Raw genomic sequence first — 115,343 nt, forward strand, 5'->3', positions numbered from 1 at the left:
TCACCTGGACGGCTTTCTACTGGCTGACCGTTTTTAATACGTAGCATTTGGCGACCATAGTATTCTAAGAAGTCGATTGCTTCTGCTGTATCTGCATCAGCCTCTGCCCATGGTTTCCCTGCTTCTTTTGTTAATAAGGCTGAGAATTCGTGTTTACGACGACGAATAATAGCGGCTGCTTTGAAAAGAACATCAGCACGAATAGCTGGATCAACTTTTTTCCAAGTTTTGAATGTTTCATCTGCTGCTTGCATAGCTTTTTCAGCTAAATCTTTGCTCGCTTTTGACACACGGCCAATAACTTCAGTTTTCTTTGCAGGGTTATACGAAACGATTTTATCTTCAGTTGTAATACGCTCACCACCGATAATAAGTGGGTAGTCTTGACCTAAATAACCTTCAACTTTTTTTATAGCTTCTACATAAGCATTGTAGTTTGCCTCTTGTGAAAAATCTGTGAATGGTTCGTGTTTGTATGGAATCATATCTGTTTCCTCCCCTGGATAAAGGGTGCCAAATGATTATGCACCTTTAAAGATTTTGTTATTTATATAATGCAATATAATTTGGCATTAATCAACTCAAATTTTAAAACTTTTTTAATTTTTGCATCTGTTTTTCGTATTGGTGTTAGAATAAGCTTAATGGAATACAGGAGGACAAGATGGATAATAATGTACTACTAAGTATTTATAAATACGTCATTGAAAAAGGTGATATGGGAATTTGCGTTGTCGATACTGAAGGCAAGTTGCTCATATACAATAAAAAAATGCGAGAACTGGAGGGCGTGAATGAGGACGAATATGAGGAGAGGCGAGCGATAGAAATCATTGATTTCGAAATCGAAAAGAGCGATATCTTTAAAGTCCTAAGTTCTGAAACGCCAGTTCTACACGTCAAAAAAACGTATTGGAATAAAAAAAATCAAGAAGTGACCTACATAAGCAATATTTATCCGTTGCACTATGAGGGTGTGTTAATAGGGGCCGTGGAATTTGCGCGAGATATTACGCAGCTTGAATATATGATGTATCAGCCATTAAGAAGATATGGTGCACCGCTAACGTTTGATATTATTACGGCTGTTTCCGCAGTCATGAAGGATGTCATCGAAAAGGCAAAAATTGTTGCATTGAGCAGAATGCCTGTTGTGTTAATTGGGGAGTCAGGCACAGGAATCGATATGGTTGCAGAGGGTATTCATCATGATCTAAAGGTGCAAAATGATATGTTTATCGCTCTAATTTGCCGCCGAGATGAGCAAACAGTGTTGAATCAATTTGAAAAATACATTGTTGAAAAAGAGAGAATTACTTTTTTTGCTGAACGCATCGAATATTTATCACTCGAAGCCCAAGAAAAGATTGTCGAGCTTTTCAACAATCATCCAAATCATCAGCATGTTTTAATTGCTAGTGTTGGCAAAGACCCTATAGATTTAATTCAAAAGCAGGAGCTGTCTAAAAAACTTTACCGCTTATTTTCTGGAATCACGATTTATGTACCGCCTTTACGTGAAAGAAAAGAAGATATGATGCCGTTTATTGATGATTACTTCAAAAGACATCGGGACAGCTTTGGCTCAACAATCCAAGGTCTTTCGGAAGAAGTGCAAGAGACGTTTTTGAAATATGATTGGCCAGGAAATTTAAAGGAATTAGAAGTACTGCTGGATGAGATCACCTCACTAATTACCAACGAAACTATCGTTGAATCCCATATGCTACCAGTTCATTTTAAATGGAAAATCCAAAGCACCTGTGAGGAAGCAGAAAATGAAGTATCAACAAGTGATTTGTTTGTCATTAAAAATCAGCAAGATATTCGACCATTAGATGTCTACATGAAAGAGGTGGAGGAATATTATATTTCGAAGGCTTTAGACTTTCACCAAGGAAATATTTCCAAAACTGCAGCTGCATTAGGAATTCGTCGACAAAGCTTACAATATCGCGTAAAAAACTATAAGCTCAATAAAAAAAGCGAAAACATTGATTAACAATGTTTTCGCTTTTTTGGATAGCTTGGGTAGAGTGACGGATAGCAAAGTCGAACTGACGGATAGGATACCGAAACTGATGGATAGCACTATCAAATTGCTGGGTAGTCACTTGCCTCAACTATTATTTTCCTTTTTTTGAAAGGCGACCAAGGGCGAATGCTGCTGCACCTAAGCCAATTGCTAGGTTTGTTTTTTTGTTAAACACTTGTTTTGTCACAAGTGCTACGTTTTGTGGGCGTTCTGCTAAACGGCGCATAAAGTAACCGTACCAGTCGTTACCAAATGGTAGGTATGTGCAGAAATTATAGCCTTCACGTGCAAGATCTAACTGCATTTCTTTACGGAAACCATATAGCATTTGGAATTCAAATTTTTCGTTTGGAACGTTATGTTGTTTAACGAATTGCTTCACATGATTAATCACATTGTGGTCATGCGTAGCGATAGAAGTAAATTTACCATGTAGTAAATGATGTTCAATGAGCTTCAAATAGTTACGGTCGATATCACCTTTTGATTGATAGGCTACACTTTCTGGTTCTTTGTAGGCACCTTTTACAATACGTAAACGGAAGTTTTGGTACTTTTCAATATTTTCTTCTGACTCGAAGAAGTAAGCTTGAATAACTGTCCCTACATTATCAAATTCTTTGTGTAATTCCTCTAGTAATTCAAAAGAGCTGTGTAAACGCTCGTAATTTTCCATATCGAAGTTCACGAAAATATTGTATTGATGTGCAAGCTCTACGATCTCTTTTAAGTTTTCATAGCAAAATGCGTAATCAATGTCTAAACCTAATTGGGAAGGTTTAAGTGAAATATGAGCATCTAGTTGCTCATCGTGAATAGCTTGAACAACAGCTAAAATATTATTTTTTGCAGCAGTTGCCTCTGATTTCTCATAAACGAACTCTCCAAGATTGTCGACTGTACAAGAAATATTGGCTTTGTTTAATTCTCTAATGGATTGTACAACTTCTGGTAAGCTAGTGCCTGCCACAACACTTTGAGCACCCATCTTTAGACCATATTTTTGTGCAGCGCTATTTAATATTTTGTTCTCTGATAAGTAAATGAAAAAATCACGTAGTACCATTTATATGCCTCCAAAATTGAAAATTTTAAATTCTTGGCGATTATAACACTTTTTTCGAAAAGTAAAATGGTATGATTTTTAGAAAAAAAATTTTTGCGCGGAAGACTGAGGGCGTAAACTATTGGCACAATTGACTTTTTAAATTTTGAAATGGCCATAAAAAATATTTTTTCAAAAAAAAGGACTTTTCAAAATAGTAGTTTTGTTTTATGTTAAAATTTTTGTCTTAAAACAGAAGTGCTATTTTATTTGAAGGAGTTTTTTAAAATAATTTTAGCAAGTTATTGGATGCTGGCGTGTATGTTTAGACCAATCTAAAAGAGAAAAGAAACAAGTTGAATGCTTTCTTTATAAATATATTGAAATAACTTTTCGAAGTGGGTATTTGTGGTGTTTTGGTAATTCGTTATAAAATATACACTTTTTTAGTGTGATCATAAATCTATCATTTATAGTAAATATTTAGAAGGTGTATTATAATACAATGGAGTATAATCATGAATAAAATATGTACTTGTTATGGAAATTTAGTTACTTTTGATTAAGAATAGTGTGTCTATTAATGATGCTAAGGGATTAGGGCGACTATAAACTAAGATAAGGTGGAAAGTATGGCAAGAGGTAGAAAATTTAATTCGAATGGAGAACGAAGCAAACAACTATTACTTGAAAAAGCGATAGAGCTATTTTCAGATAAAGGATATCACCATACAAAAATTAGTGATATTGTGAAGGCTGCTAATCTAACACAGCCTACTTTTTATTTATACTTTAAAAGCAAGGATGCGCTTTATAATGATTTGAATATACAATTTCAGAATGGTTTTTTTGAAGTGATGAATAGCAAATCCTCTGATAGTGTGGCGAATGGATTAGAAGCATTTATTTCGATTTTAGAACAAAAACTGTCAAATTTATTCTTCTATATAATCGAAAATCCGAAGCTATCAAAAATTGGCTTTATAGAATCTAAGCAGGCTTTTTTAGTAAAATCTCAGTTAACGCAACAATTGATTCATCTTATTTATCTTCATGATTGTGACAAGGACCTACAACGTTATCGTGTGGATATTAAAATTTTAATAGATTCTTTAGTTGGATCGATGGAGAGACTGATATTAACCAATTTACTGGAGCAAAAAAGATTGCCTGCCGAACTAGCGAACGATATTGTACAATTATATTTTTGGAAAACCGAAGAAATAAAACAAAAATCCTCTCATCAATCGTAATGTAGATCGATGAGAGGATTTTTCTTAATTTTCAAACTTTATATGTTGATAATAACCTTTTTGTACTTTGCTTTGCTTATTCGGATGAATGAGTAGCATATATTCCTGATTGAGTGATAAAGGACTCGTTGGGGTAACAATTAATGTTTGCCCTTCGACTTTAGTAGTTGCTACTACTTCGTCTGCTCCTAAAGCAATAAGCTGAATATGCTCCTTATCAATTTGTGAAATAAGTGTTGGTGGTAGTTTCACCGTTAATTTTTCTGTTTGAATGGCAGCAGTTTTCCCAATTAAAAGCTTTTTATATTTAGGATATTGCTCCTTAATGGCATCAAAATGCGCCTGGAAAATAGGAGCTGATGTTGTTTGAATATTAGGCTTGACACCTACTTCATGAATAGTCTGCTGCAGGGGTCCTGTAAATTTGCCGACAGTTAATTTTAAGTAGCTTCCATCATGGAGCATATAAAAACCTTGCATAGCGCCCTTTCCGTAAGTTGTTTCACCGTATAAAATAGCGGCCTTCTGATCTTTTAGTGATGCAGAAAGCATTTCAGAGGCACTAGCGCTATAACGATTGACTAAAATACGTGTATTAACTGGAAATTTAGTATTTTGCTTAACAGCTGGTATTGTATAAGAGGAATGTGCTTCCTCTAATAGATAAGCAACTTTTGCTGATGGAAATAGTCCTGTAAGTTCTTCTGCTGTTGTAACATAACCGCCACCATTATTTTGTAAATCTAAGATAAACGATTTGGCACCGCTCTTTTTTAAGTCAATCAGCGCTTTTTTGACAAGCTGAGCACCATCTTCTGAAAATGAAGCAAGTGAAATATAGCCAACCTGTCCAAACAATAATTCAGATTGTACATTTGGTAATGTGAATTTTTTTCGTGTAATGGTTTTCGTAGTCGTCGTTTCATTCCTATGTTTAAGTGTCACTTTCACCTGACTACCTTCATGCCCCGTTAAGAGAGAAGAGGTTTCCTGTGTAGAACGACCAATAATAGATTCACCATTTATAGCAATAATGATATCTCCAGCCTGTAAACCTGCATCAAATGCACCACTGCCTTCAATTACTTGTAAAATATGAATACCATCTTCATGTTCTTCAATAACAACACCAATGCCGATGGTTGAAAGATTGATGCTATTCATATAATCCTCGAATTCTTGTTTTGTAAAATAGGTGGAGTAAGGATCTAGCATATCAATAATTTCTGCAATGGATGTGGCCTTCTCTAAGTTTCCGTTGATCGTCCCTACATACGTATTCTGAATTATTTCCTTTATTTCTCTTACTAACGATTGTTCCTGACTAGCTGCCTGCGTAGACGTTAACGGTAGGAGAAAGAAGCCTAGTATAAATACGAACGACCATATTAATTTTTTCATTGGACACCTCTTTTCTAGCACTCAAAGTAGGAATGCATAGTCCTTCTAGATAGTGGATGGATACATTTTACAGTTGAGTATCTAGTTTTTATTATACATGAACGGTAGAAATAGTGGATGAATTTAATAATAGAAAAAGAATCTGTTAGCCTTGTATAGCAAGCAGATTCTCGTTGAAGATATAATGTCCATTAGGCCGAGGCTTGGTTGTTGTTCATAAGTTTGTGAATAATAAAACCGATGAATGCGCCGACAATGGCAGGTACAAGCCATCCTAAGTTTTGGTCATACAATGGCAATGCTTGAAGAATATTTTCATAGGAAGTGATTTCAACTTTCATTTGTTTTAAGCCATCATATAGGCTGACAAGGAAAGTAGGGATTAACGCTAAAATATAAACAATTTGTCCACCTTTAAAGAAATGATCCGCTAATGATAGTACCATCAATACCATTGCTATTGGATAAATGATTAACAGCACAGGCAGAGAGGCATTAATAATTGTTGAAAGTCCCACATTCGTAATGGCTGTACTAAAAATAGTAAATACGATTAAGAATGTTTTGTAAGATATTTTTGGGAATAACTTATGGAAAAATTGTGCGTTGGCAGTTAGTAAACCAACAGCTGTTGAAATACAAGCTAGTAAAATAGTCGCAGACAAAATAATACTTCCTAGACTTCCAAAAAGTACTTCAGCTGATTTTGCAATAATATCTCCACCATTAGCAGAAGTACCAATGGCAGTAATACTTGTATTACCGATATGACCAAGTGAGATATAAACAAAAGATAAACCAATGGCTGCAACAACACCAGCAAATATAGTTGTATTCACTTGCTTTTTTTTATCCTTCATTCCCATATCGCGTAATGCTTGTAAAATAACGATACCGAAAACAAGTGCGCTCAGAACATCCATTGTTAAGTAACCTTGGACAAATCCTTCAGCAAATGGGGAGCTAATATAGTTTCCTGCCGCTTCCCCTGGCTCTCCCATTGGAGAAATAAAGCTTTTGACTGCTAGCAATAAAATGACAAGAAGCAGGGCAGGGGTTAATATTTTTCCTACTCGATCGACAAGCTTCGAAGGGTTAATGGATAAATAAAGAATTAAGGCAAAAAACAAAATAGATGTAATGAAAAGCGGTGCCCAATGGTCCTTCATAACTTCTGGAAGAAAAGGGGCAATGCCAATTTCATAGGACACTGATCCAGTTCGTGGTACGGCAAAGAATGGTCCAATTGCTAAATATACAATAGAGGTAAAGAGTATACCAAAAGCGGGACTAACACGATTGGCGAGCAGTTGTAAATCGCCTCCTGCTTTGGCGACAGCTACGATAGCTAATAGTGGTAAACCGACACCTGTTATAAGGAAACCAATCATAGCTACTGTGATATTTTCACCTGCCTGCTGACCTAATAACGGTGGAAAAATAATATTCCCAGCACCCAAGAATAAGGCAAATAGTAGTAATCCTACTGCTAAATTTCCTTTGATGAAATGCATGATGTTTTTCATAAGTATAAAAACTCCTTTAAGATTGAAAAGCTAAAACTTTCTAAAAATTTTAAATACAGATGTGTATGTTATCATAGGAACCAAAATCTTGCAACGAATATATTATTGTAATATAGTCGGATTTCGTCGTTTTCTATAAGTTTGATAAAATGTTTGAAAAATAGTCAGTATTTCCGATTTTTCATACTATAATTATCTAGTATGATAGACACACAAGGAAATATTCTAGCACGAACGGAGGCACTTTGGTATGCAAAAAACAAAAAAATGGAGAATTCTTGTTTTAAGCACTTTAGCCACTTCATTTTTAACTCTACAAACTGCAGAGGCTGCAACATATACTGTACAAAAAGGCGATACATTATCTAAAATCGCCCAAAATCATCAAGTAACGATTGCAGATATTATGAAATGGAATAATCTCTCGAAAGATACGATTTATGTAGCTCAACAGCTTGACATTCAAAAGCAAGCAACGAGTGATAGTAAAAAGCCGTCAGTCCCATCAGCATCCACAAAGCCAACGACTACTTCTCATACGGTAGCGAAAGGTGATACATTATCGAAAATTGCTAAGCAATATAATGTGACAATTAAGGATATTATGAATTGGAATAAGCTTGAGAAAGACACAATCTACATTGGACAAGTGTTAAAAATATCTCCAGGCGCAGTCATTCCCGAGGGCGATTCGATACATAATAATGTGACATCAGATGCGGGTACACCATCAAATGTAACATCAAATGATCCTACAACTAATGGACAAGCTATTTATAAGAAAACAGTAGAAGTAGCGCATACATTGGTTGGTACACCATATCTATATGGAGGAAATACTCCGGTAGGCCTTGACTGCAGTGGCTTTATTTTCTATGCCTTTAATCAGGGCGGTTTAAAAATAGGCAGAGCAAGTAGTGAAGGGTATTTTAATGGCAATACAACATCTGTACAAAATCCAGTGCCTGGCGATTTAGTATTCTTCGAGAACACGTATAAAGAAGGCATTTCTCATATGGGAATTTATCTTGGTGATAATAAATTTGTCCATGCGGGTACGGATGGCGTAGAAATATCAGATGTTACGTATCCTTACTGGTCATCTAAACTAGTAGCCTATAAACGGTTTGATAGTGTGAAATAAAAAACAAGCGATTTCTGCTAAGGTGGAAATCGCTTGTTTAGTGAGAAATTGAAAAGCCCCCTCTTTTTAGAGAGAGGGGCTTCAGACTGTCGACAAAAGGAATCGAGAATTCACACTCGATTCCTTTTGTCTTTTTTTCTTCTATGAATATGTTTAAAAATGGTGATTTTCTACCCGTTTAAACATACTCTACAAGCATAAAAACTCTTTTAAGTTGCCTGCCACGTCCAAGTAGCCAGTTTCTTTAAATTCATGGCAGCAAAAGTAAGCATCGCCTGCATGGACAATTTTTTAAGACCTCTTAAGGTTGTCCATCGCATCCGCAAAGACACGCTCAATCGTTTCTTTGCGCTTTGCATAAATCTGTTTGATGTCATAGGCATGGCGTAAATGTTCAGCTTCCTCCACATACGACTCCCAAATATGACGTTGAATGAGTTTTTGATGATGCTTACTTTCTGTACATTGGGAAAGGCTTGGACACTTCGCACAAATCAAAGGATTCGATTTATATTGGCGATATCCTTCCTTCGTCGTTGTCGCATACTTCAATATCTGCCCTTGTGGGCAAAGATAACAATTATAGTGCTCGTCATATGTATACTCGTGCTTTCGGAAGAATCCATCTTTCGTTTTAGGACGTGTATACGGAAGAACAGGCAACATTTGATTCTCTAACAAAAAGTTCGTAATCGCTGGTGTTTTATAGGCTGCATCTGCCGCAACAGCTAATGGTTTTTGAACGTTTTGAATGACCCTTTCAACAAGTGGCTGCAATACATGGCTATCGTGTACATTTCCCGGAGTCACAATGGCACCTAAGACAAAGCCCTTTTCATCTGTCGCAGCATGAAAGGAATATGCAAACTGTTTTGTACGTTCATCCTTCACGTAATAGCCACTTTCAGGATCTGTCGTACTTTCCTTTATTTCTTTCCATTCTTCCTTTTCAAACTTCTCCGGGGGAAAGGGCTTTTTTCCGTGTTCTTCACGATCTATATTTAACTCTAATTGAAGTTTTTCTTCATAAGCCCGTGTTTCTTTTCGCACAACCTTTTTATCATACTTCCGTTTATTCGCACTCGCTTTCACATGCGTGGAATCGATAAATAAATGGTCTGCATGGAGGAGTCCTTGATGCATAATCTCTTTTAAAATACGATAGAATATCTGTTCAAATATATCGGTGTCTTGAAAGCGACGGACATAATTTTTACCGAAGGTAGAGAAGTGCGGGACTTCTGTATGGAAACCAAATCCTAGAAAAAAGCGATACGCCATATTCGTTTCAATTTCTTTGATCGTTTGACGCATGGATCGAATACCAAAAACGTACTGAATAAACGTCATTTTAAAGAGAACAACAGGATCAATATTAGGACGCCTATTAGCAGAGTAAAGGTTTTCTACTAATGGATAGATAAATGAAAAATCAATAGCAGCCTCTAGTTTTCGCACTAAATGATTGTTGGGAACTAATTGGTCTATTGTTAACATTTCTAATTGTTCACGTTCATTGATTTGATTCTTCGTCATCATGGTTGTTCACATCAGAAGTTTACTTTTTATCAACATATGAATAAGGAGTTCTTTATGTAGAAGTTGATTGGAACGAAGGGCGGCAACTCCTGCGGGAAAAGCGGGAAAGTCGAGATCCTGGACTGAGCGAAGCGAGGGAAGCAGCTCGACCCCGCCCGCGGAAAGCGTCCGCCCGTAGTGGAAATCAACGGCTTTACTTTATTTCATTGTAAAAGAAAAAAGACTGTAGGCAAACTCTCAAATTTTTTGAGTTTGTCTACAGTCTGAAGCCCCTCTTTTTTTAGAGAGAGGGGCTTTTTGTTATTGCGTTACACGTGCTGTCCAACGAGAAAGATCTGCGTCTTTTGCATCAACAAGATCTGCTGGGAAGATAAATGTCCATGGCTTTGTTGAGTTTGGTTGAACAGTTAATATTGGATCCATTTTAAAAGAACCCCTTGCAATTTGCTTACCTGTTGAATCAATAATTTCTAAAGGTAATTGCTCTAGATTGATCGCTTTATTGTGACCATTGCGGATAAAGATGGATACGTTTAGATTACCGTTGTCAGCTAATTTTGCCTGTAAGCCTGTAAAGTTTACCTCAGTTTCACCTAGCTCCGGTAATGTTTTAACGATTTTCTCAAGCTCTTCTTTTTGAGCTGCTGGTAATTGCTTTTCCCATGATGGATCTAGCTCTAATTGGTGACCACGAAGGGATACAAGGTTAAAGGCAATTTTCCAGCCATCTTCAGGAACTTCGTCTACTTTAATGGTAGATTTTTCGAATTCAAATACCCATGGACGAGCACTTTCTGCTGGAATTGTCCCTAATGCTTTAAAATCGAATTTTTTAGATGCAATAAGCTCTTCATCTTTATCTAAAATGAAAAGTTCAATTTCACCTAGCTCAATTGCTTGTGGTAAAGAAGAGCGGAAAAATGCACGAACGAGCCATTTTCCAGCACGAGCCTCTTCAATACTAATAGAAGATAGTGATAATTGATTCGGTTTCAATGGTTCTAACTCATTAGCAAGGAAGTTAAAGATGTATTTTTGCTCCTGAGGCACATCCCATTCTGGATGAAAGGACAGTTTTGTTACAACATCACGGTTATCACCTTTCTTTGTTGTAGCATTTCCTAGCAGGTCTTTAGAGTCAATCGTATTTTCTTGACCAACCTTGTCCGATTTTTTAAAAAATGAAAATAAACCCATTATTGTTCCTCCTGTTGTGCCTCAACTGTTTTCATGAAGCCTGTAATTTCTATTATAATAGAACGACGTAGTTCTTGGAAATTTTTACCGAATAACTCAAGTCCTTCTCGTTGGTAAATTCGCATTGGGTCTTCTTGTTGATAATGACGTAAGCCGATCCCTTCTTTTAAATGCGTCATTGCCTCTAAATGTCTTACCCAGCCACTATCGATATAGCTAAGCATAATTTGTGGCAGAACCTCTATGACTCTTTCATTTTCCGCAAATTTCTCCATATGATCGAGTAGCTCTTGTTCAGAAGGCTGAATATCAGCTAAAATTTGTTTTACTTTACCTACCTCGCGATCGATTGTAACCGGTGTGATAAATAGGGAGTTAAGTGCATGCTCCATTCGATCATAATCCCATTCCATTGTGGATACATCCTCCGGTGCAGCGTCTAGCACAGCGAAATCAATTGTTTCATGGAGCATTTTTTTCAGCTCGCCCATTAAGTCTCCACCAGCTAAAATTTTGTCTCGTAGTCCGTAAAGTACAGTACGTTGATCATTAATAACATCGTCTAACTTTAAGTTATACTCACGCATGCCATATTGAGATCCTTCGACTATGCGCTGTGTACGGTCTATTAGCTCCTGAACCTCTTTATTTTGAATAATGCCTTGTTCATCAACGACCATTTTGGCAGAGAATTTTTCAACTTCTTCTTTTGCGTAGCGTCGGAACATATCATCTTCAATAGAGAGAATGAAGCAGCTTTCGCCTATGTCACCTTGACGACCAGAACGGCCACGAAGCTGATTATCTACACGGCGACTTTCATGCTTTTCGGTACCAATGACATATAAACCACCAAGTTCGTGAACATCGTCGCCTAGCACGATATCCGTACCTCGGCCCGCCATATTTGTCGCTACAGTAATACGACCTTTTTGACCTGCCTGTGAAATAAGCTCAACCTCTTGCTCAACGGTTTTGGCATTCAGTAATTGGAATGTTAATTTTTCTTTTTTCAGGTAGTCCGCCACTGTTTCAGACTGTAAGATGGATGTTGTACCAATTAAAATAGGCTGACCTTTATCGTGGCGCTTTTTAGTTTCAGCTGCCACATACTTATATTTTGCCTCTTGTGTGCTAAAAATAATATCAGGCTGATCGACACGTTGACGTGGACGATTTGTTGGAATTTGTATAACTTCCATGCCATATACTTCTCGAATTTCTTTTTCCTGTGTTTTCGCTGTACCCGTCATCCCAGAAAGCTTCGGATACATACGGAAATAGTTCTGAATTGTAATCTGTGCTTGTGATTTATTTTCATCCGTAATCGTGACGCCTTCTTTGGCTTCAATTGCTTGATGTAAACCGTCAGAAAGAGAACGACCTTCTAAAATACGGCCAGTAAACATATCGACAAGCTCGATTTTATCATCTTTGACAATGTAATCTACATCACGTTTAAACATGACATGAGCTCGTACCGCTTGGATGACATAATGGAAAAGTGTTTGATGTTCTAAATCATACAGATTTTCAACATTGAAAGCAGCCTCAATCTTTTCAATACCTTTATCTGTTAGGGAAGTAGCCTTTGTTTCATCATCGAAATCATAATCTTCATCTTTTTTGAAACGTTTAGCTAACATAGCAGCGATGCGATGTAATTCATCATTTGAAGGCATTTTACCAGCGATAATTAGTGGTGTTTTAGCTTCATCGATTAATACACTATCCACTTCATCAATAATGGCGAAATGATAAGGACGCTGTACTTTATCTGCTAAGCTATAGGACATATTGTCCCGTAAATAGTCGAAACCAAATTCAGTACCAACACCATATGTAATATCTGCATTATAGGCTTCTTTTTTCTCAGCAGCTTCCATCATCGGAATATTTAAACCAACAGTTAGGCCAAGGAAACGATGGATTTGACCAACAAGCTCAAAGTCACGTTTTGCTAGGTAATCATTTACAGTAATGACATGAACGCCTTTACCTTCTAATGCACGTACATAAGAGGGAAGAGATGCAACTAATGTTTTACCTTCACCTGTAGGCATTTCAGCAATATTACCTTCTGTTAACACTAGACCACCGATAAGCTGCACATCAAAATGACGCATTCCTAATACACGCTTTGAGGCTTCGCGTACAACAGCAAATGCGTCTGGGATGATCGATGTAATAGGCTCACCTTGTTCTAATTGATTTTTGAAAATAAAAGTCATTTCTCGTAATTCAGCATCTGACTTATCAACATACTTTTCTTCAAGATTATTAATTTGATCTACTATTTTGTAGTAGCGTTTTAATTGACGAGCACTCGTTTGCTCTTTGTTACTTTTGAAAATTGAGAACATGAAATATACGCTCCTTTAATGTTGTCTAAATGCTAGACACACCATTATTCTATCAAATTTTACTTATGGTGACTACAATTGACTATATAGGAATCTATGAATGCTAAAATGTACAAAATATTTGTGAAATCGTGGAAAATGTTTAGAAAAAGTATATTTCAATGCTTGTTCGTGCTATAATCAATTTGGATTTCAATGTAGATTATTTTTTTGAGGAGGAGAGACATGATTTACGTGTCTTTAATAGCAGCATTCGTTGCATCCATTTTGTTAACTCCATTAGTGAAACGTTTAGCGTTTAGAATAGGTGCAGTGGATGCACCAAACTATCGAAAAGTACATGCTCGAATTATGCCAAGACTTGGTGGTTTGGCTATTTTCCTTGCATTTATAATTGGTGTAACGATTTTATATTCGTATTTAATTCATACTAAAAATGGCAATAGTGATTATTTAATAGCGATTATTATTGGTGCGTGTATTATCGTTGCAACAGGCGTTGTTGATGATATGCGAGAGATTTCTGCTAAAGCAAAATTGGTCGGTCAGCTAGGTGCTGCACTCATTATTGTTTTTGTAGGTGGCATTCAAATCGATATGGTAAACTTACCGTTTTTAGGAACATTAGATTTTGGTTTACTAAGTATTCCATTAACAATCATTTGGATTGTCGGGATAACAAATGCAGTAAATTTAATTGATGGCTTAGATGGTCTTGCGGCGGGTGTTTCCACGATAGCGCTGATTACATTAGCAGTCATGGCATTTATTATGAGTAATATGTTTGTTTTAGCGATAGCAGCCATTTTAGCTGTAGCTTCACTTGGCTTTTTATTTTATAACTTCCACCCAGCTAAAATCTTTATGGGTGATACAGGAGCACTATTCCTTGGGTTTATGATTTCTGTGCTAGCGCTACTTGGTTTTAAAAATGTTACGTTCGTTTCTTTAATCATCCCAATTATTATTCTTGGTGTACCGATTTCTGATACGTTCTTTGCGATTGTTCGTCGTGTTCGTATGAAGAAGAAATGGTCTGATCCAGATAAATCCCACTTACACCATCGTTTACTGGATATGGGCTTCACACATCGTCAAACGGTACTTCTTATTTACGGAATTGCCGTGATGTTTGGGCTAGCAGCTATTATTTTCTCAATGGCAAAAGTATGGGGAGCCATTTTACTTGTCGCTGTCATCCTAACAGCCATTGAAATATTTGTAGAAATTATCGGGCTTGCTGGTAAAAACTACAAACCATTGTTGAATTTTGTACGAAGCTTTAGTAAATAGAGCTTTGTTAAATACTAAAGACTAAAGACACACTCAAAAAAGTTGAGTTTGTCTTTAGTCTTTTTTTGATTTTCACTACGGCGGATTTAGGTCGAACTGCTTCACTCTTTTCGTTCAGCCTAGAATTTCGACTTTGAGCATGGCAGGAAGCTATGAGGACAATGGTTGAAGTTGATAGTTGATAAGGGAGTCATATAAATGAGACGAGAGAACTAAATCGTTGATTTGCAATGCATATGCTTATTATGGGGGTGAGTTGGTTGTTATCACTAACTGAGATGAGAGCTGTTTAAAGTAGCGCATTAAAGGGAAAAGAAGCAACATCTATAAATCTGCTCGTATGGTCATTATGGCGTATGGAAAAGTGAAGGAGAGATAAACTAAAAATGACCTTGATTGGAAGAAAAAAAGACCATAGACAAAATTTTGTCTATGGTCTGAAGGGTCTTATTGTTATACGAACTGATTATTCGACAACTGAATTTTCATCGCTAGCAGCACTATCAGTTCCTGTATTGCTGCTACCACTTGATGTTAGGCTTGATGATTCTTCATTTCGGCCAAGATGGTTTTTAAATATTTCCTTTGTTTCTTCCACAGAATCCTGATTTAGCTGGTAATAATAAATACCAGTAGACATATCATCTGTACCTTCCAAAGTTAAAGCATCGATACGTGGAGCGCCTTTTGATAAGTATGACAAGAAGGACTTCATTTCAGTAAATGTCATATCTGTTTTCATATTATCACCAAGTGCTTTAATCACATCATCATACTTTGTAATGGAACCAACAGATGCTACTTTTTTAATTATAGCTGAAAGAATTTCCTGTTGACGTTTACCACGTTCGATATCGCTATCTTGTTTACGTGTTCTTGCAAGAGCCAGTGCCTCACTACCATTTAAATGCTGTAGTCCTGGCTGTAAATTGATTGTAAACTTATCAAATTCGTCTAATTCGTGTAGGGCATACGGTACTTCTGCTTCAACACCGCCTAAAGCATCGACAACATCAATGAAGGCATTGAAGTTCATACGTACATAGTAGTCGATTGGGATATCGAATAATTGTTCTACTGTTTCAATCGTAGTAAGGGTTCCACCCATCGCGTGAGCATGAGTGATTTTATCTTTATAACCGACCTTAGGAATATAAACGTAAGAATCACGAGGGATACTTAACATTTTAATGGTATGTGTTTTATTATTTAACGTTGCTAAAATAAGGGCATCAGAACGTGAATGATCAGAACCTTGTCCACGATTATCACTATCATCGACTCCGACAAATAAAATAGAAACATTATCATGTACCGGTTCTACTTTTTCCTCACGGAGCTTAGAAACTTCCCGACCTTCTAATACTTCATGGGCTGAGTTTGCCGCATGCTCTACCTGTTTTGTAAGGTAAACACCATAAGCAGTAACACAAATCACTAAGCTAGCAACTAGGAGTAGTGTAACTTTTATAATTAAGGAAGCTTTAGAAGATCTCTTTTTGAACTTATTAATAGATCTTTTTTTCATATTGGATATATTCTCCTCTTATTATTGGGAATAATAATGCGATAAAGCTAAATTTTATTCAATTACTAAAGAAGTAAAAGTGTGGTCCATAAAAATAGCCTAACAAAAAAATTATACTATGCATATTTAGTTTCGACAATTAAAACTATTTATTTGACAATAAATTCTATAAATTGAGCATCTTCGAATGTGATGGATGCTTGTCCATTCGTGATTTCTGTCATCCAGTTTCGGAATTGTTCCTCTTCTTCTTTTAGCACAGAGACGATGATTTCGACACCCTCTAAATAACGGATGTCCTCTAACGAATAGGACGAACCTCTTACTTCGTTTTCGACTTTCCCAAGCCATGTGTAATCAATGGCAACCTTCATGAAATGATGAAGCTTGCGTTCAACTACTTGCGCGGCAATAAGACCTTCTGTTGTTGCTTTTCCGTATGCACGTATAAGACCGCCACCGCCAAGTTTAATGCCTCCAAAATAGCGAGTCACAACGACGACCGTATCTTTTAGGCCTTGCTTTTTTAAGACCTCTAACATAGGGACGCCAGCCGTACCGCTAGGTTCCCCGTCATCATTCGCTTTTTGAATGTTATCATGTTCGCCGATTATATAGGCTGAGCAATTATGTGTTGCGTTGTGATGCATTTTTTTTATACGATCTATAAAAGAAATTGCATCCTCTTCCGTTTCTGCACGTTCTATATAAGTGAGAAAGCGGGATTTAGAAATAACAATTTCGCTTTCACCATATCCTTTTACTGTTAAATAGTTTTCTCTCATCCGTATCAATCTCCTTTTAACTAGAGTTCTATTCTATAATTTTCGTAAAGAAAAAGCATTAAATTTTAGCATGGTAATGCTATAATAGGTGTAGACTATGGAATATAAGAATTTGGTCTATTAAAATAGTAAGTAATCATAAGACATTAGACTGGGGAGTATAGTATGTTTTCAAATGATACCTTCGATTTAAAGTCGCTTGATGACATTTTTAATCGAATGTTAGATACAATCATGAGCTCGAAGGATGATATCTTTATTATAAGCGAACAAAGCCGTAGAAGCTTTGAAGATATGCAAAAAGAGCTAGAAATTGTTCGAAAACAAATATCAATTGTAATTGATGAAGGCGATGCATTGGAAAAAAGTACGCAGCTTGCTAAACAAAGACTTGTCTTAGTAAGTAAAGCTTTTGATAATTATACCGAAGAACAAGTTAGAGAAGCATATGAAACTGCACATGATTTTCAAGTAAAGCTCTCCGTTATTAGAACGCAAGAAAAACAGCTACGCGATAAAAGAGATGATCTAGAGAGAAGATTAAGAGGATTACTCGATACGATTGAACGTGCTGATCATATTGTCAATCAGGTAAATGTCGTTTTGAATTACTTAACTTCAGATTTAAAAAATGTTGGTTTAGCGCTTGAACAAGCAAAAATGAAGCAAGATTTTGGGATACGTATTATTGCAGCTCAAGAAGAGGAGCGTAAGCGTTTGTCCAGAGAGATTCATGATGGACCTGCTCAAATGCTTGCAAATGTACTAATGCGCACTGATTTAATAGATAGAACGTATCGTGAAAAAGGCATAGAAAATGCATTAGCAGAAATTGCTGATTTAAAGAAAACGGTGCGAAACGCATTATCTGAGGTGCGACGTATTATTTATGATCTACGACCAATGGCACTTGATGATTTGGGAATTATTCCGACATTAAAGAAGTATTTATCAACAGTCACTGAATATAATCCAGGTGTCGACATTCATTTCCAATCGAGAAGTACAGAAAAACGTATACCTTCCAATTACGAAGTATCCATTTTCCGACTAGTGCAAGAGTGCGTAACAAATGCCATGAAGCATGGAAAATGTAAAGACATTTGGGTAAAGCTTGAGTGGTTAAAAAATGCTGTTAATATCGTTGTGAAAGATGATGGTATAGGCTTTGACCAACAAGTAGTGAAAGATCATTCCTTTGGGATTTTAGGAATGAAAGAACGAATTGAAATTTTAAATGGTACAATTACTATTACTAGTGAGATCAACCGAGGTACAACGGTGTTATTTAAAATTCCGTTAGAAGTAAAGTAACTGTTGCAGAAATTTAGGGGGTAAAGACAAATGACAAAGATTATTATTGTAGACGATCACCAGCTATTCCGCGAAGGAGTAAAACGTATTTTAGATTTTGAAGATACGTTTGACGTAGTAGCAGAAGGTGATGATGGTACTGATGTGGTGACGTTATACGCTGAAAACGAACCAGATGTAGTACTGATGGATATTAACATGCCAGGCAAAAATGGCGTAGAAGCAACATCGGAGTTAATTAATGAATTTCCAGATGCGAAGGTCATTATGCTTTCCATCCATGATGATGAAACATATGTGACACATGCATTAAAATCAGGCGCTCTTGGCTATATGCTAAAAGAAATGGATGCAGATGAAATCGTGGAGGCTATTAAAGTTGTTGCAAACGGTGGATCTTACTTACATCCAAAAGTAACAAAAAATTTAGTGGCAGAGTTCAAGAGACTTTCAGAACACGAAAATAAAGGTAACTTCCACCAAACGGAAATTCGCCGTCCATTCCATTTATTAACGAAACGTGAATGTGAGGTATTACAGCTATTAACAGATGGTCAATCAAACCGTACAATTGGTGAGACACTGTTTATCTCTGAAAAAACAGTCAAAAACCATGTATCAAGCATCTTACAAAAAATGAATGTGAATGACCGTACACAAGCCGTTGTAACAGCCATTAAAAATGGTTGGGTTGAAGTACGATAATTGTTAAAACTGTTTTTAAAAGCTACTTTGTATAGAAGTAGTTTTTAAAACAGTTTTTTATTGTTTTTTAGTAACTATTTGAATGGCCTGTTAAAGATATTTGATTGCCTTTCACAAATTTGTAACATTGCTCTTCGTCCTGTTAGTAGGTATTAAATATGGAAACTGTCAGATCATGCAACATTTTACTGCCGAATGCGTCATAAGGAAGATGTAGCACCTAAATGTTGAAAAAGCACAACAAAATTCCTACGACAGCATTTATATGCTACAATATGCGCGGGAGGTTTTGTGATGTTAAAGAAAAGTTTTCTAGCAGTTTTAATTTTATTTGTATTCACTTTAACTGCATGTGGTAATAAAGAAGAGAAGATTAGTGATGACGATCGAGAAAAGGTAATAGAGGATGGTACCGTTGGCTTTGAGATGATGGGCGGTAATGTAGAAAAAGCAGAAAACGTACCAGCAGCAGATGAAAAAGCTATTTTAGCTTCTTTCGATGAATATATTGCAGCCCTAAATGCGGAGGAAATCGACCGCTATATGAAAACGATTTCGAAAAATCCAAAGGGTTTTAAATATGATGAAGAAAAAACATATGCAACGGAAGTGTTCGATCAATTTGATATAAAGCGTGACGTCGAAAATGTAACGATTGCCAAATACGGGTCAGAAGAAGCTCAAGTATTTGCCAATATGAAAATGCATTCTCTTCAACTCGAAACAAATGTCGAGCATGAAAGCGCAGGACGACAGGTAACGGTCTTTGTCAAAGAAGATGATGATTGGAAAGTAACAAGCGTCTTTTATATTGGCGATGACTCACAGTCAAGTACAGGCAATTAAGAGAAGCGATCTTCATTCAACATAGAATTGAGTGAAGATACGCCTACTATACATAGGAAATGAATGTGAAATGGAGGCTAGTTAGCTACTAGCTCATTATCGAATGACCAAAACGTAAAATATACGTTCGTCCTTCATCACATTCATTTCTTTTTGTTTTCATTCTAAATCTGTGAGAAACCCAACAACAATTGCACCAAGATGAAATAGATTGTAAACTATGAAACATAGGAGAGTGGACATAGATGAGGACGGCAATCGTAACAGATAGTACTGCATATAATACAGCTGAGGAACGTGCACGCTTAAATATCCATATGATACCTTTAAGTGTTAATATTTCAGGCCAATTATTTGCAGAAGAAGTAGATATCACAGCATCTGAATTTTATGATAAGGTGCGTGGTGCCAAAGAATTCCCCAAAACAACACAGCCTCCAATCGGAGAATTTGTCGCTCTTTTCGATGAGCTAGCAAAGGATTACGATGAGGTTATTTCTATCCATCTATCGAGTGGAATTAGTGGAACATACCAAGGTGCAGTGCAGGCAGGTGAAATGGTGGAAGGTATTGATGTGTATACCTTTGACAGTGAAATATCCTGTGCTGTTCAAGGCTTTTACGTTTTAAGAGCAGCTGAAATGGCGAAAGAGGGCTATTCAGCCAAAGAAATACTTGCAGCATTGGCGGACATGCAGCAGTATATTCGTGCTTACTTCATTGTAGACGACTTAGCACATTTACAACGTGGTGGGCGTTTGTCTTCTGCGGCAGCCTTAATCGGTGGCCTTTTACAAGTGAAACCTGTCCTTCATTTTGTGGACAAGGTAATTGTTCCTTTCGAAAAAATCCGAACACGTAAAAAAGCTTTAAAGCGTGCGGAGGAACTGCTAGCAGAGGATGCTAAAAAATATGATGCCATGGATGCTGTGGTCATTCACGGCAATTGCCCAACAGAAGCGCATGAATGGCTAGAACAATTAGCCGCAACGTACCCGAACGTCAATTTTAAATTAAGCTATTTTGGTCCTGTTATTGGTACTCATTTAGGAGAAGGGTCAATGGGCTTAGGTTGGACCAAAAAATAAACGTAACCGATGAAAGTCTCTACGAAATTGTAGAGGCTTTTTTCTATGAAAGGAGAGAGCATTTTGAGATACAAAGGTTGGCTATTACCACCAGCTTTACGGGATTTCCATGAAGGACGTATTTGGTTAAAGCATCATTCTCCATTTTCAACTATAGATACTGATCGAGCAATTAAGCAAAATTACTTCCGTATAATAGAAGGAATTGAATTGACGCCCGTCACCAAATGCAATCGTTGCCACAATATAGACCTACATTTATTCACGATATTCGATTGTTCAAAATGTCAGCAGCAATGTTTATATTGTCGACATTGTATTCGAATGGGCAGGGTGAGTAGCTGTACGCAATTGATGATGTGGACAGGCCCTCAAGTAATCAAAATGAGAAAGCATACATTAAAGTGGGCAGGGCAGTTGACAAAGCTCCAACAGCAGGCTGCAAGTGAAATGCTAGCAAGTGTACAAGCAAAACGCTCCCATCTTATTCATGCTGTATGTGGGGCAGGAAAAACGGAGTTGCTTTTTCCAACTGTCCATGATGCATTAAAACGGGGTTTGCGTGTTTGTATTGCTACACCGCGCACGGATGTAGTATTAGAGCTATATCCACGCTTTCAACAAGCATTCCCTAAGACAGTTATTCATGCATTATATGGTGGGGTAACGAAGCAAAATGCTTATGGCCAGCTTATTATTGCCACAACTCATCAGCTCTACCGATTTGAAAGCACATTTGATGTCATGATCGTAGATGAGGCAGATGCTTTTCCTTATACTATAGATGAAACTCTACAAAGAGCAGTGACAAAGGCCAAAAAGGAAGAGGCACCTATCGTATTTGTTACAGCAACGCCATCACAGAAATTACTCAATGCCTTCCAACATGAAAGCTATTCCTTCATCCCTAAACGCTTTCACAATCATCCATTACCAGTTCCTCAGTTTCGTGCTTTATGGGGGTACAATAAAAGCTTCAAACATGGAAAAATCCCTAAAAAGTTAAAAAAATGGACGGAAGAACGCCTTGAAGGAAAGAAACCATTCTTACTATTTTTCCCTACTATCGCCCTCATGCATAAAGCAGCGCCTCTATTTCAGCTAGTAAATGAAAATATCCTTGCTGTGCATGCAGAAGATCCAGATCGGAAAGAGAAAGTAGAGATGCTCCGAAATAATGAAGTACCCGGACTTTTAACAACCACCATATTAGAAAGAGGTATCACCATTAGTAATGTGCAGGTGGCGGTTATTGGGGCAGAATCCTCCTTATTTACCGCAAGTGCACTCATTCAAATTGCTGGACGAGTTGGACGAAATAATCCATATCCAAATGGGGACATCGTATTCTTTCACCATGGCATTACGACAGAGATGGATGAGGCATGTGCGAAAATCCTCTTTTATAATAAGAAAGGATTTCCGGTATGAATAAAACAGAATCGCATTGCTTATTATGCTCACAGCTATTAAAAACCTCAGTTACTTGGAAAACGCTATTAATAAAGCGATTTACTCCAACTATATGTACAAGATGCACTGCTCGCTTTGAGCATTCACAGTCCATTACAGCACTCTATCAATATAATGAGGCTATGAAAGACTATTTACACCAATTTAAATTCCTACAAGATGTAGCTCTGGCAAAAGTATTTCGGCAGGAGCTGTATGCCCGTTTCTATAAAGAAAAAGCCATGATTCTACCAATTCCTATGCATCCCCTCAAACAACAGGAGCGTACTTTCTCTCATACTAATGAATTATTAAAGGCAGCAAATATACCCTATATTCAGCTGCTCGAAAAGACCACAACAGAAACACAAGGCTCCAAAAATAGAGAACAGCGCTTACGTGCAGCTCCGCTATTTCGTTTAAAGGAGGGCGCAAATGTAGAGCATAAAGATTACCTTCTATTTGACGATATAAAAACTACAGGAACCACATTACAGCATGCTGCAGATGTTTTAATGCAAGCAGGTGCAAAAAATGTCCAATACTTCACATTAATTGAAGGATGAATTTTCCAGTGTATTATGTATAATAGATGATGAGTTTAGTATGTGTAGATAAGATATTTTGTTAGAGGAGGAAAACTAGATGGCAGAGGTTCGAAATTGTCCAAAATGTAATGAGTTTTTTAATTATACAGGGGTACGGGAAGTTTGTCATAAATGTGCACAATCAGAAGAAGAACTGTATCAAATCGTATATCGCTTCCTACGTAAACGTGAGAACCGTGCTGCAACAGTGGAGCGTATTGTAGAAGCGACGGGAGCAGAGGAAGAGCTATTATATAAATGGGTGCGTAAAGGTCGCTTGCAACCAGCAATGTTTCCTAACTTAGGCTACCCATGTGATAACTGTGGTCATCTGACGACGACAGGCAAGCTTTGCACAAAATGTCAGGATGAATTAAAAGCTGATTTACGTACTTTTGAAGCGGCTAAGGAATTCCGTGATAGTGTAGAGCAACGCGATCGTGTCACATATCACGCAGACCGAAAACGTTAATAATTGAAGGTGTGTTAATTTTAAACAAAATTAGCACACTTTTTTATATGTGAAAACTTAACATTATGTGAGACAATCCGAAATAATAGTAAGATAAGATTTTTAGACGGGGGGTTTCAAGATGAAAATTACATCTTATGGAATTAATGCAGTGAACGCCTATAAAAACCAGGTTCGCAATGTTAAATCCGATACAAACAAAACATCTTTTGCAGATAAAATCGAAATTTCAAAAGCTGCTCAAGACATGAAAAGCGTTTCAACTTACAATACGGAGCGAGCTGACCGTGTTCAACAGCTGAAAAAAGACATTGATTCTGGAGAATACAAAGTAGATGCTCGTAAAGTAGCTGAGGATATGCTGAAATATTATCGTTTCTAGGGTATAGCAGAAAGGGTGTATAGCGAAATGTCTGTAGAAGCGATTAATTCTACATTAATGATGCTAGAGAGAATGCATAAAAGCTTACTTGAACTAGCCTTCAAAAAAACAGAGATCATTAAAGCTGGCGATATCGAAGCGCTAGACCAATTGCTCAAGGATGAGCAGGCACACGTAGCGGCCATCGATAAGCTCGAACAACAGCGTCAGAAACAGGTAACGGACTACCTTGAAGCAAAGGGACTTGCTTCATCTGACAAAACAACTGTTGCGGACGTCATCGAGGCTGCTGAACAACAAACGGACAAAGCAACATTATCAGTAGTTCGCGATCGCTTATTACAAATTATCAATGATCTACGCACACAAAATGACCTAAATCAAAAACTCGTGTTCCAGTCACTACAAATCGTCAACCTAACATTAGATGCTGTAAGACCTCGAACAGAGCAAATGAACTACTCTAGCAACGAGGTTCTCGGCACAAATAACATAGCAAAAAAATCATATTTCGATTCACAAGCCTAACAAGGGAGGAAGAAACATGCGCTCAACATTTATGGGGCTAGAAGCAAGTAAACGTGGCCTCTTCGTACAACAAACAGCTTTATACACAACAGGACATAATATTTCCAACGCCAACACATTAGGTTATTCACGCCAACGAGTAAACATGCAGGCAACACCTGGTTTTCCAACTGCTGGATTAAACCAACCAACTTACCCGGGACATCTTGGTACTGGGGTAGAAGCAAGTTCAATTCAACGTATTCGCAGTGAATTTATTGACCGCCAATATCGTCAAGAGACGAATAAGTTAGGTTATTGGGAATCTAGAACAAATGCTATTGCCCAAATGGAGGATGTTATGAATGAACCTTCAGAATTTGGTTTAGATAAAGCTTTCGAACAGTTCTGGAAGGGTCTTCAAGATATTGCGACAAAGCCTGCAGATGGTGCTTCACGTCAAGTAGCCATTAGTCGTGCGGAGCACTTAGCTGAATCCTTTAATTACCTTGATAAGCAATTAAAAATGATTCAAGGTAATCTTGGAAATGAGCTTAATGTTTCGACAACTCAAATTAATACCATCCTTAAACAGATCGCTGCTGTTAATAAACAGATTCAAGAGGTTGAACCTAGTGGACATGTACCAAATGATTTATATGATGTTCGTGATACGTTAGTCGATAAATTAAATGAATATATCCCGGTATCAATTGAACGTATTCCTTCTGGTGGTTTAGCATCAGAGGTTGCAGAGGGCAGCTTAAAAATTACATTTAAAGGCGCAGATGGTGTTGTCAGAGATTTAGTAAACGGTAAAGATTTCGCTCAGTTCACAGCAATGGGTACTAATGGCACGAAGGTGACAGGCGACGATATTACAAATTCTTTCTCTGAATTACAATTAACAGGATTGGAATCTTTAGATGCACACGAAGCAGGTGCTGTCACTAGTACACAAACAGCCATTAAACAGCAAGACTTTGAAGCATCAAAAGGGAAATTACTTTCACTCATTAATTCGTTTGGGTATCAAAGTGCAGGCGGCGATATTAAAGGATACTACTCGGAAACTTTACAAAAATTAGATCAGCTGGCTAATGCATTTATTAAAGAATTCAATGCGCAGCATGCAAAGGGTTATACCCTTGAAGAAAAAGATGCGAATGGAAACATCATCAATGCTTCTAAACCAGGTGGCGTTTTCTTTGAAGGAGCTGGTGCTGGTGGAATTAAGGTTAATGAGGATATCAAAAAAAATCCTAATCTTTTAGCAGCATCGACTAATCCGACAGAAGAAGGAAATGGTAAAAATGCTTACGAGCTTGCCAATATGCAGCATAAATTATATGCAGATATAGATAATGCAAGCTTACAATCATTCTATCAAGCGATTGTCGGAAAAGTTGGTGTAGATGGTGAAGAAGCATTACGTTTAGCGGCCTCGTCTGAATCCCAACTTCAAATGGTGTTCAAAAGCCGCGATTCTGTAAGTGCTGTTTCGTTAGATGAAGAAATGACAAATATGATTACTTTTCAACAAGCATATAATGCAAATGCACGTATGATTACAGTTGTCGATGAAACATTGGATAAAATTATTAACGGTATGGGCCGAGTAGGTTTATAACGATAGAAAAGAGTAATTAGTAATTAATGGAGACAGCTTTCTCCAACTGACAAGAAGGAGGTTTTTTACAAAATGCGTGTAACACAATCTATGCTATCAAGTAACATGCTACGCAATTTAAATATCAGCTATGGTAAAATGTCAAAGCTTCAAGATCAAATCAATTCGGGTTCAAAAATCACTCGTCCATCTGATGATCCAGTTATTGCAGTAAAGGGTATGGGCTATCGTCGAGATTTAGCTAAAGTAGAACAATATACTCGCAATATGATTACGGCAGGAAGCTGGTTAGATTCGACAGATGAATCTCTTAATCAGGTTGGAGAACAAATGAAGCGAGTTCGCGAATTAGTTATTCAAGCATCAAATGATACAAACACACCTGAAGAACGTGAAAAAGTTAAAATGGAAATTGATCAAATTCGTCAACAAATTCAGGATATCGGAAATACCAATATTGGTGGTAGTTACATATTTAGTGGAACAAACACAAATCAGCCACTGTTTATACCAGGCGGAAGTGGTAAAGTAGTTGATCCTGCTATTAACGGAAATGCAGTGAATATCGAAATATATGATGGTATTCAAATCCCAGTAAATACACCAGGTAAGGATTTATTTAAAAATATAGATGGTATGTTGGGTAAAATTTCGGATCTACTTGGTGATTCAACAAAAACAGGTGACGAAATTGGTAATATGCTTGGTGGTGTTTCGTCATCCAGTACCAATGATGATATTACAACAATGCATAATAAAGTCCTGGAGGCACAAGCTGATGTCGGTGCCCGTCAAAATCGCGTAGAGATGATGGAAAATCGGCTTGGTATACGTGAGGTCAATGTAACGAAGCAATTGAGAGATAATGAGTCTGTTGATTATTCAAAAGCTATTACTGAAATGGTGACACATGAATCAATTCATCAGGCTGCATTATCGGTGGGCTCTAAAATTATTCAACAAACTTTAGTTGACTTTATCAGATGATTTTTAAGCGTTTGGACATTTTGTTCAGACGCTTTTCTTGAAAGGAGAGGAGTAAATGAGACTCCCACAAATTCAAATTCGTACGACCGATGCTCAAATGGATCTTGATATTTCCAAAGCGCAGCAGTACATTAAACAACCGAAAGCAACGCAACATATCGAACAGCCAGCGGCAATTCTTGAAATACATACGACGCGTGGTGCACTTCGTATTGATTCTTCACAGGCAAGACGGGACTTAGGTTTAATAGGTCCACTTGAATCAAGTGCTAATTATGCACAAAAAGGTAAACAGGAGGCTTTGCAAGGGATGGCACGTAGAGCTAGGGAAGGACGTCAAATGATGGAGAATTCCGGTAAAGACCAAGGACGTGCAACTATCCAAAATATAGCGAAACAAAATCACGGCCCTCATCGCGTACAATTTAATATTAAATTTGTACCATCAATTGGCTCAGTAAAAATTGATTATACACCAGGTACAACTGATATTAATATTCAAAGAAGAGAACCAAAAATTGACGTAAAAGTGAACAAACCAATTCATGAATACACACCAGGAAAAGTAACTGGTACAATGGTACAAACACCATCTGTTCAAACTGACGTGATTGTATAAAGGAGCACATTAACTATATGAAAATCGCAACGAAATTTTTAGGAGAAGTAGAAATAACGAATGAAGATATTATAACATTCCCTGAAGGTATTCCAGGATTTCAAGATGTTACGAAGTTTGTGTTACTCCCTCTTGATCAAGACTTACCACTGGCGCTATTACAAGCGATTGAAACTGCTGAACTTAGTTTTATTGTTGCTTATCCATTTGTATTCAAACCTAATTATGTATTTGACCTTTCAATGGAAGATAGTAATGTACTCGCTGTTGATCAAGAAGAGGACATTGTTACATATGCAATCGTGACATTAAAAGAAAAATTAAGTGACTCTACAATGAATCTACTTGCACCAGTTGTCATCAATATGAAGAAGAAAGTGGGCAAGCAGATTGTGTTAAGTGACAACAAGGCTTATCCGCTACGCTTTTCTCTAAGAGCTCTTGAAGGAAGTGTTAAATAATGCTCGTACTTTCAAGGAAAAAGAACGAATCAATAATGATAGGTGACCATGTAGAGGTGAAAATTCTATCGGTTGATGGAGACCAAGTGAAGCTCGGTATCATGGCCCCAAAGTCAGTAACGGTTCATCGTTCAGAAGTATTCGAAGCAATTCAACAGCAAAACAAGGAAGCGTTAAACGTAGCATCAAACCTATTAGAACAATTAAAGAAAAAATAATAATCTGAGCCTATGATCTCTTTTGAGTAATAGGCGTTTTTGGTTTTCTTTTAAGATTTACTTTTCAAGATATTTTAATGATAATTGTAAATTTAGTTATTTGATGTAAGGGTTAGCTTGAAAAAGAGTAAATAAAAATTTTCTTAAAAAATAAAATTTCGCTAAAAACTATTAAACATTTCAATAAAGGAACGATATATACAGTGTAAGGCAGTGGAAGTACATACTACGACCAAAGCCGACAGCATTCCACAAGGAAGTGGGATGAAAAAAAACATTCAGGGAGGAATTCCACATGAGAATTCAACATAACATTTCAGCTTTAAACACACACCGTAACTTAGGCTTCAACAACGCACAATCTGCAAAAAACCTTGAGAAATTATCTTCTGGTTACAAAATCAACCGTGCTGGCGATGACGCTGCTGGTTTAGCAATCTCAGAAAAAATGCGTGGACAAATCCGTGGTCTTGACATGGCAACTAAAAATGCTCAAGATTCAGTATCTTTAATCCAAACAGCTGAGGGTGCACTTAACGAAACACACGCAATCCTACAACGTATGCGTGAATTAGCAGTACAATCTTCAAACGATACAAACGTATCTGGTGACCGTAAAGCGCTTCAGTTAGAAATCGATTCTTTAGCAAAAGAAATTACTCGTATTTCAACTGATACAGAGTTCAATACACAAAAATTATTGAACGGTAAATTTGGATCTGCAATTACTAATGCTGGATCTGCTACTGTAGCTGGCGGTAAAGTGTTCCATATCGGTGCAAACTCAGGTCAAAGCATTAACTTAAGTATTGGTAATATGGGTGCTACAGCTTTAGGTGTAAATGCACTTACTGCTTCTGCAGCAGAATTAAATGGTACTGCAAGTAAGGGAGCAGGTATCAACATCACAACTCAAAAAAGTGCTGATAACTCAATCTCAATTATTGATAAAGCATTAACAAAAGTATCTGAAACTCGTGCATCTCTAGGTGCAGTACAAAACCGTTTAGAGCACACAATTAATAACTTAGGGACAACTTCTGAAAACTTATCTGCTGCAGAATCACGTATCCGTGACACTGACATGGCAAAAGAGATGATGAACTTCACGAAGAACAACATCTTAACACAAGCTGCGCAATCTATGCTTGCACAAGCTAACCAACAACCACAAGGCGTTCTTCAATTATTACAATAATAATTGGTACCTTTAACCTGTTTCTCTTTTGAGAAACAGGTTTTTTTTTAGAAAATCTTCAAAATAACATAATGATTATTGATTATTTTCAATTAAAGTCGATATATAAATAGAGGTGTACTTATGAAAAACCAATATATTATTGAAACAATTGAAACAAAAACAGGGGATATTACGCTAAAAGTTAATGATTATTTTTTACATAGTAAATATAATCCTAAGATAGAAGCACAAAAATTTGCAGAAAATCACTATGAACCACATCATGTACACATTTTATTTGGCTATGGATTAGGTTATATTGTAGACAGTTTAAAAGAAAAATTAAAATTTAATGAACCGTTAATTGTCATTGACCCTTTATTTGACGATTCATTACTTAAGGTACAAGATAGACATAAAGAAACTGAATTTGAACAGTTTTTATATAATAGTAATTCGATTAAGAATTTAGAATATATAGTGGATTCTATTAAAGAGTTAGCATTTCAAAGAACATTTAAAATTATTTCTTCACCAAATTACGATAAAATATTCCCAGATATGTATTTGCAAATTCTGAAACAAGTAAAAGATATACAGCAAAAAAGCATTGTAAATGAGAATACGATTAATAGAGATTCGGAAATGTGGCAAAAAAATCTTAGTGAAAATCTTCTCTCTATATTTGAAGATAGAAACTTAGATAAATTATATCAAGTGTATTCTTGCCCTGTAGTTATTGCCTCAGGAGGACCTTCTCTTACAAAGCAATTACCATTACTAAAAGAAATCCAAAATAATGTTGTTATTATTGCGGCAGGGTCAACAATAAATTCTTTGGTGGAGTATTGTATAGAACCTGACTATGTAGTATCTATAGATGGGAAGGAAGTGAATTATAATCAATTCAAAGATCTGCATTTAAGAAAAGCAAAACTCATGTATTCAATTTTTAATCAGCCTAAAATCAGAAGTGAATTTAATAACGAGGCATTCGCTTTTACTGCTCAATCAGATCATACTGTTAATCAATATTTAACTAATAAATTAAATATTAATCTTCCAAGGATTATTGGAGGGGGGAGCGTCGCTCATTTCGCCTTTACACTTGCTCAATATATTACTAGTGGACCTATAGCCTTAATCGGTCAAGATTTAGCTTATACGAATAACCAAACACATGCTGCAAATAACAAGCAAGCTGAGAGTATTGAAGAAAGCTGGAAGACTAGTAATAATATGTTTACAGTAGAAGGTTTTGATGGCGAGGATATTTGGACAAGCACGATGCTCTATTCTATGAAATTAACATTTGAGCAATTAATTAAAGAAGCACCGCCTAAAAATATTTTTTATAATTGTACAGAAGGTGGAGTACGTCTAAATGGGTTTGAACAAAAAATCTTTAATGAGTTTTGTACAGAGTATATTCAAGAAGAAATTCCAAATAAAAATTTGGGACTTGTGAATAAAGCCTATAAAGTTTCTCAAGATGAATGGGGAAATTTGAAGGGAATACTTGAAGAGGAATTAAAAGATTACGCTCGGATTATCAAGCATTTATCGAAAGGCTTAAGTGTATTAGAAGGTAATAAGTCTCGTACAGTTTTTAGTGAAAAAGCGTTGAAAATACTTAATAAAATAGATAAAGAAATTACTGTTCTGTATCCAAAAGTACAAATGAATTTTATCGTGGCGCCTATCACTTTAGAAGTGTTAAAGGGTTTTTTAGAGAAAGAGAATGAAACACCTACTGAAATGTATACTAGAGTATATAATCAAACAAAGACTCTCTATTCTAAACTTTTAGAAGCTGCAAGAAAGTCAAAAACATTTACCGAACATGTAATCGAACGAATTAACAACGAAAAAATCAAAAAAGGTGAGGAATAATAATGACAGAAATTTTAATGGATACGATTCAAAGTTTTAACGAGTATTTACCGAGAGTGGCCTTAGGAAGTCGAGAAATAGCTGAGAGTTTAAGAAGTGACCAGATAGCTAGTGCATTGAAAATGATTTTGGATTTCTCAGAGGGTGTAACATGGCTAGTAGAGGCTAGTGAACTTTTAAAACTAAATGATATAACTGTAGATATAAAAATTGAAAAAGTACAGGAGTTTTTACAGGAAATCAATGCAGGTCTTGAAATGCAGGATTATGTATTAGTAGCGGATATGTTTGAGTATGAAATTGCCCCTTTCTTCGTAGAAGTGGAGTTAATAGAGGCACAAAAAAATTAATGAACTGGCTTGTAGAACATGCGAAAGATGGCGTATATACGGCTCAATTGAACGATATTTATCTTTATAGCAAGTATAGACCCAAGCAAGATGTAGAGAAATTTATTGAAAAAGAATTAATAAGACAGTCTAAGCAATATATTTTATTCGGACTAGGCCTTGGTTATCATGCCGAGGTTCTTCTAAATTGTAGTCCAACATCTACTATTTATGTTGTATTAGCAGATAAATATGAATTGGAGATGTGTAGAATGTATGGCTCTGCTCATATTTTAGACAATAAGAGAATTCGTATTGTTAGCAATAACGTCAATTTAACGAGTATTAATTTGGAAGAAACAAAGCTTGTTATTCCATTGCAGTGGCTAAAGGCAATCGGCCCCAATCACCCACTATTTGGGTCCTTAGAGAATATTAAGATAAGACAAATGTCTTTTCAAAATGTTAGTGAGATTATGCATGATAATTTTTTAGCTAATTTAACTAATTCACATCTTTTAATGAAAGAATTTATTGGGTTTGCTCAAAATGAAAAAGCTGTATTAGTATCAGCGGGACCATCTTTAAATGAAACTGTTAAATCATTGAAACGAATAAGAAATTTTTGCTTTGTTTTAGCTGTAGGGTCGGCATTAAAGTCATTATTGAAAGAAGATATCGTGCCAGATGGCATCATCATTACAGACCCCACACATTTAGTACAAGAGCAATTAGAGCATGCAGAATACAATGGTTTACTATTTTATATGGCTACGGCAAATCATGGAATGACGAAAATTCACAAAGGGAAAAAAGCGATTCTATTTCAAGAGGGTTATCCTTCGTCTGAAGAATTTGCAACAGCCAACGCTGTCCCTTTATTAGAAACGGGTGGCTCAGTCGCAACTACAGGTTTGTCCCTTTTAGAATTTATGGGATTTAAAACAGTCTATTTATTTGGTCAAGATCTAGGCTTTAAAAGTAATAAAACCCATGCGAATTTATCAACTTCTTCTAGCACATTTGAAACAGATATAAAATTTCAAACAGTCCGTTCAAACAGCGGAGACTATATTAATACATACAGTAATTTTAATATTTTTCGCCGTTGGTTTGAGCAAAAAGCTGCAAGCTCTTCGATGCAAATATTCAATACGGCATGGGACGGTGCTAAGATAAAAGGTATACCTTATCTAAGTGTTGATGAGCTGGAAAAGAAATTGACAGATGTTGCAACTATTGATTACAAAAAGATTTTAGAGGATATCGTATCCAGCAAATAATTTGAAAAGGTGTTATAGAAATGACTAAAAAAATCTTAGTAACGGGCGCTGACGGATTTATTGGCTCCCACTTAACAGAAGAACTTGTAAGACAAGGTCACGATGTGCGTGCATTTGTCTACTATAACTCATTCAATTCATGGGGATGGTTAGACCAATCTACAAAAGAGATTAAAGATTCCTTGGATATTTTCTCTGGAGATATTCGTGACCCATTTGGAGTAAAGGAAGCGATGAAGGGTTGTACACATGTACTGCACTTAGCATCACTTATTGCAATTCCTTATTCATATCATTCTCCGGCTACTTATATTGATACAAATGTGAATGGTACACTTAATATTGTACAAGCTGCGTATGAATTAGGCGTGGAAAAGGTTGTCCATACGTCGACAAGTGAGGTATATGGTACAGCTCAATATGTCCCAATTGATGAGAATCACCCATTGCAAGGGCAGTCACCTTATTCGGCCTCTAAAATTGGCGCAGACCAAATGGCGTTATCATTTTATCGTTCATTCAATACACCGGTTGCAATTATTCGCCCGTTTAATACATACGGTCCACGTCAATCAGCGCGGGCGGTTATTCCGACAATTATTAGCCAATTAGCAAGTGGCCAAACTACAATTAAACTAGGTGCGATTAGTCCAACACGTGATTTCAATTATGTACAAGATACAGTGGGAGGTTTTGTTTCTGTCATGAACTCTGAAAAATCATTAGGTGAAGTCATTAATGTTGGTTCAAATTATGAAGTGTCAATTGGTGAAACGGCTGAAATGATTGCAGAAATTATGGGTGTAAACTTAACAATTGAAACCGATGAACAGCGCTTACGTCCAGAAAAAAGTGAAGTCAATCGTCTATGGGCGGAAAATAAAAAAGCAAAAGAATTAACTGGTTGGCAACCTCATTATGGCGGTAAAGATGGTTTCCGTCGGGGCTTAGAAGAAACAATTGAATGGTTCTCTAATCCAAAGAATTTAGATCAATATAAGGCAGATGTTTATAATATATGAATACACAATGGTTAGAGTTTACAAAACAGATTAAAGCACATTATCAAAAGGATTTTGTGCCATTGCACGAACCAACTTTTACTGGTAACGAGCTGGAGTATGTAACGGATTGTATTCAAACAGGATGGGTATCCTCTGTCGGTGCTTATGTTACCCGTTTTGAAGAAGATTTAGCACAATTTGCAGGGGTAAGGCGTGCTGTTGCCGTAATGAATGGGACCGCTGCATTACATATTGCGTTGAAGGTTGCAGGAGTACAAGCAAATGAAGAAGTGTTTATGCCGGCTCTAACATTTGTTGCGACAGCCAATGCAGTTTCGTATATTGGTGCTGTGCCCCATTTTGTAGATGTATCTGAAAAAACATTGGGCCTTGATCCGCAAAAGTTAGAAGCACATATTTTAGTCATTGGTGAAGTGAAAAATGGTCAACTGATCAATAAAGAAACAGGCCGTGTCATACGTGCAGTCGTTCCGATGCATACTTTTGGACATGCTGTTGAACTAGAAGAATTACAATTGATTTGCGAAAAGTATCACTTAGTATTAGTAGAAGATGCTGCAGAATCATTAGGGACTTACTATAAAGGGAAGCATACAGGTGGCTTTGGTAAGGTGAGTGCGATTAGCTTTAATGGCAATAAAATCATCACTACAGGTGGCGGTGGAGCAATTTTAACCGATGACGAAGAGTTAGCAAACTATGCTAAGCATATTACAACAACAGCGAAAATACCTCATCGTTGGGAATATGAACATGATGTAGTTGCATTTAACTACCGTTTGCCCAATATAAACGCAGCATTAGGGTGCGCTCAACTAGAAAAAATGCCAGAATTTATAAAAAGAAAACGTGCATTGACAGCTTTTTATGAAGAACTAGTTGGATCATTAGAAGGTGTTACGCTTTTCAAAGAACCAGTGAATACTTCCAGCAACTATTGGCTACAAACATTAATTTTAGATGATACATTAGAGCGAGATGAAGTTTTGACGTTTTTAAATGATAACGGTGTAATGAGTCGTCCAATTTGGACGCCGATGCACAATTTAAAACCGTTTAGAGAATGTCCAAGAGCAAATTTATCTACAATCGAAAGATTAAATAAGAAAATTATAAACATTCCGAGCACACCAATAAAAGAGGGATAACTATTGAAACGAAAAATATGTGTTGTTACAGGGACACGTGCTGAATACGGATTACTTTCGAATTTAATGCATGCTATTAAACTGTCAGCTGATTTTGAGCTACAGCTAGTTGTGACAGGCATGCATTTATCCTCTGAATTTGGATTAACATATAAACAAATTGAAGCGGATGGTTTTGTCATAGATGCAAAAGTAGAAATGTTATTGTCATCTGATACAGCAACTGGCGTTGCAAAATCAATGGGATTGGCGACAATTGGATTCTCTGATGCTTTTGATAAAATTAAACCAGATTTACTTTTAATCTTAGGTGATCGCTTTGAAATGTTAGCTGCAGCACAGACTGCACTTGTGATGCAAATTCCGATTGCACATATCCATGGGGGAGAATGTACCTTTGGCGCTTATGATGATGCTATCCGTCATTCAATTACGAAAATGGCTACATGGCATTTTACGAGTACAGAATCACATCGCAATAGAGTTATTCAGCTAGGTGAAGAACCTACATGTGTATGGAATGTGGGAGCAATTGGAATTGAAAATATATTAAGGCTGCCATTACTCACAAAGGAAAAGTTGTATACAGACCTTCAACTAAATATAGATCAACCAATGTTTTTAATAACATACCATCCAGAAACGAATCTCCAAACAGATGGAATTTATGCATTATTAGAAGCTTTGCATAATTACACCAGTGTCAATTTAGTGTTTACAAAAGCAAATGCGGATAATGGTGGACGGAAAATTAATAAAGCTATCGAAGAATTTGTTTTGCAACATGAAAATGCAAAAGTATTTGATTCACTAGGCCAGTTAAGATACTTAAGTACAGTGAAATATGCAGATGTGGTATTGGGGAATTCTTCTAGTGGTTTGATTGAAGTACCATATCTACACACGCCTACTGTAAATTGTGGGGATAGACAGGCAGGACGTCAAAAACCTAGCTCGATATTCGATTGTACTTTAGAGCCATTAACAATTGAAAAAGCGATTAAGGAAGCTTTAATGTACAAAGGTCCATATGATCAAATTTTTGGAAATGGACAAGTCTCTGAGAAAATAATGAGGCAATTACAACAAATCACATCATTCGCTAGACAAAAGGAGTTTTACGATTTATGAGCCAATCAACATATATAATAGCCGAAGCAGGAGTTAATCATAACGGCTCCTTTGAAATGGCGAAAAGATTAATAAGAGTTGCAAAAGAGTCGGGAGCAGATGCTGTCAAATTCCAAACGTTTCGTGCGAAGAATTTAGTGACAAAAGAAGCAAGGCAAGCGGATTATCAAGTAGAGAATTTAGGTGAAGCATCATCTCAATATGAAATGCTGAAAAAGCTTGAATTGACTTTTGACGAATTTACATCACTGAAAAACTATTGTGATGAGATAGGGATTGAATTTTTATCTACGCCATTTGACAATGATAGCGTGGATTTTTTAATTGATCAATTACAAATGCAAACGGTTAAAATTCCTTCTGGTGAGTTGACTAATTCTCCGTTTATCCATTATATTGCGACAAAGCAAAAGAAAATGATCATTTCAACTGGTATGGCTACCATTAGTGAAATTCATGAAGCCTTGTCTTTTGTTGCCTATGGTTTAGCGAGACCCTGTTCTGATGTTTCAATTGATAGTGTACATTCATTTTATAAAACAAATGAGGCAAAGGAGATTTTGCAAAGATTCGTAACTGTCCTTCATTGTACAACGGAATATCCAGCACCTTTTGAAACAATCAATTTAAAAGCTATGAGACAATTGTCTGAAGAGCTAGGATTACCAATAGGTTTTTCCGATCATTCACAAGGAATTACAATTCCAATTGCCGCGATTAGTATGGGAGCAACTGTTATAGAGAAACATTTTACATTAGAGCGAGAATTACCTGGACCAGATCATATAGCGTCATTAGAGCCAGGAGAACTTACGGCAATGGTAGAAGGTATACGTCAGGTTGAGCGTGCTTTAGGTAATGGTTTAAAACAACCGACAATAAATGAAATGAAAAATCGAGTAGCAGCAAGAAAGAGTATAGTGGCAAGTATAGATATCAAACAAGGTGAAATGTTAAATATGTCTAATATAGCTATTAAAAGGCCTGGTAATGGCATATCTCCAGCAAAGTATTGGTCTCTACTAGGTGAAAAAGCAACTAAATTCTATCAAAAGGATGAATTGATTGATGAATAAGCCGATAATAATATTAGGAAATGGCGGACATGCTTCAGTTTTGACGGAGATATTATTATTTCAAAATAGGGGAATTCTAGGTTATACAGCGCCAGAAGAACAAACAAATATGTATGGCTTAGAGTATCTAGGGACAGATGCTATATTTGAGAAATACAGCCCATTAAAAGTGGAACTTGTTTTAGGATTAGGAACTGTAGGTAATTCAAATGTTCGTCAAAGCCTGTTTAAGAAACTAAAAAGTCAAGGATATACATTTGTAATATGTGCTCACCCTAGGGCAATAATATCTAGTACAGCAACATTAGAGGAAGGTACTCAAATAATGGCTGGTGCAATTGTACAGCCATATGCACAAATTGGGCAAAATACAATTATTAATACAGGCGCAATTATTGAACATGATTGTGTGATAGGATCTCATGTACATATAGCACCGGGCGTAACTTTATCAGGAAGTGTTCATATAGGTGATTGTTCTCATATTGGTACGAATAGTTCTGTAATACAAGGTATTAGCATTGGAAAAAACTCTCTTATTGGTGCAGGTGCTGTTGTTATTTCGAATATAGGTACAAATAAAAAAGCTTTAGGGATACCTGCAAAGGAAGTGTAATAATAGATGAAAAATTGGAGAAAAATCTTAGTCAATGAAAATACCACACTTTTTGAAACAATGAAAGTCATAGACGACTCGTCTATGCAATTCGCAGCAGTTGTTGATGAAGCAAATAATTTACTTGGTACGGTAACCGATGGAGATATTCGTAGGGGTATTTTAAGAGGCGAAGGACTAGATGTACCAATTAATAAGGTCATGAATCCTTCTCCTATAAGTGCATGTGTTGAAAATACATATAGTGATTGTTTAAACCTACTAAAAAAGTATAAATTAAAACAACTTCCGATTACTGATATGGAAAATAGGATTATTGACGTTATTTTTGCTGATGAGGATCAAACACCTAAAAAATTTGAAAATACTGTGGTTTTAATGGCGGGTGGACTTGGTACACGCTTACGTCCATTAACAGAGAATATTCCTAAACCAATGCTAAACGTAGGAAGTAAACCGATTTTAGAAACAATTATAGAAGGTTTTAAGCAATATGGCTTCACCAACTTTATAATATCTGTGAACTATAAAAAAGAAATTATTCAAGACTATTTTCAGGATGGATCAGCTTTTGGTGTGTCAATATCTTATATAGAGGAAGATAAGAGAATGGGAACTGCGGGTGCTTTGTCTTTGTTGAAGGAAAAGCCTACCGGCCCTATTTTTGTAATGAACGGTGATTTACTAACACAGGTCAATTTTGAACAGCTTTTGTACTTTCATGAGGATACAGATGCAGTGGCAACAATGTGTGTACGAGAATATGAATATCAAGTTCCATATGGCGTAATTGAAACGGAAGGTCAGCAGTTAGTTTCGATTAAAGAAAAGCCTATACAACGTAGTTTTGTTAATGCAGGAATATATGTACTTAGCCCGAATGTATTGGATTATATCCCAAAGGGGGAATTTTATGATATGCCCGATTTGTTTAACAAATTGATGAGTGTGACTTATAATGTTTCAGTATTCCCAGTACGTGAATCTTGGTTAGATATTGGTAGAATAGAGGATTACAACAAGGCTAATACGGAGTATTTGGAGGAAATCGAGTGATTAATGGCAAAAAAGTAATAGCTCTAATCCCAGCTAGAGGTGGAAGTAAGTCAATCCCCAAAAAAAATATTGCTAATTTAGGTGGTAAACCATTAATAGCATGGTCAATAGAGGCTGCATTAAAAGTTACTGAAATTGATAAAGTACTAGTCTCAACGGATTCTGAAGATATTGCGAATGTTTCTAAATTATATGGTGCAGAAGTTAGTATCCGTGATAAAGAACTCGCAAAAGACGATTCTTTAGTTATTGATACTATTAAAGAAGTTTTGAAAGAACAAAAAGAAGAAGGTTTTACATATTTGGTACTTCTTGAACCAACTGCTCCTCTTAGAGGTGTGATGGATATAAGAGAATGTTTAACACTTATATCTAGTGATGAATATGATTCAGTTGCTACTTTTAAAGAGGCTGAACTTAACCCTCACAGAGCATGGAAGATAGATAATCAAATGCCAACTGTTTTTATAGAAGGTGCAAATCCATGGCTACCGAGACAAAAGCTCCCGAAAGCTTATCAATTAAATGGTGCTGTTTATGTTGTCAAAACTTCTATGATTGAAGATGTTAATACTAATAGTGTATGTTGTGGCCGTGTTGGTGCCGTAGTAATGCCAAGAGAAAGATCTGTAGATATAGATAATAAAATTGATTTACTATTAGCGGAGGCTGTATTAAATGAGGGAAGATAAAATCTTAATAACAGGAGTCACAAGTGGAGTAGGGCAGTCATTGATGATGCATCTCTCAAAAAGAATGAAAGTAATAGCACTAGCCCGCAATATAGAAAATTTAGTAAATATCGAGAATGTGCAAGCATATCAAATAGATTTAAGTAATCTAGAGAAGGTCTCAGAATTATTAAACCAAATAGTAAAGGAAGAAGGATATATACCATATTTGATTAATAATGCTGGTGTAATGCCAAACGTTAGTATGGATGTGATTGATTTTGAACGTACAAATGAAGCTTTTGTAATTAATGCATTTTCACCAACACTTATTATGCAGAAATTACTTCCAAAAATGAAAGAGAATAATTTTGGAAGAATAATAAATCTTACTTCAGGTGCACCATTAAATTGTAGTGAAAACTATGGGTTATATAGTGCCTCGAAAGCAGCTCTTAATGCAATGACAATTACTACTGCAAAGGAAAATGCTAATAGTAATATTAAAATAAATTTAATGAGCCCGGGACCTTGTAAAACAAAAATGGCTCCTAACGGACCTCTCGACCCCTCTGTTTGCCATGCTACTGTAGAATACTTATTAAACTTAAATATAGATGGTCCTACAGGTAAATTTTTCTGGCTAGGGCATGAAATACCACTATCCCCTGACTTAAGTTGGGTGAACTGGGGAGAAGGTACTGTAAAAGGAGAAGGGAACAAGGTATTATGAAAAAAATAGGCATTTTAGGAGTATCAGAAGGCAACGGTCATCCATACTCGTTTAGTGCAATAATAAATGGATATGATGATGAGAATTTTAAAAAAGCAAAATGGGATGTTATCTATAATTATATTCGTAAGAGAGATATATCTGAGATAGGGTTTGCCAATACTAAAGTTACCCATGTTTGGACTCAAAGCATTGAAATAAGTGAAATATTAGCAAAAGCTTGCAAAATAGAAAATATTGTAGAATCTTATCAAGACATGATTTGTGAAGTAGATGCAATAATTATTGCTAGGGATGATTATGAAAATCATTATGAAATGGCAAAACCTTTTCTAGAGGCTGGTTTGAAAGTATTTGTTGATAAACCTTTAACATTAGATATACAAGAATTATTATGGTTTAAGCCATATATAGAAAAAGGTCAATTAATGTCAATGTCGGGTATGAGATATGCTATAGAATTAGATGGAGTTCGAGCTGATTTGGATCAGTATGGACAGTTGAAGTTTATTCAAAGTAATGTGATTAATGGTTGGGAAAAATACGGCATACACCTTTTAGATGCTATTTTAGGTATAGTAAAAGAGCGTCCAATGAGTATTGAATATGTTAGTGGTTCTTACATGATAAACTTTGAATCTGGCTTAGTATGGACTATCAATGTTTTGGGGGATGTAACTAAAACTTTCAATATAAATATTTGGGGAGAAAAGCAGAGAGAAACATTTGAAATTAATGATAATTTCTCTATGTTTAGAAGAACGCTTTGGAGATTTGAACAATTAGTTTTAAACGGACGAATGATGTACGATGCAAAGGACTCTATTTTTACATTATGTTTATTGATTGCTGGAAGAACATCAAAAAAAGAACAACGCAAAGTTTTTTTGAATGAATTTTCAGATATATTAAAATGAAAAAGGTATGGTAGAAAGTTGAAATATTTAGAGAAATTTAGTTTAAATAATAAAGTCGCTATAGTTACAGGTGGAGCAGGTATTTTAGGACAAAACTTTTGTGCATCTTTAGCAGATGCAGGTGCAAAAGTAGCCGTTGTTGATATTAATATAGAAGAGGCAACTAAAATTGCAGAGCAAATAATAGCCACTTATAACACAACTGCAAAAGCATTTTATTGTGATTTAACATCTGAAGAATCTGTGAAACAAATGGTTCAAGCTGTTGTTGAAGAATTTGGTGAAATAAATATTCTACATAATAATGCTGCGGGCAAATCTAGTGATTTAACAGCATTTTTTGCACCATTTGAAGATTATGATTTAAATCAATGGAAAGAAATTATGAGTACAAATTTAGATAGTATGTTTCTTGTCGCTAAATATGTCGGAAAAGTTATGAAGGAACAAGGTAAGGGCGGGTCTATTATCCAAACATCATCTATTTATGGTGTAATGGGGCCAGATAATCGCATCTATGAAGGTTCGTATTATTTGGATCGTCAGATTAATACCCCTGCTATTTATTCAGCTTCTAAAGCTGGCGTAGTAGGTCTTACGAAATATTTGTCTACTTACTGGGCGAAGGATGGTATTAGAGTAAATACCATTACTCCAGGTGGTGTTGAAAGTGGTCAAAATGATACATTCAAACAGAGCTATAGCAATCGTATTCCATTAGGTAGAATGGCACAACCAGAGGAAATGGTTGGTGCATTGATATATTTAGCTTCAGATGCAGCCAGTTACGTAACAGGTCAAAATATCATTATAGATGGTGGATTGAGTGCTTGGTAAGTACTATTTACAGTTAAGATACTTGTTGTCATGAGAGGTTGACAACAAGTATCTTTTTTGTATATAATTCCCGTCTGGTTTTAAGTATATTAATTTTAATAATATGAAAAACAACCGATATATAATACATAGTATAGGTCGATAGATATCATACATAAATAGAAGTTATTATAGAATTGAGGAAATAAATCCATGAATATAATAGAAAATAAAACAATATTGGTAACAGGTGGCACAGGGTCTTTTGGGAAAAATTTTGTCAAACAGGCCTTAAAACTGAGTGTGAAGAAAATAATAATATTTAGTCGAGATGAATTAAAGCAGTACGAAATGAAACAACAATTCCATGATGATGATCGTATTCGCTTTTTTATTGGAGATGTTCGTGATAAAGAACGTCTAGATCGTGCGTTTGATGGTGTAGATATTGTTGTGCATGCCGCTGCGATGAAGCATGTAGATGCATGTGAATATAATCCGTTTGAGGCGATAAAAACCAATATTCATGGAGCGCAGAATATTATCGAAGCCGCCATTGATTGTGGTGTTGAAAAAGTGATTGCCTTAAGTACAGACAAAGCGTGTAGTCCGGTTAACTTATACGGAGCAACAAAGCTGGCATCTGATAAATTATTTGTCGCAGCTAACTCTTATGTGGGTTCGAAAAAAACAGGCTTTTCTGTCGTACGTTATGGCAATGTTGCTGGTAGTCGTGGAAGTGTGGTCCCATTCTTTAAAAAAATAAGCGTAACTGGAACGGTACCAGTAACTGATGAGCGTATGACTCGTTTTTGGATTACTTTAGATCAAGGCGTTCAGTTTGTGATCGATAGTCTAGAGCGTATGCATGGTGGCGAAATTTTTGTGCCAAAAATTCCAAGTATGAAGGTAATGGATTTAGCTAAAGCGATTGCACCTGAATGTGAAGTTGAAATTGTCGGTATTCGTCCTGGGGAAAAGTTGCATGAGGCAATGATTATGGAGGATGATGCCCGACATACTGTAGAGTTTGATGACCATTATGTCATTCAACCAGAGTTTCCTTGGTGGTCTAAAAAATTTGCTGAGGGTGGCAAGACATTGCCAGAAGGATTTTCATATACGAGTGATAAAAATACAGAATGGCTATCTATTGAACAACTGGAAAAGCTGTCGGAGGATTTATAATGATTGCAGTAGTAGGGGGAGCAGGGTATATAGGCTCACATACAGTGAAATATTTAATACAACAGGGTAAAGATGTAGTTGTGTTTGATAATTTAAGCACGGGTCATAAAGAGCTTATCCCTGCAAATGTTCCATTGGTAGAAGGTGATTTAGCGAACAAGGAGGATTTACAAAGCTTATTTAATCAATATCCTTCAATCGATACAGTTGTTCATTTTGCCGCTTTTGCGTATGTCGGTGAATCTGTTGAAAAACCAGCTAAGTATTATCAAAATAATGTTGTCAATACGATTCATTTATTGGATATGATGTTGCTCTATGAAGTGAAAAACATTGTGTTTTCCTCTACTTGTGCAACTTATGGGAATCCTATAGAGTGGCCAATAACGGAGACGCATCCGCAAAATCCAATTAATCCATACGGCCGTACAAAATTAATGATGGAACATATTATAGAAGATTATTCACGGGCATATGGTTTCAAATTTGTGGCACTTAGATACTTTAATGCAGCAGGTGCCGATAGTGAATGTGAGATTGGTGAATGGCATGAGCCGGAGTCGCACTTAATTCCACTTGTTTTAGAAGTGGCAATTGGAAAAAGGCCATCTATCTCGATATTCGGTGGAGATTTCAACACAATAGATGGTACCTGTATTCGTGATTATATTCATGTAACCGACTTGGCAGATGCACATTGCAAAGCGATTGAATATTTAAAGAAGCATGGTGAAAATCTTACACTAAATTTAGGTAATGGCTTGGGCTATTCGGTGCTAGAAATTATTCGAATGATTGAAACGGTTACTGAATGTAGCATTCCGACGGTTATTACAGAGCGTCGTTCAGGAGATCCAGCTAAGCTTATTGGCTCAGCGGTTAAAGCTAGAGAATTACTAGGTTGGCAACCACAATATGACTTAGAAAAAATAATTGAAACGGCATGGCAGTGGCATGTGAAAAAATTTGGAGGTATAAAATGAAACGTATACTAGTGACAGGTGGAGTAGGTTTCTTAGGCTCGCATTTAATTGACAGACTAGTAGAACAAGGTCACAAGGTTGTATGTATGGATAATTTACAAACAGGTGCACTGGCTAATATTAGCCATGTACTAGATAAAATTCAGTTTGTTCAGCATGATGTTATAGAGCCTTTCCCTGAATTGGGACAGTTTGATGAGATCTATAATTTAGCTTGTCCTGCTAGTCCTATACATTATCAGGCAGATCCTGTTCATACATTTAAAACAAGTGTAGTAGGTGCTCTGAATATACTAGAGCTTGCTCGTAAAACAGGTGCAAAGGTATTTCAGGCATCTACCTCTGAAGTTTATGGAGATCCTTTAGTACATCCACAACCCGAGCATTATTGTGGAAATGTCAATCCGATTGGTATCCGTAGTTGCTATGACGAGGGAAAGCGCGGTGCGGAGACATTATTTTTTGATTATGCACGTATGTATGATATTGAAATTAAAGTGGCTCGCATTTTTAATACATATGGTCCGAGAATGGATGCTAAAGACGGACGTGTCGTTAGTAATTTTATCGTTCAGTCATTACTGAAGAAGCCTTTAACTGTATACGGTCATGGGAAACAAACACGCTCTTTCTGCTATGTAGACGATTTGATTGAAGGTTTTTTACGATTAATGGCAACCACAAAAGAAGTTACAGGTCCTGTAAACTTGGGCAATCCAAATGAATTTACAATGCTTGAACTAGCAGAAAAAGTTGTGAAGTGGACAGGAAATAATACACCTTTACAATTTAAAGAACTTCCACAAGATGATCCTAAACAACGACAACCGGTCATTGATGAAGCATATCGTGTCCTAGGATGGGAGCCGCAAATCATGTTAGATGAAGGACTTCAGAAAACAATCGCTTATTTTGCGAATAAAGTGCAGGAGAGATGAATGATGCAAAAAGTACGTAAGGCAGTAATCCCAGCAGCTGGCTTGGGAACAAGATTCCTGCCTGCAACAAAAGCTCAACCAAAGGAAATGTTACCCATTGTAGACAAGCCTACGATTCAATATATTGTAGAAGAAGCAGTGGCAGCGGGCATTGAGGATATTATTATTATTAGCGGACGCAACAAACGTTCAATTGAAGACCATTTCGATACGAATTATGAATTAGAACATACATTGGAAATGAAAGGGAAGCTAGATGATCTTAGAGAAATCGAAGCAATCTCAAATCTAGCAAACATACATTATATACGGCAAAAAGAAGCGAAGGGCCTTGGAGATGCGATTTATTGCGCACATCGCTTTATAGGAGATGAGCCATTTGCTGTCTTATTAGGCGATATTATTTTGCAAGCACAAACACCTGCGTTAAAACAATTAATCGATACATATGACCGTGAAAAGGTTTCCGTTATTGGTGTTCAACAAGTCCCGATGGAAAGTGTCCATCAATATGGTGTCATTGATCCTGCTACAGATATACAAGAGGGTAAGGCAATGGAAGTAAAGGGCTTTATTGAAAAGCCTTCGAAAGAGGATGCTCCCTCAAACTACGCGATTATGGGGCGCTATGTATTAACACCTTCTATTTTTGAAAAATTGAATGAAACTAAACCTGGTGCAGGTGGGGAAATCCAGTTAACAGATGCGATTCAATTGTTAAACGAAGAAGAACGAGTAGTTGCACAAGATGTTGTAGGTCAATTATATGATATCGGTAGTAAAATTGGCTTTGTCCAAGCGACGATAGATTTTGCATTGCAACGTGAGGATTTAAAAGATGATGTACAAGCTTATATCAATACGAAAGCAGGGTTAACAAAGTGAACGTAGGCATTATTGGAACGGGATATGTCGGCTTAGTAACAGGGGCCATGTTATCAGAAATTGGGCATGTTGTTACATGTTTAGATGTTAATGAAGAAAAGATTAATACCCTTAAAAAAGGGCAATCACCAATTTATGAACCTGGATTAGATGAAATACTAGCACGTAATATTGCTGCAAATCGATTATGTTTCACAACAAATGCTCAAGAAGCATTTGCATATGCAGATATTATCTTTATAGCTGTCGGTACACCTCAAGGAGAAGATGGGGCAGCGGATTTGTCTTATATCGAACAAGCAGCTAAAGATATTGCGATCAATGTAGATCATAATGTGATTGTTGTTGTGAAAAGTACGGTTCCTGTGGGTACGAATGATAAAGTTGAAAGGATTATTCTTGAGAATATGCCACCGGGTTTACAAGTTCATGTAGTATCTAATCCGGAGTTTTTACGAGAAGGACATGCAATTAATGATACATTTTATGGAGATCGTATTGTGATAGGGGCAGAAAATTCAATTGCTAGAGATAAGGTAGAAAGTCTGTTCAAGTCACTAAATATACCAATCATGCATACGAATCGTCGTAGTGCGGAAATGATTAAATACGCCTCAAATGCATTTTTAGCAGTGAAGATTAGTTACATCAATCAAGTTTCTAATTTATGTGAAGCTCTAGGAGCAGATGTGAATGCAGTGGCAGATGGTATGGGCATGGATCGCCGAATAGGACGCGCGTTTTTGAATGCTGGATTGGGCTATGGTGGATCATGTTTCCCAAAAGATACTGAAGCATTAGCATACTTGGGACGTGAAAATGATGTGAAATTAAGTATTGTAGAATCAGCTATACAAGCGAATGATGAGCAAAGGCATATCTTTGTTGGAAAAGTAATCGATCATTTTAAAGGCGATGTTATAGGGAAGAAAATTGCGATATTAGGATTAACATTCAAGCCAGATACAGACGATATGCGTGAAGCGCCATCAATCATGATTATTAAAGAATTAGTTTCAAGAGGTGCTGAAATTTCGGCGTATGATCCAATTGTAAAAAAATCCCCCTATTTGGAGGGAACAGAGCTAACATATGCTTCTACTAAGGAAGAGTGTGTGTCAGGATCAGATGCAATCTTGTTAGTTACGGAATGGCAAGAGTTTATCGGGGCAGATTGGGCTACACTAATATCTTATTCTAATAATGCGACTATCTTTGATGGAAGACATATACTTAAGTTTTAATAGTTACTGGAGGTGGATGGGGTGAGCAAACTTCAAGTTGAAGTACTGGATAGTAAGATAGGAGTGCCCGCTTTACAAGTAGAGATAGATGATAAAAAAATGATGCTCCATAGTAAATATAATCCTGTACAAGAAGCTGAGCGTTTTATCGATTCTCTTAAAGAAGAGATAGAAGAATCAGAGCATATCTTATTTTATGGTGTGGGGTTAGGTTATCATATACGATACTTTTGTCAGCAGTTCCCTGAAAAACTTGTATCGGCATATGAACCAGTTGCTGAAATTGCTAACTTGTGTTTAAAGCTACAGTCTAAAACTGCATTTCCAAAAGAAAAGTTAGCATATTTCTTAGTAGAAGATAAAAAGGATTCATTGCAAGAGAATTTACAACAATTAAGAGAGTTAGTACATCAAAAATTTACAATAATTACTTTACCAGTGTATGAAAGACTATTTCCAAAACAAATTGAGTACTTTAATCAATCCTTTAAACAATTTCTTATTATGACAGGCAATGATATTGCAACGGTCATGGAGTTTTCAAAGAGATGGACGATTAATACAATAAAAAACTTGCAATATGTAGTAGAGAGTCAAAGTATATTTGAAAAAAAAGTGTTTTTTAAAGGGAAACCAGTAATAATTGTTAGTGCAGGACCGTCTTTAAATGATGAGCTTGCAAACCTGAAATATATAAAAGAAAATGGGCTCGCTTACATTATTGCAGTAGGATCTGCAACTAAAGTGCTGATTAATAATAATATTTATCCAGATGCGGTATGTACGTATGATCCACAGCAACATAACTGTAAATTATTTGAAGAAATATATAGTAACGGTATTAAAAATATCCCGATGATTTATGCAACGACTGTTGGGCATGAAACACTGGATCAATACTTTGGACCTTTGTTTAGCTTTATTACAACGCAGGACAATTTGACACAACATTTACTTGAGAAACAACAGAAATCAGTTATCTATGATGCGCCATCAATTGCTGTCATCACTTTACAGCTACTTAACGCTTTAGAGGTAAGTAAAATTATTTTAGTCGGGCAAAATTTCGCCTTTAAACAAGATAAATTTTATGCTGATGGTATTGATCGATTTGACAAAGAAAAACAGGGTTACTCAGATAACACAGTTCAGCATCAAGATAAGGCAACAATAATTGAAGTTGAAGATGTACATAATAGAAAAGTAAGTACAAATGCACATTTTCAACAAATGAAAGCAGACATGGAAATAGTACTTCAATTTACTAAAGTGCCTACAATAAATACAACCCAGGGCGGTGCGAAAATTAAAGGCACGAATTTTAAAAGTTTAAGAGCAGTTATTGAAGAGGAATTGGACCAGAAAGTCGTATATGAACAATGGTATCAAAACGATGCGAAAAAACAAAAACTAAATGGAAAAGTTCTTAAACAATTAGAAAAAGAATGCTCAATATATATGAATTTATTCGGTGAAATAGAAAGAATGTTGAAACAATTAGATGAGAATTCAAATGTAATCTCATCCGAACAGCCAATCGATATTTTACAAAGATTTGAGAAACTTTTAATTGAAATGCAAACTACTTTACTATCTAAACTAATTCTTAATCCAATTCTTAAAATGGACAATGAAAAATTGATAGCTAAATTAAGAGTAAGTAATAAGAAAAAAAGCATAGGGGAACGTATAAAAACTTTACTAAAGCATTACCAAATATATTTAGATACAATTTTAACCACTTATAAAAAAGTAATACCGATTTTACAAACAAACGTATTCTTGAAAATGAATCTAGATCAAAAATTGAAATTTTATGAATCGACATGTGGTGCTTTTCACTATGAAGGAAATTGGAAAAAAAAATGGCTCACATTATTTGAGAAAGAAAATGATGAATTTTATGCAGTAGGTATTGAAACGAAGGAGAGGGCGGCTTCCTTTGAATTTAAACTTAGAGGGACAAGTTTCCAAATCATTGCATCAAATCATTCGAAAAGTCCTTTGAAAATAAAGGTTACTATTGATAATAATGAAAAGGTTGTCCTGGTTTATGAGCGGTATGATGAAGAGAGGTTTGGCTCATTTCAAAATCAAATTATATTCGCAGCATCTGAACTGACAAATAATGTACATGAAGTAAAAGTGGAAGTTCTTTCTGAAGATATTAATTTAAATTTTATCGGAATTAATTTGGATGCAGGTGGACGTGTCTATCATATTCATGAGGTAGATAGAGTTGAAGATTTAAATATAGGAAAGCGGATTAGATGTCATTACGAAGCGGAAAAATTTCAGGTAGGGAAGTTTAGGGGGGTAGGAAAAGAAACTGGACATTTTTTATCAATCGTACCAATAGCATATCCTAAAGGTGATTTTTATTTTATTTGTGTAGATGACAACAAGCTTATTGCGGATCGCAATATTCAAAATGAAATTTCATGGATATCTTTGAAACATGCTGAAATTGCAACTAGCACTGGACTATTTATATCAAATAAAATATCTATAACATTACCTACTGGAGGTAGATTCTTAGGTGATATTAAAAATGATTGGTATCAATACATTGAAAACTACTCAATGAAAAATACTAATATTAAAAATGAAGAAGAGTACTGGAATTGTATACCTGGTAAAACAAGTTGGTGTTTAGATAATAGTATTGATGATAACAATTTAGTTGTAATTCGAGGAAGTTACATAACAGGCAAGGGAGAATGGCGCGGTGAGAATGGGCATTATTGGAAAGGAAGTTTGGCGACAAATTTCTCTATCTCAAATGGATTTAGACCTGCGGCCAAATTTTAATATATGATCCGATGTATGTGTAACTAGTTTTCTAATTACTCGAAATTCAGCAAACATATGAAAAGAATAAGACAAATGCTGAAAATACAATACATCATTTACACATTGTTAACTCATTTCAAAATAAATTTTACTAATTGATGTTTTAGCTTTTAATAAACATCTATTAGTAGGTATTATTTCACTGAAGGAAATATGCATTCTTATCAAAATGAGCTATAAAATTCCACTGATTATATCTCATGAAAAATCAATATTTTATATAATGTGCTAACGTGGATATTCAATACAGTATTATAGCCATTAATTTAAATGAAAATTAAAGTTTCTTAAAAATTATTAATTGTAACAAGATTATTTTTTGTAATTACGATCTACACCAAAATCGACTTTAACAACCTAATTCACTCTATGAGGAGGCTATCCATAGGAGCGGCATGAGCTTTTTCGCTGCGAGGGTATCCAGATTTCCATTTTGCAGCAGGAGTCACCGCCTTCCTTTCAATAAGATCTTATGCATTTAGGTGGTTTTTTAAAGTCAACTATAATTTATATTAAAAAGTAGAATTAAGGTGGAATTATGGATAATTATATAGACAGAAAAATCATTTTTTGGGGAACAGGTTTGCTGGCGAAAAATATATATATAAATGCAAAAGTAAATGATTATAATTTTGATATTGAATTTTTTATTGATTCTAATGTAAAAAAAGAAAATGAAATGTTATACGGAAAACAAATATTAGGCCCAGAAGTTATAGGGAAAATAAACTTTCAAGAATATTTAATAGTTATTTGTAGTTCTTTTTACGAAGAAATTGAGGTGGAATTAATAAAATTCCAATTAATGGAAGGTCGAGATTTTGTTAAGTCTGATGTTTTCAAAGATGCACTTTCTTATAGGGAAGTGAGAAGAAAGCTTGAAAGTTTAAATGCGAAAATTAAGATAATTATTGGTGCAAATGATACATATCAACCAAATTGGATATCTACAAATCAGGCATTTCTTGATTTATTAAAAGAAGAAGATTGGAAGAGACTATTTAAATATAATTCAGTGTCAAATTTCGTAGCAGAACATGTTTGGGAGCATTTAAATTATGCTGAAGGGGTCGATGCTGCTATTAGGTGTAAAAAGTACATGGAAGTTGGCGGTAGATTAAGAATAGCAGTACCAGATAAAAACCATCCTAGTGAGTATTATTGTGAGTTATGCAAAGAAAAAGGTATGGGAAACATTTATGGAGATCAACATAAAATATTTTATGATTATAAATTGATAAAAAAAATGTTGAGGGATGCAGGATTTAGAGTTATCAATTTAGTAGAGTATTTTGATGAGAATGGTAATTTTCATACTTTATCATATAACTATGAAGACGGATTTATAAAAAGAAACAAAAATGACCCTAGAAATTGGGACGGACAGCTTAGATATACATCTTTAATAGTTGATGCTGTTAAGTAATTATCCAAACCTCAGGTGATATATTAATTAAGCATGTATAAAATACCTAGTTATATGGTGTTAAGAATATGAAAAACACTTTTTTATGGAGGAATTTAATATGAATCTGGCAATATACGGAGCAGGTTTATCAGGCTATTATGCAAAGAAATTATTAGAATTACAGGGTCATAAAATTGAATTCTTTATAGATGAAAAACCTCAAGAAGCTTTTAAAGAAAATGCAAATTTGCCTATTGTCTTAAAAAAGGACATCCAATTGAATGTTAAAAATAAAATAGATTGTATTTGTGTGGCTCTAGGAAACAAACAAGTAGCATTTGAAGTTAAAAAGGGCTTAGCGGAAATATTTAATGGGGATATTATTACAGTGCATGAAGAGCCTTATAAAGAGCTCTTCGAACAATTGAAGCTATTTAGAGAGAATGAATATTTGAAACAAGTGGGATATTATCATAGTTTAGTAATTAATGCATCAGTTGATTATGAAGGAAATCCTATACCATGGATTAGTTATCCCCTATTTTTCTTTATAAAAGAAAGAATTCAAAGTGATTTCAAGGTATTTGAATGGGGTTCAGGAAATAGTACTTTGTGGTGGGAAAAGCATGTAAATAAAGTTATTGCAGTAGAGAATGATAAAGTTTGGTTTCATAAAGTGAAGAATGCTTTTACAAAAGAACAAACTGAGATTTTATTTATACAATTAGAATATGGAGGAGCTTATTCTAAGTCTATTAGGAAATATAATGATATTGATATTGCAATTGTTGATGGACGAGATAGAGTGAACTGTGCTATTAATGCAGTAGAGTCGCTATCTAAGACAGGTATAATAATCTGGGATGATACTGAACGTGAATACTATAAAGAGGGTTTTGATTATTTAAAGTCTAAGGAATTTAAATGTATAACTTTTGCAGGGATTAAAGGTATGGAAGATAGACCATCTTATAGCAGTATTTTTTATAGAAAAGATAATTGTTTGAATATTTAAGTGAATTTAAAGCTATTTTTATTATTTATTCAACATTATTGTAGATAGTTATAATTGAAACAAATAGTTTTAGTAAGTGTATTGAGTTTAATAATATTAATATGAGGAGAAATAAGTATGGAGATAATTACAAGTGTAGACGACAAGTATGCAATGCATCTGGGAGCCATGATTGTTTCAATGTTCGAGAATACCAAGTTTCCTGAAAAAATCAGTATAAATATATTGAATTCAAATTTATCCTTGGAAAATAAAAGGTATTTTTCCAAGAGTATCGAAAAATATGGTGGTAAAATTAAATTTATTGAAATTGATTCTAAAAGATTTGAAGAATTTCATGAAAGGAATTATATAAGTAGAACTGCATATTATAGAATTGCTATACCTGAATTATTTCCAAATGAGCAGAAAGTGATTTATTTAGACTGTGATATTATCTTAGAAGAAGATATTACAGAACTTAATAATATCGATATTTCTGATTATTATGTAGCAGCTACCTGTGATGAAAATGATTATTTATCTAAAGAAATAGGATTGGATGTTGGAGATTACTTTAATTCAGGCGTACTGATTATTAATATTGAAAAGTGGAGAGAATCAAAGTTAACAGAAAAAATAGTGAAATTCATTATTGACCCACTTAACAAAAAAAACACATGTGATCAAGACGCTTTAAATCACACCGTAAAAGGAAATTACCGTAACTTGGGGTATGAGTGGAACTATATATATGATAATCATAATAATTTAATAAGAAATAGGGATTTTAAACCGAAGTTAATACATTTTGCTGGAAATAAACCTTGGGGAATTTTTAGTAATCATCCCTATAAAAGTCGATATGAGGAGTATATTAAATTAAGTTTATGGAAGGATGATTATGAAGCATTAATGCGCGACTTTTTTAATAAAAAAATTGTGATTTTTGGTGCTTCATTGGGCGGTGAACGGTTATTTAAAAGATTACAAAGATTGAATATAGATATATTTTGTTTTTTAGACAATGATTCATCAAAATGGGGAAAGTTATTTAATGGTAAAGTCATTATTAGTCCAACAGAGTTAGGAAATATGGATAATTTAGTAATATGTATTGGTTCTTTAACTTATAAATTGGAAATTATAGCTCAATTAAAGCAATTAGGGTTTACTCTTCATCCATTTCAACCGGATTTTTTTATAAAGGGATGAAAAGTAAGTATTTCTTTAACAGAAAATATTTTGTTTTGAGGTACGCCAGGTAATAAGTTTTTAATAATGGTTTTCATCACTTAAAGATTATTCCTGCCCATATAATAGTGTTGCATAAATTCGAGTAATCTCTGGAAAGAATGTCCTTACATGAGGTAATTATTATTGTGAAAATCAAACTTTATACTAGTTAGAAAGTAAATAAAGCTCTGGCTAGACAATGTATAGATGTGTTAAAGGATGTTGACCCTGATATAAGGATATTTATGGTCATTATTCCATTTCCACTAATACGTAAAATTCAGAAGGAATTTATAGGTAATAAGGGCTTAAATAAGTGAGTTTGAGGATTAATAGCAATACTATTTAAAGTGTTGGTATAAATATGAAAAATACGAAGAAAGGTAGGCATATGTAAGTGAAGAAACCTGTAGCATTCATTATATTCAATCGCCCAGATACAACAGCTATCGTTTTTGAAGAAATTCGCAAATATGCGCCAGATCAACTCTTTGTTATCGCAGATGGTCCTAGAGCCCACAAAAAAGACGAAGCACAGCTATGTGAAAAGACACGTGCAGTTCTACAAGTGAATTGGGATTGTGATGTAACATACATATATTCAGAAGAAAATCTAGGATGTCGGAAAAGAATTTCCTCAGGATTAGATGAAGTATTTTCATATGTGGAGGATGCCATTATTTTAGAGGATGATTGTGTCCCACACGAAGATTTTTTTGCATATTGCGAAGATTTGTTGGATTATTACAAAGACGATGAGAAAATCATGGCGATTTCAGGGAATAACTTTCAAACAGATGATTTTGAAATTGAAGAAAGTTATTACTTTTCCATATTCCCTCACTGTTGGGGATGGGCTACATGGCGAAATTCTTGGGGTAAAATGGATGTAGAGATGAAGTCGTGGCCTAACTATAAAGTGTCGGGTGACTTTGATCAACTATGTTATGATGTGTTTTTCAAAGAGTACTGGACAACGATTTATAATGATACATATTTAGGGAAAATTGATACATGGGATTATCAATGGACATATTCTTGTTGGTATCATAAAGGACTGGCTATATTACCAAATAAAAATTTAGTTAGCAACATTGGATTTAGAGAGAATGCAACTCATACTACTTCAGAGAATAAATTATTGGAAAACCTTCCAACATTTAAAATGAATTTCCCTCTTAAACACCCAACTTGCATAAAGATTAATTTTGAGGCTGATTTCTATGTATCAGAAAATATTTTTTTTGTAAATGATTTAAAAGAGCGAGCTATGACAGACTCAATGAAAATCAAACTTTTTAAGTATTTGATGGATAAAAACAATTTAGAGGAACTCTTTAAAAATAAAGTCTATATTTTTGGAACGGCTGAATTAGGGGAAATAATAAACTCCTTTTTCAAAGTAAATGGGTATTCGATTGAAAAGTTTATGGTTAACAAACTTTCAGAGAATAACCAAGAATTAAATGGTATAGAGGTTGTTGAACCAACTAGGTTATTTGAAAAAGAGGCGAAAATTATTGTTTCTATAGAGGGAAATCATGATAAAGAGATTATTGCAAAATTGAAACAGATATTTAAAGAAGATAGGGTAGAAATTTTTTCATGGAAAGATTTCATATAGTTCTATTAATATGTCCACGAACTACTTAATTATCTTTTTGCTAACTAGTATAACCTATTTTTTAGGATAGATGTCGTAGATATAGGTTTTTTTTAAGTGTTTAAAAGAAAGGACTGGTTGTTATGAAAAAGAAAATTATCTTTGGAACAGGTCGAATTGCAGAGAGTGTTATACAAAATATTACTATGGAGGATATATATGCATTCATAGATAACGATAAAAAAAAATCTAAAGGATTTTTTCATGACTTACAAATTTTTTCACCTAAGGAATGCATGGAGCAAATCGATTTGAAGGATTTTATCATTCTTGTTGCTTCTTCACAGTATGAAGATATTTCTAAACAATTAATTTCCATGGATTTGGTTGAGGGTATTCATTTTTTTGATGCTTTGACACTGCTATCCGTAGCACAAATTAGAGAACTGTTGAACATAGATATGGATATTGAAGATGAGTTTATTGAATTATATATTAAAGTTAAGAATTATTCTATGACTTCTATAGATCGTCTTTACTCGCTATATCAATCTGTTAAATACGTTATTGCTAATGAAGTACAGGGGGATTTTGTTGAGTGTGGTGTATGGCGTGGGGGAAGTTCAATGATGGTTATGGAAACTCTTAGAAAACTAGGAGTTACTGATAGAGATGTATATTTATATGATACTTTTGAGGGAATGTCAGAACCAAGTGATAGTGATATTGATTTCTGTGGAAATAGGGCAGAACAAAAATGGTTACAATCTCAATCAAGTTCTGTGAATTTGTGGTGTTATGCTTCTTTAGACGATGTTAAGAGTAATATAGAAAAAACCAGTTATCCAATGGACAAAATTCATTTTGTAAAAGGAAAAGTGGAAGAAACTTTAACTGAAAATTTACCCGAAAAGCTATGTTTGCTACGTCTTGATACAGATTGGTATGAATCTACTTATCAAGAATTATTGCATTTATATCCATTATTATCTTTGAACGGTGTATTAATCATTGATGATTATGGACATTGGCAAGGTGCACGTAAAGCAGTAAACGATTACTTTAAGAAGTATAATGTGAAAATGTTGTTAAATAAAATCGATTTTACTGGACGGTTGGGGTTGAAAACGCATGATTGATAATCATTCTTTAAAGTTATTAAACGTTGGTTGTGGATCAACTTTTCATAAAGCCTGGGTTAACATTGATATAAATAGTATTCATGAAGAAATCATAAATGTGGATATTCGAAAAGGTCTGCCATTTGAAGAAAGTTCTTTTGACGTTGTATATTCTTCTCATGTACTTGAGCATTTCTCAATACAAGATGGTTTAAGTCTACTAAATGAAATTTATCGGGTCTTGAGGCCAAATGGAATAGTTCGTATTGTAGTTCCGGATTTGGAAAATATAACGCGCAATTATTTGAGTTCACTAGATCGTGTTAAAGAATATGAAAGTAAAGAAAATGTTTTTAATTATGAGTGGATGCATATGGAGATGTATGATCAAACGACCCGCTCCATAAGTGGCGGTAAAATGGGTAACAAAATGCTCGATTTAACAAATGGTTTTGATTTTATGTTTGAACGTATTGGGTATGAGATGTTTAATGCTCAAGAACGAGAGCTTATAAATAAACTTTCGAGTATTCAAATGGAAAAAAGTATTTACATTTTTGGAGCAGGTACATTTGGTCAACGAATTGAGAAAATACTATCAAAACATAGCGTATATATTAATGGTTATATTGATAATTCTACGTCTCTTATCGGTCAACTTGTCGATAATTTTCTTGTTAATTCCTTATACAATATATCTAAAAGTGCACATATAATAATTGCTTCGACATGGTGGAGAGAGATAGAAGCTCAGTTAAAAGAGCATGACTTTACTAACTATTATATCGTAAAAACTGAAGTTGAAAAAGTATCTGTACCCGATGGGAAATTAGAAGAAGTTAGGGAGTATATACAAACACAGCTAGGAATGGACTATCTGAGAGCTTTTGATGAAGGTGTTTTTCGAAACCAAGGAGAAATTCATAGACAAATGTATGATCAATACTTATTAAAAAGGACTCTTTTAAAAACAGGATTTGTAAATGTTACTAAAATGAATGCATTAGAAAGTACAATTCCGAATTTTGGTGAGTATCAATTAGATGAAATAAATGGGAAAGTGCGCAAACCAGACTCTTTGTTTATGGAAGCAACAAAAAAAATAAAGAGAAGGTGAAAAAATGAACATACTTCATATAAATACCAATGATTTACGTGGCGGTGCAGCAAAGGTAATGATGCGTCTTTTACAAAGTCAGCAATCATTGGGATTAGAAAGTAATGCGCTTGTTGGAATCAAAGAGTCCGAGCATTCTTTTGTGTATCCTTTTGATATTAGAAAGCATCATAAACTTATTCAAAAATCTAAAGAAGAAGGCTATGTGAATTATAATACTTTTGGTGCATTTAGATTGTTTGAAAATCCGCTTTTTCAACAAGCTGATGTAATTCATCTACATAATATGCATGGTGATTATTTCAATCCATATGCGATTTCAATGTTATCCCATATTAAACCGATAGTCTGGACATTGCATGATATGCAATCGGTTACGGGGCATTGCTCTTATTCTTATGATTGTAGTAAATGGATGACTGGTTGCGGAAATTGCCCATATCCTAATGAGTATCCTGCTATTCAGTCAGACCGTACGCACTTAAATTGGGAAGAGAAAAAAGAGATATATAATAACTCTAAGTTGTTTATTGTCCCAGCTGCTCAATGGATCGGGGATATTGCATCAAAAGGAATATTACAAGGACACCCTATGGAGGTTGTTTTAAACGGTGTTAATATTCAGATGTATCACCCAATGGACAAGCAATCAGTACGTCGTAAGTATGGCCTTCCTACAAATAAAATTATCATTGGTGCAGTAGCTAATGGTGGGACATTTGGGGAAGAACGTAAAGGCGGGAAATACGTGCAAAAAGTCATTGATCGGCTTATTGAAGCAGGATATGATGTCTTACTCGTTAATGTTGGTGGAGCAGTGCAAGGATATGAAAATGACTATTTATATCATGTTGGATATTTATCAACAGAAGAGGAAATGGCAGAGGTTTATAATACTTTTGACTTGTACTTATTCCCTTCTTTAGCAGATACATGCCCTTTAGTTATATCTGAGGCTATGGCATGTGGAATTCCAATTGTAACATTTGATACGGGTGGGATTCCAGAAATTGTTAAGCATGATGAAACCGGGTTTGTTGCTCCTCAAAAAGATGAAGATGCTCTTTATTCTTACACTGAATTGCTAGTTACAGATAGTGATTTAAGAGTATCGTTTGGATATGCAGCTCGTTCTTATTGTGTTGCTAATTTTGATCACGAGTTAATAGCACACAAATATTTAAAAGTATATGAAAAGACTATCCAGCTATTTGAACAGAGAAAAGATGAAATTCTTTATTTTGATTTAGAGCATGTTCCCGATGTGATTAAAAATCAACAACTATTTTTACATGCAGAGCAACTAAAAGGAAAACCGCTTGTTGAAGAAATACGTGAAAGTCAGACTTTAGCAGTTATTTCTGATAATACAGGAGCTTTATCGAAAGCAGACATAGTTTTTGTCAAAAAGGATAAGTTTCATCTTGCGGAAAATTACTTTAAAACGATGCTTTATAAAACCGTAGAAACAGATGTTTTAACGAGTGGTATAACCTTAGTAAGAAAAAGCGGAAAGCCATTTTTCCAACCTGTTTTGCCAATACGAGAAAATAATCATATATTAAATACAGTCATGGGCAGTAATTTTTATTCGCGTTCTTTTTTTGATAGAAATAAAGAGGCAATTCTAAGTGGAAATCAGATACAATGCAATTCATTTGAATTATTCAATACCGAAAGTGTAAGTATCCTTGTAGATGACTATATGAAAATGAAGGTAAATGAGCCAGTTTATATTTATGGAGCAGGAACACATACATTAGAGTTATTGAAGGAAAGTCCATTTTTAAATGGGTATATTACTGGTATTATTGATCGAAATTCTAATTTGATTGGAACAAAGCTTTTAGAAGAGTATGAAGTTATCGGAATAAATGATATCGACGACAAAATACCAATTTTAATTTCCTCTGCTAGTTTTGAGGAAGAGATTTACGAACAACTGTCAAAGGTTGTTAAAAATAGATTAATAAAAATATATAGTTAAGATAGGAAGAATGGGATGAAATCTGCACTGATCACAGGCATCACGGGCCAAGATGGTGCCTATTTAACAAAATACCTTTTAGATAAAGGATATCAGGTACATGGACTTGTTCGACGTTCCTCTATTGAACGTTATGATCGGATAGAAAAGTTTCTAAAGGATGACCGATTAACTCTTCATTATGGAGATATGACGGATTCTTCCAATATAATTCGTTTAATGTCTGAACTTAGACCAGATGAGGTTTATAATTTAGCTGCGATGAGTCATGTACATGTATCTTTTGATACTCCGGAATATACAGCTAATGCTGATGGAATCGGAACATTACGCTTATTAGAAGCTATTCGCATTTTAAGACTTGAACAAAAGACTAGAGTATATCAAGCTTCAACTAGTGAATTGTATGGTAAAGTACAGGAAACACCGCAGTCTGAGACAACACCGTTTTATCCTCGAAGTCCGTATGCCGCAGCAAAAATGTACGCGTATTGGATTACAGTGAATTATCGTGAGGCATATAATATTTTTGCATGTAACGGAATTTTATTTAATCATGAATCACCATTACGTGGAGAAACATTTGTGACAAGAAAAATTACGATGGCTGTTGCGAATATTAAGAATGGTAATCAGGATTGCTTATATTTAGGCAACCTTGATGCAAAACGTGATTGGGGATTTGCAGGGGATTATGTTGAGGTTATGTGGCTGATGTTGCAACAAGAAAAACCAGAAGACTATGTTATAGCAACAGGTGAAACTAGAACTGTTCGTGAGTTTGTAGAGTGTGCATTTAGTGAAGCTGGTATTGATATTGAATGGCAAGGGACAGGTATTAATGAGAGAGGAATCAATCTTGCAACAGGTCAAGTTATTGTAGCGGTTGATCCTCAATTTTTCCGTCCAACTGAAGTAGAATTATTACTTGGAAATCCAACAAAGGCAAAAGAAAAACTTGGTTGGGAACGCAAAACTTCTTTCCATCAATTAGTTCAAATGATGGTTCAAGAAGACTTAAAAAGAATAGAAAACTAAAAAGAAGCGATGAAGGGGGAAATAGTAGATACCTTTGTCGCTTTTTAATGTAGTTTGATGGTAGTGTGCCGATAATAATAATAGATTGAAATAAAAGGTGAGTATGCAATGGATAAACAATCAAAAATATACGTAGCAGGCCATAGGGGATTAGTTGGCTCTTCAATAGTTAGAAAACTAAATGCTGCTGGGTATTCAAATATTATAACTAGAACAAGCAAAGAATTAGATCTACGTAAGCAGGTAGAAGTAGAGGCATTTTTTGAAGAGGAACAGCCAGATTATGTATTTTTAGCCGCAGCAAAAGTCGGTGGAATTTTAGCAAATTCAACATACCCAGGGCAGTTTTTATATGATAATTTAATGATTCAAACGAATGTCATTGAATCAGCACGTCAAACTAAGGTGAAAAAGCTTCTATTTTTAGGAAGTACTTGTATTTATCCGAAAATGGCGCCACAGCCGCTAAAAGAAAAATTTTTACTTACAGGTGAATTAGAATCTACAAACGAGGCCTATGCAATAGCTAAAATTGCAGGCATTAAAATGTGTAATGCTTATAATGAAGAATATGGAACAAATTTCATTAGTGTAATGCCAACCAATTTATATGGACCAAATGATAATTTCGATTTGCAAAGTTCACATGTATTACCTGCACTTATAAGGAAAATCCATGAAGCAAAGGTAAATAAGGAATCGACAGTTTCTGTATGGGGATCGGGTAGGCCACTCCGTGAGTTTTTGCATGCGGATGATTTAGCTGATGCTTGTGTTTATTTAATGAAACATTGCGATGCTGAGCTGGTTGGGGAATTTATTAATATTGGTACGGGAAAAGAAATATCTATAGAGCAATTAGCATTCCTGTTATGTGACGTAATTGGCTATGAAGGCAAGCTAGTGTTTGATATTAGTAAGCCAGACGGCACACCGAGAAAGTTAACAGATGTATCTAAATTACATCATCTTGGTTGGAAACATTCAATAGAATTGAAGGAAGGAGTTCAAGATGCATATAGTTGGTATCTTGATAATGCCATAAAGCATGAATAAAGGACCGAAAATTAGTATAATAACAGCTTGTTATAATTCTGAACAGACAATAGAACAAACGATTCAAAGTGTACTAGGGCAAACATATGAAAACATTGAGTATATTATTATTGATGGGGCCTCCACTGATAGAACGATGGAGGTTGTGGAGAAGTATCGGGACAAAATTGATAAGATAGTATCGGAGCCTGATGAGGGGATATATGATGCGTTTAATAAAGGTGTAAGTAAGTCAACAGGTACTATCGTGCATTTTCTTAATGCTGGTGATTATTATTTGGATAACGGTGTTTTAGAAACAATTTTGGAAAGGTTTAAAAAAGATTCTACACTCGATTATGTTCATGGGATTTTAAAAACAATAGATCCTATTACAAGACAAACAGACTATTATAATTTCCCAACGAATACAGATGTTAAAGAAAGTTTAATAAAAGGATATGCTATCCCGCACCCGTCTTTTTTTGTGAAAAAAACTTGCTTTGATAAATTTGGATATTTTAATACAAATTATAAAATTGCTGCAGATACTCGATTAATGGCGAAGTGCTTACTCGATTTAGAAAGTCAAGGTACTTTTATAGAAAAAGTTACGACAGTTTTTGAAAAAGATGGTATTAGCTCAGATCCAAGCTATGAAAAACTTAGAATCCAAGAGATATTTGAAATTGTTAATGAACTACTTAGTAAGGATATTCAAATTGAACAAGTATACTCAGAAGATGCTAATACAATGAACTACTTAAAAATATGGAATAAGCATCTATTATGTAATAAACGTGGAATTACAAGTTCTTTAAATAAAAATGTATATAACAAAGCTGTAATTTTTGGTACGAAAGATATTGCTCAAATGTTATTTATGGACTGTCAGCAAGAGAACATTAATGTAATTTCCTTTATTGATAATAATTATTTCAATTACACAGATAAGCTATTTGATACTACTGTTAATAATTCAGAATGGCTAATAGATAATTTAGAACTGTATGACGTATGTTTGCTGAGCGTTGAAGCTTCGCACGATGAAGAAATTGTGAAAGAGTTGCAGAAGAAAATACCTACAAAAAAAATTGTAACATGGAAACAATTAGTATCGAAGGTTTTGAAAGGTACTGAGATTAGCTAAGAATATTTTTTAGATGAATAAATCTGAGGTGAAGTATATCAATATGGGTGAGCAAATCAATATAATTATTGCAAGTGATGAACAATATTTATGTCATGCTACTATTACAATAATTTCTATATTATCGAATACCAAATCAAAAAGTATTATGTTCTATTTTCTAGATGAGGGAATAGGAAAAGAGAATAGAGAATATATAGAGTGGGAAGTGAATAAATTAAATGGTAACATTAAATTTATTAATATAGATAAAGAAATATTTTCAAAATTTTATATAAGTGGACATATTAGACAATCTGCCTATTATCGTTTAATTGCTCCAAATCTTTTACCAGTAGATGCTGAAAAGGCGATTTATGTAGATAGTGATCTCATAGTAGGTGATGATATTGTTAAATTATTCAAGGAAAATATAGATGAGTACATAATAGGTGCAGTTGAAGATTCTAAACAAGACTTAAATAGATTGAAAGGGCTAGGGATTAACAATCAGCATTATTTTAATTCAGGAGTACTGTTAATTAATCTTATCAAGTGGAGAGAAGCTAATGTTACAGAAAAAGCTTTTCAGTTTGCTATAGATAATCCTGCTAAGTTAATCTACTGGGATCAAGATACATTAAATGCCGTTCTAGGTGGTGAGTGGTATCAGTTAGATACTAAATGGAATGTGCAAACCGTATTTTTTGAATTAGAAGAATACAAAAAAGTTTGCTCAAATCCATCAATAATTCATTTTACAACTGATATAAAACCATGGCATATCTACTCAGAGCATCCATATAGGCAATTATACTTAGAATATAGAGAAAAGACCCGTTGGAATAATATATCCTTAATTAATGATAGGTTATTGGATAGAATGAGCTTAGGAACAAAACTTATTGTATTTGGTACAGGAAATCATGCAGAAAGAATAGTGGGAAATTTACCGTTTGAAGTAGCTTATTTTGTAGATAATGATGAACGTAAGTATAGAACGATATTTTTAGATAAACTAGTCAATAAGCCGAGCAGTATATTAAGTGAAAACAAGGACAATATCGCAGTTATTATTGCAAGTATGTATACAAAAGAAATAGGGAATCAATTGAAAAAACTAGGGTTTGAAAAAGATATACACTTTTTTGAATTACATAGCTAATTGGTGTAGGAGGAATTTTTATGTTGGCATCAGTGTTAATAAATAATTATAATTATGCTCCTTATTTGACTGAATGCATACAATCAGTTTTGGACCAAGCCTACTCAGATATAGAAATAATCGTTTACGATGATGGCTCTACTGATAATTCGTTAGAAATTTTATCTAAATTTAAAAATATTAAAGTAATTTCTAATAGTAATTATGGAAAAGGACATTGTTTAAATCAAATGAATGCTGTTTATCAAGCTTTTAAAGAATCTACTGGTGAAGTTGTTTTTTTATTAGATAGCGATGATTACTTTAAGAAAGAAAAAGTAGAGAAAGTTATTAATCTATTTAAAGAACATCCAAATATTGATGTAATTCAACACCCTCTAGAGGAAGTTGATGTGAATGGAATTTCAAAAGGAAACATAGTACCTGTTTTAAAGAATATTCAAGACTATAAAAATTATATTTATCAAACGGAGAGCCTTTTTCACTTATTTTCTACTACTAGTGCTTTAGTATTTAAGCGTTCTTATTTGGAGAATGTATTACCTTTAGAGGAAGACAAATTCTCTTATATAGCAGTAGATACTAGATTAATGCAATTGTCGGCTTTAAGTGCATCTATTTTCACTATATTCGAACCACTTACATATTATAGAAAGCATGGTGAAAATGATTCTGGAAAACTAGGAGATATATCGCAACATAGAATGTATACAAAGGAACTGTATAGCTTTTTTAATAGAAGTGCTGTAAAAAATGGTCATAGTTCTATATCATACTCGTATGATAAGTATTTAGAGAATACATATTTTTATCATAATCTAAGTACGGAAAAGTGTGTTCAATTTATTATGAAAAATCCAGAAAAAGAGTATTTTATTTGGGGTGCAGGTGAGGCAGGTCAAAGTGTGTATCATGCGTTAAAAAATAGTGGCTTGAATTTACAAGGCTTTATTGACAGCGATGAACGAAAACAAAACTGTTTAGTAATGGATAAGGAAGTATTGAGTCCTTCTAGTATATATGGTGAAAACAATATTTGTATATTAGTTTCTCCTTTTCATTCCTATGAAACGATTGCTACAATTTTAAAAAATCAAAATTATATTGAGAATGAGCACTTCATATCTCCATATATGGAGGATTAACAAGTGGATAATATTAAAATTTCAGTTGTAATACCAGCATTCAATGCAGAGTTATATATAGAAAAAGCTATTCAAAGTATATTGAGGCAAACTGTAAGTGTAAATGAAATCATTGTAGTTGATGATGGTAGTATCGATCAAACCTGTAAAATCGTTCAAAAGATTCAAAAAGACGAATCGAAGATAGTTTTGCATACACAAAAAAATGCAGGAGCTTCGACAGCAAGAAATCAAGGTATTCATGAGGCAATAGGTGATTGGATATTATTTTTAGATGCTGATGATGAATGTTCTGAAAATCTAGTTGAAACTTATTTAGCTAAAATAAATGAAGCTACAGAAGATATTTCAGCAATTTATACTGCTTATTATCAAATTAACGAACATTCTAAAGTTATTTCTCCGCAACTGAGCGGTAAGCGCTTAAGTGCGATAGAGGGCTTTTGCGATATTTTAATAAGAAATCCAATTATTTCTCCTTCTGGTGTATTAGTGAATAAAAAGCGATTATATGAATTGCATGGTTTTAATACGCAAATTAAGTATGTAGAAGATGTTGATCTGTGGGTGCGTTTTTTAGATAGCAATTATTCAATAGAATATATTGATAGACCTCTTTCTTACATTCGACGTCATTCAAATAATACTACCTCTAGTATGAGTACTTCACATATTGCAGAAAAGTTAATAATGGATCAATATGGTTTGGATTATATTAAAGAAAAGCTCTATAAACGAAGTTATACAATGGAGAAAAACAGTTTAGATTTTGCTTTATTTTTAATTCGTTATAAGCAGTGGAACCAATGCGAAGAACTGTTAGAGAATACTCGGATTTTAGAAGATTCATCGCAGTATAATAGCTATTGTTTTCTGAAATCTATTATTTATATTGAAGAAAAACGATTCGATGAGGCGTTGGCTGAATATGAAAAAATACTTGTTGCAGATGCAGAGCATGGGGCAGCATTGAATAATTCGGGTGTTATTTATGCGATGAATGGAAATAAAGAAAAAGCAATTACTAATATGGAACAAGCTATGTTGCTATTTCCAGGCTATTTAGATGCTCAACATAATAAGATACTAATAGAAAATAGTGAAAGAGATGAATCACTTTTTAGATTTACTTTGCGTGAGCTAAGACCGGTATTACTATCGTATAGTACAGATTAAAGAAATGTGGTGAAGAGAGTGAAGCTAATTCTACTTTCAGGTGGATCTGGTACAAGACTATGGCCACTATCTAATGACTCACGTGCAAAGCAGTTTCTTAAAGTATTACATAACGAGCAAACTGGTGAATTAGAGTCGATGGTGCAACGTGTGTACCGCCAGTTGTCCGAGATTGTTGCTGTGGAAGACATGATTGTGGCAACGAATGCTGCGCAAGTAGATATGTTACGCAATCAGTTAGGTGATATTCCAATTGTTGTAGAGCCAGAAAGACGTGATACATTTCCAGCAATCGCGCTAGCATGTATGTACCTTTATTCGGCTTTAGGGATGAAAGAAGATGAGGTTGTTGGAGTAGTTTCAGTGGATGCCTTTGTCGATGTTGCTTTTTATCAACAGGTGAAGGAACTTGAAAAACTTGTTATGACAACCAATGCTGATATCGGCTTATTAGGGATAAAACCTACATACCCTTCCTCTAAATATGGCTATTTAATACCAAAGCAATATACAGAATACATGCAAGTTGCCCGTTTTGTTGAAAAGCCATCTGAAGAAGCTGCAGAAGTGTTAATTGCTAAAGGTGCTTATTGGAATAGTGGTGTATTCGCTTTCTCTTTAAATTTGTTGTTAAATAAGCTTAGCAAAGATGGATTTTCAAATTCATATGAACAATTACTAGAGCAGTTTTCAAGATTGCCAAAAAATAGCTTTGATTATGAAGTAGTAGAAAAACTAACTAATATAACTGCTTTAACTTATGATGGGTATTGGAAAGATTTGGGTACATGGAATACATTGACGGAAGAGATGTCCCAACAAGTTATAGGGAATGGTGGATTAAGTGAGGATAGCTACAATACGCATATCGTTAATGAACTCGATTTACCTGTTAAGGTTCTTGGGATTTCCAATGCGGTAGTTGCTGTTAGCGCGGATGGTATTTTAGTAACAGATAAGCCAGCGAGTTCGCGGATGAAAGATATGCTGCATGATGGTTTGTTTTCACGGCCGATGTATGAAGAGCGTCGATGGGGCTGGTATCGAGTGCTTGACATTACGAAAAAAGAAGGGCGCGAGGTTTTAACGAAAAGACTTTGTGTTGAGGCAGGTAAAAACTTAAGTTATCAGTATCATAACTATCGATCTGAAGTCTGGACGATTATTTCAGGAGATGCGATTTTTATCCAAGATGGTGAAACAAAAATGGTTTTACCTGGAGATGTATTAAGTATTCCAATCGGTTCGAAGCATTGTCTCTATGCAATGACGGATACAGAGCTAATTGAAGTACAAATGGGTGACTTTATAGTAGAAGAAGATATTATAAGACTTGAAAAAGATTGGTTTGCAATAATGGAGTTCATTCGTTAGTAAAAAGCAAAAGTTCAAATGATGAGTATGGTTTTATAACGAATAAATAGAACAGCGACTTTCAATAATCAACTGAAAGTCGTTTTTTCTGTTATGCTAGAGATATAGAGAAAACGTTTTTTTTACCGATAAAAATAATATAATTATATGTAAGAAACCGAATGTTTACGGAGGTTCTAAATGATTCGCTTTATTAAACTTAAAGAAGAGCATCTTGAGCAAGTTCTGGAATGGAGAACACAGGAAGATGTTACGAGATTCATGAATACTGATATTGAAAAAGATATGGAAAAACAGAGAGCATGGTTTAGAAGAATTTCGAGTTCTGAAACGGTTGCCTATTGGATAATTGAAATAAAGGAAAAGCCTGTAGGCGTAATTTCTTTGAATAATATAGATTTTGTGAATAAAAGGACGAGCTGGGGCTTTTACATAGGAGAAGAAAAGTATCGCTTATATGGAGGAATTATACCTCCATACTTTTATAATTATATATTTTCAAAGTTCGAGTTTCATAAAATCACTGCAGAAGTGATGGAAGGAAATCATAATGTTATGAAGTTGAATATAATGCATGGTTATAGAATGGTTGGTGTGTATAAAGATCATATTTTAAAAAATGGTTCTTACTTTGATTTGAATTTATTGGAGCTTCAAAAAGACGATTGGTTAAAACTAAATAAATTCCAAAAGTATGTTTGCGAATTTGAAGAGTAAAAATATAGAATTGGAGAATAAATAAATGGATAAATTATTATTAATAATTAATGAAATGCGAGAAGAATCAGGATTTGAATTAATTGAATCTTTAGAAGCTACTATGGATTTAAGAGAAGATTTACAACTTGACTCTTTAATGTTAGCGGAATTAACAGTAAGAATTGAAGATGAATTTGATGTAGACATTTTCGAAGACGGCATCGTTCAAACAATTGGTGAAATCATCGTTAAAATTGAAGGGAAATAATATGGAAAATGTTTTTTTAATACATAATGATATTACTTATACCTATCAGAAATTGCTATTGGATTTGAATAACAAGGAATTTGAAACACCTTATTTATATGTGAAGGACAATCACCCCTACGATGTTTTCTTAGGTATTATACACAGTCTGCTTTTTGACTATCCAATCGAAGTGTTAGACGGAGATTTTTCTGAAAAAGAGATAAGTGAATTAGGTATTGTTGTACATGCGTTAACATTGAAGACAAAACTGAAAGAACACCTCAATCTTCAGAAGTTAGATGAAGTCATGCAACGAGTGAAAGATATAGAAAACTGGCAATTAACTCTATATACATCAGGTACAACTGGGCGTCCTAAAAAGATGAGTCATACTTTCCAAACACTTACAAGAAACGTAAAAATCCATAAGAAGTTTGAAAATGATATTTGGGCTTTTGCCTATAATCCTACTCATATGGCTGGGTTGCAGGTGTTTTTTCAAGCATTTCTCAATCAAAACACATTAATTTATATGTTTGGTGAGTCAATGAAGAAGATACCAGCATTAATTGAGGAATATCAGATAACTCATATTTCATCTACGGCAACTTTTTATAGAAATGTTCTTCCTTATGTACAAGGAAATATCTTTTCAAAGGTCAAAAGAGTGACATTTGGTGGGGAAAAATTTGATTTACTTTTAGAAGGTAAGTTAAAAGCTGTTTTTCCAAATGCTAAGATGATTAATATATATGCATCGACTGAGGCAGGTAGTTTATTTACAGCACAAAGAGATACTTTTGAAATTAAGCTGGAGCATCAACAGTGGGTGAAAATTACAGCACAACAGGAATTATGTATACATCATTCTTTACTTGGACATTCAAAGTCTCTATCACTGGATAGTGAATGGTTTCACACTGGAGATCTTGTTGAATTGGTTGATGAAACACATTTTAAGTTCCAATCACGTCAGTCGGATATGATTAATGTAGGAGGCTACAAAGTGAATCCGCTCGAAGTAGAGAATATACTAATGCAAGTTCCAGGTGTTATCGATATACTTGTGAAGTCTAAAAAGAATAGTGTTACGGGTGAGCTTCTTGTTGCGGACGTTATCAAAAGTGAAGAAACAGATGAAAAAGAGTTGAAAAAAGTATTAAAACAATTTGCAACTACTCATTTACAAGAGTGGAAAGTTCCACGCATTATTAAGTTTGTAGATGAACTGCCTAGTACAAGAACAGGAAAGAGGGTCAGAAAATGAAGTGGATTATTGTGACTGGTGATTCAAGAGGAGTCGGGAGAGAAATTGTTCATCAAATACTAGCTGAAACAGACTTTGGCGTTATTGGTATTAGTCGTTCAAGTGAAGAAGCTGCGGGCGAGTTGTTAGCAAAATACCCAAGCCGTTACAAACCACTTTCTTATGATTTAACGGATGTAGATGGTGTAAAGCAATTATATATGGAAAAGATTCGTAAAATAGGACCAATCTACGGGCTTGTTAATAATTCAGCAATGGCCTATGACGACATTGTTTCGAACTTAAATGTCCAACAATTGCAGATAATGTTCCAAGTGAATGTATTTGCAGCTATGCATTTATCGAAGTATGCAATTAGAGATATGTTATTACATAAAACGCAAGGTTCCATCGTACATATATCCTCTATCAGTGCTCATACGGGATATAAAGGTTTGAGCATGTATGCAGCATCAAAGGGAGCAATAGAGGCATTTTCTAAAAATACTGCTAGAGAATGGGGTAGCAAAGGAATTCGTTCTAACTGTGTTGTACCAGGTTTTATGGAAACGTCTATGAGTACGACATTGACAGAGGATCAAAAAGCACGTATTTATCAAAGAACATCTTTGAAAAAGGAAACGGATATTTCGAGTGTAGCGAGTACAGTGCTTTTCCTACTTTCAGATCAAGCAAGGTCGATGACAGGTACAGTTGTACATGTCGACAATGGAACAATATAATAAAGATTTTCTAAGTGAACTTAGGATGTGATTATTTGAAAACAATAGTTATTATTCAAGCAAGAATGGGGTCATCTCGCCTACCTGGAAAAGTTTTGAAAGAACTTGGCGATGTAGATGTACTTACATATGATATAGAACGATGTCGAGCAATCAAAGGAGTTAGTGAAGTGATTGTTGCGACCAGTAATTTACCGCAGGACGATGCAATTGCAAAATGGTGTGAAATAAATCAAGTAGCTTATTTCCGTGGTTCTGAAGACGATGTACTTGATCGTTATGTGCAATGCGCTAAAATGTATAAGCCTGATTATGTTATGCGTGTTACATCAGATTGTCCCTTTGTTGATTATGAAATGGCAAGTGAGATTGTTTCACTAATGGATAAAGTGCAGAAAGACATTGTATTAATGAATGGAGAGCTTCCACGTGGTTTAGCGATTGAACTCATTTCCTATGAGGCATTATTACGAATATACGAAATGGCAACTGAATCACGCCATCGTGAGCATGTGACTTATTATGCATATGAATTTCCTGAAGAATTCAATGCGGTTACATATAAGGTACCTACAAATCGAATAGCACCTGAGCTACGTATCACATTAGATACTACAGAAGACTATGAGTTAATTATGGCAGTTGCCAACCATTTTAATAACCCGTTAGTATCAAGTTCAGAGGTTATTAGCTATTTAAGAGAAACACCTAATGTCGTTAAATTAAATGCACACATTGAACAAAAGCCGGTGATTTAATGAAAAAAATAATTATCCGTACCGATGCATCAGTAGACATTGGAAGCGGTCATGTTATGCGCTGTTTAACAATTGCTCATAATTTAAAGCAAGAAGGTTGTAATGTTAAATTTTGGATGGTTTCGCATATTGGCAATTTGATAGATTATGTTGCACAACATGACTATGAAACTATTGCAAAGGCTGAACATGCAGATCTTTATATTATTGATCATTATGAGATTGATATGGAATGGGAACAACATATTCGTCCTTATACAAAAAAACTAATGGTGATTGATGATTTAGCAAGAGCACATGATTGTGATTTATTGCTAGATCAAAATGTGGTGCCAAACTTTGAAGACCGTTATGATGAGCTCGTACCAAAGCATTGTATCAAATTATTGGGCCCAAAGTACTTAATTATGCGTGAAGAGTTTATTAAAGCCCGTCAGCAAATTCGACAACGCAATCAAGATATTCGGCGACTTCTTGTATTTATGGGGGGAACTGATCCAACCCATGAAACGCTAAAAATATTAACTGCACTCGAAGAATTGACATTTGCCCATGTAGATGTTGTTGTTGGCAATGGAAATGTCCATAAAGAAGAAATTGAGCAAATTTGTCGTGAACGTAATTACCATTATCATTGTCAAATTTCTTATATGGCACAGCTTATGCAGCAAGCGGATTTTTCCATTTGTACAGGTGGAAGTTCAATGTGGGAGCGCTGCTATGTTGGACTCTCATCTTCAAGTACTATAGTTGCTGAAAATCAGCTCATTACAACTAACTATGCAGATCAACTTGGGGCAGTCATTAATTTAGGATGGTATGAAGATGTCACAGTAGATAAGTATAAGCATTTGTTAAATGGGTTGGGCGATATAGATGTGGAGCGACATGAAAAAATTGGTTTACAATTAACTGCCACACCACAACCAAATGCTTGGTTATCACACATAATGGAGTTGTTAGCATGATTAAAATTGGACATAAAGAAATTGGCAAGCATGCAAAGCCTTTTATTATTGCAGAAATGTCTGGCAATCATAATCAATCATTAGAAAGAGCTTTGCATTTAGTAGATTTAGCAGCTGAAGCTGGAGTGGATGCGTTAAAGCTACAAACGTATACACCTGATACAATTACATTGGATGTTCACACAGGTGAGTTTTTTATTCAAGACGATGCGAACCTTTGGAAAGGGAATTCCCTATATAATTTGTATAAAGAAGCATACACTCCTTGGGAATGGCATGAGGCAATTTTTAATCGTGCAAAAGAACATGGATTACTAGCTTTCAGTTCACCTTTTGACGAAACAGCTGTCGATTTTTTAGAAACTTTGAATGTACCTGCTTATAAGATTGCATCCTTTGAAAATGTTGATATTCCATTAATTCGAAAAGTTGCTCGCACTGGTAAACCAATTATTATTTCTACTGGTATGGCAACAGCAGCAGAGCTTGATGAAGCGGTTCGAGCTGCGAGAGCTGAAGGAAATCATCAAATTGTATTATTAAAATGTACAAGTACATACCCTGCTACACCTGCAAACTCTAATTTAGCCACTATACCTCATATGCGAGAGTTGTTTGGTACTGAAATTGGTTTATCAGACCATACGATTGGTGTTGGTGTATCGGTTGCTGCAGTAACTCTTGGAGCAACTGTTATTGAGAAACACTTTACTACCTCTCGTTCCGATGGTGGAGTGGATTCAACATTTTCTATGGAGCCAGAGGAGTTAAAAATGTTAGTAGAAGAAACTGAACGAGCATGGCAAAGCTTAGGACAGATTCAATATGGGCCAACTGAAACAGAAAAGGATTCTACTAAATTCCGACGTTCTTTATATATAGGGGAAGACTTAAAAGTAGGCGACGTATTATCAGAAGAAAATCTTCGAAACGTTCGTCCAGGATTAGGTTTACCGACAAAATATTATGATTTAGTGCTAGGAAAAACTGTAAAGAAAGATGTTAGGAAAGGAACACCTTTAAGTTGGGAGTTATTACTTTGAATGAATTAAAAGAAATGAATAAATTACTTACTTAACTTTTTTTAAAAATGTATGAACAGGATTACAGGAGAAGTGTTCGAGAAACTATTCATATCTTACAAGAATATGTTTCACCTGAAATGGAAGGTAATAATAGGTACAGAAGTATTTGATTGGGATGCTCCTAAAGAATGGGGGATAGGTGAACATGGTATGGCGAATAACGAACTCAATGGCACAATTGTAGCAGCATTCTTATTTAATCGTCTTGAAATTGGAAGAATAGAGAGCTTATTTATCGATCTAGAAGAAATTGATCGTATAAATTTTATTCGACATTTTTCAGATTTAGATGAAGCAGGGCAGTGCCATTTTGTAGGACATGAAAATGGACAACTTGAAACACCAACTGTAAATGTTACTTTAAAACAATTAAAGGGGTTGCTTAGTTGTTTCAAAATCATTTGATATGGCTATTAGTTACGAAGTACATAAGTTATCCTACGAGTTGTTAAATGTTTTACCAAAGCATTTATGGAATATTCATGGTGGACTTTCACCTTAATATAAAGGAAATATGACACTATTTTGGCCATTTTTTATGTTACGAACAAATTGGGCAGGTATGACAGTACAAAGATTATCAGCGCGTTTAGATGTAGGAGATATTGTCCATCAATCAATTTCAAATTTAGATTATGGAGATGAACTTCATGATGTTGCTTGTAAAGCGGTAGTCCAAGATACGAAGGATATATCGACCATTTTGACGACAATATCTCTTGACCAAGTAGTGTATCATCCATAAAAAGGAAATAGGGAACTATAGGTAGGTAACGATTGGACGCCTCAACTTCTACGCTTTGTTTTACAATCTATATAACAATGATCTAGTAGACCAGTTTTTAGACGGCAAAATTCCGAAAATCGACCATCCTATTATTTCTGCTTTGAGAAATGAGGAATAGATATGAAAAAATTACCAGAATTTCTTTCCTATGGTCGTCAATCGATTGATGAAGACGACATACAGATTGTTATAGAAACATTACGCTCACCTTTTTTAACACAAGGACCAAAAATTCAACAGTTTGAGCAGGCAATTGCTGATTATGTTGGAACTCAATATGCAGTTGCATTTTGTAACGGAACTGCAGCGCTTCACGCAGCCTGTTATGCGGTAGGGATAGGTGTTGGAGATGAAGTTATTACATCACCAATTACTTTCGCAGCCAGTGCCAACTGTGTGCGTTATATGGGAGGAACGGTTGTCTTTGCAGATATTGATGCAAAGACTTACAATATTAATCCTGAAGAGATAAGAAAAAAGATTACATCAAATACAAAGGCAATTATTCCAGTGGATTTTACAGGTCAACCAGCGGACATGGATGCTATCATGGAAGTCGCACGTGAACATAATATAGTTGTCATTGAAGACGGTGCTCATTCTCTTGGTGCTGAATATAAAGGAAAAAAAGTTGGTACACAGGCAGATATGACAATGTTTAGCTTTCATCCCGTTAAGCCAATAACGACAGCTGAAGGCGGTATTATTGTAACGAATAATGAGGATTATTATCGTAAATTACAACTATTCCGTAGTCATGGTATTGAGCAAACTGAATTTTCAGCTGATCAAGGTGGTTGGTATTATGAAATGACTGACCTTGGCTATAACTATCGAATGACTGATTTACAAGCAGCACTTGGTTTATCACAAATGACAAAAATTGATAAGTTTATCCAACAACGTCGTGAAATTGCAGCATTTTATACGGAGGCATTTCAAGATATAGAAGGAATTATCGTTCCACAGCAGCAAGAGGGAACTAATTCTGGTTGGCATTTGTATATGCTTCAGCTTGAGGGAATATCTCGTAAGTTTGTATTTGAACAAATGAGATCTTTGAATATAGGAGTTCATGTGCATTATATTCCTGTTTATTGGCACCCATATTATCAGCAATTGGGCTATGAACGCGGGATATGTCCAATTGCTGAGAAGTGGTATGAAAGAGCTTTAACATTACCGATTCATCCAAATATGACAGTAGAAGATTTATCAATAATCGTGTCGAATATTAAAAAATTATTAACACAACCGAAATAAGCAGTAGAACAAACAGCTTACTCTTAAAAGAGTAAGCTGTTTTAACAGGAGTTGACGATATGATTAATTTTCAGCCACTAACTGATCTTCCTATAATGAAAATTTCAGAAAATCCAAGCATGCAGCATTATAATCCTGCTACTATGCAAGAGCTTTTTTCGATTCAAAATGTTGCAAATCAGATAAATTCAGAAGCACAAATTTTCCTAGTTATTGGTGTCGGTGGTTCTTTTCTTGGTGCACGTGCGGTGATTGATGCTCTAACTCCTTATTTCCATACTAATAACGGTGTCGAAATTTTATATGCTGGAAATAATATGAGTGGTGCCTATTTAAAGCAGCTATTGTCTTATTTAGATATGAAGGATGTTTATGTCAATGTTATTTCAAAGTCTGGTTCAACGATGGAGCCAGCGCTTTCCTTTCGAGTTGTGAAAAAATATATGGAGCGACGATATGGTAAGGAGACACGTAAAAGAATAATTGTTACTACTGATGCTGAAAAAGGAATTTTAAAGCAAATTGCAAAAAAAGAAGGATATCGTCAATTTGCCATTCCATCTGAAGTAGGAGGACGTTATTCTGTATTTACACCAGTAGGTTTATTACCAATTGCTGTTGCTGGTATTGATATAGAAGCATTTGTACGTGGTGGAAGACAAGCGGAATTAGATTTTTCTAGTGAGTCGAACAGCGCAGTCGATTATGCGTATAATCGTTATGAATTATATAAACAAGGTTATTCAGTTGAACTGCTTGCCTCGTTTGAGCCAAGACTTAATAAATTGCATGAATGGTGGAAACAGCTATTTGGAGAAAGTGAAGGAAAAGAGCATAAAGGGTTATATCCTTCAACCGTTAACTATTCGACAGATTTACACGCTATTGGACAATTTATTCAAGATGGAAGTCGTATTATGTTTGAAACACTTATTCACTTTGATAGTATCGAAGAAGATATTGAAATCCCTTTTTCTGCTGAAAATATAGATGGTCTGAATTATTTAGCTGGTCGATCAATGAATGAGGTAAATGCAACATCAAAAGATGGGGTAGTACTCGCACATGAAGAAGGTGGCGTACCTGTTATTCGTATAGAATTGCCAAAATTAGATGCATATCATGTTGGATATTTGATGATGTTCTTTATGAAAGCGTGTGTTATCAGTGCTAACTTACTTGAGGTAAATCCATTTGATCAGCCTGGTGTAGAAGCATATAAAAAGAAAATGTTAGAGTTGTTAAAGGAAGATGTGGTGAAGGTTCGTGCATAAAGAATTATATGAATTATGGCGGCAAAAAGCTGATTGTATGTATCAAGATGAACTGCTAGAAATCGCTAATAATAAACAAGCGATAGAAGATCATTTTTATCAATTAGTTCCCTTCGGTACAGGAGGGATGAGGGGAAAGCTAGGAGCTGGCACAAATCGTATCAATATTCATACGATTCGTTTAGTAGCTGAAGGATTAGCTCGTCAAATTGAATGTCAGGGAGAAACAGCGAAAATAAGTGGTGTTGTTATTGCGTATGATACACGACATTTTTCACAGGAGTTTGCATATGAAACAGCAGGAGTTTTGGCTGCACATGGTATACAAAGCTATGTATTTAGTGAAAGTAGACCAACCCCTGAATTAAGTTTTGCTATTCGATATTTATCGGCTTATGCTGGAGTAGTCATTACAGCAAGTCATAATCCTAAAGAATATAATGGTTTTAAAGTTTATGGACAAGATGGAGCACAGTTAACTCCTCAATTTGCAGATGAAGTCTTAGAACATATGAAAAGTGTAGAAGATATTTTTAATATTCATTCTCTCACAAAGGATGAACTATTTACATCGGGTTATTGCATTGAGATTCTAGAAAAGTTGGATGATGCGTATAATGCTGCTCTTAAAACGCTTGTTCATACCAATAAAAAAAAGGATGTAAATATTGTCTATACTCCTTTACATGGTGCAGGTCTTTTACCAATAAAACGAGCACTATTAGAAGCAGGTTTTACGAATGTACATATTGTTAAAGAACAAGCTGTTCAAAATGGTAATTTTCCAACAGTTAGTTATCCAAATCCAGAAGAAGAGTTAGCCTTTGAAATGGGAATATCTTTAGGGAAAAAAGTCGGGGCGGAATTGATAATAGCAACAGATCCAGATGCAGACCGTCTTGGGATAGCAATATTTAATGGTGATTATTATCAGCTATTAACAGGAAATCAGCTCGGAGCTTTATTATTAAACTATATACTTTCTACAATGAAACAGGCAGGAACTTTACCTTCAGACGGGGTAATGTTAAAAACAATCGTAACATCTGAGTTAGGGACCGCTATCGCAGATAGTTTTAACATACAAACAGTAAATACATTAACAGGTTTTAAATTTATTGCAGAAAAAATCACGGAATATGAAATCTCAGGTGAGCATTCATTTTTATTTGGATATGAAGAAAGCTATGGATATCTTGCAGGAAGTTTTGTGAGAGATAAAGACGCGGTACAAATTGCTCTCTTAACGGCTGAAATGACCGCTTATTATAAAGAGCAAAATCTATCACTGTTAGATATTTTAAATTCTCTCTACCATAAACATGGGAACTATCAAGAAAAATTATTGTCATTTACGTATGAGGGAGTAGAGGGACAGAAACGAATAACTAATATTATGGAGCACTTTAGAAAAAACAGATTTATCAAAATGGCTGGAATAAAAGTTAATGCTACAGAAGATTACAAAGTCGGTTATAGATACCTTACTAATGGTGAGAAACAAGTATTATCATTACCAACTACCGATGTCTTAAAGTATAAATTAGAGGATGGATCATGGATATGTATTCGACCTTCTGGAACAGAACCAAAATGTAAGATTTATATTGGAGTCCGAAAGGAGAACAAAACAGAAGCAAACGAAGTCTTAATTAATATAGAAGAGTTTATGCGTAAAATTATTAAGTGAAATTTTCAAACTAATAATCATAGAATTCAGGCTTAACTGTCTGAATTCTTTTTTTGTATTGGCAATTTGTTTTATGAAAAATGAATCTTATACATAAAATCGAAAGCAATTGTTTACCAAAAAACGTGAAACAATACAAAATACTTCCGATAATAATGGTAAGCAATTGAAAAGTTTAGGAGGTTGAGTTAAATGCGTATTGTATCGCAAGGACAGTCAATTGATACGATTACTGCACCAACTAATACAAAAGCAACAAATGTGCAGGAAAATATGACGCCTAATGTTTCGATGGAAACATTCTCAAACTCAATGGTAGAAAAAACAGCAGCAGAGGAAGTTCAAGAAATTTCAAAGGATAAACTACAACAAGCAGTAGATGTTGTAAATGAATTTTTGGAAATTAATGACAGTTCCTCTAAGTTTGTTTATCATGAGGGTTTGGAACGTTATTATGTAACAATCGTAAATCGTGATACCGAAGAAGTAGTAAAAGAAATACCACCCAAAAAAATACTAGATGCATTTTATGAAATGCAAAAACTTTTAGGTATGATTGTAGACGAAAAAATCTAAGGGTAAATTAGGAGGAACAAGAAATGGTAAACAGAATTGGCGGTTTAGCCTCAGGGATGGATATTGATGCTTTAGTAGCAAAGTTAATGCAAGCTGAAAAATCACCTCTTATCAAATTACAACAGAAAAAAACTACGTATGAATGGCAACGAGATGCGTATCGAGGAATTAATACAAAACTTCAAACATTTGATAAGTATATTGCGGACAATTTAATTTTAAAAAGTATGAAATCAAAAACAGCTGCGGTTTCTAACAGCACATATGCTTCTGCTACAGCAACATCAAGTGCTTCCGGCACGCTAGCACTTGAAGGTGTGTCACAACTTGCAGCTGCAGCGCGAGGCCTTGGTGATCAAAAAAATGCTACTGCGAATACGAAGCTAAGTGAACTTGGCATCAGTAACGGTGTAATAAAGCTCAACGCTATAAAACCAGACGGAACGATGCCAACAGAGGGTACTGAAATTGTTATTGATGAATCTATGACAATCTCGAAGTTTGTGGAAAAAATTAATGATAGTAATGCGGGTGTAAGTGCATTATTTGAAAACGGTCGCCTATCTATTACTGCAAAGAATACAGGTGATAATAAAAATGGGGCTGAGGTTCAAGTCACTGCTGGAGCAGATGTTTTTGGTAAGCTTGGATTTACGTCGCTTATTGGACAAACTTCTGGTGATTTAGCGCAAGGTGGAAAGAATGCAATTTTCCAAGTGAACGGCATTGCTACTGAGCGTGCTTCAAACACATTCAATATTTCTGGCTACAATGTTACGTTAAAAGAAACATTTAACGCTGGCGGAACGATAAATTCTCTGTTAACGTTGTCATTTAATGAAAGAATAAATGCTGCAGATGATTTAATCACAAAAGAGTCAGCTTTTAATACTAAAAAAAGTGCTTATGAAAGCGCCCAAGCTAATAATGATGCAGCTAGAGCTAAATTCTTAGATAGTTTAACAGGTGCCCAGAAAGGAATTTACTCTAATCTTTCCTTAGAAACTAGACCTGTTTTAGCTGAATTAGATTACAGTCAAGTTACAAAGCTTGCTACTATAGATTTTACAGATGAAGCAGCTGCAAGAACGGCAATTGCAAATCTTTCTGAAGCAGATGGATTTACGCCAGCTTTAAAAGAAGCACTAGGCAAAATGAACATTGGTGATTTAAAAGAAATTTCTGAGTTAACAGAAGCGGATTTTAATGCAATATCTGATGTTGCAAAATTAGAAAAAACATTTAATGTTTTGAATAAGCAAGTTTTAAAAGATCTTTCAGGTTTAGGTGCAGATATTGCAACTGCACTTACAGGTCGGGATTTAACAGTTGATGATCCATTTGCTGATTTACCTGATGGCCCTTTAAAAGATAAGTTAAAATCATTAGATAAAGGAACACTTAAGGCTTTACAAGATTTAAGTGGAGTCGAAATTGAGAATCTATCGGCAGCAGCTGATGCACAAATTAAATTAACAACAGCACATAATGAATCTATACAAGCAGAGACAGCATTAAAAGCGGCTCAAACGAGAAATGACAATGCAGAAGCAAGCTATAAGCAATTATATAAAGAGAATATTTTTAAAGGGGATGAAGCTGATTTTGAGGCAGCTTATCAAAATCATATTGCAAATGATACGACACCCCCACAAATAACTGCTGATCCATCGACAGTTTCTCCAGTTACCATTACATCTACTACAAACGTTGATGAAATGATGAATAAGATTAAAGAATTCGTTACTACTTACAATGGCCTAATTAAGGATTTGAGCGAACAAACGAAAGAAACTAAATATCGTTCCTTTGCACCTTTAACAGATGAACAAAGAAAAGATATGTCAGAAAACGAGATTAAACTTTGGGAAGAAAAGGCGAAAAGTGGATTATTACGTAGCGATACTATTTTAAGAAGTGGACTTGCTAGTATGCGTGCATTGGTTTACCAAGAAAATCCATCCGTTTCAAATCCAAAATTTAATACACTCTTTAATATAGGCATTACGACAACTAAGAACTATAATGATGGTGGTCAATTAGAAATTGACGAAAAGAAACTACAAAAGGCACTTGAAGAAGATCCAGATGCAGTAGCAGCATTATTCTCAAATCTCGATGGTAAACAAAAAGATAAGATAACTGTAACTGATAAAGATGGAAATATTACTACTAAAGAAGCAGATACTCGAGGATACTTACAAAAATTACGTGGTGCGATGGATAGTTTTAAGATTGATATAGAGAAAAAAGCGGGACGTGCGTCAGCTACAGAGCAAACCTACTCAATCGGTAAAAACATAGTAGATACAAATAAACGTATAGATACTTGGCAAGAAAAACTTAAAGATATTGAAGCTCGCTACTGGAAGCAATTCTCAGCTATGGAACAAGCGATAAATAAAGCAAATTCGCAATCAAGTATGTTCATGCAAGGATTAGGAGCATAAGGCTTTTAATAAAGCTAGAGTGGGAGAATTATATGCAACCAATAGAACAACTACTGCAGGTTTCTGCTAATCTATATAAACTTTTAGGGGAAATCCCAGAAGAACGTGATAGCTACATTGAAAACATTAATGCAATGTTGGATAAGCGTGGAATTTTTATTAAACGCTTGCAGGAAGAGAACTTTAAGTTCGATGCTCAAAATCGTGTTCATAATACCTTGCTCGAATTAGATAATGGCATCAAAAAACGATTAGCAGCTGTTATGGATGCAGTTAAACAAGACATGGCAAATCTACAAAAAACGAAAAAAAGTGAAGAGCAATACTTCAATCCCTATGCGAATGTTCGTGTGATGGATGGCATGTATTATGACAAAAAGAATTAACATTTTATCTATATTCAGCTTGGTGGAAGCTGCAAGCTGAATGGAAGATAGAGTCCCGGCGGATGTCAGGAATTTTAAAAGGAGTGAATTGTGATCACACAATTCAAAATCCCGACACAATTACGCCGAGGCGTAATTGATCACATAGCTTTTCTTCGTAAAATGGTTTAAACTAGTAAATAAGTAACCTTTCAAAGGAGTTGTCCTTTATTGGCAGCAAATTTAACAGCACAAAACGCATACAAACAAAATAGTGTAACCACTGCTTCTCCTGGCGAGCTGACGTTAATGCTTTATAATGGATGTCTGAAATTCTTGCATAAGGCGAAACAAGCTATTCAAGAGAAAAATGTCCAAGAAAAGAATACAAATTTGATAAAGGCTCAAGCAATTATTGCCGAACTAATGTCAACACTCAATATGGATATCGAGATTTCGAAACAAATGCTACCTCTTTACGAATATATGAATCACCGTTTAGTCGAAGCAAACATTCAAAATGATGTAGCCATTATCGAAGAAGTAGAAGGATTGGTGACGGAATTCCGCGATACGTGGAAGGAAGTTATTCGCATTAATCGACAACAGCAATTCGGTCAGGGAAACAGCGGACAAATTTAGACACCATTAGAGATCATCAACCAAGATGGTCTCTTTTTTCATCTGCTAGAAATTATCACTAAATAGTCATAAATTAGGCTGTTCAACGGTAAAATATGTTACTTATTCCCCTAGCTGTAAGATGGGCGTCGTGTCATAATCAAAGCAATATAAATGTTTAACAATATACTGGGGTGGGAATATGATTTTTAAGCGTCAAGAAGGTTTCCGATTTAAATTTGAGGAGCCTGTTCAAATAACTTTTGCTGTTTATGAAAATGGGCGAGTTAATCATGGGCAGACGGCTATGGCTGAATTGCTGGATATTAGTCCGCGTGGGTTAAAGATGTATACGGAAGTGGATTTAGGTGTGAATCCTCCACCATTGGATATCCATTTTGTGCTTGATACGCAAGAGGTGCGGGCCTATGGTGAAGTGATTTGGAGTCGTCCATTTGGTAGTGGTAAGCAATATGGCGTTTATTTTAATGATCAAGGGCGTGTTGAAGAGTTGATTGTAGATGAATTAAAGCTACGACGTAAAAAGGAAGCGGCAGAAGCGAAAAAGCAAAGCCAATATTAATTTTATAAAAGTTTTTTGTAAAATAAAGAATTATTTTAGAGGAATTTCACACACTTGTGTAGAAATAGATAGTATAGCAGTTATAAAGGAGGAGTTTACATGTTAAACTTTAACATTCGTGGTGAAAATATTGAGGTAACTCCAGCTATTCGAGAGTATGTTGAGAATAAAATCGAAAAAGTTGAACGTTATTTTAACGAAGATGTTAACGCCAATGCTAACGTAAATTTAAAGGTTTATAATGACAAGCAAACAAAAGTGGAAGTTACAATCCCAATGAAGAACTTAACTCTTCGTGCTGAAGAGCGTCATAATGATATGTATGCTGCGGTTGATCTCATTGTTGATAAATTAGAGCGTCAAATTCGTAAGCATAAAACGAAAGTAAACCGTAAATTCCGTGAGCGTGAAGGTGCAGGCCTTTATTTTGCTACTACTCAAGCAGTCGTTGATACGACATTGGATGAAGAAGAATACTCCATTGTACGTACGAAGCAATTTGATTTAAAACCGATGGATCAAGAAGAGGCTGTATTACAAATGAATATGTTAGGGCATGATTTCTATGTCTTTACAGATGCTGAATCAAACGGCACAAATATTGTGTATAAACGTAAAGACGGAAAATATGGCTTAATCGAAACAACTTAAACTTCATGATGACAAAGGCTCTCGCGATGGCGAGAGTCTTTTTTGTATGACTTTCTTATGTAAATAGGGCGACTGTTTGCATGAAACTGTTACACAATGGTAAAATGAAAGTTGAATCTATATAGGAAGTGAAAAACATTCATGGCAAACCTATTAAATAAATTATTTGATTTCAATAAACGTGAGTTAAAAAAATTAGAAAAAATCGCTGACCAGGTTGAGGGATTCGCTTCTCAAGTGGAACAGCTTTCAGATGATCAATTACAAGCGAAAACAGAAGAGTTTAAAAAGCGTTATACGGATGGGGAGCAGTTAGATTCGATTCGTGCAGAGGCTTTTGCTGTTTGTCGCGAAGCGTCGAAACGTGTGTTAGAGATGTATCCGTTCCGTGTTCAAGTTATGGGTGCGGCTTCCCTTGATGAAGGTAATATTTCAGAGATGAAGACCGGTGAAGGTAAAACGTTAACAGCGACAATGGCGGTTTATTTAAACGCGATTACTGGTAAAGGCGTGCATGTTGTCACAGTCAATGAATATTTGGCTAGCCGTGATGCTGCTGAGATGGGACAGCTGTACAATTTCTTAGGTCTTACAGTAGGTTTAAATTTAAATAGCCTGTCTAAAGAAGAGAAGCGTGCGGCGTATGAAGCGGATATTACTTATAGTACAAACAATGAATTAGGATTTGACTATTTACGTGATAATATGGTGCTTTATAAAGAAGAGCGTGTTCAACGTCCGCTTCACTATGCTGTCATCGATGAGGTTGACTCGATTTTAATTGATGAGGCGCGTACGCCATTAATCATTTCGGGTCAGGCTGGGAAATCAGCACAGTTGTACAAACAGTCTAATGCGTTTGTACGGATGTTAAGTGCAGAAACAGATTACACCTATGAAGAGTCAACAAAAGGTGTTACATTAACGGATGCCGGTGTTGAAAAGGCTGAAAAGGCATTTGGCATTGACAATTTATTTGATTTAACACATGTCCGCTTAAATCATGCCATTAACCAATCGTTAAAGGCACATGTGAGTATGCATAATGATGTTGATTATGTTGTCCAAGAGGGCGAAATTGTCATTGTTGACGGCTTTACTGGTCGTTTAATGAAAGGGCGCCGATATTCGGATGGCCTTCACCAAGCTATTGAAGCTAAAGAAGGCGTTGAGATTCAAAATGAATCAATGACAATGGCTACTATTACGTTCCAAAACTATTTCCGTATGTACCAAAAGCTTGCAGGTATGACAGGTACAGCGAAAACAGAAGAAGAAGAGTTCCGCAATATTTACAATATGAGCGTTATTGCGATTCCTACGAATAAGCCAATTGCTCGTGATGACCGTCCAGATTTAATTTTTGCTTCTATGGAAGGAAAATATAAAGCGGTGGCTGCTGATATTGCAGAGCGCCATAAGGCAGGACAACCTGTGCTTGTTGGTACGGTTGCGATTGAAACATCTGAAATTATTTCGCAATTGCTTGATAAACATAAAATCCCTCACAATGTACTGAATGCAAAAAACCATGAACGCGAAGCAGAAATTATTGCTAATGCTGGTTCAAAGGGTGCTGTAACGATTGCTACAAACATGGCGGGTCGTGGTACCGACATTAAACCTGGTGAAGGTGTATTAGAAATTGGCGGGTTAGCAGTTATTGGTACTGAGCGACATGAATCCCGTCGTATTGATAACCAGCTTCGTGGACGTTCTGGTCGTCAAGGGAATCCAGGGGTGACACAATTTTATCTATCACTAGAAGATGATTTAATGCGTCGTTTCGGTTCAGATAATATGAAGGCTATGATGATGCGTTTAGGTATGGACGATACACAGCCATTGCAATCAAAAGTTGTGTCGAGAGCTGTAGAATCAGCGCAGAAACGTGTCGAAGGTAATAACTTTGATGCTCGTAAGCGTTTATTACAATATGATGATGTTCTCCGTCAGCAACGTGAGATTATTTATAAAGAGCGTTATGATGTGCTAGAAACAGAAAATATGCGCGTCCTTGTAGAGTCAATGATTCAAGAGACGATCGACAATGTTGTCGGACTCTATACACAAGGTGAGCAAAAAGATTGGAATCTCAAGGCTATTGATGACTTTGTAGCTGCTAATTTGCTAGAGGAAGGTCAACTAAAAGTAGCTGATTTCCAAGGTAAATCTGCAGAAGACATTAACCAATTGATTTCAGAAGCTGTCCACGCTCGATATGATGAAAAAGAGGAAGAGCTTACAGCAGAGCGTATGCGTGAGTTTGAAAAAGTTATTTTATTACGTTCTATTGATACAAAATGGATCGATCATATTGATGCTATGGATCAACTTCGTCAAGGTATCCATCTGCGTGCATACGGTCAAAATGATCCGCTACGTGAATATCAACAAGAAGGTTTTGCGATGTTCGAAGATATGGTCGCTTCCATTCGCGAGGATGTTGCGAAGTATGCAATGAAGGCTGAAATTCGCAGCAATCTTGAGCGTGAAGAGGTGGCGAAAGGTCAGGCTGTTAATCCGAAAGAAGAAGGCGGTCCTGCTCCGAAAAAGCAACCCGTTCGTAATGCTGAAAATATTGGACGCAATGATTTATGTCCTTGTGGAAGTGGTAAGAAGTTTAAAAACTGTCATGGTGCAGCTCAATAATAGAAATGGAAAAGATCATTTTAACTGTATGTTGAAATGATCTCAGACTGTAGACAAAAGCCCATCGAGAAGTTCACTCTCGATGGCTTTTGTCATTTTTCTTCCTATTTTATCTTTAACATTTGGTAATATACTACCAAATTCAACATACTCTTCGAGTATAGTTGCTCTCTTAAGCTACTTGCCACGTCCAAGTAGCCAATTTCTTCAAATTCATGGCAGCAAAAGTAAGCATCGCCTGCATGGACAATTTTTTTAGACCTCTTAAGGTTGTCCATCGCATACCATGCTTTTCTTTTGCATCTGCAAAGACACGCTCAATCGTTTCTTTGCGCTTTGCATAAATCTGTTTGATGTCATAGGAATGGCGTAAATGTTCAGCTTCCTCCACATACGACTCCCAAATATGACGTTGAATGAGTTTTTGATGATGCTTACTTTCTGTACATTGGGAAAGGCTTGGACACTTCGCACAAATCAAAGGATTCGATTTATATTGGCGATATCCTTCCTTCGTCGTTGTCGCATACTTCAATATCTGCCCTTGTGGGCAAAGATAACAATTATAGTGCTCGTCATATGTATACTCGTGCTTTCGGAAGAATCCATCTTTCGTTTTAGGACGTGTATACGGAAGAACAGGCAACATTTGATTCTCTAACAAAAAGTTCGTAATCGCTGGTGTTTTATAGGCTGCATCTGCCGCAACAGCTAATGGTTTTTGAACGTTTTGAATGACCCTTTCAACAAGTGGCTGCAATACATGGCTATCGTGTACATTTCCCGGAGTCACAATGGCACCTAAGACAAAGCCCTTTTCATCTGTCGCAGCATGAAAGGAATATGCAAACTGTTTTGTACGTTCATCCTTCACGTAATAGCCACTTTCAGGATCTGTCGTACTTTCCTTTATTTCTTTCCATTCTTCCTTTTCAAACTTCTCCGGGGGAAAGGGCTTTTTTCCGTGTTCTTCACGATCTATATTTAACTCTAATTGAAGTTTTTCTTCATAAGCCCGTGTTTCTTTTCGCACAACCTTTTTATCATACTTCCGTTTATTCGCACTCGCTTTCACATGCGTGGAATCGATAAATAAATGGTCTGCATGGAGGAGTCCTTGATGCATAATCTCTTTTAAAATACGATAGAATATCTGTTCAAATATATCGGTGTCTTGAAAGCGACGGACATAATTTTTACCGAAGGTAGAGAAATGCGGGACTTCTGTATGGAAGCCAAATCCTAAAAACCAACGATACGCCATATTCGTTTCAATTTCTTTGATGGTTTGACGCATGGACCGAATACCAAAAACGTACTGAATAAACGTCATTTTAAAGAGAACAACAGGATCAATACTAGGACGCCCATTAGGTGAATAGAGATGTTCTACTAAAGGATAGATAAATGAAAAATCAATAGCAGCCTCTAGTTTTCGCACTAAATGATCGTTGGGAACTAATTGATCAATCGTTAACATTTCTAATTGTTCACGTTCATTGGTTTGATTTTTCGTCATCATGGTTGATCACCTCAAAATAGTTTACTTTTTATTAATAGATTAATAAGGAGTTCTTTATGTAGAAGTTGATTGGAACGAAGGGCGGCGACTCCTGCGGGAAAAGCGGGAAAGTCGAGATCCTGGACTGAGCGAAGCGAGGGAAGCAGCTCGACCCCGCCCGCGGAAAGCGTCCGCCCGTAGTGGAAATCAACGGCTTTACTTTATTTCATTGTAAAAGAAAAAAGACTGTAGGCAAACTCAAAATTCATCGAGTTTGTCTACAGTCTGAGATCATTTTAACTGTATGTTGAAATGATCTTTTTTTGTATAAAAAAATAAAATATTGTCATAAAAGTCATAATTTATAGACAATAGTAAAATGTGGGTATACAATAGCTGTAATATTAGGAATTTAGTTTTAGAGAATACTTCTATTATTATTTACTATTATCCTAATAATTAGATGGGTTGGAAAACAAAGAATTAAGAGTGACAAAAGATTGAAGATGGGGTGGGAGAAATGTGGGTGGAAATAGAGTTTTCCAAGCAATTTCGACTTGTAGAAAAAATCGGGAATGTACGGACATTGGTATATTCTTTTTTTATTTAGGCTGAAAACATAAGTGCATAAAGGGGGAATAATGATGCATAAGAAGGATATTATGAGTAGTGAAACTATGTTGTATATGCCTGTGTATGATTCCTTTGGAAATTTATGTACTCGGGTAATGGAAAAAAGTAAAGATTATATTTCTAAAATACCGCCGACAAAGTTAATGGACTATAATCTGCGTTATTATGGTTCTAGCTTAAGAGGGGCTTTTGATGGATCAAAAATGATTTTAGGTAAGCTTAATAAAAACCCAATCGTTGTGGATGAGCGAGGGAATATTTTATGGTTTCCAAGCAAGTCACCTCTACATCCGGAATGTATATGGTTTGCTGTCCATCATATTGAAGAGTATTTCTCTGTGGATAAAAAGAGTACAAAGATAATCTTTACGAATGGTCAGGATATTATTGTAGATGTTAGTGTCAAAACGATAGAGTATCGTATTCAGCGGGCATTTTTATTAAAATATAGATTAGAGCGAAGAACGAAGCATTTACTTGTTCAATATGATCGTGTGAAAGTATTTCAACGTTTTGCGCTTGATATGCTTGAGGACGAGACGTAGAGTAGTGTTTTTATGTATGTTTTCCTCGGTAAAAACGTTATAATAGTAAGATCGGAGCTTTCACACTAGTCTCCATTACTAACGTTCGGAGGATTTTACAATGATTGAATTAGCAGATGTACGCAATGTGTTAGACACTACAGCCAAAAAATTGGTGGACTTCAGGGGGTCTCTTTGACTTAGAAAACAAAGAGGCACGTATACAGGAGCTAGATGAAATGATGCTAGAGCCCGGATTCTGGGATGATCAGCAAGGTGCACAGGTGATCATTAATGAGGGCAATGGTTTAAAAGCAATCGTCAATGAATATAAAGAGTTAGAAGAAATACATGAGAACTTAGATATGACACTGGAGCTTTTACGTGAAGAGCCAGACGAAGAATTGCAGGAAGAGTTAGGAAAAGAACTGGTAGAATTTCAACAAAAAATGGCTGATTTTGAGCTGCAATTATTATTGAGTGGTCCATACGATCAAAACAATGCTATTTTAGAGTTGCATCCAGGAGCAGGTGGAACAGAGTCACAAGACTGGGGTTCTATGCTACTACGTATGTATACACGATGGGCTGAGAAGCGTGGCTTTAAGGTGGAAACAATGGATTATCTTCCTGGTGATGAGGCAGGTATTAAATCTGTAACCATTTCAATTAAAGGTCATAATGCTTTCGGCTATTTACAAGCCGAAAAAGGTGTCCATCGCCTAGTGCGTATTTCACCATTTGATTCATCAGGCCGTCGACATACTTCTTTCGTTTCTTGCGATGTCATGCCAGAATTTGACGAAAATATTGAAATTGATATTCGTACAGAGGATTTGAAAATTGATACGTATCGTGCGACAGGTGCGGGTGGTCAGCATATTAATACAACAGATTCAGCTGTTCGTATTACACACATCCCGACTGGTACGGTTGTACAATGCCAAGCAGAACGTTCACAAATTAAAAACCGTGAGAAAGCGATGGCTATGTTAAAAGGGAAATTATATCAATTAGAGTTAGAGAAGCAACAGGCGCAGCTTGATGAGATCCGTGGTGAACAAAAGGACATTGGCTGGGGCTCGCAAATTCGCTCGTATGTATTCCATCCATACTCAATGGTAAAAGATCACCGTACGAATGAAGAAACAGGGAATGTCGGAGCGGTAATGGACGGCGATGTAGATCCATTTATTAATGCTTACTTACGTTCAAAAATTAACTAATAGCCATCCCCCAAGAGTTGTTTCTTGGGGGATTTTTTAGTTAAAAGAATGGATGATAGGGTGAATCTTGACTAAGTTGTTTTCGTTCATTCATGTAATGTTTATAGAGCATAGAAGCATTCACAAACTGTTTACTAATAGAAGCATATTGAATAGGTAGCTCAATCTTTTGATCGTTTTTTAATGTGACCACACATCCTGTTTCGCTCGGCGTAATATTGATAATCGCATGGAGCCCTATCCATATATTATGAATGGAATTAGGTGAATAGGTTGGTAGAAAGATGCAAGGAAAACCATAATCAAAGGCCACGACGATTGGTAGCTTATGTTGATTACCAAAAAAGCGTTTAGCAGATTGCTTTGCTGCTTCATAGGTGGAGCCTAATGAAATACAAGATTTTCGCAGTACATGCATCGGCTTCCGAGTAACAATTAGCTCATTATGTTTGTCTATAACATGAGTGAAAACTTTAGTGTCATGCTGAACTGGTTGGAGCAAGTAAGTGTTAAAGGAAATTAAATAGCCATTTACAAATTTACTAGTCATTTTGGAAGTGCCTCCCTTTTCTATTGATAACCGTAGTGTAATACATAAAATGAATTTCAAAAAATATACAAAGTAATGAAACAAGGTTGATAAATGAATGAAATGCTTAGAGAATTTGCTTTAAATTTCACGAGTTTACTAGTTAATCCAAGTTATTTTCAAATCGTAAGCATTGCTTTTTAATTTCAATTTTCATATAATTTAGAAAAGGATCGGGGTGAGATCGTTGGATAAATATTATTCGTACACAGATTTTCTAAAAGCCGTTGGTCAGTCAAAAAAAGTTGATGAGGCAGAGAAATTATTAAACGAGATTTATTTAGATTTATTTTTAAATCGTATCCAGCGTATGCATCGACAAGAGCAGCTCATCGTTTTAATAGATAGAGCGCTCGATGAAAAAGATGAAAACGCATTTTATCAATACGCAACCGAACTCAATTCCTTGCAGCAATCAGAAGATGAATCATATTAATAATTCCGCTCTCCGCGACTATGGAGAGCGGGATTTTTTTTGGAGATGATAGAGTGGCTGTGCCATTCACCTAATGTATAAAAAGTATTGCTCTAAAAATGAGAAAAGAGAAGGAACGACTACCATTCTACAATTGACATCTCATTACTAGATAAGGCTTGAAAACCTGACGAAACGGCTATTATGAGAGTAGAAGGTTGAGTATCCATATTCCATTTTAGGGATAGAAAAAAAAAATTACAAACATTCGTTCGTTAAATGTTCGAAATTTTAATATTGCTATGCTAAAATATATGTACAAATTGGAAAGAAAGGACGGGGACAGGTGTGCAAACTTTTGATTTACAAGCGCCATATCAGCCTAATGGAGATCAGCCACAGGCAATTGCGGAATTAGTGGAGGGTGTGAAAGCAGGCAAGCGTCATCAAACATTACTTGGTGCAACAGGAACTGGGAAAACATTTACGATTTCAAATGTAATCCAGCAGGTTAAAAAACCGACACTCATTATGGCACACAATAAAACGTTGGCGGGCCAATTATATAGTGAGTTCAAAGAGTTCTTTCCAAATAACGCTGTAGAATACTTTGTTAGTTACTATGATTATTACCAACCAGAAGCCTATGTACCGCAGACAGATACTTATATAGAAAAGGATTCTAGCATTAACGATGAAATTGATAAGCTACGCCACTCTGCAACTTCTGCATTATTTGAGCGTGATGATGTCATTATTATTGCATCTGTATCCTGTATTTACGGTCTTGGTTCTCCAGAAGAATATCGTGAAATGGTTGTCTCGATCCGCACGGGTATGGAAATTGAACGTAATCAGCTACTGCGCAAACTTGTAGATGTTCAATATGAGCGCAATGATGTTAGTTTTACACGCGGGACGTTTCGGGTACGAGGAGATGTAGTAGAGATTTTCCCAGCCTCACGTGATGAGCATTGTATTCGTGTCGAGTTTTTTGGGGACGAAATTGATCGCATTCGTGAGGTAGATGCTTTAACTGGAGAAATACTATCAGATCGAGAGCATGTCGCTATTTTCCCAGCATCCCACTTCGTTACACGAGAAGAAAAAATGCGAAAAGCGATAGAAAACATTGAAAAAGAATTAGAGGATCGTCTAGCTTTACTGCGTGCCGAGGATAAATTATTAGAGGCTCAGCGTCTAGAGCAACGGACACGTTATGATTTAGAAATGATGCGTGAAATGGGCTTTTGTTCAGGGATTGAGAACTATTCACGTCACTTAACTTTACGTGAAGCAGGTGCGACTCCATATACGTTGCTTGATTATTTCCCTGAGGACTTTTTGCTTGTCGTAGATGAAAGTCACGTAACTCTTCCACAGGTACGAGGGATGTACAACGGTGACCAAGCGCGTAAAGGGGTACTCGTAGAACATGGTTTCCGTTTGCCATCTGCGCTAGATAACCGTCCATTACGTTTTGAAGAATACGAAAATCGAGTACATCAAGCTATTTATGTATCTGCCACACCTGGACCCTATGAGTTGGAACATACACCAGAAATGATCCAGCAAATTATTCGACCTACTGGTTTACTGGATCCATTAATAGATGTCCGCCCAATTGAAGGGCAAATAGATAACTTAATCGATGAAATTCAAGGTCGAATTGCATGTGATGAGCGAGTATTAGTAACAACGCTAACAAAGAAAATGTCAGAGGATTTAACGGCCTATTTGAAGGAAATGGGCTTAAAGGTTGAGTATTTGCATTCTGAGATTAAAACATTAGAGCGTATTGAGATTATTCGTGAGCTACGGAAGGGCACTTACGATGTACTAATTGGAATTAACTTATTGCGTGAAGGACTTGATATTCCTGAAGTATCACTTGTAGCCATATTAGACGCGGATAAAGAAGGATTTTTACGTTCAGAACGTTCACTCATTCAAACGATTGGCCGAGCTGCGCGTAATGCGAACGGTCATGTCATCATGTATGCAGATCATGTAACCGACTCGATGAAAAAGGCGCTCGATGAAACAAAACGTCGTCGTGAATTGCAAATGGCCTATAACGAAGAGCATGGTATTACGCCTCAAACCATTAGTAAAAAAATACCAGAAGTAATTCGTGCTACACAAGTGGCAGAAGAAGAAAAATCCTATGTAACAAAGGCGACGAAGGGCAAAAAGCTGACAAAGGCAGAAAGAGACCAGCTCGTAGCTTCTCTAGAAATAGAAATGAAGGAAGCGGCAAAAGCGCTAGATTTCGAACGTGCAGCTGAGCTTCGAGATACAATATTTGAATTGAAGGTAGAAGGGTGAATGACTTGTGAAAAATACTGAAATTGTCGTGCAAGGTGCACGTGCTCATAATTTAAAAAATATTAATGTCACAATTCCACGTGATCAATTAGTCGTTTTAACAGGATTATCAGGATCAGGTAAATCTTCATTAGCATTTGATACGATTTATGCGGAGGGACAACGACGTTATGTCGAGTCTCTTTCCGCCTATGCGCGTCAATTTCTTGGGCAGATGGACAAACCAGATGTTGATGCAATCGAAGGATTATCGCCTGCTATTTCAATAGACCAAAAAACAACGAGTCGTAACCCACGCTCTACGGTAGGGACGGTTACAGAAATCTATGATTACTTACGTTTACTATATGCACGTATTGGTAAGCCGATTTGTCCGAATCACGGGATAGAAATTACTTCCCAAACGATTGAGCAAATGGTGGACCGTTTATTAACTTATCCAGAAAGAACCAAAATGCAACTCCTTGCTCCAATGGTTTCTGGACGTAAAGGAACACATGTAAAACTGCTAGAAGATTTAAAAAAGCAAGGCTTCGTTCGTGTGCGAATTGATGGAGATTTACGAGATTTAGATGATGCGATTGATCTTGATAAAAATAAAAAACACTCTATTGAGGTAGTGATCGACCGTGTTGTAATGAAGGAAGGTGTCGCTGCACGTTTAAGTGATTCTTTAGAGACAGCTCTTCGTTTGGCCGATGGTCGTGTGCTTGTAGATGTCATGGAGCATGAGGAATTACTATTTAGTGAACATCATGCCTGTCCTATTTGTGGTTTTTCTATTGGTGAGCTAGAGCCACGCATGTTTTCATTTAATAGTCCATTTGGTGCTTGTCCAAGCTGTGACGGCTTAGGCTCGACGCAAGAGGTGGATTTAGATTTAGTGGTGCCGGATTGGGATCGTTCTTTATTAGAGCATGCTATTGCACCTTGGGAGCCAACAAGTTCACAGTACTATCCACAATTATTAAAAGCAGTTTGTGATCACTATAATATTCCAATGGATGTGCCAGTGAAAGAGTTACCAAGAGACAAGATGGACAAAGTGTTATTTGGCTCAGGTAAAGAGAAGATTCACTTCCATTATGAAAATGAGTTTGGCAATGTACGAGACCAAATGATTGAATTTGAAGGTGTTGTCCGAAATGTAGAGCGTCGTTTTAAAGAGACAACTTCAGATTATGTTCGTGAGCAAATGGAAAAATATATGGCACAACAGGCTTGTCCTTCTTGTAAAGGCTATCGTTTAAAGCCAGAAACATTAGCTGTAAAAGTTGCCGACAAACATATTGGTGAGGTGACACAATATTCAATTCAGGAAGCTGACACATTTTTCAAAGAGCTAGATCTCACTGAAAAGGATATGAAAATTGCTCGTCTAGTTTTACGGGAAATTGAAGAACGACTGGGCTTCCTTGTTAATGTAGGTTTAGACTATTTAACTTTAAGTCGTGCAGCAGGTACATTATCTGGTGGGGAAGCACAACGTATTCGCCTTGCTACTCAAATCGGTTCACGATTAACAGGCGTTCTATATATTTTAGATGAACCATCGATTGGCTTACACCAACGTGATAATGATCGCTTGATTAGCACCTTACAAAACATGCGAGATATTGGTAATACACTGATTGTGGTGGAGCATGATGAGGATACGATGCTAGCAGCTGATTATCTGATTGACGTTGGACCAGGTGCAGGTGTACATGGTGGCCAAATTGTTGCAGCTGGTACACCACAGGAAGTCATGGAAAATAATAAATCTTTAACAGGACAATATTTAAGCGGGAAAAAATTTATCCCATTGCCAGTTGAAAGACGTCAACCAAATGGTCGTAAGCTTTCGATTAAGGGTGCCAAGGAAAATAATTTACGCAATGTCAAAGTCGATGTTCCACTTGGCTTATTTGTCGCAGTGACAGGTGTATCTGGTTCAGGGAAATCCACGCTGATTAATGAAATTTTATATAAATCATTGGCACAGAAGCTGAATCGTTCCAAGGTTAAACCGGGAGAACATAAAGAGGTAACAGGGATGGATGAGCTTGAAAAAGTCATCGATATTGACCAATCTCCAATTGGCCGTACCCCACGCTCGAATCCAGCTACTTATACGGGAGTCTTTGATGATATACGCGATGTTTTTGCTACCACGAATGAAGCAAAGGTGCGTGGCTATAAAAAAGGTCGCTTTAGCTTTAATGTCAAGGGTGGCCGCTGTGAAGCATGCCGTGGAGATGGAATTATTAAAATAGAAATGCATTTCCTTCCTGATGTGTATGTTCCTTGTGAAGTATGTCACGGCAAACGCTATAATCGGGAAACACTTGAAGTGAAATATAAAGACAAAAGTATTGCAGATATTTTAGATATGACGATTGAAAATGCAGTAGTATTCTTCGAAAATATTCCAAAGATTCAACGTAAGCTTCAAACTATTGTTGATGTTGGATTAGGTTATATGAAATTAGGACAACCTGCCACAACCTTGTCTGGAGGAGAGGCGCAGCGTGTAAAATTAGCATCTGAATTACATCGACGTTCAACAGGTAAATCATTCTATATTCTAGATGAACCGACGACAGGCTTACATGCAGACGATATTGCACGTTTACTTGTAGTGCTACAACGTCTTGTTGAAAATGGTGACTCCGTATTAGTTATTGAACATAATCTAGATGTTATCAAAACGGCTGATTATCTTATCGATTTAGGTCCAGAGGGTGGAGACAAAGGGGGTACGATTATTGCAACAGGTACACCTGAAGAAGTGGCAGAAGTGCCAGGTTCTTACACAGGAAAATATTTAAAACCAATTTTAGAACGTGACCGCCTTAGAATGGAAGCAGTATTAGCACAAGCTTCTAAATCCTAATCCCGGCCTTCAATCGGAATACGAAAAGCGCAACTCAATCCATAGAATTAAAGAAGAATGGGAGCACATCTTTCAAGCTGACAAGAAGGAAAGCCTTCGTTGTAATAAAAAATCCATTTTATTTCAATTTTGCAGTGAAACTTTTCAAAAAAAGAATCGTATAAATAGTATAACGAACTGAGGGAGGCTATTTAGTTATGCAAAATGAACGTCAACGAATTTTAGAACTTGTAGAAAAAGGTACGATTTCGGCACAAGAGGCGATTACATTATTAGAAGCATTAGAGCAAACCGGCAAATCTACTCAAAATGTTATGGATGATGTGTCTAAAGAGTCACAGTCATTTTCTTCTGACAAAGAGTCATTATTTGAAGAAAAGTCTAAAGATGGCGACAAGAAAAAAGAAGATTTTATGAAACATTTCCAAGATGAGATGCAAGATTTTCGTAAGGATTTAACACAGATTGGTTCTCTCTTTATGGATATGATGAATACAGCTGTCAAAAAGGTGAAGGAATTTGATGTAGCTTCTCCGTTTGGCGATAAATTTGAGTTTACGCATACAGAAGAAGTGGCTGCTGCCAATGTAGAAAGCATTATTGCTGAGTTACCGAATGGTAACTTTTCATTGGAATCCAGTGAGGGAGATACGATTCAAGTTATTTGCAAGGTGAAGGCACCGCTTATGAATGATAGTGAAGAAGAAACACGCAATCACTTTTTAGAGCAATTTGTTGTGAAAGAGGATGAGCATTCACTTCGAATTTTGAGCCAATTAAAGCTTGTTCAAGTCAATGCAAAGGTACTAGTTCCAAAGGATAAACTTGAAAAATTATCTGTCCGACTGATGAATGGTAGTGTTTCATTACAGGATACAGATGTTGAAGAATTAAAGGTGAAAACATTAAACGGTGCTATTAAAGGGACTAAGTTCAGTTTTGGGAAAGCGGAAGTAGATTCCTCTAATGGCTCCATTGAATTAACAAAGGTTCGCGGGAAAGATTTAGAAGCTGAAACATTAAATGGACGTGTTTATTTAGATGGTGCGTTGGACGAAGTAGAAGCTAAATCTGTTAATGGACATGTTGTGGTGACGACATGCTCAACAAATTCATCCAAAATAAAAGCTCAAACGGTTGCGGGAGCGGTTGAATTATACGTGCCTCGAACTATTTCATTAAGTGGTAAAGTGGTGACGAATTTTGGGAAAGTAGACGTCGGTATACATGATGTTTCCAAAATGGAGTCGCAGGATCAATTCCTCTCTAAAGTTGTTCGTTTTGATAAAGAAGTTGAACATGCAAATCGCTTATTTATCGAAGGAGAATCAAAAACAGGTGCTGTTTTAATTCGCTACACAACAACAGACGAGCAGCAAGTTTAATACAAAGCATTCAGGCTGATTGCCTGGATGCTTTTTTCTTTTGAAACAACAATCGACAATAGATGTCGTCGATTGCTGTTTTTATTTTATGTCAAATTTTTAAGGATTATGGCAAGGAAAGAACGAAATAGAAGGAACTGCCACGGATTGAAATGAAACTGTAATAAAAAAACAGAAATAGAGTGCTATAATAGTAAATGAAATACCTCTTACATAGTGAGAGTTTTAGGTGGTTTAATCATGATAGAAATGAAAAATGTAACGAAGAAGTACCCCAATGGCGTTGTTGCGACAAATGGTATTTCTGTAAACATAAAGCAGGGTGAATTTGTGTATGTAGTAGGCCCAAGTGGTGCAGGTAAATCTACATTTATCAAATTGATGTACCGTGAAGAAAAAGCAACGTCAGGGCAGATTATTGTAAATGGTATCGATTTAGCAACGTTAAAGAATAAGAAAGTCCCATATTTGCGTCGTCAACTTGGAGTTGTTTTCCAAGATTTTAAATTATTACCTCGTTTGAATGTCTATGAGAACGTAGCGTTTGCGCTAGAAGTAATCGAGGAACAACCTGATGAGATTAGACGTCGCGTTATGGAAGTTTTAGAGCTTGTTGGATTAAAGCATAAAGCTAGAATGTTTCCGAATGAGCTCTCAGGGGGAGAGCAACAACGAGTGTCCATTGCACGCTCTATCGTCAATGTACCAAAAGTTGTGATTGCGGATGAACCTACGGGGAACCTTGATCCTGAAACTTCATGGGAGATTATGAATTTATTTGAAGAAATTAATGCGCGGGGGACAACCATTGTAATGGCGACCCATAACCGTGAGATTGTGAATACGATTCGACGTCGAGTTATCGCTATTGAGGGCGGGTTAATTGTCCGTGATGAACACGGAGGTGAATACGGCTATGAAATTTAGTACTGTAAAGCGTCACTTCCGTGAAAGTATTAAGTCTCTTGGACGAAATAGCTGGATGACGATTGCGTCTGTCAGTGCAGTCACAGTTACACTTATCCTAGTTGGTGTTTTTGCGCTTATTATGATGAATTTAAATAAAGTGGCATCGGATTTAGAAAACGACGTTGAGATTAAAGTCTTAATTGATGAAACAGCAGATGAGGCGGCAGAAAAAGCGCTCATTGAGAAAGTTAAAAAATTGCCCGGTGTCTCAGAAATGAACTACTCAACTAAGGAAGATGAGTTAACCAAATTAGTTAAAGATTTTGGTGACGATTTTAAGCTATTTGAGCAAAGTAACCCATTACGTAATGTAATTTATGTAAAAGCAACAGAGCCTCAGCAAACGGCAAAAGTGGCGAAGGCGATTGATAAATATGAGTATACATATGACGTTATGTATGGTGAAGGCAAAGTAGAAAAACTATTTAACTTCTTAAATATGAGTCGTAATGTAGGAATCGTGCTTATTTTAGGGTTATTATTCACAGCGATTTTCTTAATTTCAAATACTATTCGAATTACGATTATTGCTCGACGAGATGAAATTGAAATTATGAAACTAGTAGGTGCCACGAACTCATTCGTGCGTATCCCGTTCCTATTGGAAGGTATGTGGCTCGGAATTTTAGGTTCTATTATTCCGATTGCGGTTGTCACAACCCTTTACCACAATATATATAAAATTATTGCACCTCGTTTACAAGGTGAGCTCATTCAAGTATTAGATTTTTCTCCACTCGTGTATCAGGTGAGCGGTCTTCTGTTACTTATTGGTGTGTTGATCGGTATTTGGGGAAGCTTCATGTCAGTGCGTAAGTTTTTAAAAATTTAGTTTACACTCACAGCGGATATTTGTGTGTGGGAAAAATAGTCGAAGGGGAGTTCAATCGGTGAAAAGTAAGGCGAAAAACACATTGAAAACACTTGCAGTAGCATCTGCTCTAATTCTTTTTATCCAAACTCCATCAGCGTTTGCAACAAGTTTATCGGATTTAAAAGAAGAGAAAAAGCAAATTGAAACAAAGAAAAATGAATTAAATTCATCCATTTCAAACAAATCAAATGCCATTACAGCGAATCAAGAAAAACAACAAAAAATCATAGATCAAATTCAAGCATTAAACGCTGAAATCGACAAAACAAATAGTGATATAAAAAAAGTACAAGCCGAAATTCAAGCAACGAATGAAGAAATAAAAAAACTAGAAGAGTCTATTAAAGAACTATTGCATAAAATTGAAGAGCGCGATGTTTTATTACAAGAGCGGGCTCGAGCAATTCAAGCAGGAGGCTCTGTTAGCTATTTAGACGTATTATTAGGTTCTAATAGTTTTGTAGACTTTATTGATCGATTCTCTGCGGTCAATGCCTTAATGGAAGCGGATCGTCAAATTATTCAAGATCAAAAAGATGATAAGCAAAAATTAGAAGAACAAAAGCAAATTGTAGAAGAAAAACGTAAAAAGTTGGAAGGTCAACGAGCGGAGCTTGAACGATTAAAGGCTTCCTTAAATAGCCAAAAGACTGAGAAAAATAAATTAGTTGACCAATTAGAAAAAGAGCAAGAAAAGCTAAAATCAGAAAAAGTATTACTTGAAAAAGAATATTCAGAGGCTTTGGAAGTAAGCCAAGAATTACAGGATCAAATTATTTCTGAGCAAAAACGTTTAGCTGAAATTGCTCGTCAGCAAGAAGCAAAACGTAAAGCAGCCGCAGCTGCAGCGGCTGCAGCAGCTGCCAACAATGGCGGTGGCGGCTCATCAGGTGGTACAGTTAATGCCCCACAATCGAACGGCACATGGATAAAACCAACGAATGGTCGTTTAACATCACCTTATGGATGGCGGAACCTTGGAGCAGGCCCTGAATTCCATTATGGTGTGGATCTCGCCAATTCAACAGGGACACCAATTTGGGCAGCAGCGGATGGAGTAGTTGCTTACGCTGCACCACTAAGTTCCTATGGAAATGTTGTCATTCTGACGCATTCGGTGGATGGGCAAATTTATACAACTGTCTATGCACATTTAAATTCATTTAATGTGAGTGTAGGACAAGAAGTAACGCAAGGTCAGCAAATTGCTGCAATGGGTAGCACTGGTCGTTCTACTGGTCCACACTTACACTTCGAAGTGCACATTGGACCTTGGAGAGGACAAGCAGTTGGTAGTGTAAACCCGCTAAAATATATTCCATTGTAAACTATCAGCTATACATTAGAGCAATCTAGTGTGTAGCTTTTTTTTGTCCTTCAGCATTATGAAGGACCTAAATATGTTTAGTGCTCCAACGAAAAAATTGAATTACTAGCTAACCATAACTATTTGGGTAAACAGCAATATTGTTAGGACGTGGAACTAGCGAAGCTCCTCCCTTTTCCTATGATCAGATTCTATTTAATGTTATGATGAATATATACGTAGTGGGGTATATTTCTTAAGATTTTCTGAACACAGTGTGAAATTGGCTTATGTTGAAAAGTTCTATGCTATGCTGTATGTATCTTTCGGAGGTGGATTAGAGAGTGATCAATACAAATTGGTACTCCATCCGAGCACTAACTTTACCAGCAACTGCAATTGCTCTACTTATTACATTTTTCATAGTTTGGCTTATTCTGCGCTTACAATTTTCAAAAAAGTGGTCTGAGGCATATAGTGATGCAGCCTTTACATTTATACTTGTGTGGAAGTTTAGCTTGCTTGTCACTGACTTTAAATCAGTGGTGGCGCAGCCTATCTCATTACTTTATTTCAATGGAGGTACAGTTGGTGTTTTTCTTGGCGTCATCGCTGCATCTTTGCAAGTATGGCGGAAGCGACATAATCTCTCGTTACAAGGCCATCATATAATGGCGTATAGCTGGGCGATCATCTTAACTCAATCCATTTATCAATGGCTTGTAGTGCTGTTCAACGACAACTCTACAACGAGTGAAGTTACTACATTAATGGTACTAAGTGTATTGACTGTCTTCATACTATGGAAAATGCAGGGAGGAGTAAAACGAGGCTTAATACTGTATACAACTGGTCTAATCATTGTTGCCTTCTTCCAGCCACTTGGTATAGGGCAAACGGCTGTAGGTATGAGTTTATTATTGCTTTGTCTTGGTATAGTTTTAGAACAAGAAGAACGAATCAAAGTGGGAGGGTAAGAATGAAAAAAAATATTGGACTACTGATTGTCGTGCTTTTAGTAGTTGCGATGATTGGTACATATGTTAGACAGCAAATTAATGAAGACAGAGCGATTGAAAAATCTGCTCTTGGCAAGGATATAGGGGAGCGAGAAATTGGTTTAGGAAATGGAGATACACCGCCAGATTTTACATTAACAAGCTTAGATGGGGAAGATATCACATTAAGTGATCTTCGTGGAAAGAAGGTTGTATTAAATTTCTGGGCGACATGGTGTCCACCATGTAAGGCAGAAATGCCCCATATGCAAAGTTTCTATGATAAATATGGCAAAGAAAAAAATGTAGAAATCGTAGCTGTCAATTTAACATCAGCTGAGCGTGATGTGACAGCGGATGCGAAAGTGGATACGGTGATGACTTTTAGAGATAGCTTTGAGCTAACATTCCCAATTTTGTTGGATCCTGAAAATTCAGCAGGCTCAGACTACCAAATTATCACCATTCCGACAACTTATTTTATTGATTCAAACGGCTATATTCAACGTGCCATTAAAGGACCCATGGACGTGGATATGTTAAAAGAATATGTAGATGCATTAGATTAATTCATAAAAAATCTGTTCAGTTTCTATCGTAGAAACGAGCAGATTTTTTTATTTTACGGTGACACCGTGATGAGGAATCTCATCATGCATAGTAGTTTTTTTACATTTCCACAGAGTAATGCCGATTGCTCACAAAGTGATAGAAAGTATCTCCTCAAATCATAATTTTGAAAACTAATCTTGTATGTTTGAAAAAATAGTGTCATACAGTAAAAGAGACGGAGGAGGGAAGATTTGCGCAAATTAACGGCCGGTGTCGGTGTCCTACTTAGTAGTTTAGTGGTAGGCAGTGGTATTTACTTTGATTGGTTTAATATTGGTGATAAAAAGGAGCCTGTTACGGAGGTTGACACAATTGGTGAGGCCATAACCCTCATTGAAGAAAAATCAGTATACAGTACAAAAAAGGATGCTTTGGTGGAAGGAGCCCTTCGTGGTATGGCAGATGCCATTAAGGACCCTTACAGCACTTATTATTCCAAGGAAGAGGCTGAGCAACATCGACAAATGCTAGCTGAAGAAAGAGTAGGTATTGGGATTGAACTCTCAGAAAATAAAGGAAAATTTATCGTAGTTTCCCCTGTTCGTTCATCACCAGCAGAGAAGGCTGGAATGCGTTCACTCGATGAAATTGTACAAGTTGATGGTGTTCGTGTAGATGGTAAAACGATGAGCGAATTGATGCATTTAATTCAAGGGGAGAAGGGGACGAAGGTTACCATTGTTGTTTACCGTCCAAGTGAGGATAAGCATATTAAGATGACAATGGAGCGGGCTGCGATCTCTAACAAGACTGTCTCAAGTGAAGTTGTAAAAGTAGAGGATACAGCAATTGGCTATGTTTCGATTTCACTGTTTGGTGAGAAGACGGCAAATGAATGGGTTGCTGAAACAAGTAAATTACTTCGGAAAGATGTTGAAGGAATTGTTATTGATGTTCGTGATAATCCAGGGGGGTATTTACATAGCGTCGCAGCGCTACTAAGCACAGTATTAGATAGTGGCAAGGTATTTGCATATATGCAAAATGCTGAAGGTGCTATGGAACCATTAAAAACACAAACAAAAGGTATCGATGAAAAATATTTAGAAAAAATGAACAAAATTCCGATTGTTGTTTTACAAAATCAAGGAAGTGCTTCTGCAAGTGAAGTATTGAGCGGAGCCTTAAAAAGCTGGGGGCGTGCTTCTCTTGTTGGGGTGAAGAGCTTTGGGAAAGGAACTGTACAGGAATCATGGGAGCTTTCGAATGGCGGAGAGCTTAAATTATCCACGAATAAATGGCTAACACCAAAACGTGAATGGATTCATGGGCAAGGCATTGAGGCAAGCTTAGTAATCGAGCAAAATGAATTATTCGCTTTTCAACTACATCCTCTGACAGGGAAGTTTAAAGTGGGCGATATGAGCGAGGAAATTTCTTATTCTCAAAATGCCTTGCAGAAACTTGGCTATCAGATTGATCGCTTAGATGGTTATATGGATGATACAACGGCTGAAGCGGTTAACCTTTATCGAAAACAGAAAAAATTAAAACTAGCAGAAGATGAATTTTATATGGATACGACCTTCTTTAATAGCTTGAATGAAACATTAAAAAATTATAAAGTAGACCGTCAAAACGACCAACAATTCCAAATGGCAACTAGTTTTTTACTACACGCAATCGAACAATAAACTCACTAGTAGAACAAAAATACCATAATACAGAGCTTTCTATGAGTTTGTACTACGCAAGAGTGTAGTCGTTTGATACAATAAATTCATAGTATTCAAGATAGAAACGGCGGGTGTTCGTATGGTTAGTGATATATTATTAGAAATTGTAACAGCGATTGGCCGCTTTTTACTCAACCCATTACTGTATGTAGCCATCATATTTGCTATTTTATTAGGTTATCGTCGCGTAAAGCAGGAGCGTAAATATTTTAATAGACGGATTATTTGGGGCTGGACAGAGTTAGTCGGACAATGGAAAGATGGATGGCTTTATGCATTGCTTATTTCGCTAATTAGTGTGGCGGCAGGGCTTACCGTTCCAAAAGTTTTTTTAATCCTTGTAATAGCAGTCTCGGTAGTAGGGCTCGTATTGTATTTCCTAAATGCTTTGTCACCTATTTTAACAATGGGTATAGCAACGCTAGCAATATGGGCTATGTCTTACTACAACTGGTCCTTTACTTGGTGGAACATTTCCCTAGCAGGTGTCGATTTAGAGAATGGGGCTATCGTTACCATTTCTATTCTTGTAGGTCTTTGTGTTATTGCTGAAGGTCTTTTAATTCGACGTGCAGCAATGAAGGTCACAACACCTTGCGTGGAAAAAACAAAACGAGGTATGCAGGCGATTGTCTATCGTTCAAGAAATGTTTGGGTACTGCCTATTTTCTTTGTTATGCCTGGTGATGCGATTTCTGCTGTATTCCCGTACTGGCCACAGTTTACGATAGGGGATACTAGCTTTGCACTGATCTTTTTCCCACTCGTAATTGGCTTTTCGAAGCTGATAAGAAGGGATTTACCTGCCCAAGTATTTCCTAAAATTGGGCGTTCTGTAGTTATACTTGGACAGCTTATTTTAATAGGGGGGCTGGCTGCATATCTTGAACCAATGATCGGTTATATGACGCTTGGGTTGGGAGCAATTATCCGTATCATCATCTCCATCTATTATGCTCAGCAGGATAAAACAGATCATTATGCGGTAGCACCTAGCACAAAGGGTGCAATTATTGCAGCAGTGTTTCCTGATTCGCCAGCTGAGAAAATGGGCTTACTTGCAGGGGAATGTATTCGGAAAGTAAATGGTGTTTCTATTTTTACAGAAAATGAATTATACGAGGCATTACAATTAAATGCCGCTCATTGTCGTCTCGAAGTGCTAGATCGAAACAATGAAATTCGTTTAACGCAGCATGTCATTTATAGTAATGATCATTACCGAATTGGATTACTACTTGCTGAGCCGAGGGATATATAATGGACGTTTTTGGGAAAATGATGTTGGCGCTCTTCATACCTGCTTTATTGGTGCTATTGTTCACAAGAATTACGTATAATCGCTATGTTGCTCTATTATTGGCTATTGCGCTTATCGCTGCCTCAGTATATGCAGGATATACATCCCCACCAATTATTTTCGTTATAGATGCATTTTCATTAACGGTGGGCTTTTGGTTAGCAAGTAAAATGAAGAAATAAACAAGGTCAGTCCTCGTGGGGACTGACCTTTTTACATGAAAAATCGCACAGCTGCCATTATGATAACTCCTGCAACGACAGTAATAGATAAACTTTTTGTAATGAGCGCAATAACTAGCGTTGGCACGAATGTAATAAAGACTGGCCAATCAAGAGTCACAACTTTGCCACTTTCGGTATCGATTAAATTTTCGATGACAAGAGCACTTAAAATACAAACAGGAATAAAACTAAGCCACTTTAGCACTACATCCGGGAGTGTGACACTGCGTACAAAAATAAACGGAATGACACGTGGTAGCCATGTGACAAGCGCACAGCCAATAATCAGCCATACCATATAAGCGGTTGTTGTCATTTGTCAGTCACCACCCCAATAGTTGCTACGATCACCGTTGCTAGCAAAACAGCCACATGTGAAGGTACTATATAAGAAAGACCATACATAATAACAGCCATATAGCCGATTAACTTAATATAATGCATGATTTTACTTTTGCCGACACTACTCAATTGTAAAACTAAAAGAGCGACAAACATAGCGACTAAGGCGAAATCTAGTCCCCATTGTTCAGGATTTGCCACCCATTGCCCTAAGAAGGCACCCGTGACACAAGATAAAATCCAAAAAATATACGCTGTTAAGTTAAGCCCATCCATCCATTTACCGTATAATTTACCGGTTTGCATTTGCTTGGTCACAGCCACCCCAAAGGTTTCATCTGTTAATAAAGTACCGAAGCCTACATTTCTAAGCATGGAATAATGCGTAAAATGAGGGGCTAATGTTAAACTCATTAATAAATGGCGTAAATTGACGACAAAAATGGTTACAATGATAGCAGAAGCAGGACTACTTGTTAAAAGTAGTGCACAAAAAATAAATTGTGCAGAGCCTGCGTAAATCAATATGGTTAAAAGGGCGATTTCCAGTACTGATAGTCCTGAAGCGGAACCTACAACACCGAATGCAAGTCCTATACTAATATAACCGAGTAAGGTAGGTACACAATCCTTCACGCCCTGTATAAAGCTATCGTTGGGAGAGTTTGTTGCCGGATCATGATGAAGCTCTGTTGTACTTGTCATAAATAGGTCATCCTTTCTTAAAAATTTCCATGTATACTGTTGATGGAATAGTTTGATAGTTCTTGATGTTTATTAAAGTATACATATGTCTGATAAAATAAACAATAGAAAATTGGTGATTAAAAATGGAACAAATGAGCAGAAATTTAGCCTTTCAATTAAAGAAAATTAGACAACAACGTCATTTAAGCTTAGATGATGTTGCCAAAGCAACGGGCGTTAGTAAAGCACAACTCGCTCAAATAGAAAAGGGAGAAGCGAATCCTACTGTATCAACCATTTGGAAAATAGCTGCTGGAATGCGTATTTCATTTTCTTCTTTATTACAGCCGCCAACAGCTCATTTCATGCGTTACAGCGGTAAGGATGTCCCACATGTTGATGAGGATGAGGGACGCTATCGTGTCTATTCGATTATTCCGTATAATCCTGAACGAGGTTGGGAATTCTACAAGGTTGAAATGGAGCCTGGAGCCATTAGTAGGAGTGAAGCCCACACAGAAGGGGTAGAGGAAACTGTCATGATTATCAAAGGACAAGCTGCTATTTCTGCTGGAGATATGCATGAATTACTGGATGAAGGGGATACACTAGTATTCTCGGGGCATCAACCCCATGAATATCGAAATACATCTGAAGGGTTAACAATTTTTCATTTAATTTTACAGTATAAATAGAGGTGTCGATAGTGAAAGAATGGTTTACAGTAGAAAATATTGAACTTGTTGCGGCGCAGTATCGAACACTTGGCCCCGTCATTGGTTTACTGCTACCTTTTCTAGAAGCGTTTTTACCATTCCTACCATTAGTGGTGTTCGTTGTAGCTAATGCAAGTGCATTTGGTTTATGGCTTGGATTTTTATTATCTTGGTTGGGTTCTGCGGCTGGATCATACGTGGTATTTTTGCTTGTTCGACATTTTGGTAAACATCCAAGGTTGCGATTTATAACTGGCAGTAAAAAAGTACAGAAACTTATTAAATGGGTGGATATGAATGGCATAAGCCCTCTTTTTGTCCTCCTATGTTTCCCTTTTACCCCTTCTGTCATTGTGAACATTGTGGCGGGTTTATCCCATATTCATAAAAAATTTTACTTAGTCGTTTTACTAGCAGGAAAATTCGTGATGATTTTAGGTATGAGTGTATTGGGATATGATTTAAAATCGTTACTAACAAGCCCTGTGAAATTAATAATTGCGGCAGTTGCGATTGTTATTTTATGGTTTATTGGTAAACTAATTGAGAAGCGTTTGAATGCTCGTGTAGAAAGAGATTTAAAACAAGCGCGAAATTTGACGAAAAAACAGGATCACCATGCAAGATAAAATAGTTGTAGCCTCTTTGATTTGTTGAAGAGGCTGTTTTTTTGTGAAATGAATCATTGGTTTTTATTGTCTATCGAAGGTTGATAGATAGTATTTGCTAGTTATTTTCGATAGAATTTAAGCTAGAGGATCACTGATGTTTATAGCGTCACTCTGACAATGGAATCAGGTTAAGTGATAGAAACGATAAAAAATAATCTATATATAAATGTTAGTGAATGGATGCTAACGTGCAATCAAAATAGTTAGACAGTAATTTATAGAGGAGGGGAAACGAAATGACATTGCGAATTGTTTCGGGACGCTCGGGAACAGGGAAATCCGTATTTATTCATCAAGAAATTGTTGAACAGCTAAAGACTGATCCACTCGGTCAACCTATTTTTGTCATTGTTCCTGACCAGATGTCTTATTCTACGGAATATGAGCTAACGAATAAGCATGGTTTGCAGGGCTTGATTCGTGCGCAAGTGATGACGTTTAAGCGTTTAGCATGGCTCGTTTTACAGGAGACAGGTGGTATTGCTCGTAAAGAAGTGAATGGCTATGGTTATCGAATGCTGATTCGTAAACTTTTGGAGGAACAAAAAAGTGAGTTCTCCTTATTTAGACAAGCTGCTGGAAAACGTGGTTTTACGGAGGAAATTGAAACACTTTTAAAAGAATTTAGTCGATATAGTGTCAATAGCTCTGTTTTAGCTGAAGTAACAGAATCCTTAAAGGCGATTGACGCGCCAAATACCTTACAAGCCAAAACGAATGATTTACATGTTGTTTTGCAGGCATTAGAAGAACGACTTGGTACGACATATGTCGATAGTGAGGGCTATTATCCGATATTAACGGAGCAATTGAAGTATGCTGAAACAATGAAGCAAGCAACTATTTATATTGATGGATTCACAGCCTTCACAGTGCGAGAGTTAGAGCTGGTACGAGAATTGCTTAAGGTAACTAAACAGGTAACCGTCGTTCTCCCGTTTGATCATATAGACGAAACTTTTGATGAACAGGCTCTTTTTCATGAAGCGGCGTTAACGAATCAACGACTACATGATATTGCAAATGAAGAGGGCATAGACGTCGAGGCACCTTTACATTTTTATTATACTCAAAGATTTCAATCTGAAGATTTACAACATGTGGAAGCGAATTTTGGTAATATGGTGCCACAAACGAAAAAAACTTCTGGAGATGTAATGGTGTTTGAAGCATCGAATCGTCGAGCGGAGGTTCACGCGATTGCCCGGGAAATAACAAAGTTAACAAGAGAAGATGGCTATCGTTATCAAGATATTGTCCTTTTATATCGACAAGCAGAACTTTATGACCCATTGATTACAAGTATTTTTCAACAATATGAAATTCCTATTTTTACAAATACTAAAAAAACAATGCTCCATCATCCTCTGATTGAGCTTAGTCGTTCGGCATTAGAAATCATGACGTCTAATTGGAAGTATGAACCTGTATTTCGAAGTGTAAAAACAGATTTGTTTTTCCCCTTACAAGCAGAGCTAACTATTTGGCGTGAGCGAGCTGATCGATTGGAAAACTATTGCTTAGCGCAAGGAATCTATGGTGAACGTTGGTTTGAAGAGGCTCGGTGGTTTTATAAAAAGTATCGTGGGCTTGAGTTCCATTCACGTGTACAAACAGATGAGGAACGTGCAATGCAATCAGAAATTGAGGCAATTCGTGACGAAATTCGTCAGCCTTTAAAGGAGTTTCAAGACAAACTGAGTACGGCGCCAACGGGTAAGGATGTTGCCACTGCTTTATTTGAGCTAGTAGAGTCATTACAAGTATATGAGAAGCTTCAAGCTATGAAGGATCGTGAGCTTGAGCGGGGGGATGCACTAGCAGCGAGTGAACATGAGCAAGCGTGGAATGAATGGATCAATGTATTGGATCAATTTGTCTATATGTTTGGCGAGCAGGAGATGTCAGTGGAGGAAGCGGCTAAAATTCTTGATGAAGGCTTTGATACATTAGAATTTTCTCGCATTCCACCAACATTAGATGAGGTTATGGTAGCGACGGTTGATTTAGCTCGTTTATCCAATATTAAAGCAGCCTTCGTTTTAGGAATGAATGATGGTGTATATCCAACTCGAATGGAATATGAAGGTTTATTGTCAGATACAGAGCGTGAATGGTTTGGTCAAATTGGTTATGAGCTTGCACCAACCTCCTCTAACCGTTTATTACAGGAGAATTTCTTATTTTATCGTGCTGCCACAACACCGTCAGATAAGCTTTATTTGACGTATCCTACAGCAGATGAAGAAGGAAAGGCACTGTTATCGTCTCTTTATATAAAAAAATTCATCGGAAATGATCAAACAGCTGGTCTGTTAAGTGGGATTCAGGCGGAGCGGGTTGTAATGGATCCAATAGAATTATTAGATGGAAATGCTTTACCGTATTTACGCCATCCACGAACTGCATTAGCCCATTTAATGGTGCAACTACGTCAGGCAGAGCATAGCCGTGAACTGGCACCTGAATGGCTGGCGCTACAAAAATTTTATCAGCAGGACCCTTACTGGGCACTTATCTTTGATCGAGTACATTATCCGATTACTCATAAAAATGAAGCACAGCCATTGGAAACCTATATAACTCAAGAGCTATATGGGAAAAAACTTACATCTAGTGTATCTCGAATAGAGAAATATTTTAGATGTCCATTTTCTCATTTCACAACGTATGGTCTACGTTTAGAGGAACGTGCGGAGTACCGATTAGAAACCTTTGCAATCGGTGATCTATTCCATGAGGCATTAAAGTGGATAACAGAGGAAACTCACCGACTGCAGCTATCTTGGATTCGTTTAACAAAACAGCAAATTAAACAGTTGGCACGTCAAGCAGTAGAGCAAATTGTTCCTGTCTTCTCCCATCAAATTTTATTATCTAGTGCGCGTTATCGCTATATTCAGCGGAAGCTTATTCGAATTGTGGAGCGCACGATGATGGCATTGACACAGCATGCGAATGTGTCTCACTTTAAGCCAATTGCGATAGAGGCATCATTTGGCCCAGGACAACATGAACAGCTTCCACCTCTTGAGATTGATTTAACTAGTGGTAAAAAAATGTTTATGCGAGGTCGTATTGATCGTATCGATAGTGCCTCGATAGATGACCGTTCTTATTTACGGATTGTTGATTATAAATCATCAGCTCGAGATTTAGATTTAAATGAGGTTTATTATGGATTGTCTTTACAGGTACTTACTTATTTAGATGTGGCAATGGAAAATAGCTCCTATTGGCTTCCAGGGGAAACGGAGCCAGCTGGGGTACTGTATGTTCATGTCCATAATCCTATGTTAAAACTAGATAAGGATATGACGGATAGTGAAATAGAAGAGGACCGGTTAAAGCAATATAAAATGAAGGGTCTGCTGTCTGAGAATGCTGAGTCCATTTTATCGATGGACGAGCAGTTAGAGGAAAGTAGTGGACACTCAAAAATTATTCCTGTTTATATGAAAAAAGATGGAACACCTTCTGAATCGCAATCACGCATTGTGCCTGTAAATGATATGAAAAGACTCCAGCATTTCGTACGTCGTAAGCATCAGGAGGCAGGGAATGGGATTTTGTCTGGTGATACTGCCATCAGCCCGTATAAATTAAAATCCAAAACGGCCTGTGACTATTGTCAATTTGCCGCGGTTTGCCAATTTGATCCATCCGATGGTAAACAAAACTATCGTCAGTTGATGCAAGCGAAACCAAATGAAATTGTTGATAAAATTCGGAAGGAGATAGAGTAGCATGGTCCAAACAATTCCTATAAAGCCAGCGAATGTCTCTTGGACAGACGATCAGTGGAAGGCCATTTACGCTAGTGGGCAAGATACACTTGTGTCGGCTGCGGCGGGGTCCGGGAAAACAGCGGTACTGATTAATCGTATGATTGAAAAAGTTATTGCTACTGACAATCCCATTAATGTAGATGAGCTACTGGTGGTGACCTTTACGAATGCTTCAGCAGCTGAAATGCGCCATCGAATGTCAGAAGCTCTAGAAAAGGCTATAGTAGAAAATCCAACTTCCAATCATTTAAGAAGACAACTGAGTCTTATTAATAAGGCGCAAATATCAACATTGCATTCTTTTTGTTTAGCGATTGTTAAACAATATGCTTATATGCTCGACATCGATCCTGGATTTCGTATTGCTAATGAAGCAGAGGTAGCTTTATTAAGAGATGATATAGTGGCGGATGTTCTAGAAGGAGCCTATGATTCTGAAGAAGAGACACAGGTACAAGCTATTTATCGACTTGTGGATAGCTTTACGTCGGATCGAGATGATCAAGCGATTGAAACGCTGATTAGTAAGCTTTACGATACTTCTCGTGTACACGCAGAGCCTCAAAGATGGCTAAGGAGTTTACCAAAAGCTTATGAATTAGCAGAGGAAGTGACGATTGATGATTTAGAGCTATCTCACTATGTTAAATTGACTGTTCGACATAGTTTGGAGGAAGCCTTCGTCCTAATTTCAGAAATGCGAGCAATCACCCTCCAACCCGATGGACCTGCCCCCTATGCTGAAACGGCAGAAATTGATTTTGCTATGATTCAGGAAGGGATTCGAATAAGTCAGGAAGGTACATGGCAGGAACTCTTTGATTATTTTGCGACCGTTAAATGGTCTACATTAAAACGAGTATCCAAGGATGCTTTAGTAGACGTGGAGCTACAGGAGCTTGCAAAGAAAAAGCGAGAAGCAGCGAAAAAAATTATGAATAAAATGAAAGAAACCTATTTTATTCGCACCCCCGCACGATTGCTAGAAGAAATACGCTTAATGGCGCCAATTATTGGCACATTAGTGGAATTGACGACGATTTTTAGTGAGCAATTCCGACTTGCCAAATTAGAGCGGGGTATTATTGATTTTTCAGATTTAGAACATTATGCACTGCAAATTTTAACAGTCGAGATCGATGGAGAGCTACAGCCATCTCCCGTAGCACTTGATTTGAAAAAACGTTTTAAAGAAGTACTTGTGGATGAATACCAGGATACAAATATGCTACAGGAAACGATCTTACAACTTGTCAAGTCAGGGGAAGAACAGGATGGTAATCTGTTTATGGTGGGAGACGTCAAACAAAGTATTTATCGTTTCCGCTTAGCTGAACCTAAGCTCTTTATGAGGAAGTATAGTGAGTTCTTGGAAACGCCTGAGGTAACGGGCATGCGTATTGATTTAAATGCTAACTTTCGTAGTCGTAAAGAGGTATTGAACGCGACGAACTATATTTTTGCACAAATTATGGGTGAGCGTGTTGGCGAAATTCTTTATGATGACAATGCGTCATTAAAGCCCGCAGCGCCCTATGATGAAAAAGAAGTACCTGTTGAGCTTGTCGTAATGCACCCTCCACAGGATGAGGAAGTGGTAGACGAGCAAGAGGATAAGACGGAAGAAGCGACTGAGCTAGAGGAATTAAAAAAGTCACAATATGAAGCACGTTTTATTATTGATCGTATTCGACAAATGATGGAAGATGGAACAACTGTTTATGATACGAAATCACTGACAGAAAGGCCGTTGAAGTATAGTGATATTGTTATTTTAATGCGTTCTATGACATGGTCGACAGATTTAGTGGAGGAATTTAAGCTAGCAGGTATTCCACTCTATGCAGAGTCGTCCAAAGGCTATTTTGATGCACTGGAAGTCATGATTATGTTAAATGTCCTAAAGGTAGTAGATAACCCTTATCAGGACATCCCGTTAGCTTCCGTACTGCGTGCACCGTTTGTTGGCTTAACAGAAAATGAATTAGCTAAAATCCGCTTAGCTGATTCAAAGGTACCTTTCTATGATGCGCTACGACAATTTATCCGAAGTGAAGGACAAGAGATACAGACAACTACGTTTGAAAAACTTCAACGCTTTATGCTAGCTTTTGAAAATTGGCGAGATTTAGCACGTCGTGGGTCACTATCAGATTTAATTTGGAAAATTTATTTAGATACACATTATTATGAAATGGTTGGCGCAATGCCTAACGGTAAGCAGCGTCAGGCCAATTTACGAATTTTACATGATCGTGCATTAATGTATGAGCAAACAGCCTTTCGAGGTCTTTTCCGCTTTTTACGCTTTATTGATCGGATGCGTACACGTGGGGATGATTTAGGTACGGCTAAATCAATTGGTGAAAAGGACGATGTAGTACGCCTTGTGACCATTCACTCCTCCAAAGGATTAGAATATCCTGTAGTCTTTGTGGCAGGGATGGGACGTCCGTTTAATAAAATGGATTTTCATAATCCTTATTTATTCGACCAAGATTTTGGACTAGCTGTAAAGGCCATTGACCCAGAAAATCGCATTACTTATACTTCATTACCGTTTTTGGCGCTGAAAGAGAAGAAAGAGCTGGAAATGCGTGCAGAGGAAATGCGTGTCTTATATGTTGCCATGACACGCGCGAAGGAGCGTCTAATTTTAGTGGGTTCCGTGAAAAATTGGGAGAAAACGCGAGACAACTGGCAGGATGCGCAAAATATATCAAGTGATGCCCCACTTCAAGAATATTTGCGGGCAAGAGCTAATAGCTATCTAGACTGGGTTGGTCCAGCCGTGGCAAGGCATGGTGACTTTGCCTCTCAAGCTACCACTTCATATAAGGAATTGGACAGCCCATCCCATTGGTGGATACAGCCGGTTGATACGAGACATTATTCGTATGATATACAGCCATTTGATGATGACATACAACAACTCCTTACAACACAAGAGGACGAGGCGCTTTTATCCGAAATAACGACACGCTTTCAAGCGCAGTATACGTATCAAAAGTCAACAAGAAAACGTTCTAAAACATCGGTTAGTGAAATTAAACGTATAGAAAACTTACAGCGTCAGGAGGAGCCAGAATATTATTTTGCACCTCCAGCTAAGCAGACGTCAGCTTCTATTGCACCACGACCAACATTTTTACAGGATCAACAGCTAACAGGTG

At 36.2% G+C, this 115,343-nt stretch carries 101 protein-coding genes and 1 pseudogene (2 of these 102 cut by a window edge); 89 read left to right on the forward strand and 13 right to left on the reverse strand.

The genetic code is table 11. The features are described 5' to 3' along the window. Nucleotides 1-485, reverse strand: the start of a protein-coding gene (pruA, locus tag MKX57_RS02930) for an L-glutamate gamma-semialdehyde dehydrogenase (protein ID WP_036123130.1). 1,060 nt of this gene lie to the left of the window's left edge; the window shows 485 of its 1,545 coding nt (coding positions 1-485); its start codon is at nucleotides 483-485; its stop codon lies beyond the left edge, outside the window. 179 nt (nucleotides 486-664) lie between these two features. Between pruA and MKX57_RS02935 the strand changes: the two genes are divergently transcribed. Continuing rightward, nucleotides 665-2,002 (forward strand): helix-turn-helix domain-containing protein, encoded by a 1,338-nt coding sequence (locus tag MKX57_RS02935; RefSeq protein WP_089986784.1) that lies wholly within the window; start codon nucleotides 665-667, stop codon nucleotides 2,000-2,002. 124 nt (nucleotides 2,003-2,126) lie between these two features. On the opposite strand, the gene MKX57_RS02940 is transcribed toward MKX57_RS02935, so the two are convergent. After that, nucleotides 2,127-3,101, reverse strand: a complete 975-nt coding sequence (locus tag MKX57_RS02940; RefSeq protein WP_008181796.1) for a proline dehydrogenase family protein — start codon at nucleotides 3,099-3,101, stop codon at nucleotides 2,127-2,129. 611 nt (nucleotides 3,102-3,712) lie between these two features. Here MKX57_RS02940 and MKX57_RS02945 point away from each other — a divergent pair. After that, on the forward strand, nucleotides 3,713-4,333 hold the full coding sequence (locus MKX57_RS02945) for a TetR/AcrR family transcriptional regulator (protein WP_089986782.1): 621 nt from the start codon (nucleotides 3,713-3,715) through the stop codon (nucleotides 4,331-4,333). Nucleotides 4,334-4,357: 24 nt separating this feature from the next. On the opposite strand, the gene MKX57_RS02950 is transcribed toward MKX57_RS02945, so the two are convergent. Both MKX57_RS02950 and brnQ read right to left on the reverse strand, forming a co-directional pair. Continuing rightward, on the reverse strand, nucleotides 4,358-5,734 hold the full coding sequence (locus tag MKX57_RS02950) for a S41 family peptidase (protein ID WP_342531913.1): 1,377 nt from the start codon (nucleotides 5,732-5,734) through the stop codon (nucleotides 4,358-4,360). Nucleotides 5,735-5,925: 191 nt separating this feature from the next. Continuing rightward, nucleotides 5,926-7,260: a branched-chain amino acid transport system II carrier protein gene (gene brnQ / locus MKX57_RS02955; RefSeq protein ID WP_089986780.1), complete on the reverse strand. Its 1,335-nt coding sequence runs from the start codon at nucleotides 7,258-7,260 to the stop codon at nucleotides 5,926-5,928. A gap of 250 nt (nucleotides 7,261-7,510) precedes the next feature. On the opposite strand from brnQ, the gene MKX57_RS02960 reads away from it, so the two are divergent. After that, entirely contained in the window at nucleotides 7,511-8,404 is an 894-nt protein-coding gene (locus MKX57_RS02960; protein ID WP_090003135.1) for a C40 family peptidase, read from the forward strand. Nucleotides 8,405-8,613: 209 nt separating this feature from the next. Here the strand turns inward: MKX57_RS02960 and MKX57_RS02965 are convergent. From MKX57_RS02965 to secA2, 3 genes and pseudogenes are all read right to left on the reverse strand, one after another. Continuing rightward, a pseudogene (locus MKX57_RS02965) lies at nucleotides 8,614-9,943 on the reverse strand (IS1182 family transposase). Nucleotides 9,944-10,243: 300 nt separating this feature from the next. Beyond that, complete coding sequence (locus MKX57_RS02970) at nucleotides 10,244-11,140, reverse strand: accessory Sec system S-layer assembly protein (protein WP_096363538.1); 897 nt, start codon at nucleotides 11,138-11,140, stop codon at nucleotides 10,244-10,246. After that, nucleotides 11,140-13,503: an accessory Sec system translocase SecA2 gene (gene secA2, locus MKX57_RS02975; protein WP_036147114.1), complete on the reverse strand. Its 2,364-nt coding sequence runs from the start codon at nucleotides 13,501-13,503 to the stop codon at nucleotides 11,140-11,142. Before secA2 ends, MKX57_RS02970 begins: the two co-directional genes overlap by 1 nt. 225 nt (nucleotides 13,504-13,728) lie before the next feature. On the opposite strand from secA2, the gene MKX57_RS02980 reads away from it, so the two are divergent. Continuing rightward, nucleotides 13,729-14,796 carry an MraY family glycosyltransferase gene (locus MKX57_RS02980; protein WP_239354184.1) on the forward strand — a complete coding sequence of 356 codons (1,068 nt, stop codon included), beginning with the start codon at nucleotides 13,729-13,731 and terminating at the stop codon, nucleotides 14,794-14,796. A gap of 466 nt (nucleotides 14,797-15,262) precedes the next feature. Here MKX57_RS02980 and MKX57_RS02985 read toward each other — a convergent pair whose 3' ends face one another. Next, on the reverse strand, nucleotides 15,263-16,324 hold the full coding sequence (locus MKX57_RS02985) for an LCP family protein (RefSeq protein WP_008178879.1): 1,062 nt from the start codon (nucleotides 16,322-16,324) through the stop codon (nucleotides 15,263-15,265). 149 nt (nucleotides 16,325-16,473) lie between these two features. Beyond that, the gene (locus MKX57_RS02990; RefSeq protein WP_239354186.1) at nucleotides 16,474-17,109 is read right to left on the reverse strand and encodes a YigZ family protein; all 636 of its coding nucleotides are present in this window, start codon (nucleotides 17,107-17,109) and stop codon (nucleotides 16,474-16,476) included. A 165-nt stretch (nucleotides 17,110-17,274) separates the two neighbouring features. Here MKX57_RS02990 and MKX57_RS02995 point away from each other — a divergent pair, with 165 nt between their 5' ends. The 67 genes from MKX57_RS02995 (at nucleotide 17,275) to secA (ending at nucleotide 86,531) form a co-directional block, all read left to right on the forward strand. Then, nucleotides 17,275-18,423: a sensor histidine kinase gene (locus tag MKX57_RS02995; RefSeq protein WP_008178877.1), complete on the forward strand. Its 1,149-nt coding sequence runs from the start codon at nucleotides 17,275-17,277 to the stop codon at nucleotides 18,421-18,423. A 30-nt stretch (nucleotides 18,424-18,453) separates the two neighbouring features. Beyond that, entirely contained in the window at nucleotides 18,454-19,128 is a 675-nt protein-coding gene (locus MKX57_RS03000) for a response regulator transcription factor (protein ID WP_008178876.1), read from the forward strand. A gap of 294 nt (nucleotides 19,129-19,422) precedes the next feature. After that, nucleotides 19,423-19,974 (forward strand): DUF3225 domain-containing protein, encoded by a 552-nt coding sequence (locus MKX57_RS03005; RefSeq protein ID WP_008178872.1) that lies wholly within the window; start codon nucleotides 19,423-19,425, stop codon nucleotides 19,972-19,974. A gap of 245 nt (nucleotides 19,975-20,219) precedes the next feature. Then, complete coding sequence (locus tag MKX57_RS03010) at nucleotides 20,220-21,062, forward strand: DegV family protein (protein ID WP_342550735.1); 843 nt, start codon at nucleotides 20,220-20,222, stop codon at nucleotides 21,060-21,062. A 45-nt stretch (nucleotides 21,063-21,107) separates the two neighbouring features. Continuing rightward, nucleotides 21,108-22,493, forward strand: a complete 1,386-nt coding sequence (locus MKX57_RS03015; RefSeq protein ID WP_342550736.1) for a DEAD/DEAH box helicase family protein — start codon at nucleotides 21,108-21,110, stop codon at nucleotides 22,491-22,493. Continuing rightward, nucleotides 22,490-23,080 carry a ComF family protein gene (locus tag MKX57_RS03020; RefSeq protein WP_239354190.1) on the forward strand — a complete coding sequence of 197 codons (591 nt, stop codon included), beginning with the start codon at nucleotides 22,490-22,492 and terminating at the stop codon, nucleotides 23,078-23,080. The genes MKX57_RS03015 and MKX57_RS03020 overlap by 4 nt, the downstream gene beginning before the upstream one ends. Nucleotides 23,081-23,159: 79 nt before the next feature. Then, the gene (locus MKX57_RS03025; RefSeq protein WP_008178864.1) at nucleotides 23,160-23,573 is read left to right on the forward strand and encodes a TIGR03826 family flagellar region protein; all 414 of its coding nucleotides are present in this window, start codon (nucleotides 23,160-23,162) and stop codon (nucleotides 23,571-23,573) included. A gap of 121 nt (nucleotides 23,574-23,694) precedes the next feature. Continuing rightward, nucleotides 23,695-23,955 carry a flagellar biosynthesis anti-sigma factor FlgM gene (gene flgM, locus MKX57_RS03030; RefSeq protein ID WP_036123292.1) on the forward strand — a complete coding sequence of 87 codons (261 nt, stop codon included), beginning with the start codon at nucleotides 23,695-23,697 and terminating at the stop codon, nucleotides 23,953-23,955. 27 nt (nucleotides 23,956-23,982) lie between these two features. After that, the gene (locus MKX57_RS03035) at nucleotides 23,983-24,483 is read left to right on the forward strand and encodes a flagellar protein FlgN (protein WP_008178860.1); all 501 of its coding nucleotides are present in this window, start codon (nucleotides 23,983-23,985) and stop codon (nucleotides 24,481-24,483) included. 16 nt (nucleotides 24,484-24,499) lie between these two features. After that, a complete protein-coding gene (gene flgK / locus MKX57_RS03040; protein ID WP_342550737.1) occupies nucleotides 24,500-26,092 on the forward strand; it encodes a flagellar hook-associated protein FlgK in 1,593 nt (530 codons plus the stop codon). A gap of 72 nt (nucleotides 26,093-26,164) precedes the next feature. Continuing rightward, the gene (flgL, locus tag MKX57_RS03045) at nucleotides 26,165-27,079 is read left to right on the forward strand and encodes a flagellar hook-associated protein FlgL (RefSeq protein WP_342550738.1); all 915 of its coding nucleotides are present in this window, start codon (nucleotides 26,165-26,167) and stop codon (nucleotides 27,077-27,079) included. 55 nt (nucleotides 27,080-27,134) lie between these two features. Then, nucleotides 27,135-27,698, forward strand: a complete 564-nt coding sequence (locus tag MKX57_RS03050) for a DUF6470 family protein (protein ID WP_342550739.1) — start codon at nucleotides 27,135-27,137, stop codon at nucleotides 27,696-27,698. Between the two features lie 17 nt (nucleotides 27,699-27,715). Next, complete coding sequence (gene fliW / locus MKX57_RS03055) at nucleotides 27,716-28,159, forward strand: flagellar assembly protein FliW (RefSeq protein WP_342550740.1); 444 nt, start codon at nucleotides 27,716-27,718, stop codon at nucleotides 28,157-28,159. Beyond that, on the forward strand, nucleotides 28,159-28,377 hold the full coding sequence (gene csrA / locus MKX57_RS03060; RefSeq protein ID WP_342550741.1) for a carbon storage regulator CsrA: 219 nt from the start codon (nucleotides 28,159-28,161) through the stop codon (nucleotides 28,375-28,377). The genes fliW and csrA overlap by 1 nt, the downstream gene beginning before the upstream one ends. Before the next feature lie 295 nt (nucleotides 28,378-28,672). After that, nucleotides 28,673-29,575, forward strand: a complete 903-nt coding sequence (gene hag / locus MKX57_RS03065; RefSeq protein WP_342550742.1) for a flagellin Hag — start codon at nucleotides 28,673-28,675, stop codon at nucleotides 29,573-29,575. 123 nt (nucleotides 29,576-29,698) lie between these two features. Further along, nucleotides 29,699-31,450 (forward strand): 6-hydroxymethylpterin diphosphokinase MptE-like protein, encoded by a 1,752-nt coding sequence (locus MKX57_RS03070; protein WP_342550743.1) that lies wholly within the window; start codon nucleotides 29,699-29,701, stop codon nucleotides 31,448-31,450. 2 nt (nucleotides 31,451-31,452) lie between these two features. After that, nucleotides 31,453-31,800 (forward strand): hypothetical protein, encoded by a 348-nt coding sequence (locus MKX57_RS03075; RefSeq protein ID WP_342550744.1) that lies wholly within the window; start codon nucleotides 31,453-31,455, stop codon nucleotides 31,798-31,800. Further along, on the forward strand, nucleotides 31,800-33,062 hold the full coding sequence (locus MKX57_RS03080) for a 6-hydroxymethylpterin diphosphokinase MptE-like protein (protein ID WP_342550745.1): 1,263 nt from the start codon (nucleotides 31,800-31,802) through the stop codon (nucleotides 33,060-33,062). Before MKX57_RS03075 ends, MKX57_RS03080 begins: the two co-directional genes overlap by 1 nt. Nucleotides 33,063-33,082: 20 nt before the next feature. Further along, nucleotides 33,083-34,084, forward strand: coding sequence for an NAD-dependent 4,6-dehydratase LegB (locus MKX57_RS03085; RefSeq protein ID WP_342550746.1), 1,002 nt, complete (start codon nucleotides 33,083-33,085; stop codon nucleotides 34,082-34,084). Further along, nucleotides 34,081-35,235, forward strand: coding sequence for a LegC family aminotransferase (locus tag MKX57_RS03090; protein ID WP_342550747.1), 1,155 nt, complete (start codon nucleotides 34,081-34,083; stop codon nucleotides 35,233-35,235). The genes MKX57_RS03085 and MKX57_RS03090 overlap by 4 nt, the downstream gene beginning before the upstream one ends. A 3-nt stretch (nucleotides 35,236-35,238) precedes the next feature. Then, nucleotides 35,239-36,366: a UDP-N-acetylglucosamine 2-epimerase gene (neuC, locus tag MKX57_RS03095; protein WP_342550748.1), complete on the forward strand. Its 1,128-nt coding sequence runs from the start codon at nucleotides 35,239-35,241 to the stop codon at nucleotides 36,364-36,366. After that, nucleotides 36,363-37,442, forward strand: coding sequence for an N-acetylneuraminate synthase (neuB, locus tag MKX57_RS03100; protein ID WP_342550749.1), 1,080 nt, complete (start codon nucleotides 36,363-36,365; stop codon nucleotides 37,440-37,442). Before neuC ends, neuB begins: the two co-directional genes overlap by 4 nt. Further along, nucleotides 37,435-38,058, forward strand: a complete 624-nt coding sequence (locus MKX57_RS03105) for an acetyltransferase (protein WP_342550750.1) — start codon at nucleotides 37,435-37,437, stop codon at nucleotides 38,056-38,058. Before neuB ends, MKX57_RS03105 begins: the two co-directional genes overlap by 8 nt. Before the next feature lie 6 nt (nucleotides 38,059-38,064). Beyond that, entirely contained in the window at nucleotides 38,065-39,114 is a 1,050-nt protein-coding gene (locus tag MKX57_RS03110) for a nucleotidyltransferase family protein (protein WP_342550751.1), read from the forward strand. After that, a complete protein-coding gene (locus MKX57_RS03115) occupies nucleotides 39,111-39,806 on the forward strand; it encodes an acylneuraminate cytidylyltransferase family protein (RefSeq protein ID WP_342550752.1) in 696 nt (231 codons plus the stop codon). Before MKX57_RS03110 ends, MKX57_RS03115 begins: the two co-directional genes overlap by 4 nt. Continuing rightward, nucleotides 39,793-40,518 carry an SDR family oxidoreductase gene (locus MKX57_RS03120; protein ID WP_342550753.1) on the forward strand — a complete coding sequence of 242 codons (726 nt, stop codon included), beginning with the start codon at nucleotides 39,793-39,795 and terminating at the stop codon, nucleotides 40,516-40,518. The genes MKX57_RS03115 and MKX57_RS03120 overlap by 14 nt, the downstream gene beginning before the upstream one ends. Then, a complete protein-coding gene (locus tag MKX57_RS03125; RefSeq protein ID WP_342550754.1) occupies nucleotides 40,515-41,435 on the forward strand; it encodes a Gfo/Idh/MocA family oxidoreductase in 921 nt (306 codons plus the stop codon). The genes MKX57_RS03120 and MKX57_RS03125 overlap by 4 nt, the downstream gene beginning before the upstream one ends. An 18-nt stretch (nucleotides 41,436-41,453) precedes the next feature. After that, on the forward strand, nucleotides 41,454-42,272 hold the full coding sequence (locus tag MKX57_RS03130; RefSeq protein ID WP_342550755.1) for an SDR family oxidoreductase: 819 nt from the start codon (nucleotides 41,454-41,456) through the stop codon (nucleotides 42,270-42,272). A 192-nt stretch (nucleotides 42,273-42,464) separates the two neighbouring features. After that, complete coding sequence (gene pseB / locus MKX57_RS03135; RefSeq protein ID WP_342550756.1) at nucleotides 42,465-43,439, forward strand: UDP-N-acetylglucosamine 4,6-dehydratase (inverting); 975 nt, start codon at nucleotides 42,465-42,467, stop codon at nucleotides 43,437-43,439. Then, a complete protein-coding gene (galE, locus tag MKX57_RS03140; RefSeq protein ID WP_342550757.1) occupies nucleotides 43,439-44,422 on the forward strand; it encodes a UDP-glucose 4-epimerase GalE in 984 nt (327 codons plus the stop codon). Before pseB ends, galE begins: the two co-directional genes overlap by 1 nt. After that, nucleotides 44,419-45,360 (forward strand): UDP-glucuronic acid decarboxylase family protein, encoded by a 942-nt coding sequence (locus MKX57_RS03145; RefSeq protein WP_342550758.1) that lies wholly within the window; start codon nucleotides 44,419-44,421, stop codon nucleotides 45,358-45,360. Before galE ends, MKX57_RS03145 begins: the two co-directional genes overlap by 4 nt. Nucleotides 45,361-45,363: 3 nt before the next feature. Next, nucleotides 45,364-46,245, forward strand: a complete 882-nt coding sequence (galU, locus tag MKX57_RS03150) for a UTP--glucose-1-phosphate uridylyltransferase GalU (protein ID WP_342551108.1) — start codon at nucleotides 45,364-45,366, stop codon at nucleotides 46,243-46,245. Further along, entirely contained in the window at nucleotides 46,242-47,489 is a 1,248-nt protein-coding gene (locus MKX57_RS03155; protein ID WP_342550759.1) for a UDP-glucose/GDP-mannose dehydrogenase family protein, read from the forward strand. The genes galU and MKX57_RS03155 overlap by 4 nt, the downstream gene beginning before the upstream one ends. A gap of 21 nt (nucleotides 47,490-47,510) precedes the next feature. After that, nucleotides 47,511-50,300, forward strand: a complete 2,790-nt coding sequence (locus MKX57_RS03160) for a 6-hydroxymethylpterin diphosphokinase MptE-like protein (protein WP_342550760.1) — start codon at nucleotides 47,511-47,513, stop codon at nucleotides 50,298-50,300. A 580-nt stretch (nucleotides 50,301-50,880) separates the two neighbouring features. Next, on the forward strand, nucleotides 50,881-51,768 hold the full coding sequence (locus MKX57_RS03165; protein WP_342550761.1) for a hypothetical protein: 888 nt from the start codon (nucleotides 50,881-50,883) through the stop codon (nucleotides 51,766-51,768). A 100-nt stretch (nucleotides 51,769-51,868) separates the two neighbouring features. Beyond that, nucleotides 51,869-52,765 (forward strand): hypothetical protein, encoded by an 897-nt coding sequence (locus tag MKX57_RS03170; RefSeq protein WP_342550762.1) that lies wholly within the window; start codon nucleotides 51,869-51,871, stop codon nucleotides 52,763-52,765. A 117-nt stretch (nucleotides 52,766-52,882) separates the two neighbouring features. Further along, nucleotides 52,883-53,959 (forward strand): glycosyltransferase family 8 protein, encoded by a 1,077-nt coding sequence (locus MKX57_RS03175; protein WP_342550763.1) that lies wholly within the window; start codon nucleotides 52,883-52,885, stop codon nucleotides 53,957-53,959. A gap of 418 nt (nucleotides 53,960-54,377) precedes the next feature. Beyond that, on the forward strand, nucleotides 54,378-55,604 hold the full coding sequence (locus MKX57_RS03180) for a hypothetical protein (protein WP_342550764.1): 1,227 nt from the start codon (nucleotides 54,378-54,380) through the stop codon (nucleotides 55,602-55,604). Between the two features lie 122 nt (nucleotides 55,605-55,726). Then, on the forward strand, nucleotides 55,727-56,722 hold the full coding sequence (locus MKX57_RS03185) for a TylF/MycF/NovP-related O-methyltransferase (protein WP_342550765.1): 996 nt from the start codon (nucleotides 55,727-55,729) through the stop codon (nucleotides 56,720-56,722). After that, complete coding sequence (locus MKX57_RS03190; RefSeq protein WP_342550766.1) at nucleotides 56,715-57,821, forward strand: methyltransferase domain-containing protein; 1,107 nt, start codon at nucleotides 56,715-56,717, stop codon at nucleotides 57,819-57,821. The genes MKX57_RS03185 and MKX57_RS03190 overlap by 8 nt, the downstream gene beginning before the upstream one ends. A 4-nt stretch (nucleotides 57,822-57,825) precedes the next feature. Further along, nucleotides 57,826-59,808 (forward strand): glycosyltransferase, encoded by a 1,983-nt coding sequence (locus MKX57_RS03195; RefSeq protein ID WP_342550767.1) that lies wholly within the window; start codon nucleotides 57,826-57,828, stop codon nucleotides 59,806-59,808. 15 nt (nucleotides 59,809-59,823) lie between these two features. Next, complete coding sequence (gene gmd / locus MKX57_RS03200) at nucleotides 59,824-60,846, forward strand: GDP-mannose 4,6-dehydratase (protein ID WP_342550768.1); 1,023 nt, start codon at nucleotides 59,824-59,826, stop codon at nucleotides 60,844-60,846. A gap of 108 nt (nucleotides 60,847-60,954) precedes the next feature. Next, the gene (locus MKX57_RS03205; RefSeq protein WP_342550769.1) at nucleotides 60,955-61,902 is read left to right on the forward strand and encodes a GDP-L-fucose synthase; all 948 of its coding nucleotides are present in this window, start codon (nucleotides 60,955-60,957) and stop codon (nucleotides 61,900-61,902) included. Next, on the forward strand, nucleotides 61,895-63,031 hold the full coding sequence (locus MKX57_RS03210; protein WP_342550770.1) for a glycosyltransferase family 2 protein: 1,137 nt from the start codon (nucleotides 61,895-61,897) through the stop codon (nucleotides 63,029-63,031). Before MKX57_RS03205 ends, MKX57_RS03210 begins: the two co-directional genes overlap by 8 nt. Nucleotides 63,032-63,074: 43 nt before the next feature. Continuing rightward, a complete protein-coding gene (locus MKX57_RS03215) occupies nucleotides 63,075-64,175 on the forward strand; it encodes a glycosyltransferase (RefSeq protein WP_342550771.1) in 1,101 nt (366 codons plus the stop codon). Between the two features lie 20 nt (nucleotides 64,176-64,195). Then, nucleotides 64,196-65,320 (forward strand): glycosyltransferase, encoded by a 1,125-nt coding sequence (locus MKX57_RS03220; protein ID WP_342550772.1) that lies wholly within the window; start codon nucleotides 64,196-64,198, stop codon nucleotides 65,318-65,320. Between the two features lie 3 nt (nucleotides 65,321-65,323). Next, nucleotides 65,324-66,496, forward strand: a complete 1,173-nt coding sequence (locus tag MKX57_RS03225) for a glycosyltransferase (protein ID WP_342550773.1) — start codon at nucleotides 65,324-65,326, stop codon at nucleotides 66,494-66,496. Between the two features lie 18 nt (nucleotides 66,497-66,514). Beyond that, nucleotides 66,515-67,870 (forward strand): sugar phosphate nucleotidyltransferase, encoded by a 1,356-nt coding sequence (locus MKX57_RS03230; RefSeq protein WP_342550774.1) that lies wholly within the window; start codon nucleotides 66,515-66,517, stop codon nucleotides 67,868-67,870. 180 nt (nucleotides 67,871-68,050) lie between these two features. Beyond that, nucleotides 68,051-68,587, forward strand: coding sequence for a UDP-4-amino-4,6-dideoxy-N-acetyl-beta-L-altrosamine N-acetyltransferase (pseH, locus tag MKX57_RS03235; protein WP_342550775.1), 537 nt, complete (start codon nucleotides 68,051-68,053; stop codon nucleotides 68,585-68,587). A gap of 25 nt (nucleotides 68,588-68,612) precedes the next feature. After that, the gene (locus MKX57_RS03240; RefSeq protein WP_342550776.1) at nucleotides 68,613-68,837 is read left to right on the forward strand and encodes a phosphopantetheine-binding protein; all 225 of its coding nucleotides are present in this window, start codon (nucleotides 68,613-68,615) and stop codon (nucleotides 68,835-68,837) included. 1 nt (nucleotide 68,838) lies between these two features. Then, nucleotides 68,839-70,086 carry a class I adenylate-forming enzyme family protein gene (locus tag MKX57_RS03245; RefSeq protein ID WP_342550777.1) on the forward strand — a complete coding sequence of 416 codons (1,248 nt, stop codon included), beginning with the start codon at nucleotides 68,839-68,841 and terminating at the stop codon, nucleotides 70,084-70,086. Next, a complete protein-coding gene (locus MKX57_RS03250; protein WP_342550778.1) occupies nucleotides 70,083-70,808 on the forward strand; it encodes an SDR family oxidoreductase in 726 nt (241 codons plus the stop codon). The genes MKX57_RS03245 and MKX57_RS03250 overlap by 4 nt, the downstream gene beginning before the upstream one ends. 35 nt (nucleotides 70,809-70,843) lie before the next feature. After that, entirely contained in the window at nucleotides 70,844-71,566 is a 723-nt protein-coding gene (locus MKX57_RS03255) for a glycosyltransferase family protein (RefSeq protein ID WP_342550779.1), read from the forward strand. Further along, nucleotides 71,566-72,534: a UDP-2,4-diacetamido-2,4,6-trideoxy-beta-L-altropyranose hydrolase gene (gene pseG, locus MKX57_RS03260; protein WP_342550780.1), complete on the forward strand. Its 969-nt coding sequence runs from the start codon at nucleotides 71,566-71,568 to the stop codon at nucleotides 72,532-72,534. The genes MKX57_RS03255 and pseG overlap by 1 nt, the downstream gene beginning before the upstream one ends. After that, on the forward strand, nucleotides 72,531-73,577 hold the full coding sequence (pseI, locus tag MKX57_RS03265) for a pseudaminic acid synthase (protein ID WP_342550781.1): 1,047 nt from the start codon (nucleotides 72,531-72,533) through the stop codon (nucleotides 73,575-73,577). Before pseG ends, pseI begins: the two co-directional genes overlap by 4 nt. A 192-nt stretch (nucleotides 73,578-73,769) precedes the next feature. Then, nucleotides 73,770-74,024, forward strand: coding sequence for a hypothetical protein (locus MKX57_RS03270; protein WP_342550782.1), 255 nt, complete (start codon nucleotides 73,770-73,772; stop codon nucleotides 74,022-74,024). A gap of 109 nt (nucleotides 74,025-74,133) precedes the next feature. Next, nucleotides 74,134-74,364, forward strand: a complete 231-nt coding sequence (locus MKX57_RS03275; protein ID WP_342550783.1) for a hypothetical protein — start codon at nucleotides 74,134-74,136, stop codon at nucleotides 74,362-74,364. A gap of 162 nt (nucleotides 74,365-74,526) precedes the next feature. Continuing rightward, on the forward strand, nucleotides 74,527-75,669 hold the full coding sequence (gene pseC / locus MKX57_RS03280; protein WP_342550784.1) for a UDP-4-amino-4,6-dideoxy-N-acetyl-beta-L-altrosamine transaminase: 1,143 nt from the start codon (nucleotides 74,527-74,529) through the stop codon (nucleotides 75,667-75,669). Between the two features lie 59 nt (nucleotides 75,670-75,728). After that, nucleotides 75,729-76,943, forward strand: coding sequence for a glucose-6-phosphate isomerase (locus MKX57_RS03285; protein WP_342550785.1), 1,215 nt, complete (start codon nucleotides 75,729-75,731; stop codon nucleotides 76,941-76,943). Next, a complete protein-coding gene (locus MKX57_RS03290) occupies nucleotides 76,936-78,633 on the forward strand; it encodes a phospho-sugar mutase (RefSeq protein WP_342550786.1) in 1,698 nt (565 codons plus the stop codon). The genes MKX57_RS03285 and MKX57_RS03290 overlap by 8 nt, the downstream gene beginning before the upstream one ends. A gap of 192 nt (nucleotides 78,634-78,825) precedes the next feature. Then, nucleotides 78,826-79,209 (forward strand): flagellar protein FlaG, encoded by a 384-nt coding sequence (locus MKX57_RS03295; RefSeq protein ID WP_342550787.1) that lies wholly within the window; start codon nucleotides 78,826-78,828, stop codon nucleotides 79,207-79,209. Nucleotides 79,210-79,232: 23 nt separating this feature from the next. Then, nucleotides 79,233-81,659 (forward strand): flagellar filament capping protein FliD, encoded by a 2,427-nt coding sequence (gene fliD, locus MKX57_RS03300; protein WP_342550788.1) that lies wholly within the window; start codon nucleotides 79,233-79,235, stop codon nucleotides 81,657-81,659. A gap of 32 nt (nucleotides 81,660-81,691) precedes the next feature. Further along, complete coding sequence (locus MKX57_RS03305; protein WP_342550789.1) at nucleotides 81,692-82,045, forward strand: flagellar protein FliT; 354 nt, start codon at nucleotides 81,692-81,694, stop codon at nucleotides 82,043-82,045. A 210-nt stretch (nucleotides 82,046-82,255) separates the two neighbouring features. Further along, nucleotides 82,256-82,666 carry a flagellar export chaperone FliS gene (gene fliS, locus MKX57_RS03310; RefSeq protein ID WP_342550790.1) on the forward strand — a complete coding sequence of 137 codons (411 nt, stop codon included), beginning with the start codon at nucleotides 82,256-82,258 and terminating at the stop codon, nucleotides 82,664-82,666. Nucleotides 82,667-82,847: 181 nt separating this feature from the next. Continuing rightward, complete coding sequence (locus MKX57_RS03315) at nucleotides 82,848-83,228, forward strand: PilZ domain-containing protein (protein ID WP_008178814.1); 381 nt, start codon at nucleotides 82,848-82,850, stop codon at nucleotides 83,226-83,228. A gap of 99 nt (nucleotides 83,229-83,327) precedes the next feature. Next, nucleotides 83,328-83,879 (forward strand): ribosome-associated translation inhibitor RaiA, encoded by a 552-nt coding sequence (gene raiA, locus MKX57_RS03320; RefSeq protein ID WP_008178812.1) that lies wholly within the window; start codon nucleotides 83,328-83,330, stop codon nucleotides 83,877-83,879. A gap of 141 nt (nucleotides 83,880-84,020) precedes the next feature. Beyond that, nucleotides 84,021-86,531 (forward strand): preprotein translocase subunit SecA, encoded by a 2,511-nt coding sequence (secA, locus tag MKX57_RS03325; protein WP_342550791.1) that lies wholly within the window; start codon nucleotides 84,021-84,023, stop codon nucleotides 86,529-86,531. A gap of 172 nt (nucleotides 86,532-86,703) precedes the next feature. Here the strand turns inward: secA and MKX57_RS03330 are convergent, their stop codons facing one another. Then, nucleotides 86,704-88,053, reverse strand: a complete 1,350-nt coding sequence (locus tag MKX57_RS03330) for an IS1182-like element ISBsp5 family transposase (RefSeq protein ID WP_008174389.1) — start codon at nucleotides 88,051-88,053, stop codon at nucleotides 86,704-86,706. A 620-nt stretch (nucleotides 88,054-88,673) separates the two neighbouring features. Between MKX57_RS03330 and MKX57_RS03335 the strand changes: the two genes are divergently transcribed. Beyond that, entirely contained in the window at nucleotides 88,674-89,210 is a 537-nt protein-coding gene (locus MKX57_RS03335; protein WP_008178809.1) for a competence protein ComK, read from the forward strand. A gap of 103 nt (nucleotides 89,211-89,313) precedes the next feature. After that, nucleotides 89,314-90,415, forward strand: a protein-coding gene (prfB, locus tag MKX57_RS03340; protein WP_096364703.1) for a peptide chain release factor 2 whose coding sequence is annotated in 2 segments (ribosomal slippage) — nucleotides 89,314-89,385 and nucleotides 89,387-90,415 — 1,101 coding nt in all. Because the reading frame shifts where the segments join, the coding sequence is not laid out codon by codon here. Between the two features lie 40 nt (nucleotides 90,416-90,455). Here the strand turns inward: prfB and MKX57_RS03345 are convergent. Then, a complete protein-coding gene (locus tag MKX57_RS03345; protein ID WP_036123364.1) occupies nucleotides 90,456-90,965 on the reverse strand; it encodes a competence protein ComK in 510 nt (169 codons plus the stop codon). 226 nt (nucleotides 90,966-91,191) lie between these two features. Here MKX57_RS03345 and MKX57_RS03350 point away from each other — a divergent pair, with 226 nt between their 5' ends. The 12 genes from MKX57_RS03350 to MKX57_RS03405 all read left to right on the forward strand — a co-directional run bounded on the left by MKX57_RS03350 (nucleotide 91,192) and on the right by MKX57_RS03405 (nucleotide 105,924). Then, entirely contained in the window at nucleotides 91,192-91,440 is a 249-nt protein-coding gene (locus MKX57_RS03350; RefSeq protein ID WP_036123367.1) for an IDEAL domain-containing protein, read from the forward strand. 327 nt (nucleotides 91,441-91,767) lie between these two features. After that, complete coding sequence (gene uvrB, locus MKX57_RS03355) at nucleotides 91,768-93,747, forward strand: excinuclease ABC subunit UvrB (RefSeq protein WP_342531982.1); 1,980 nt, start codon at nucleotides 91,768-91,770, stop codon at nucleotides 93,745-93,747. A 7-nt stretch (nucleotides 93,748-93,754) separates the two neighbouring features. Continuing rightward, nucleotides 93,755-96,622: an excinuclease ABC subunit UvrA gene (uvrA, locus tag MKX57_RS03360; protein ID WP_089986734.1), complete on the forward strand. Its 2,868-nt coding sequence runs from the start codon at nucleotides 93,755-93,757 to the stop codon at nucleotides 96,620-96,622. Between the two features lie 197 nt (nucleotides 96,623-96,819). Continuing rightward, nucleotides 96,820-98,007: a DUF4097 family beta strand repeat-containing protein gene (locus MKX57_RS03365; RefSeq protein WP_089986733.1), complete on the forward strand. Its 1,188-nt coding sequence runs from the start codon at nucleotides 96,820-96,822 to the stop codon at nucleotides 98,005-98,007. 240 nt (nucleotides 98,008-98,247) lie between these two features. Beyond that, entirely contained in the window at nucleotides 98,248-98,934 is a 687-nt protein-coding gene (gene ftsE, locus MKX57_RS03370; protein ID WP_008178797.1) for a cell division ATP-binding protein FtsE, read from the forward strand. Beyond that, the gene (gene ftsX, locus MKX57_RS03375) at nucleotides 98,924-99,808 is read left to right on the forward strand and encodes a permease-like cell division protein FtsX (RefSeq protein ID WP_008178795.1); all 885 of its coding nucleotides are present in this window, start codon (nucleotides 98,924-98,926) and stop codon (nucleotides 99,806-99,808) included. Before ftsE ends, ftsX begins: the two co-directional genes overlap by 11 nt. Before the next feature lie 58 nt (nucleotides 99,809-99,866). Then, nucleotides 99,867-101,177 (forward strand): M23 family metallopeptidase, encoded by a 1,311-nt coding sequence (locus MKX57_RS03380; RefSeq protein ID WP_008178793.1) that lies wholly within the window; start codon nucleotides 99,867-99,869, stop codon nucleotides 101,175-101,177. Between the two features lie 323 nt (nucleotides 101,178-101,500). Beyond that, complete coding sequence (locus tag MKX57_RS03385) at nucleotides 101,501-102,133, forward strand: hypothetical protein (protein WP_342550792.1); 633 nt, start codon at nucleotides 101,501-101,503, stop codon at nucleotides 102,131-102,133. A 2-nt stretch (nucleotides 102,134-102,135) separates the two neighbouring features. Next, nucleotides 102,136-102,723: a redoxin domain-containing protein gene (locus MKX57_RS03390; protein WP_008178790.1), complete on the forward strand. Its 588-nt coding sequence runs from the start codon at nucleotides 102,136-102,138 to the stop codon at nucleotides 102,721-102,723. A 234-nt stretch (nucleotides 102,724-102,957) separates the two neighbouring features. Next, a complete protein-coding gene (locus MKX57_RS03395) occupies nucleotides 102,958-104,400 on the forward strand; it encodes a S41 family peptidase (protein ID WP_036123391.1) in 1,443 nt (480 codons plus the stop codon). Between the two features lie 121 nt (nucleotides 104,401-104,521). After that, the gene (locus MKX57_RS03400) at nucleotides 104,522-105,703 is read left to right on the forward strand and encodes a PDZ domain-containing protein (RefSeq protein WP_171365798.1); all 1,182 of its coding nucleotides are present in this window, start codon (nucleotides 104,522-104,524) and stop codon (nucleotides 105,701-105,703) included. Next, nucleotides 105,703-105,924, forward strand: a complete 222-nt coding sequence (locus MKX57_RS03405) for a DUF2198 family protein (RefSeq protein WP_008178785.1) — start codon at nucleotides 105,703-105,705, stop codon at nucleotides 105,922-105,924. The genes MKX57_RS03400 and MKX57_RS03405 overlap by 1 nt, the downstream gene beginning before the upstream one ends. 31 nt (nucleotides 105,925-105,955) lie before the next feature. On the opposite strand, the gene MKX57_RS03410 is transcribed toward MKX57_RS03405, so the two are convergent. Continuing rightward, nucleotides 105,956-106,282: an AzlD domain-containing protein gene (locus MKX57_RS03410; protein WP_036123398.1), complete on the reverse strand. Its 327-nt coding sequence runs from the start codon at nucleotides 106,280-106,282 to the stop codon at nucleotides 105,956-105,958. Then, on the reverse strand, nucleotides 106,279-107,013 hold the full coding sequence (locus MKX57_RS03415; RefSeq protein WP_008178782.1) for an AzlC family ABC transporter permease: 735 nt from the start codon (nucleotides 107,011-107,013) through the stop codon (nucleotides 106,279-106,281). Before MKX57_RS03415 ends, MKX57_RS03410 begins: the two co-directional genes overlap by 4 nt. 125 nt (nucleotides 107,014-107,138) lie before the next feature. Between MKX57_RS03415 and MKX57_RS03420 the strand changes: the two genes are divergently transcribed. The 4 genes from MKX57_RS03420 to addA all read left to right on the forward strand — a co-directional run. Next, complete coding sequence (locus tag MKX57_RS03420; protein ID WP_008178780.1) at nucleotides 107,139-107,690, forward strand: XRE family transcriptional regulator; 552 nt, start codon at nucleotides 107,139-107,141, stop codon at nucleotides 107,688-107,690. Nucleotides 107,691-107,701: 11 nt separating this feature from the next. Further along, nucleotides 107,702-108,340, forward strand: a complete 639-nt coding sequence (locus MKX57_RS03425) for a TVP38/TMEM64 family protein (RefSeq protein WP_008178779.1) — start codon at nucleotides 107,702-107,704, stop codon at nucleotides 108,338-108,340. 278 nt (nucleotides 108,341-108,618) lie between these two features. Further along, nucleotides 108,619-112,128: a helicase-exonuclease AddAB subunit AddB gene (addB, locus tag MKX57_RS03430; RefSeq protein WP_342550793.1), complete on the forward strand. Its 3,510-nt coding sequence runs from the start codon at nucleotides 108,619-108,621 to the stop codon at nucleotides 112,126-112,128. 1 nt (nucleotide 112,129) lies between these two features. Then, on the forward strand, nucleotides 112,130-115,343 hold the 5' portion of the coding sequence (gene addA / locus MKX57_RS03435) for a helicase-exonuclease AddAB subunit AddA (RefSeq protein ID WP_089986727.1). Its footprint extends 503 nt past the window's final position; 3,214 of the gene's 3,717 nt are visible here — the first part of the coding sequence; the start codon lies at nucleotides 112,130-112,132; its stop codon lies off the right edge, out of view.

It is taken from the genome of Lysinibacillus sp. FSL M8-0216, assembly GCF_038595555.1.
In the GTDB taxonomy this organism is placed as follows: domain Bacteria; phylum Bacillota; class Bacilli; order Bacillales_A; family Planococcaceae; genus Lysinibacillus; species Lysinibacillus fusiformis.

Bases quoted from the DNA above. Each gene is read 5' to 3' on its own strand.
- MKX57_RS02935 (WP_089986784.1), top strand. From the start codon at position 665: ATGGATAATAATGTACTACTAAGTATTTATAAATACGTCATTGAAAAA.
- MKX57_RS02940 (WP_008181796.1), bottom strand. From the start codon at position 3,101: ATGGTACTACGTGATTTTTTCATTTACTTATCAGAGAACAAAATATTA.
- MKX57_RS02945 (WP_089986782.1), top strand. From the start codon at position 3,713: ATGGCAAGAGGTAGAAAATTTAATTCGAATGGAGAACGAAGCAAACAA.
- MKX57_RS02950 (WP_342531913.1), bottom strand. From the start codon at position 5,734: ATGAAAAAATTAATATGGTCGTTCGTATTTATACTAGGCTTCTTTCTC.
- brnQ (WP_089986780.1), bottom strand. From the start codon at position 7,260: ATGAAAAACATCATGCATTTCATCAAAGGAAATTTAGCAGTAGGATTA.
- MKX57_RS02960 (WP_090003135.1), top strand. From the start codon at position 7,511: ATGCAAAAAACAAAAAAATGGAGAATTCTTGTTTTAAGCACTTTAGCC.
- MKX57_RS02970 (WP_096363538.1), bottom strand. From the start codon at position 11,140: ATGGGTTTATTTTCATTTTTTAAAAAATCGGACAAGGTTGGTCAAGAA.
- secA2 (WP_036147114.1), bottom strand. From the start codon at position 13,503: ATGTTCTCAATTTTCAAAAGTAACAAAGAGCAAACGAGTGCTCGTCAA.
- MKX57_RS02980 (WP_239354184.1), top strand. From the start codon at position 13,729: ATGATTTACGTGTCTTTAATAGCAGCATTCGTTGCATCCATTTTGTTA.
- MKX57_RS02985 (WP_008178879.1), bottom strand. From the start codon at position 16,324: ATGAAAAAAAGATCTATTAATAAGTTCAAAAAGAGATCTTCTAAAGCT.
- MKX57_RS02990 (WP_239354186.1), bottom strand. From the start codon at position 17,109: ATGAGAGAAAACTATTTAACAGTAAAAGGATATGGTGAAAGCGAAATT.
- MKX57_RS02995 (WP_008178877.1), top strand. From the start codon at position 17,275: ATGTTTTCAAATGATACCTTCGATTTAAAGTCGCTTGATGACATTTTT.
- MKX57_RS03000 (WP_008178876.1), top strand. From the start codon at position 18,454: ATGACAAAGATTATTATTGTAGACGATCACCAGCTATTCCGCGAAGGA.
- MKX57_RS03005 (WP_008178872.1), top strand. From the start codon at position 19,423: ATGTTAAAGAAAAGTTTTCTAGCAGTTTTAATTTTATTTGTATTCACT.
- MKX57_RS03010 (WP_342550735.1), top strand. From the start codon at position 20,220: ATGAGGACGGCAATCGTAACAGATAGTACTGCATATAATACAGCTGAG.
- MKX57_RS03015 (WP_342550736.1), top strand. From the start codon at position 21,108: ATGAAAGGAGAGAGCATTTTGAGATACAAAGGTTGGCTATTACCACCA.
- MKX57_RS03020 (WP_239354190.1), top strand. From the start codon at position 22,490: ATGAATAAAACAGAATCGCATTGCTTATTATGCTCACAGCTATTAAAA.
- MKX57_RS03025 (WP_008178864.1), top strand. From the start codon at position 23,160: ATGGCAGAGGTTCGAAATTGTCCAAAATGTAATGAGTTTTTTAATTAT.
- flgM (WP_036123292.1), top strand. From the start codon at position 23,695: ATGAAAATTACATCTTATGGAATTAATGCAGTGAACGCCTATAAAAAC.
- MKX57_RS03035 (WP_008178860.1), top strand. From the start codon at position 23,983: ATGTCTGTAGAAGCGATTAATTCTACATTAATGATGCTAGAGAGAATG.
- flgK (WP_342550737.1), top strand. From the start codon at position 24,500: ATGCGCTCAACATTTATGGGGCTAGAAGCAAGTAAACGTGGCCTCTTC.
- flgL (WP_342550738.1), top strand. From the start codon at position 26,165: ATGCGTGTAACACAATCTATGCTATCAAGTAACATGCTACGCAATTTA.
- MKX57_RS03050 (WP_342550739.1), top strand. From the start codon at position 27,135: ATGAGACTCCCACAAATTCAAATTCGTACGACCGATGCTCAAATGGAT.
- fliW (WP_342550740.1), top strand. From the start codon at position 27,716: ATGAAAATCGCAACGAAATTTTTAGGAGAAGTAGAAATAACGAATGAA.
- csrA (WP_342550741.1), top strand. From the start codon at position 28,159: ATGCTCGTACTTTCAAGGAAAAAGAACGAATCAATAATGATAGGTGAC.
- hag (WP_342550742.1), top strand. From the start codon at position 28,673: ATGAGAATTCAACATAACATTTCAGCTTTAAACACACACCGTAACTTA.
- MKX57_RS03070 (WP_342550743.1), top strand. From the start codon at position 29,699: ATGAAAAACCAATATATTATTGAAACAATTGAAACAAAAACAGGGGAT.
- MKX57_RS03075 (WP_342550744.1), top strand. From the start codon at position 31,453: ATGACAGAAATTTTAATGGATACGATTCAAAGTTTTAACGAGTATTTA.
- MKX57_RS03080 (WP_342550745.1), top strand. From the start codon at position 31,800: ATGAACTGGCTTGTAGAACATGCGAAAGATGGCGTATATACGGCTCAA.
- MKX57_RS03085 (WP_342550746.1), top strand. From the start codon at position 33,083: ATGACTAAAAAAATCTTAGTAACGGGCGCTGACGGATTTATTGGCTCC.
- MKX57_RS03090 (WP_342550747.1), top strand. From the start codon at position 34,081: ATGAATACACAATGGTTAGAGTTTACAAAACAGATTAAAGCACATTAT.
- neuB (WP_342550749.1), top strand. From the start codon at position 36,363: ATGAGCCAATCAACATATATAATAGCCGAAGCAGGAGTTAATCATAAC.
- MKX57_RS03105 (WP_342550750.1), top strand. From the start codon at position 37,435: ATGAATAAGCCGATAATAATATTAGGAAATGGCGGACATGCTTCAGTT.
- MKX57_RS03110 (WP_342550751.1), top strand. From the start codon at position 38,065: ATGAAAAATTGGAGAAAAATCTTAGTCAATGAAAATACCACACTTTTT.
- MKX57_RS03120 (WP_342550753.1), top strand. From the start codon at position 39,793: ATGAGGGAAGATAAAATCTTAATAACAGGAGTCACAAGTGGAGTAGGG.
- MKX57_RS03125 (WP_342550754.1), top strand. From the start codon at position 40,515: ATGAAAAAAATAGGCATTTTAGGAGTATCAGAAGGCAACGGTCATCCA.
- pseB (WP_342550756.1), top strand. From the start codon at position 42,465: ATGAATATAATAGAAAATAAAACAATATTGGTAACAGGTGGCACAGGG.
- galE (WP_342550757.1), top strand. From the start codon at position 43,439: ATGATTGCAGTAGTAGGGGGAGCAGGGTATATAGGCTCACATACAGTG.
- MKX57_RS03145 (WP_342550758.1), top strand. From the start codon at position 44,419: ATGAAACGTATACTAGTGACAGGTGGAGTAGGTTTCTTAGGCTCGCAT.
- galU (WP_342551108.1), top strand. From the start codon at position 45,364: ATGCAAAAAGTACGTAAGGCAGTAATCCCAGCAGCTGGCTTGGGAACA.
- MKX57_RS03165 (WP_342550761.1), top strand. From the start codon at position 50,881: ATGGATAATTATATAGACAGAAAAATCATTTTTTGGGGAACAGGTTTG.
- MKX57_RS03170 (WP_342550762.1), top strand. From the start codon at position 51,869: ATGAATCTGGCAATATACGGAGCAGGTTTATCAGGCTATTATGCAAAG.
- MKX57_RS03175 (WP_342550763.1), top strand. From the start codon at position 52,883: ATGGAGATAATTACAAGTGTAGACGACAAGTATGCAATGCATCTGGGA.
- MKX57_RS03185 (WP_342550765.1), top strand. From the start codon at position 55,727: ATGAAAAAGAAAATTATCTTTGGAACAGGTCGAATTGCAGAGAGTGTT.
- MKX57_RS03190 (WP_342550766.1), top strand. From the start codon at position 56,715: ATGATTGATAATCATTCTTTAAAGTTATTAAACGTTGGTTGTGGATCA.
- MKX57_RS03195 (WP_342550767.1), top strand. From the start codon at position 57,826: ATGAACATACTTCATATAAATACCAATGATTTACGTGGCGGTGCAGCA.
- gmd (WP_342550768.1), top strand. From the start codon at position 59,824: ATGAAATCTGCACTGATCACAGGCATCACGGGCCAAGATGGTGCCTAT.
- MKX57_RS03205 (WP_342550769.1), top strand. From the start codon at position 60,955: ATGGATAAACAATCAAAAATATACGTAGCAGGCCATAGGGGATTAGTT.
- MKX57_RS03210 (WP_342550770.1), top strand. From the start codon at position 61,895: ATGAATAAAGGACCGAAAATTAGTATAATAACAGCTTGTTATAATTCT.
- MKX57_RS03215 (WP_342550771.1), top strand. From the start codon at position 63,075: ATGGGTGAGCAAATCAATATAATTATTGCAAGTGATGAACAATATTTA.
- MKX57_RS03220 (WP_342550772.1), top strand. From the start codon at position 64,196: ATGTTGGCATCAGTGTTAATAAATAATTATAATTATGCTCCTTATTTG.
- pseH (WP_342550775.1), top strand. From the start codon at position 68,051: ATGATTCGCTTTATTAAACTTAAAGAAGAGCATCTTGAGCAAGTTCTG.
- MKX57_RS03240 (WP_342550776.1), top strand. From the start codon at position 68,613: ATGGATAAATTATTATTAATAATTAATGAAATGCGAGAAGAATCAGGA.
- MKX57_RS03245 (WP_342550777.1), top strand. From the start codon at position 68,839: ATGGAAAATGTTTTTTTAATACATAATGATATTACTTATACCTATCAG.
- MKX57_RS03250 (WP_342550778.1), top strand. From the start codon at position 70,083: ATGAAGTGGATTATTGTGACTGGTGATTCAAGAGGAGTCGGGAGAGAA.
- pseG (WP_342550780.1), top strand. From the start codon at position 71,566: ATGAAAAAAATAATTATCCGTACCGATGCATCAGTAGACATTGGAAGC.
- pseI (WP_342550781.1), top strand. From the start codon at position 72,531: ATGATTAAAATTGGACATAAAGAAATTGGCAAGCATGCAAAGCCTTTT.
- MKX57_RS03270 (WP_342550782.1), top strand. From the start codon at position 73,770: ATGGCGAATAACGAACTCAATGGCACAATTGTAGCAGCATTCTTATTT.
- MKX57_RS03275 (WP_342550783.1), top strand. From the start codon at position 74,134: ATGACACTATTTTGGCCATTTTTTATGTTACGAACAAATTGGGCAGGT.
- pseC (WP_342550784.1), top strand. From the start codon at position 74,527: ATGAAAAAATTACCAGAATTTCTTTCCTATGGTCGTCAATCGATTGAT.
- MKX57_RS03285 (WP_342550785.1), top strand. From the start codon at position 75,729: ATGATTAATTTTCAGCCACTAACTGATCTTCCTATAATGAAAATTTCA.
- MKX57_RS03295 (WP_342550787.1), top strand. From the start codon at position 78,826: ATGCGTATTGTATCGCAAGGACAGTCAATTGATACGATTACTGCACCA.
- fliD (WP_342550788.1), top strand. From the start codon at position 79,233: ATGGTAAACAGAATTGGCGGTTTAGCCTCAGGGATGGATATTGATGCT.
- MKX57_RS03305 (WP_342550789.1), top strand. From the start codon at position 81,692: ATGCAACCAATAGAACAACTACTGCAGGTTTCTGCTAATCTATATAAA.
- MKX57_RS03315 (WP_008178814.1), top strand. From the start codon at position 82,848: ATGATTTTTAAGCGTCAAGAAGGTTTCCGATTTAAATTTGAGGAGCCT.
- raiA (WP_008178812.1), top strand. From the start codon at position 83,328: ATGTTAAACTTTAACATTCGTGGTGAAAATATTGAGGTAACTCCAGCT.
- secA (WP_342550791.1), top strand. From the start codon at position 84,021: ATGGCAAACCTATTAAATAAATTATTTGATTTCAATAAACGTGAGTTA.
- MKX57_RS03330 (WP_008174389.1), bottom strand. From the start codon at position 88,053: ATGATGACGAAAAATCAAACCAATGAACGTGAACAATTAGAAATGTTA.
- MKX57_RS03335 (WP_008178809.1), top strand. From the start codon at position 88,674: ATGATGCATAAGAAGGATATTATGAGTAGTGAAACTATGTTGTATATG.
- MKX57_RS03345 (WP_036123364.1), bottom strand. From the start codon at position 90,965: ATGACTAGTAAATTTGTAAATGGCTATTTAATTTCCTTTAACACTTAC.
- MKX57_RS03365 (WP_089986733.1), top strand. From the start codon at position 96,820: ATGCAAAATGAACGTCAACGAATTTTAGAACTTGTAGAAAAAGGTACG.
- ftsE (WP_008178797.1), top strand. From the start codon at position 98,248: ATGATAGAAATGAAAAATGTAACGAAGAAGTACCCCAATGGCGTTGTT.
- ftsX (WP_008178795.1), top strand. From the start codon at position 98,924: ATGAAATTTAGTACTGTAAAGCGTCACTTCCGTGAAAGTATTAAGTCT.
- MKX57_RS03390 (WP_008178790.1), top strand. From the start codon at position 102,136: ATGAAAAAAAATATTGGACTACTGATTGTCGTGCTTTTAGTAGTTGCG.
- MKX57_RS03400 (WP_171365798.1), top strand. From the start codon at position 104,522: ATGGTTAGTGATATATTATTAGAAATTGTAACAGCGATTGGCCGCTTT.
- MKX57_RS03405 (WP_008178785.1), top strand. From the start codon at position 105,703: ATGGACGTTTTTGGGAAAATGATGTTGGCGCTCTTCATACCTGCTTTA.
- MKX57_RS03410 (WP_036123398.1), bottom strand. From the start codon at position 106,282: ATGACAACAACCGCTTATATGGTATGGCTGATTATTGGCTGTGCGCTT.
- MKX57_RS03415 (WP_008178782.1), bottom strand. From the start codon at position 107,013: ATGACAAGTACAACAGAGCTTCATCATGATCCGGCAACAAACTCTCCC.
- MKX57_RS03420 (WP_008178780.1), top strand. From the start codon at position 107,139: ATGGAACAAATGAGCAGAAATTTAGCCTTTCAATTAAAGAAAATTAGA.
- addB (WP_342550793.1), top strand. From the start codon at position 108,619: ATGACATTGCGAATTGTTTCGGGACGCTCGGGAACAGGGAAATCCGTA.